Origin of the sequence: Apilactobacillus apinorum, from assembly GCF_001281175.1 — a bacterium.
Classification (GTDB): Bacteria; Bacillota; Bacilli; order Lactobacillales; family Lactobacillaceae; genus Apilactobacillus; species Apilactobacillus apinorum.
The window spans coordinates 173,015-288,357 of sequence record NZ_KQ440396.1 but is presented as its reverse complement, the minus strand read 5'-3'; the positions used below and the strand labels follow the sequence as shown (position 1 = coordinate 288,357).

Genomic DNA, 115,343 nt, shown 5'->3' with positions numbered 1-115,343 from the left:
TGATTTAACTTTGGATGTTAGACACCATGAAGAAGATTTTACGCAAGGCGGAATTCTTAAAGATGCCCGTTTGAATTACAAGGAGGAATAATATGGCATTAAAAACAATGTCAGACGTAAAAATACATCTCAAGTTGTCAAAAATGCAGTTAACTAATTACAAACAATCGGTTGCTGTGCTAACTAGTGGCAATGATGACAAAGCTCATATCGATGTTTTCGGCATTAGTGATGATGTTTCAACAAAATTTGATGAAACTACCAGTGTTTATAAATTAGTTGAAAAAGCTTTTGAGGTACCAGATTTTCGTGGAGTGGTCGAAGTCATTTCTGCTCCACAAAATGATGTGGCTAAAACAGCAAATGCTAGTGCAACTCCAACTTCTTCTGGAGCAAGTGTAAGCACATCTGATACTAATCGTTATGTATATGCACTTAGTCAAGCAGTTAATGATGGATTTAACTATGTAGTTACTGATAATTTAGCTGAAAAAGACTTAGAAGCAGTATCAGATTACTTATATAACACACAAAACGCATTATTAGTCGCTCAATTAAATTCAGTTGAAGCATTCAATAACTTGCAAGCATATTCTAGTCAAAATCAACCCATGACTAGCACAAAACTTAACCCAGTTTATGCAATTGTGCAAACAGATGGGCATTTACCCAACATTCAAGTAGCAACTTACGCAACCATGAATGCACCAATTGATTTAATGAAGATTGGTAATTTATCTGAATTTGTTGAAGATCCTAATTTAGCACAAGAAGATATTGATGCTATCAATGCAAAAAATGGTTCAGTAGTCATTGATAAGGCTGATGACATGATGATGTTATCTGGAATGACATTTGGTAGTAATTGGGCTGATGAATTCATTAATACTAAGATCGTTAAAGATGCTTTCCAATATGATTTACAAAAACTACTCAATAACAATAAGCATATGCATTTAGATGATGCTGGAATTAATTTGTTATATCAAAATGCCAAAATGACTGCACAAAGACTGTACAGTGAAGGTTATTTAGATACTCAAACTGATGTTAACAAGAAGAGTTTTGCAGAAACTAGTGATATTGAAAAATCAACAAGAACTTACAATGGCTTATCAATTGAAGCTACTGTGATGAGTTCAATTGAGTCAATCAATGTCACTTTAGATTTAGTTGAATAAGGAGGGATATGAATGGCATTTCAAAAAGATTATGATGTTAATTCAGCTAAGGAACGTTCATTATATTTGAATGTTTATGGGATGACTTATAAATGTACTGATTTGGTTAATGGTACTGCTGCATCATTCGCACGAGCTACCCAAGAATTCACAAATACTTCTGACTATGATAGTAAAGCACATTTCTTTCAATCAGGCGATAAAAGTGGAACTGTTACAGTTAACGTTTTAGCTGGGTCACCTCAAGATGTAATTTTTGCTAAATTGCGTAAAGCACAATCAAGTGCTCCAACAGGTAGTAAACCATTAGCAAATTTAGTTTATATTGATAATGCAACTGGTGAAACTGCTACTGGAACTTATTGTGTGATTCAAGGTATGCCACAAGAAGAAATGACTAATAACCAAGCGCAAAAAGCATATGCTTTCTTGAGTAAAGAAGTAGATAATGACTTTGATGGTGTATCAGACAATGTTCAACAATTATTAAGTGATTAACATATTTAAGCACTCTTAATGAGTGCTTTTTTAATACATACTTTTAAAAAATAAGGAGGAATTAAAGTATGACTACAAAATCAGAACAAGAACAATTAGATTTAAAAAATATGATTCAAGGACAAAAGAAAGTTGATGTTAAATGGAAGGAAGATGGTAAGACACAATCTAAAAAGATTACTGTGCAAGATCCAGGAACATCCGTTGCATTAGATATTCTAGATTTGACCAGTATTGGTAACCAAGAAAACGATATAGCTGAAGCATATGATTTAACTATGAAACATGCATTAGTTGATCCTGAAATGAGTTATGAATCATTAAATAAAGATTTACCAGCTAAATTTAAGAAGAAAACACTTCATATGACAAATGCTGAAGATAAAAAAGTGGAAATTAATTTACATTTTCCTGATTATCGAACTGCTTTTGGCTTAATTTACGAAATTAGAAAGAACAATGGTGGATTAAATACTAAAAAAGTCATGTTAGATATTTGTAACGAAGTTTTACAAGATAGTGAAAGTAAAAAAGTTCAATTATCATTCTTTGATCGATGCCAAGATGGTTCTGGTTTAACCATGAAAGTTATGGAAGAAGTCTTGGAATTTTTATCTGGACCAATCAATTATAAGGGGATTGGTGCTATTTTAGGTGAAGCGTTTCAATACGCTGTCAATACTTTACAAAGAGTCAAATAGTCGATTTTATGATGAAGATAAAGATGACTTAGATTATAAAAGAATAACTAAAGTTGCTAAAAAACGTTTAATTTATCGAAAAATTGCGCAAACATTAAAAATTCCGATTGAAGATGTTAAAAAGATGCCGTTAGATGATTTTTTCGTTGCAAGAGAACAATCTAAATTAGTAGATATTGAAAATATTAGATTACATTCAATTGCAACCGAGAATGCACTTTATAAAGTTATTAATGCAATCAATAAATCAATGAAAAAGGGTGGTGAATAAGTATGACAGAAACATTTAGACAGGCAGCAATTAATACTGACATTACAGTGTCTGGAATTGATGAGTTGTTCAAGGCCAGTGATTTAGTGGATAAGTTAAGAGACAAAATGGAAGGCTTAACTGGTGCTGCAAAAACTGCTGGCAAAAGTATGAGTAATTTAACTGGTAATAATACTGGTATGCGTGAAATGACACAAAATATTCATAATTCAACCAGTGTTTATCAACAAATGATAACAGAAGTTGATCGAGTTAATTCATCTGTGAGAAATGTTCGTCAATCTTTGATGGATGACAATACAGAAGTTAATCGGCTTAAGCAGACTATTGATGGTTTTAGCCATTCAAGAGATATTGTTCAATCTGTTAATGATAAATTTATCAAGAATAATGAAAGTTTAAACAAGAATATAAGTAAAGTTAAAGAATTTCAAAAATCAATTGATAGCATTAAAGGTAAAAGTATTAGTGATGTTGATGAATCTAGTAAAAAAGCTGGCAGAAGTATAAGAAAAGCAGACGAAGATACTCATAAATTAAGAGATACTTTAGGAGTAGCTTTGGCAAGTAATGCTATTTCTAATGTAGTTAGTTCCATTCCTAATTTCTTAAAAGAATCTGTTACGCAAGGTCTTAAGTTTAGTTCTGCAGGTGCGGATGCTAAAAGAAACTGGGCTAATATAGGACTAAATAAAAGTGATACGAGCAGCATGTTACAACAATTAGGTTCTATTAGAGAGCATGCTGACATATCAGGTAATGCCATTACTAATATGCAAAAACGTTATTTAGCATTAACCAATGGAAATGTTAAGCAAGCACAGAGTTTAACCAGCTCTATAACATCATTTGGTAAAGATTCACAATTCGGTGATCGTCAGTATAAGATGATGAACAGAATGATGGGATCTAATCAAAAAGTTAATGCAGGGATGTTTAATAAAACTGCATTAGGACCTATTAGAAATGAAATCATTAAAATGTCCGGTCTAAGTACTAATGCATTTAACAATATGCTCAATTCTGGTAAATTTACGGGAAATCAATTGCGTTCTTATATGATTTCTGCATCGAGAGATAGTGGGAAAGCTTGGAATCAGTATCTTAGTACCGATCGTGGAAAAATGGACATGCTTAATTCGACAATTGCTAGTACCAAAAAGAGATTTGATACGGGTGTTTCTGGTAATTTATTTAAATCTATTCAGAGGATTGTTGGAAAAGGTAAATCTTTACAGAAAATTCAGAAAATGATTGAAGGTATTGGTGCCTCGCTGGGTAAAAATGTTGGCAATTTTGTTGGAAAAGCAGTTGCATTTATAACTAAGAATCGAAAGCCATTAAAAGAGATTGGTTCTGCTGTTTGGTCAATAGTTCAATCTATATCTGCTGGTGCATGGGACACTATCAAAGGTGTTCTAAATGTTTTAGGTGGTAATTCTGGAAAAGCTTCACATGGATTAAATGGTGTTGCTAAATCATTGCAAAATATTAGTAAACATAAAAAAGGATTAGAAACAATTGGTAAGCTCTTAGTTTCTGTTTTTGCTGTTTCAAAAATTCTTAAGTTTAAAAGATTTTTTGTTAGCATAATTGATGATATGTCTTCTCCTATTGCCAAAGTTGCTAAAAGAATTGGAAAAGTATCAACAGTCTTGAGAAGAACAGGAAAAATAAGTAAGACATTTAAGTTCTTGCATCCTACGGCCTTTAAACAAGTTTCAAAAATAGCTGGTGGCTTTAAAAAGATATATTCGGTAGGAAAAACTACTTTTTCATTCTTAGGTAGTAAAGCTTTATCAGTAGGTAAAGATATTTTAACTTTTGTTAAATCTATTAATGTTGCAAAGATAGCTCAAAAAGCATGGTCAGGAATTACTAAAGCATTCACTGCTGTCCAATGGGCTTTTAATGCTGCCTTAGATGCTAATCCAATTGGAATTGCTACTCTTGCAATTGCAGGATTAGTTGGAGGTATTTATGAATTGTATAAGCATTTTAAGCCGTTCAGGAAAATTGTTAATGGTGCTTTTAAAATGGCAGGTAAAAGTGCTAAATGGTTTGGCAATATAATTAAACGTAGCTTTAATGTGATTAAAAAAACTATTGGCAAGGTACTAGGATTTGTTAAATCTCATTTTAAGAGTACATGGAAAAATGCAACAAGAACATTTAAAAATGCTTGGAAATCAATCAAAGATGTACTAAAAGTTTTCTCCGATATTTTTCATGGAAGATTTGGTAATTTAAAGAAAGATATTCCCAAATTAATTAAAGATATGTGGAAGACGCTTAAAGGATTATTTTCCGGTGGATTTGATTTCGTTAAAGATTTAGCGGGAAATGCCCTAAAAGGAATGTGGAATACATTTAAATCATGGGGTTCTGATGTTGCTGGATTCTTTAGCAAGCTATGGAAACAAATTAAAAATGATATTGCCGATAGAATTAATGATATTACATGGATTATTAATCAAGGCATTAAAGGGCTTAATTGGCTCCTTTCTAAAATGGGTGTTTCTGGCCACACTATTGGAACCATTCCTAAAGTTCATTTTGCTGGTGGGACCATGGATGGAAAATTACCAAGAAACACAATGGCAATGTTAAATGATGGTCATGATTCACCAAGTACGCAAAATAAAGAGTTAGTTCAATTGCCGAATGGAAGAGAATTTATTCCACAAAAGCCAAATTGGATTGGATATCTTCCAAAAGGAAGTCGGATTTTTAACGCCACTCAAACTAAGATGCTAATGGAGCTACGTGGAATCAAGCGTTACAGCGGAGGAACAATATCTAATTTTTGGAATGGTGCTAAGGATGTTGTTGGAGATATCGGACATGGTATTAAAACTGCTGCTGGTGCAATTGCTCATCCAATTAAATTTATTGAAGGATTATTTGGTCATTTACCTAAACTGCCTGAATTTTTTAAAGATTTCGGTGGTGGTGTTTTAAGTAAGGTAAAAGACATGGCTATTCACTTCTTTAATAATAATTCTGGTGGCGCTGGAAATCCTGGTGGATCAAGTGTAGATCGTTGGATTCCTATAATTAAAAAAGCCGCTGCTTTTATGCATGATGCAGTTAATGGAAATGACATTCAATTAATTTTGAAACGAATAGCTCGTGAATCTGGCGGTAATCCTAAGATTATGCAAAAGGTACAAGATGTTAATTCTAGAGCTGGTCATCCAGCACAAGGATTATTGCAGTATGTTCCTTCAACTTTTGCATCTTGGGCAGTTAATGGTCATAAAAATCTATTAAATGGATTCGACCAATTAACCGCTATGTTTAACGATTCTAATTGGAAGTCAGATATTGCAAATAATGGTGGCTGGGGTCCTTCAGGTCATCGTGCTCGTAGAAATGGTGGACCGGTTAAAGCTAATGATATTTATCATGTTGCAGAAGATGGTTATGAATTATTTAAACCTAAAAAAGACGGTAATGTTATTAATCATGAAAGCAGTAAAAATATTATTAATCATCGTAATCGACCAGTTCATGTTGATTATCACCCAAATATTAAGATATCAGGTACAGATAATAATAATTTGAATAAACTACATGATGAATTAGAAAATAATCGTGATGAATTATCAGATATGTTAAATGAACTAATTCATGATGAAGATGGAGGCGAAAGCTTTGGCATACTCTACTAAGTTGTCAGACATAAGAATTAGATCAGCAACAAATTACTGGTCTAATCAAGTCAAAACTTATGCAAATAAAATCAGGCGTAAAAATGAAGAAGCAAAGTTATTAAATGATGCTTTAAAAGGTATTAATAAAAAGCTTAATAATAGTCAATATAATAAATTTCAAAGTGCATACAATAATGAAAATGATAAAGTTAAGGAACTCAAAGACACATTAAATAAGAGTAAAAGTTCACATAAAAAAAGTTCAATTAATGAAAAATTAAATAATTTAATGCGTAAAAAGTCTGAATATTCGTCGCAGATGGCTAGTTTAGCGAAAGAACAAGGATTCTATCGTATTCATAGTCGCAAAGTTCGAAAACAGGCCAATATTAAGCATATAAATAAATTAATTAGTGATTTGAAAAAGCAAAAGGCAAAAGCTAAAAATAAGTATAATTATTATCGAAATACGATGCTAACTCGGCAACGGATTAGAACACAGAAAAAGAATTCGGTTGTTATTAATCAAAAAATTAAAGATGCTAAAAGTAATGGTGCATCAGTATTATATAGAACTGATTTGATGGACGATACAGTTTTTAATTTATATGAAACTAGTCCAACTGAAACTGACAGTAATACAGTCGCAACACATGCAACTGATAGTAATGTCGCTCAAACTAATTATGTATCATTAGATAGTCGAGAATTAAGTGGAACTTATATATTAGAAGCTGATGATTTAAAATCTGCTGACCAGCAATTTAAGAAATTAATGCTGTGGTCAAGGCATTATGAATTTACAATTGATGGCTTTGCTTATTGGCAACATGCTTATATAACTTCGATAGCTAAATCTACCGATCAAACTATGAATAAGAATGCAATGAGTATAGAGATATCTTTTAGCTATGCACAACAAGCACAAATCCAATATGCAAAGTTAACAGCTAAACGAAAGGCTCCTGCTGGTAAAATACGTGGTTCACGTAATAGTAATAGTAGCAAACGATATATGCGAATTAAACCAGGCTGGAGTTATGCAGTAATTGCCCGTAAAACAGGAACATCAATTACTGACCTAGAAAGAATTAATAAATGGTCAGCAACTAAAGTGCCTAGTTACGCGAATGTGAGGTGGCAATAATGCAACATGATTATATTCCAATATATGTTGATGATATGCCTTATTCACAAGAAATTGAGTTATTAGAAACCAGTTTTATTTTTAAATTCTATTACAACGAAGTTGATGATAAGTTTTATGTAGATTTGTATGACTACTATGGTAATTTAATCCGAAGTGGCGAGCCATTAGTTTTAAATCAACCATTGTGGCGCAATATAAGTGATGATACTTTACCAGCTGAGACGATTGTTCCAATTGATGAAAGTGGTTTAGCCACCGAAATTACTGCCGATAATTTAGGCATTACGGTTCAGCTATGTATAGATGATTTAGGAGATGATGAAAACGGGAATTAATATTAGTTCAAGTGGTTATTACTTTGGTTATCGAACAACGATTGTTATTCAATCTAAATCAGAAAAATTAACTTTAGAAGATGCCAATAATATTGATTATGAAATTAATTCTGATGATTCACCAACTCCTGATAAATCAACTGTTACTATTTATAATTTAGCTGATTCAACAGTAAATAAGATTGCTAAGGATGATCATATAACTGTATATTCTGGTCCTACGGATTTATTTGGTATTGCAGGTGAAGGTAATATTGTTCGTGTTCAAACTACTAATTCAGATGGTAAGGATCGACAAACAACGATTACTTTTACAGAAGGTAAAGATTATTCGAAAACTAAATTAAAAGGTAAACCAAACAATTCCAAAACTACTAAAAGTAGCAAGCACAGTAAAAAGAGTAAGACTAAGAAGAATAAAGTTAATTTATCGTTTAAAAAAGGTACTAGCGCTAAAGCAATTATAATGAAAACTGCTAAAGTAAGTGGCATTAAAATTTATCATTTAAGGTTGGCAAAAAAAAAAAATATAAACGTGGATATACAGTTTCAAATAATGCGTTTACAGCAATTAAATCGATTGTTAATGATTGTAAGTCAGTTATGTATGAACGTAAGGGTAAATTTGTAATTGATGATAAAAAAACTGATAATCCATATCATGAACATTTATATTTGAGTGAAGAAAGTGGTTTATTTCAAGAACCTAACTTAAATGACGATAATAATAGTAAAACTTACACTCTAGAATGTTGGGATGATCCTCGGATAAGTGCTGGTTCTAGTGTACAAATTAAATCTAAGATTATTACTGGATTATTTCGTGTTAAATCAGTTAAGCATACACATCAAAATAATTATGAAATGGAGGTAATTGTTTATGGTAAAGGTAAATAAACATGTTGTTGACCGAAAAAATAAGTTTAGTAATTTTATTTTACATTCATATCCAAATTTTATTTCTAACAAAATTAAAGTAATGAATATTGGTAAGATAACTAAATATGATAAATCTGCGCATACATGTACTGTTCAATTACTTCCACTGCAACATGATAATAGTAAAACGGCTCCAATTCCTGAAGTTATTGTTCCATCAACAATTTGGCAAACGGATAAAGCAATGGAAAAGATAAAAGAAAAAATCTCACTAGACTATAAACCGATGAAAGTTGGTTCTGTAGTTTCAGTGGGATTTTTTGATACAGAAATTGATAATTTTCGTGGCAAATCTAATTTTAAAATTGAATCATATCGGAAACATTCTTTAAATGATGCGATTTTGCTAGGAGTGATTAAGCCATGAAAGATGTACAAATGGATAATTCTGGCGACATTGTTATTGACAATGAATCAGGAGATATCTCAATGATTTCCAGTGATTCAGAATTAGAACAACACATTTATTCATTATTAAATACGTTTGTTGGTGAGCTAAGTTGGAACGAAGAATTAGGTTTAAATCAAATGCAATTACTGGCCAGTGCTAATGATAAAAATGCGATTCAATCAATATTGAATGACTATTTAAGAAGTAATTTAACTAACTTTGACACATTAAAAGTTATTGATATGAATCAACAAAATAGAAACATTCAGATCAACGCAGAAATAAAAATGATTAATGGTCAATCGATTAAAACAACATTAGGAGGTGATTAAATGCCTATTGATCCACAATATGGATATGTAAGACCTGATTTTCAAGATATTTTAAATAAAGTTAAATCTATGTATATTAAACAATTCGGGTCGGATATTGATTTAAGCGATACATCAATTCTAGGTGGATTTGCTAATATTAATGCGCAAATTATTGATGATTTTGAAGCTACTTCACAAGCAAATTATGCTGCTAGACATACATTAACTTCTACGGGAACAGAACTAGATGATGATGGTGCTGACGAAAATGTATTTAGAAAACCAGCAACTAACTCATATGTAGAATTGCAAATTCAAGGATATGTTGATGATGATTCCCAGACTGTTATTACGACTGATGAAGGTGAATTTAGCACGGCAGATGGTCATATTTTCCAAATTTTATCCGATGTTACGATTTCAGAACCAGCGAAAAAAGATGATGGATCTACATTGACTGATGAAGATGGTAATGTTCTTGGTCAAGTTAATGTTCAAGCAATTTCAGAAGAAACCGGTGCAGATAATAATGTTATGGCCAATACAATTATTACTCCAGAGGAATCAGTAGATGGTTTTTATTCAGTTACAAATCCACGAGCAGCTGTTGGTGGAGCTGATACGGAAAGTGATGATTCATTACGTAAAAGAATTTTGTCGAATCGAATTAGTAAACCTAATAATACGCTTAACGGAATTACAACCGCTATTAAAAATATTGATTCTGTTAAAGATGCTAGATTGATTGATAATAATGAAATGACTGCTGACAAGTATGGTAATCCACCGTTAACAGGTCATTTATATGTTGTTGGTGGGAATGACGATGAGGTTGCTCAAACATATTTTCAGCATTTACCACCCTTAGAAAAAACAGTTGGTAGTATTTCTAAAGATGTGATTGATGTAGGTAATAAAAAACACACTATTTATTTTGATCATGCAAATAATGTGCCAATATTTCTTAGCATTACTATTTCAACTGACGTTAATAATTTTGATACAGACAGTGGAGAAAATAATATAAAAAATAATATTATTAATTATTTTAATTCATTTAACATGGGAGATTCGGTTAATTTTACAAAACTTTATGGTCCTATTTATTCGGTTAAAGGAGTTACCTCTGTTGATATTAAATTAGGCAAAAGCACATCTGATTTAAAAGAAAATACTAACATCAATGTTGATAATTTTGATTTGCCTGTTGTTACTGCAGATAATATTCAAATTATTAATAATAAGGTAGGTGAGTAGGTTGAAAACTAGTATTGATATAAGCGATACAGCTGTTAAAAACAGTATTTTAAATAAATTACCTGCTTACCGAAATTCAGAAGATGATAGTAATAATCAAAAAGTATTAAATATTGTTGCAGATATATTTAATGAACAGAAAAATAATATTTTTTCTATAAATGATTTAAGCAAAATAAATAATGCAACAGGTCAGGTTCTTACTGATATTGCTAATGATTATTCAGTAAATCGGATTGATGATGATGACGAATTTTTAAGATTTCAAATTAAATGGCAGATTTTAAAAGCTAATGCAGTTACAAATATGAATGGATTGAAGAAATTAATATCAGTTTTATTAAATATTTCTCTATCAGTTTTCGATATTAAATCAACTGATCGACCTCGTGAAATTGAAATTGTTAATATCCCATTTGATTTTAATTCCGGTAGTCATAATGATTTAAAACGGAAAATCTTATCAGATTCTATTCAATCTGTATTACCTGTTGGTTGGAAATTAAAAGATATTCAATACAGTAAATCATCTAGCGGAAATATGTACTATGCCATTTATAATACACAAACTATTTTCAAACACATGCAGGTGTTACATCACTTTTCTAAATCAAAACAAGCTTACCGAAATAATTATTATGCAATTGGCAGTACAAAGTCATTCTTAAAAGAAAGGAAGATGTTAAATGGCAACTTATGATGCAACAATTGTTACCGACAAAGGTAACCAAATGATCAATGCAGCAAATGCTGATGAGGATACGATTACTTATTCTAAAATCGTATTTAGTTCTGATGATTATTCCAGTTTTACTGATAATCAAATTCAAGGATTAACTGCATTGAATAACAAAGAAATTAGTGTGGTGCCACAAGTAAGCATGACAGATGATGGTTCAACCAAGATTTTAGGATATGGAGAAAATGAATCGTCTGACAGTGGATTTTATATCAAAACATACGCTAGTTATGCTAAAGATAAAAATGGTAATGAATTTCTATTTTCTGTGGCGGTATCACAGAATGCAGATTATATTCCTGCTAAGTCAACTGGTAATTCTAATGAAATTGCATACAGTTTTAATATCAAATTTGATCGAACTGAGAACATTACACTCAGTGATACGAGTAATATACCAGTTACTCTACAAGACTTTAATAACTTTAAAACGTTAACTGCTAAAAATTTAAGTGATACTGAAAATAATGCTAATCAGTATACTGATAACAAAGCTAAAGAATTACAGGCTAACATTGATACTAAGCAACCTAACGGTAATTATGCTAATCAAAATGATTTGCAAAAATTGCAAGATAATATTAATAGCAGTATTTCTAATCCAGAATCATCAATTAATCAAAATATTAACAATTTGAAAAACGGTGTTACTAAAAATAATAACTCAATTAACAATCTTCAGGGACAAGTTAATCAAACCCGTAGTGATGTATCTAACACACAGAATACAGCTAATTCTGTATCCAATGATGCAATGCGTTATCGAGGTAGTTTAGATGGTCAGAGCTTAGATAATTTTACGACTACTGGTATTTATACAGGTAATCCAAAGGATGCACCATATCCAGGCATTTATAGCTTATCTGTGTTTAATGACAATGCTAGTAACACAACTAAACAAGTTCTAACAATGGTATGGAACAATAATGCTGGTACAGCGGGTAACTCGACATTAACGAGAAGTAAAAATGGTGGTCAAGGTTGGCAACAATGGCTACAATCTGCAAGTGTAATAATGGTAGATTCTGATGATGAAGTTCAGAAGGTAAGCAATGCTAACCCAGGTTCATTAATTATTGTTTCAGAAGGAAGCGATTAAATGTTGGATGGAAGTATCAAAAATGCAAAAAAAGTAATTCTCAATAATGGAAGTAATCTAATTAAGATATATGACGATTTTGATGGATGGAAAAAGCTAAAAATTGCTGGAGGAGCAAATGGCCATATGATGTATAAATGGCTTGATAATAGTAATATTTTATTGTTTGGGTTCATTTATCCGGTAAACATTACAGAAATAACAGCTGGAACGTTTTACTTCCCATCAGATGATGATGTTGGAATTAACTATACAACAGGTGATGTTGAATCTGGGTATATACAACATGGTAATGATTTTGAATTTGTTAATAATAATTTAGTTTTATCTGGAAACATTAATTGGCAGGGTGAAGGAAATTCTACTATGGGAGGCTATCAAAATAATTTGCACATGATGTTTTCTGGAACGACTACAAGATATTTTTTAGATAAAAAAATACCTGTTACCAGGCCATAATAATATTTAATAAATACAGGAGGTAATTAGCATGAAAATGTTTATGAATGGCTCTAGAATAGGCAAAGCGTATATTTCGGGGGGGGTACTAAACCTCCTCTAAAGGTTTATGATGATGATAACGAATGGATAACATTAGATTATGATAAATCGGGATACGGTTATTATTTTCAGGAAGGTGGTTATGGAACAGTACCAGTTACTTCAAAAATACTATTGCATAATAACAATAATGGTACAGTGACATTGCTCGGATTTATATCTGCTCCTGGAGAAAATATTAATGCAAATATTTATTTTCCTAATAATATAAATATTTCTGAAGACAATGGGGTCATTTCATCTAGTAATCTTGAAGATACATCATCTGATACATTAAAAATAAATTCTGATTACAAATCATTATCAATTAACTTTCAAGAAACAATACCTATATATACGATAATTAAAATATCCAATTAAACACTAATAAACTTGATTAGTGTATTTTTTATACAAAAAGGAGAAAATGAAATGCAAAATATTTATGTACAAAAGCAAGAAAATTCACAATATATTTCAAAATGGTCAACCAGTAAAGATGACGATAGTTATGTACAAGTTTGGCCAGATAATGAACAATTAATTAAATTACAAAATTTTACTAATAAGTGTTATTTAAATTCAGATAATGCTTTAGTTGTCCCTAATCAAGTTCCTGCAAATCAACAAGAACAATATATGGATAACTTAAAACAACAAGTAACAGATGCAAATAACGCTGTTCAATTATCTTCTAATTCTGCAAAAACAGCTGAACAAGCTTTACAAACTGCTAATCAGAATAATCAAGATTTAATTAATCAGTTGAATGAATCTAATCAAAAAATTGCTGATGTTAAACAACAAAATCAAATGCAAGGCACAGCTATTAATGCATTGATTAAAAAGATTAATGATTTGGGTGGTAATGGTCAACAAACAGCAGAAAATGCAAACAATGGAGGCGTTAAATAATGAATTTAAGTCCAATGGCTAAATATGTGCAATATGAATACCAACAAGGAAATATGATGCAACAAGATATTCAATCATTGGTTCCTTTTATGATTTCTCAGAATGATTTTAACTTAATCTTTAATACTCAAACGCCTAATAATTAGGCGTTTTTATTTTGCACTTTTTTAGAAAGGAGCGTGAAGCATGTATGTACTTATTTGGTTTTGACGTTACCGAATGGGCAGCATTAATAACCGTGATAGCCGGATTTATTTCGGCTATTTTTTATGGATTTAAAAAGTTAGTTACTGATCCAGCTAATGAAAATAGTAAAAACACATCAAATCAAATGCAAGCACTTCGAGAATCAATTGATGAATTGCGTAAATCCAGCAATTCAGTTAATCAACATCAGCAAGACCATTTGGAACAACATGATGTGAAGTTGGCAAAGCACGATGCTGAATTAGAAAACCAAGGAATTAGAATTAGCAATTTAGAAAGAACTAAAAAATAAGGAGAGATAAATTATGGAATTTATTAAATTTTTAAATGACAATGGATTATTAAACGTGGCATGGGTCGTATTAACAGTATTTGGATCATTAGTAATGAACGAGTTAAAAAAGAATATGAAAAACAAGTATGTAATTAATTTATTAAAACAAGGTGCAGATTGGATTGCTGCGTTAAATGCGCAAAACGTATCTTTATCTAATTCAGAAAGATTTGAAAAGGGTAGACAATATTTAAATTCGATTGCTGATAAACATGGAATGAGTTTCTTGGATACTACTATTAATGCCTTACTAGAAAATGCTTATCAAGCATACAAACAAGGTGGCGGAGACATTCATACACAACAACACTCAGATGAACAAGTAGTTAAGGTTAATTTAGATGATAAAGGTAACCACAATGATGAACCTAATCAAAATATGCCTAATTTAAATCCAGATAACAAATAAGGAAGTGATTACATGTTAAAATTCGGTGATTTTTCAGTATTTCAAGGTACATCACAAGCATATTTTCAACAATTGCATAATTTAGGTTCACGGGGAGCAATGGTTAAGTTAACGGAAGGGATTAATTATGTTAATCCTTCTGCTGGTCCACAAATGCGTAGTGCATTAAAAGTATTTAAAGTATTTGGCGTTTATCATTACTTTTTAGGGATGCCAGTTCGAGAAAGTAAATTCTTTTTACATTATCTAAAAGCATATGGTATTGATAAAACTACTCGTTTAGCGATTGATGTGGAAGATCAAAGTTTACCAGCATATCCAACTAGTTTGATTAACAAATTTTTAGATGAATTATATAATGCTGGATATCATAATTTAGCTGTATATGGTTCTGCTTACTGGATGAATTCTGGTAAGATTAATTTAAAGAATATTGTTCATCATGCTTCAATTTGGGTGGCTGATTATGGCGTTGCTAAACCTGGTGTTGAAAGATACAACGCATGGCAATATACAGATAGTTGGCATGGCATTGATCAAAGCATTGATTATAGTGATCACTTTACTAGACCATCTGAACAAATGGAAAAACCAACTTATTGGTATAAAGGAAAACAATTTAAAATAAAATCCAAGTCAGTTAAAGTATATGCTGATATGCAATTCAAACACTGGACAGGGGATACCTTAGATGAAGGATCAGTTGTAGCTGCTAAACCAGTTAAGTTTGGTAAAAAGGGTGTATATAGATTAAAACGAATTGATGCATTTGGATATATTAGTGGTAATATCGCTTGGACATATAGAATAAAATAATTAAGACCTACCAGCTATTAATTTAGTTGGTAGGTCTTTTTCTTTAAATATTTTATTTACTTTTTTGTAATTGATAATATATATTTACAAATATATATTAATAAAGGAATCAATATTAGATGAACTGTTAAAGAAAATGAAAAAAACATTATTAAATTTATTAATGCATGAGTTATAAAATTCAAATAATTTTGTAAGCTAACAAATAGACCTTTAAATGGAAAATATGCGTTCATATGAAAGCTAATTTTGAAGTTATTTCTTAGTATAAATCAAGTGAAAATGTCACAAATTAATAAAAATACAAAAAAAGCATAGAATTTATGTTGAATTTTTTCATCATTAATTAAGAAATCTTTATTCTTAATTAATGATGAAAAGACGATCATGCTACTAGTAGAGGATATAAAAATAGGATTCATTAAATTAAATTTATTATTTTCACAAAAAAATATAATATATTGTATACAGAATAGAAAGCATAACAATATTCGTTAAAGCTATTACAGTTGAATGCGAGAAATTTTTGTATATCTTCATTGAATTATCGGTCATTGTTTATAGTCACCTGATTTTGGATAGAAGTTTTTATATTTTAAAGTAAATTCGTCAATATTAAGTAATTGTATACGATTTTCTAATATTAATTTATTTAATAAATTTTTTCCATGATTTTTATTATTTAGTGTTGCTCCATAATTATTTATTAACTGAAATACTTGCTTTTCTTGCTTTTCTTTTCTGTTAATATCCATTTGATTATATCTATCTTCATAATGATTGCTGATTTTTTGAGTCTTTGCATTATCAAATAACTGATTATTTCTTTTATCAGATGCCTTATCGTGTTGTTCCTTAATTTTGTGTAATTCGTCAATTTCACTATTATAAAGAGAATATAAAAAAATAATTTTTATATTTGAATCATATATATGATAGTAATCAAAAATTGACTGAAAATAAGAATAATCGGCGTCGCCTAAAGAATGACCAAAAAAAATGATTGTATCAATATTTTTATCTAATATTTTACTAGTTTTTCTATTACTAAAGTTAAGTATTCTGCTAGTTTTTGTAAATTTATTGATATGTGATTTATATTTTTCATCAATTTTATTTTTACTATCATAATTAGAATCTATACCAAAAATTATTGGGCTTTCAAATCTATAATTTATTTCATTATATACGTTCCCATGAATATTTTCGTAATTATTAATATATTTTAATTCAGTATTATCACTCAAGTTATTTTCTTCAAAGCTTCTTCCTGTTAGGGGAATGTAATTAAAACTTAAGATGTTGCTTAAGCGATTATTACATATATTTGTTATAAATCTTCTATTTTTTGAGAAATAATCTTTTTGTTCTATTTGTTCACGGATATAATCTGAAAACGATTTTTCAAATTCATTTAGTTGATTAAATAGAAAAGCAAAAAGATCTTCATCTTTTTTAATCTTGTTATAAATAGCTACAAGAATTATTAAATCAACATTATTTGTTGTATCTGGATTATTCCAATTAACATTATTATTCAAGGAATTTATAAGTAATTTATATTTTTCTAATTTTATTGTTTTGTATCTAAAAATGCTTGATGCTTCATCAGTCAAAAAATTTTTAATACACTTTTCTATATCGTACCAATTTTTGTTTTTTTCATCTTTGAAATTTATCCAAATTAACAAAAATAACCAAAAATTAATACTATCAAGCGTTTTTGAATTATCAAGCAAGTTGGAAGCATATAATAAATCGTCAGTTGTCTTATTTAAAGCAGCTGAGAATATTTTATTACCATAATTTAAATTGTTCACATCCGTGTTTTCGCGAGCATATTTTAATTCATCATCATATTTTTCTTCAAATTTTTTTAAAATTTTCTAATTTAGAAAAAATTTTATATTTAGAATCCATGTATGTAACGTAATTATCATAGCTTGATTTTAATCTATTATGTAAATCCGAACCGTTACCTAGAACTATTAATTGTTCCACTTTTTTATTTAAATTATGTTGAACACTAATTTTTATTATCTCCTAACTATCATTAAAATGTATTGTGATTATAGAATTTATATACCTATTATTAGGAAGCACATTATTGTTATTAAATTATGTATTGCCCCCACGAATAATTATAACAAAGGGTAGTCAAAAGGGCATTCACTTATTTGAAAACTCTTCCTATTATATACATTGTTACTGGTTTTATAGCAAATTACTAAAATAGTAGGTCGATACCTGTACTCTCCTTATTTTTTAATTAAATAAAAAATAAAACGTAGTCACAAATAAAATGTTCTAGCAAGAACATAATTTGATGACTGCGTTTTTATATTAATTTAAGGTTCGAAACGCATTATTAACTTGTAACTATTTCATAATGATTACAAATGATAAAAGCAATAGATTTTCCTTAATTTAATGCTATACTATCTAATATAATAATCGCGAAGAAAAGAGTGGTGATTATGAGAAATAAACGATTTATAATCGTTGGAATGATATTGTTTTTAGTCTTAATGTTTATACAATTAGGCAGTTTAGCGAAAAAGACACTTGCCGATACAAGTAACGATACCAAAAGAATTGGTCTATCATTAGATTGTTCCAGAACATATTATTCTCCTTCTACAATCAAAAAGTATATAGATTTATTAAAGAAAGATCATGGTACATATCTTCAATTACACTTAAATGACAATGAAAGATATGGTGTTGAAAGTTCAACGTTAGGACAAACAACGCAAAACGCTACACTTAAAGATGGTGTTTATTACAATAATAAAACACACTTAGCATTTTTAAGTAAAAATCAATTATTAGATGTAATTCAATACGGTTACACTCATGGAATTGAAGTAATTCCAGAAATAGACTTACCTGGACATGCTCAATCTATATTTAAGCTTCTTTCATATACTTCAGAAGGAAAGAAACTAGTTAAAGAGTTAGAAAATAAAGATGGTTACAATGAAATGTACTACAACAAACAAGCTACGATTGATTTTTCAAAAAAGCTTTTAAGTGAATATGTTGGCATGCTTCCCAGTGGATACCACATTATTGTAGGTGCCGATGAAATAACTATTAGTGATAAAAGTGATCAAGAAGCCGTTGTTAAGTATATTAATGCCATTGATGATTATGTTAATGCTAATCATTTAAAACTTGAAATGTGGAATGATAGTTTTCATAAGGCGGTTTTAAGTAAATATCATAAAGATATTTTAATTAATTACTGGAGTTTAACAGGTGAAGTTAGCTCAAGTAAGGATAGAAAAGACAACATCAGGATGAGAGCAACACTTCCTGAATTAAATAAGGCTGGTTTTAAGACAATTAACTACAATAGTTATTATCTATATATGATTACAGATCCAACATCATTTACCAATGAATCTAAGAAAATTTGGACTTCCGAGTTTAAAAAATGGAAAATGAATATGTGGAATGATGAATCTACAAAAGATATCACAAAGAGCGCCAATAATATTGGTGCTGCCATATCAATATGGGGTGAATATCCAAATCAATATACTGGTGATCAAACATATAATAAGACATATTATTACGTTGATACGTTTTTAAAGGCCCAGGATAAATTTACTAAGTAAGTTTCTTATATCAATAAAATATGGTATATTTGAAGTAACATCTATTTTATGGAGAGTTAATAATGCTTAAATTAAAGATTAATGCAAAACAAGGTAATCAACAAATTAAATTATCTGATGGTACATTTGGTCAACTAACTGGTGTTAGAATTCCTACGGGTGGTTTCGGACAAGAAGTTATCCAATGGACATTCTTATCAGTTGATCAAATCCATGAAGGGTTTGTTTATGCTGGACCATTCTATGACGGATTGGTAATTAACTCCTTGAATGCAAAAGATCAATATGAAGTAAAAATGGTTAACAAGTAAAGCGTACTTTTAAAGTGCGCTTTTTTTACTATAATCTTTGAGCAGTTAAAAGTTTCATAGTACAATTATAATAATATATATTTGAAAGTGTGGATTATGATTATGAATGTTGGAATTGATAAGATGAGCTTTTATTCATCAGACATGTATCTTGATATGGTGGATTTAGCACATGCTAGAAATGAAGACCCTAATAAATATTTAATTGGAATTGGCCAAAAGAAAATGGCAGTTATTCCTAAAACACAAGATGTAGTTACAATGGCTGCAAATGCATGTTTAAAAATAATTGATGATGATGATAGAAATAAAATTGATTTAATTATTTTTGGGACTGAAACTGGAATTGACAATTCTAAATCTGCAGCGATTTATTTACAAAACATGTTGGGATTAAGTAGACGCGGTAGAGCTTTTGAAATTAAGCAAGCTTGTTATGGGGCTACCGCGGGATTACAAATGGCAAAGGAATATGTAGAAAATAATCCTGAAAAGAAGGCATTAGTTATCGGGGCAGATATTGCCAGATATGGTATCGATACTCCTGGTGAAGTAACACAAGGTGGTGGGGCTGTTGCCATGGTTATATCTGCTAACCCATCAATTGCAGAGTTTGAAGGAACAAGTACATTCTATTCTGATGACGTAATGGATTTTTGGAGACCGTTATATAGAACCGAAGCTGTGGTTGATGGTCATTATTCAAATGACGTATATGTCGATTTCTTTAAGAAGACATGGGATGAATACAAACAAATTACTGGAAAAAATTTGGAAGACTTTTCTGCAATGACTTTCCATCTACCCTATGTAAAAATGGGAATCAAAGCATTAAGAGCAATCATTGATGAAGCAAGTGAAGAGCATCAAGACAAACTAAAAACAGAATTTGGTTTCGGAAAAGTATATAATGAAAATATTGGGAACCTATATACAGGTTCCTTGTACCTAAACTTTTTATCTTTAATTAACAATTCTGATCAATTAAAGGTTGGAGATAGAATTGGATTATTCAGTTATGGATCAGGAGCTCAAGGGGAATTCTTTGCAATGAATTTATGTAAAGGATTTAAAAATAGTGAATTGATAAGTCAAATCAATGCTGACATTAATAACAGAAAACAAGTATCTGTTTCTGAATATGAAACCATCTTTAATGACTGGGTACCAATTAAAGATCAAGAACTTAGTTTTGATACAAGTAAAGATGCTTCAACATTTACTCTTAAGGGTGTTAAGAACCATCAAAGAATTTATGATAGAAAGTAGGAGTAAACATGAGATTATATTTAGCAGGTCCATTTTTTGATGACGAACAAGTCAATAGAATTGAAAGAATTGAAAAAGCGTTAGATGCAAATAAAACTGTATCTGATTACTTTAGTCCAAGAAATTCCAATGTTAACGATGGTACTGAAATTGGTAGCAGTCAATGGTCAAAGGATGTATTTCAATTAGATGTTGATGAAATAAAAAAAGCTGATGCCGTCATCGCAATTATCGACTATGTTGACGATAACGTTGATAGCGGTACAGCTTTTGAAATTGGATATGCTTTTGCAATTGGCAAACCAGTTGTTTTATTCCATGAAAAAGAAGCAATTGTTAATTTAATGCTTTCAAATGGTTCTAAATCATACCTAACAAAGGTTAGCGATGTTGAATCTTTTGACTTTGAAAAGATGCCTGAATATCACTACGAGGGAGAAGTGTTCTAAAACACACTATCTCTGAATAGACCAACAACCTTACCAATGATATAAACTTGATCTAAAATGATTGGATCTAGATTGTCATTTTCAGGTTGAAGGCGGTAGTGATCAGATTCTTTAAAGAATCTCTTACATGTTGCTTCATTTTCTGATGTCATTGCGATAACAATGTCACCGTTGTTAGCTGTTGATTGCTTTCTAACGATAACTTTATCACCATTTAAGATTCCAATATTTATCATACTTTCACCTTGAATGGTAAGCATGAAAATTTCATCAGAATTTTCATATTGTTCTGGCATGGAGAAAAATTCAGAAGTATCTTCAACGGCTAAAATTGGTTCTCCAGCAGCTACAGTACCTAAAACTGGAATTTGACCGGGATGAGTATTAACTCCTAATTGTTTTAGTCCGTCTTCAGTAATTTCTAGTGCTCTTGGCTTAGCAGGATTTTTAACGATAAATCCTTTCTTTTCCAGACGGCTTAAATGTCCATGCACAGTAGAAGTTGAAGAAAGGTCAACGGCTTCTCCAATTTCTCTAACGGTTGGAGGATAACCTTGACTATTGATTCTTTTCCAGATAAATTCTAAAATAGCTAATTGTTTAGAAGATTTTTCTTCTTTTGAAAAAGTCAAATCGATACCCCGTTTCTTGTATGTATTTTCAATGCTTTAAATATAGCATATTAAATAAATAAAAACAAACGTTCGCAAAGGAGAGGATAAAATGTCAGAAGCAGAAGATCCAATTTTAAAGAAACTTATTCCTAGAATTAACGAATTAGCTCATAAAGCCAAAAATGAAGGATTAAGTAAAGAAGAAGAGGCTGAAAGAGCTGATCTTAGAAAACAATATCTAAAGAGATTTAAAGAAAACATGAGAAGTCAAATCGAAATGGTTCAAATCTTTAATAAAGAGGGAAAAGAAGTTACCCCTGAAAAAGTTAAAGAGGTTCAAAGAAAGAAAGGGCTTCGTGACGACTAAAAAACTTTTGAATTTAATTATTAATTTGTGTAAAATTAATAATAGAAACAAACGGAGGGAGGAAGAATTATGTCACCATTCTTTTGGATTATTCTAATTATTTTAGCTTTAATCGTAGGTCTATTTGGTGGATTCTTCATGGCACGTAAGTACATGGAAAAATATCTTAAAGATAATCCCCCAATTAACAAGGATCAATTAAGAGCAATGATGTTGCAAATGGGTCAAAAGCCATCAGCTAAGAAGTTAAATCAAATGATGAATAGTATGAAGGCTAACGCCAAGTAATAAAAAAGACATAATCAAAAGATTATGTCTTTTTTTTTATTACTTTTTAGAAGGATCAACGTATTTGAATTCAGGATCAATTTCTTGATCTAGTTTATCGAATGCTTGTTGCATTTTATCTTCAATCGCTTTTTGTCCTTCTTCATTTATCTTAATTCCTTTATCTAGATAGATTGGGTCACCGAAATTAATGATAGCCTTCTTTCTAGAAAATAGGCTCTTGAATGTAAGTGGACCTTGATATACAGCTGGCAACAATGGCTTCTTAGATAATTTGGCAATTAGTGTTGCTCCACCTTTTAAATCTTGTGAATGTCTTGTTCCAGAAGGAAAGATAATTAGAGACTTATCTGAATTTTGTAAAATTTTAACAGGCTCTTTAATTACTGATGGACCAGGATTCTCACGATCAACGCTTAAAACGTTTGCATGCACTAAAACAAATTTAAGAATTGGGTTTTTAAACAATTCTTTTTTAGCCATGAAGGCGAATTCTTTTGGACTAGCTGCTAACGCAAAATACAATGGATCAAACCATGTTCGATGCGGTGCAACTAATATGTAGTTTCCCTCTGGGATACGTTGTTTGTTTTTGAATGTTGGTGTTCCATTTATTGGATATAAAATGATTCTAGATAAAATCTTTAAGAAAGAATACATTATTTAACTCCTCTCGTACTTTATTATTTAATAGTATTCTATTATTATAAGTATATGCAAGGAAAAAATGGGGGATGAATGTAAATGAACAACCTTTTGAAAGAAAATGAAAGAATTGATCAGTTATACAGTAACGACATTAAAGTAATTCAAAACCCCGAAGTGTTCTCATTTTCACTAGATGCTGTACTATTATCTTATTTTGCAAAGTTACCTAAAAAAGATTCTTCAGTGACTGTTGATTTATGTAGTGGAAACGGTGCAGTTGGATTATTTATGTCACATAAGACTCGTGGGAAGATATGGGAAATCGAGTTACAACCAAGATTAGCTGATATGGCAAAAAGAAGCGTTGAGCTTAATAATCTTGAAAATAAAATAGAAGTTGTTAATGATGATTTAGATAATGCTACGAATTATATATCCAAGGATTCCGTCGATGTCATTACATGTAATCCACCGTATTTTCCGAATTTAGATAATAGTAAGAAAAATCCCAATAAATATTTAGCAATTGCAAGACACGAAATTACTACTAATTTAGACAAAATTAACATTGTTTGCTCGGATTTATTAAAAACAAACGGAAAAGTATTTTTTGTATATAGACCAGACCGGTTATTAGAGTTACTTGATTCCATGAAATCACATGATATAATGCCGAAAGTGATTCAGTTTATCCACCCTAGAAAACAAAAAGACGCTAACATGGTTTTGATTGAAGGAATAAAGTCTGGTAAAAATGGTGGAACCAAGGTTCTTCCACCAATAACTGTTTATCAAGATGAATCTAACGATTATACAGATTATGTTAGGAATGTTTTATATGGAAAATAGGTATTTTATGTATGTTTTAAAGTGTGGAGATAATTCTCTTTATGGTGGATATACAACTGATTTAAAACATCGACTTGAACAGCACCAGTCTGGTAGAGGTGCAAAGTATACAAAAAATCATTTGCCAGTTGAGATGATATATCATGAAGAGTTTGATAATAAACATGATGCTTTGAGTGCTGAATATCACTTTAAACATCAAAGTAGAAAAAAGAAAATAGATTATTTAAAGAGTCATGGTGTAGATGTTCATAGAGAACACCTTTTATAGTTTTATGAAAAATTAATTGTAAATAGGAGGTTTCATAATGAAAATAATTGCATATGGTATTAGAAATGATGAATTGCCTTTTCTAAGAGAATGGGAAAACAACAATCCAGATGTTGAAGTTAAGGTAGAAACAGAATTACTCGATTCAACTACGGTTTTAGAAGCAGAAGGATTCGATGGTGTTGTCGCATATCAACAAAAACCATACACTAAGGAAATCCTTGATAAACTGGGAGAATTTAATATTCGCTATTTATCTCTTAGAAATGTTGGAATTGATAACATCGATGTTGAAGCTGTATCAAAGAATAATATCACAGTTACTAATGTTCCTGCGTATTCGCCAAACGCTATTGCTGAGTTAGCAATTACGCAAATTATGAGATTACTTAGAAATACAAAAAGATTTGAAACTAAGCAAAGAAATGGTGATTTGAGATGGGCTCCAGAAATTGGAGAAGAACTTCATACCAAAACTGTGGGCATCTTTGGAACAGGTAGAATTGGAAGAGTTCTTTTAGATATTTGCAGAGGATTTGGTGCAAAAGTCATTGCATATGATCCATTTAGAAACCCAGAACTTGAAAAGCAAGGAATATACGTTGACACTCCAGATGACTTGTTTAAAAAAGCTGATATCATTTCTCTCCATGTCCCAGCTGTAAAAGAGAATGAACATATGGTAAATGAAAAAACTTTATCAGAAATGAAAGATGGTTCTTATATTATTAATGCAGCAAGAGGAACCTTAATCGATACAGATGCATTAATCAAAGCTCTAGATTCAGGTAAGATTGCTGGGGTAGCATTAGACACATATGAAGGTGAAGTGGGAGTATTTAATGAAGATTTCCCATATTTTTCAGCTATTCCTGATGAAAAATTAAAGAACCTAATGGAGAGAGATAATGTTTTAGTTAGTCCACACATTGCATTTTATACAAAGACCGCTGTTCAAAATATGGTAGAATTTTCTATGGATGCTAATAGAGATTTAATTAAAACTGGAAATTCTGACAAAGTAGTCAAATTTTAGCTTGATTATTTACTTTGACTGAGATACAATAATATTCGGTGTTTATCACCAATTCACACTCAATATGACTATTTAGTAAGTGCCATTATTATGGTTTCTAAATGGGATGATTATTGGGGAGGAAAAAAACTATTTTTGGAGGGCTATTATAATGGCTGTTATTTCTATGAAACAATTACTAGAAGCTGGTGTTCATTTTGGACACCAAACTCGTCGTTGGAACCCTAAGATGAAGAAATTTATCTTTACCCAACGTAACGGAATTTACATTATCGATTTACAAAAGACTGTTAAGATGATCGATAATGCTTACAACTTCATGAAGGATGAAGCTGCTAAAGGTGCTACTGTTCTTTTTGTTGGTACTAAGAAGCAAGCACAAGATTCAATCCAAGAAGAAGCTGTTCGTTCAGGTCAATACTACGTTAACCACCGTTGGTTAGGTGGAACTTTAACTAACTGGGACACTATCCAAAGTCGTATTAAGTACCTAAAGGATCTTAAGAAGATGGCTGAAGATGGTACTTTCGAACGTCTACCTAAGAAGGAAGTTGCTCTTCTAAAGAAGAAGACTGACAAGCTTGAAAAATTCCTTGGTGGTATCGAAGATATGCCTAAGGTTCCAGATGTTATGTTTATCGTTGACCCTCGTAAAGAACAAATTGCTGTTCATGAAGCTCACAAATTAAACATTCCTATCGTTGCTATGGTTGATACTAACTCAGATCCTGATGATGTTGATGTTATTATCCCATCAAACGATGATGCTATCCGTGCCGTTCGTCTAATTACTGCAAAAATGGCTGATGCTATTATTGAAGGTAACCAAGGTGAAGAAAATGTTAGCGAAAGCACATTTGAAGACACTAAAGATGAAAACGAAAGTGAAGACAAGTAATATTATAAATATTAATATTGTTTAAACACTTAGGCTGACTCATGTTTGGACCGATAAGGCCTGGGAATGAGTCGGCCTTTTTTAATGATATAAATTAAGGAGGCCATAACAATGGCAAAGATTACTGCTGCTCAAGTAAAAGAACTACGTGAAAAAACAAGTGTAGGTATGATGGATGCTAAGAAAGCTTTAGTTGCTTCTGATGGTGACGAAAAGAAAGCTATCGAATACTTACGTGAAAAAGGTATTGCTAAAGCTGAAAAGAAGAGTGACCGTGTTGCTGCTGCCGGTTTAACTCGTGTTGTTACACACGGAAACGATGCTGCTATCGTTGAAGTTAATGCTGAAACTGATTTCGTTTCAGGTAACGATGACTTTAAGAATCTTATTGATTTAATCTCAGCTAAAATCGTTGAAGCTAAACCTGCTGATGTAGAAGCTGCTTTAGCTCTTGACGTTGACGGTGAAACAATCAACGATAAGATTATTAACACTACTCAAATTACTGGTGAAAAGATTACTCTTCGTCGTTTTGTTGTATTAAGCAAAGCTGATGACGAAAGCTTTGGTCACTACCTACACAATCAAGGTCTAATTGGTGCACTTGTACAAATCCAAGGTGTAGATGAAACTGTTGCTAAGCATGTTGCTATGCACATTGCTGCTACAAAACCAGAATACCTAGACAGAAACGAAGTTCCTCAAGACAGACTTGAAGCCGAAAGAGAAAACTTGAAGAAGGAAGCTCTACAAGAAGGCAAGCCTGAAAATATCGTTGAAAAAATGGTTGAAGGACGTCTTAACAAGTTCCTTTCAGAAATCAGTTTAGCTGATCAAGAATTCGTTATGGATTCTGACAAGACTGTTGGCGAATTTGTTAAAGAAAACGGTGGTTCACTAAAAGCTTTCGTACGTTACGAAGTTGGTGAAGGTATCGAAAAGCAAGAAACAAACTTTGTTGACGAAGTTAATAGTCAAATTAAATAATAAATATGAAGAAGGACACTATTTTGTGTCCTTTTTTTATGTATTTTTATCTAAATATTTATTGCAATAATCTGTTTTTAGGGCCCATATTATGCTAAAATTAACTTAATGAACTTGTAATGGAGGAAATTCGATGTCTGATTTAAAATATAAACGTATCGTCTTAAAGCTTAGTGGTGAAGCCCTAGCTGGTGACGAAGGGTTCGGAATCAACCCACCTGTGATAAAGAAAATCGCTCAAGAAATCAAAAATGTTTATGAATTAGGAATTCAAATCGCTATCGTTGTCGGTGGTGGTAACATGTGGCGTGGAGTTGCTGGTTCAAAAATGGGCATGGAACGAACTCAAGCGGATTACATTGGAATGCTTGCCACTGTTATGAATGGTTTAGCACTTCAAGAAAACCTTGAATCATTGGGGGTTCCAACAAGAGTACAAACTTCAATCGAAATGAGACAAATTGCTGAACCATACATTAGAAGAAAAGCAGTAAGACACCTAGAAAAGAATCGAGTTGTTATTTTCTCTGGTGGAACTGGTAACCCATTCTTTTCAACAGATACAACTGCTGCATTAAGAGCTGCTGAAGTTCATGCTGATGCAATCTTAATGGCAAAGAATGGAGTAGATGGTATCTACTCAGCTGATCCTAATCAAGATCCAGATGCTGTTAAATTTGATGAATTAACTCAAATGGACATTATTAATAAGAATCTTAAAGTTATGGATACAACTGCTAGTTCATTATCTATGGATAATGATATTCCACTTGTTGTGTTTAACTTAAATGAATCCGGCAACATCGAAAAAGTTGTTAAAGGTGAAAAAATCGGTACTACAGTTAAGGGGAAATAAACATGGCTACTCAAAATGAAATTCTTGATAATGCAAAAGAAAAGATGCAAAAATCAATCGCATCATTAAAACACGAATTATCTTCAATTAGAGCCGGTAGAGCAAATGCCAGTCTATTGAACGGTGTTAATGTTGAATACTACGGAGCACCAACTCCATTAAATCAAATTGCTTCAATTACAGTTCCTGAAGCAAGAGTTATTATGGTTAGTCCATATGATAAATCAGCTTTAGATGATATTGAAAAAGGAATTTTAGAAGCTGATATTGGTATTAACCCAGCTAATGATGGTGATAACATTCGTTTGATTGTCCCACAATTAACTGAAGAAAGAAGAAAAGAAGTTTCAAAGAAGGTTAAAGCCGTCGGAGAACAAGGTAAAGTTGCTATTAGAAATGTGCGAAGAGAAGCAATGGATGCCGTTAAAAAGGGAAATAAGAATGATGAGTTCACGGACGATGAAGCTCATGATTTAGAAGAAAAAGTACAAAAGCTTACTAATGACCAAATTAAGGACTTAGAAGCTGTTGTTGATAACAAAGAAAAAGAAGTTATGAACGGTTAAGAGATAGGACAGGGGGAATCACCGTGGAAGAAATGGAAGTCACACCAGGTACCGAACAATTTACAAAGATGGTATTTAAATTAAATGGAGATCTAGACGATTCAACTATTAAATCATTGGAATATAATGACAACAGAGTCGAAGAAATTCAAGACGGAATTTTTGTTATGCCAGTTTATGTTGAAGAGCAATTCAATATTTTCTTAGTTGTTTCTAAGTTAATTGAAGATGACTGGATTGTCGCATTTACACAGGCTACCATTGAAAACGGTTCTGAAATAACAGATTTAAGCGATCCTATTCCAACTGGAGAAGGACTAAATATGTTAGGTGACCAAAACGCGGATGAAGCCAACCAACTATTGAAGTATTTCGAAACTTTAGTTGAAGCTAAACGTGGAGAATGGAGATTAATCCAATAAAATAACTTAACTAATTTGGGATGAGGATTTATTCTCATCCTTTATTTGTATGAATTAGGTGGAAAAGATGTTTAATTTTAAAAAGAAGAATAAAATTGTTGATTTTGACTATCAAAACATTCCAAATCATATAGCAATAATTATGGATGGTAATGGTAGATGGGCACAAGAAAGACATTTACCAAGGATTGCTGGTCATAAACAAGGTATGAATGTAGTTAAAAAAATAACACAAGCATCAAGTGAGTTAGGCGTAAAAGTCTTAACCTTGTACGCTTTTTCTACAGAGAATTGGAAAAGACCAGAAAAAGAAGTTAATTATTTAATGGATCTTCCTGAAAGATTTTTTAACACTTTTGTTCCTGATTTGGTAAAGAATAATGTAAAAGTTAACGTTATGGGATACGTTGATCAATTGCCTAAACAAACACAAACTGCTATAAAAAATGCCATTGAGGATACAAAGGACTGTACAGGAATGGTTTTAAACTTTGCTTTGAATTACGGTAGTCAAGATGAAATCGTAACCGCTGTTAAATCCATTGCAGAAAAAGTTTCTAATAACGAAATATCAATTGATAGCATCAATAAAGAAACTGTTTCAGATAATCTAATGACTGCTGATTTAGGCGAATATGCCAATCCTGACTTACTTATTCGTACCAGTGGAGAAGAAAGATTATCTAACTTTTTATTATGGCAATTAGCATATAGTGAATTCGTTTTTGACGATACTAAGTGGCCCGATTATACTGAAGATAATTTGAAAAATTGTATTTTAACTTTCCAATCTAGACATCGTCGTTTTGGTGGTTTAACAAATAAATAATTTAGGAGATAAATATGAAAACAAGAGTAATAACAGCAATCATTGCTTTAGCTTTCTTTGTACCAATTGTATTGATTGGTGGAATTCTAATCGAAGTTGGTGCAATTGCATTGGGAATCGTAGCAATGTCAGAAGTTTTAATTATGAAGAAGAAACTATTAGTTTCTCCAGAAGCTTTACTATCATTTTTAGGAGTTAGTATTCTAATAGCTCCTGCAAATTGGTTTAGTTCATTACCACATTTTTTAAGTGTTAATTTTATTTTTTACATTATCGTTATGCTATTAATGTTAAGAAACGTTATTACAAAAAATATTTTTTCATTTGATGATGCTGGAGTATTAACTATTGCAATGTTATACATCGGAATGGGGTTCCATTACTTTATTGAAGCAAGAGGTGCAGGGATTGCAGTTTTATTCTATGCTTTATTTATTGTTTGGATTACCGATTCTGGAGCATATGTATTTGGTAGAAAACTAGGTAAAAATAAATTAGCTCCACATGTAAGTCCTAACAAAACTTGGGAGGGATCTATTTGTGGATCTGTACTAGCGATTATCGTTGCTACTGTTTGGATGCAATCATTTGAAATTGGTAACGTATCAATGTTGGTAGCAATAATTATCACTGCCGTGTTATCAATTGCAGGACAATTTGGTGATTTAGTAGAATCAGCATTGAAGAGATATTATCAAGTTAAGGATTCTGGTAAAATCTTGCCAGGTCATGGTGGAATCTTAGATAGATTTGATAGTTTGCTATTTGTACTACCACTTCTTCATTTGTTCGGCATTATCTAGCCTAAAGGAGTTTTAAAATGATTACGACAATACTCGCATTCATCGTTGTCTTTGGAATATTAGTTTTTGTTCATGAGTTTGGTCACTTTATTGCGGCCAAGAAGTCGGGAATAATGGTAAGAGAATTTTCCATTGGAATGGGTCCTAAAATTTTCTTTTATCGTCATAACCATACAACATATACCATCAGAATTTTACCATTAGGTGGATACGTTAGAATGGCTGGATTAGCTGATAATGAAACGCAACAACTGGAACCTGGAACACCAGTTACTCTTGAATTTAATGATAAAGATGAAGTTACATTAATTAACACTAGCCAAAAGAAAAGAAATATTAACGGACTACCATTAGAAGTTTCAGACATTGATCTTCAAAAGGGTTTATGGATTGAAGGGTATCAAGACAATAATGAAGATGTAAAACGCTTTAATGTTAATCATGATGCACTAATGATTGAATCTGATGGGACAACAGTTCAAATTGCTCCTGAAGACGTTCAATTTCAAAATGCACCTGTATTAAAAAAGATGATTACTAATTTTGCAGGTATTTTTAATAATGTTTTACTTGCGATTGTAGCATTTTCATTGCTATCTTTCCTACAAGGTGGGGTTGTTAGCACACAAAATAAAGTAAACACAGCTTCTGGACACTCTGTAGCTAGAGATGCTGGAATCAAAAACGGTGATAAGATTATCAAGGTCGATAATGTTAAAACTGATAATTGGAACGAATTAAGTTCAGCTATTCAAAGCAAGCCAAATACTAACGTTGTTTTAACAGTTGAAAGAAATAATCAAACCCATATCATTAAACTAAAAACAGATTCACAAGAATCAAATGGGAAGAAATATGGTTTAATCGGGATTGAAAACACACTAGATACATCGTTTGGAGCTAAGTTATTATCTGGCTTTACTAGAACTTGGGATATGACTAGGTCACTTTATTCTCAATTAGCTTATATGATTAGCGGACATTTTAGTTTAAATGATTTAGGTGGTCCGGTCGCAATTTATGCTAATACCACTAAAGCAACTAAACTTGGAATGGCTGGAATTGTATACTTCATTGGTTTCTTATCTATTAATTTAGCAATTATGAATTTAATTCCAATTCCAGTCTTAGATGGTGGTAAAATATTAATGAACATAATTGAAGCAATTAGAAGAAAACCAACTTCTGAAAAAGTAGAAACAGTTGTTACTTTAATAGGATTTGCAATCATTGTTGTATTAATGCTATTAGTGACAATTAACGATATTCAAAGATATTTTCTACACTAATAACGTATAAGGAGATCTTTTATGAAACAGTCAAAAATGTTAATCCCAACGCTTAAGGAAGCGCCTAAAGGTGCAGAAGCCATTAGTCATCAACTAATGCTTAGATCGGGATATATCAAGCAAGTATCAGCAGGTATGTATGCATATTTACCACTTGCATATAAAGTTATTTCAAAGATTGAAAACATCATTAGAAAAGAAATGGATGCAATCGACGCAAATGAAACACTTATGCCAGCTGTATTACCTGCAAATTTATGGGAAAAATCAGGTCGATTAGCAACATACGGACCAACATTATTTCAATTAAAAAATCGTCATGATACAGACTTTATCTTAGGTCCAACTCATGAAGAAACTTATACTGAAATTATTCGTGACTCAATTAAGTCATATAAAAAATTACCTTTGGTACTTTACCAAATTCAACCTAAATATCGTGATGAAGAAAGACCTCGTAATGGATTACTACGTGGCCGTGAATTTATTATGGAAGATGGATATTCATTCTCAATTAACGATGAAGATCTAGACCGTATCTACAATCAAATGGAAGATGCATATCGTAAAATCTTTGATCAAGTAGGTCTTGATTACCGCACTATTATTGGTGATGGTGGAGCTATGGGGGGATCTGATTCAATTGAATTCTCTGCTCCTGCAGCTGTTGGTGAAGATACAATTGTATACTCAGATGACAGTGAATACGCCGCAAATTTGGAAATGGCTAAAAGTATGTACGTTCCAGATCAATCAAGTGAAACTCAAAAAGAACTTGAAAAGATTAGTACACCAAATGTTAAATCAATTGAAGATGATGTTGAATTATTAGATACTACAGCAAGTAATGTAATTAAGAGCGTATTATTTATCGCTGATGAAAAACCTGTTTTAGTATTAGTTCGTGGTGACCATGAAGTTAACGACGTTAAAGTTAAAACTGAATTAGGTGCTTCATTCTTTGACTTAGCAAATGATGATCAAATTAAGGAATTTACTAACACATCTCGTGGATACGTTGGACCTTTCAATTTAGATGAATCAGTTACTATTTTGGCTGACAACTATGTACAAGATATGGTTAATGCTTATGCAGGTGCCAATGAAGATGGATACCATTTTGCCAACGTAAATCCTAAGAGAGATATTGAAAATGCTAAGTATGGTGATTTTAGAGAAGTTCAAGAAGGTGAAATTTCACCAGACGGTTCAGGGGTTCTTAAATTTACTAAGGGAATCGAAATTGCTCATATTTTCAAACTAGGAACAAGATACTCAAAAGATTTAGAAGCAAATGTTTTAGACGAAAATGGACGTCAAACACCTGTTGTTATGGGATGTTATGGAATTGGTATTAGTAGATTATTGACAGCGATTGCTGAACAACAAGCGGATGAAAATGGACTAAGCTGGCCTAAGTCAATTTCTCCTTTTGATATTCACTTGATTCCTGTTAATACAAAAGATGAAACTCAAGTAAGCGTTGCTGATGAATTAGAAACAGCCCTTAAAGATGCTGGATTTGATGTGTTAACTGATGATAGAAAAGAAAGAGCGGGGGTTAAGTTCGCCGATTCTGATCTAATTGGTTTACCAATCAGAGTAACAGTTGGTAAAAAAGCCAGCGAAGGTATCGTAGAAATCAAGATTAGAAAAACAGGTGAAACTGTAGAAGTAAAACAAGAAGAAGTTGTTAATACAGTTGAAATCCTATTAAAAGATTTGAAATAGAAAAGAGGTCAGTGTAAAGTGCTGACCTTTTTTAGCTGATTAAGATTGGAGGGATGACGTTGGCTAATAATGAAGAATTGTTCAAGAAGTTGCTAAATCAACTTCAACTGGGAGATAAGATTGATTCAGAAGACTTCAAAGATGGACAAATCGAATCGATTGATATTCATAAAAAATCTAAAGTATGGCAATTTAATTTAATGTTACCCAAGATTTTAAACTACGAAATATTTATTGATTTTTATAACCGAATGCAAGCAACTTTCGATGAAATTGCTGAAACCAAGATTAATTTTAAGGTCAATGATAATAGTTTTGACAATAAGACCTTAGGTCAATATTGGGAATGGGTTGTAAAGAATGCAGATATATCAGATTCAATTAGAAATGAATTACTGAAAAATAGTGAACCTACTTTAAGTAATAATAAAGTAGAGTTATCTGCGGATAATGAAATTGTAAAGAATTTAATCGTTGATCAAGCTTTAGGAGCGATTGAAGCAAAATACCAAAGTTTAGGATTCCCTGAGTTTCATATTAACGTTTTTATTGATGAAACAGCGTCTCAAGAAAGAATTAAACAATTCAAAATTGAACGTGAAAAAAAGGATGCTGAATTAGCACAACGTGCTATGAAGGCTATTCAAGAATCTTCTAGTAAACGTGAGAAGAAAGCTGCCAACGCTGTTCCTAAGGGAAAAGTTCAAATTGGTAAGAAAATCAAAGAAGATTTAGAAGTAACTAAAATGATCGATATTGTTCAAGAAGAAAAAATGGTCATTGTTAATGGACACATTTTCAAAAAAGAAATTCGATCACTTCGTTCTGGAAGACAATTAATGATGTTAGAAATTACAGATTACTCATCATCGATTGAAGTTAAGAAGTTCTCTAATAATGAAACTGATGAAGCAAATTTTGCTGCATTACAAGAAGGAGATTGGATAAAAGTTCGTGGTGGAATTCAAGAAGATAACTATAGTCATGAACTAACCTTGAATGCATATGACATTAATCCACTTCATCATGAAGATAGAATGGATACATCAGAAGATAAACGTGTTGAACTACATTTGCACACTAAGATGAGTCAAATGGATGCTACCAATAGTATTGAAGAATATGTAAGTAGAGCAAGTAAATGGGGTCATCCGGCTTTAGCAATTACTGATCATACTTCTGCGCAAGGTTTTCCATTTGCATATACGGCAGCACAAAAAAACGACATTAAGATGTTGTATGGTGTTGAAGCCAACATTGTTGATGATGGGGTTCCCATTACTTTTAATGAAGATGATAGGGAATTAGCAGATGCTACATACGTTGTTTTTGATATTGAAACAACAGGATTATCAGCAATTTACGATAAAGTTATCGAAGTTTCAGCGGTTAGAATGCAACACAATAACGTATTAGATCAGTTTGAAGAATTCATTGACCCTGGTTTTCATTTGTCAGATTTCACAACAGAACTAACATCAATTACTGATGATATGGTTAAGGGTTCTAAGTCAGAAGAAGAAGTATTCAAGCTATTTAGAGAATTTTGTGGCGATTCAATTATCGTTGGACATAACGTTACATTTGATGTTGGCTTTATGAATGTTGGATATCAAAGATACGGAATGGAAGAAATCCAAAATCCAATTATTGATACTTTGCCATTAGCAAGATTTTTATATCCAAACTACAAGAGCTATCGTTTAAACACTTTAGCTAAAAAGTTTGATGTAGCATTGGAACATCATCACCGTGCGGTTTATGATGCTGAAACTACCGGACATTTAAACTATATTTTCATTAAAGATGCAGAAGAAAATTATGGAATTACCAAAGTTTCGCAATTAAATGAACATATGTCTGATAATGATTCATATAAGCATGCCAGACCTTTCCATGCTATTTTAATGGCACAAACACAATCTGGATTAAAGAATTTGTATAAATTAATTTCTATTTCTAATGTTGAATACTTCTATCGAGTACCAAGAATTCCACGAAGTGTTTTAGAAAAATATAGAGAAGGAATTTTAATTGGTTCTGCTTGTGCGAATGGTGAAGTTTTCACTGCAATGCTACAAAAAGGGAAAGAAGAAGCTAAGAAAAAAGCTAAATTCTATGATTACTTAGAAGTTCAACCTAGTGCAGCATATAAGCCAATGATTGATTCTGAACTTATTCATAGCAAGCAACATCTAAGAGAATTGATGCAAAATATGATTGATATGGGACATGAAATGGATATACCAGTCGTTGCAACAGGTGATGTTCATTATCTAGATCCACAAGATTTTATTTACAGAAAAATATTAATTCATTCTCAAGGTGGAGCAAATCCATTAAACAGAAACGAATTACCTAAGGTACCATTTTTAACAACAAACGAAATGTTAGAAGATTTCAGTTACTTAGGTGAAGATTTAAGTAAGGAAATCGTTGTAGATAATACACAAAAAATTGCCAATATGGTTGATGATGGAATTCATCCTGTCTTGGATAGACTATATCCACCTCACATGAAGGGTGCGGACGATGAAATTCGTAACTCAACTATGGATAAGGCACATGAACTATACGGCGATGATTTACCTGATTTCCTTCAAGCGAGATTAGACAGGGAATTAGATAGTATCATTGGTAACGGTTATGCTGTTATTTATCTGATTGCCAAAAGATTGGTAGATAAAAGTAATAAAGATGGATATTTAGTTGGATCTCGTGGTTCTGTTGGTTCTAGTTTAGTTGCCACAATGTCTGGTATTACTGAAGTTAATCCACTACCACCACATTATCGTTGTCCTAACTGTAAGTATTCACATTTCTTTATGAAAGGTGAATATGGTTCTGGATATGACTTGCCACACAAGGAATGTCCTGAATGTGGAACCTTAATGATTGGTGATGGTCATAATATTCCGTTCGAAACTTTCTTAGGTTTTAGTGGTAATAAAGTTCCTGATATTGATTTGAACTTCTCTGGTGATTATCAACCAATCGCACATAACTATTTAAAAGTATTGTTCGGTGAAAACAACGTATATCGTGCTGGAACAATTGGAACAGTTGCTGATAAGACAGCCTATGGTTATGTTAAAGCGTATGAAAGAGATACTCAGCAAACCATTAGGTCTGCTGAAATTGATAGATTAGCACAGGGGGATACTGGTGTTAAGAGAACTACTGGACAACATCCAGCGGGGATTATTATCGTACCTGACGATATGGACATCTTTGACTTTACACCAATTCAATATCCTGCCGATGATCAGACTTCAGCTTGGGAAACAACCCACTTTGATTTCCATTCAATTCACGACAATATTTTAAAAATGGATGTTTTGGGACATGATGATCCAACCATGATCAGAATGCTTCAAGATTTATCTGGTATTGATCCACAATCAATTCCAATGGATGACCCAGGTGTAATGGGATTATTCTCAGGAACAGAAACAATTGGTGTAACTGAAGAACAAATTCAATCTAAAACCGGTACACTGGGTGTTCCTGAGTTTGGAACTAAGTTTGTTAGAGGGATGCTTGAACAAACTAAACCACAAAACTATTCACAATTACTACAAATTTCCGGATTGTCACATGGTACCGATGTATGGCTAGGAAATGCGGATGAATTGATTAAAGAAGGTAAAGCAACCATCGCCAACGTTATCGGATGTCGTGATAATATCATGACCGATTTAATTAATTGGGGATTAGATTCAGAAACATCTTTCCAAATCATGGAATTTGTTCGTAAGGGTAAAGGTATCAAAGATGAATGGCAAGAAAAGATGCATGAAGTTAACATTCCACAATGGTATATAGATTCATGTTTAAAAATTAAGTACATGTTCCCTAGAGCCCATGCTGCCGCTTATGTTTTAATGGCATTGCGTGTTGCATACTTTAAGGTATACTTCCCATTAGTATATTACTGCGCATATTTCTCAGTTAGAGCTGATGATTTTGATTTAGTTTCAATGTGTCGAGGTAAAGACGCTGTTAAAACTAGAATGAAAGAAATTAATGATTTAGGTAATGATGCTTCTGCAAAAGATAAAAACTTATTGACTGTTTTGGAATTAGCTAACGAAATGTTAGAAAGAGGTTTTGATTTTGAAATGGTTGATTTGAATAAATCTGATGCCGAACAATGGTTAATTGAAGATAATAAGTTAATTGCACCATTCAACGCTATCCCAGGTCTTGGATTAAACGTTGCTAAGCAGATTGTTGCTGCCAGAGCTGATAAAGAGTTTATCTCAAAGGAAGATTTGGCTAAGCGTGGAAAAGTATCTAAGAAGTTAATTGAATTCATGACTGAAAATCATGTAATTGATAATTTGCCTGATGAAAATCAATTAAGCCTATTTGATATGATGTAGTATGTATTGATTAAAATAACTATCCATGGTAAAATAACGATAGTTTATATCTGAGAAGAAAGGAGTGAGCAGAAATGCTCGCTCTTTTTATTGGATTTTTTAGGAGGCGTATCATTGAGCGAAGTTACACAAACGGTAAAAGAATTAGTAACACCAATTCTAGATAGTCACGGTTTTTATCTCTATGACATCGAATTCGTACATGAAGGTAAGAGTTGGTATTTAAGAGTTTATGTTGATAAAGATGGTGGTATTAACATTGAGGATTGTGCTTTAGTATCAGATGAATTAAGTGAAAAACTAGATACTATTGAACCTGATCCAATTCCACAAGCATACTTTTTAGAAGTATCATCACCTGGAGCTGAAAGACCTCTTAAGAAACCTCAAGATTATGAAAATGCAGTTGGTGAATACATTCATGTATCACTTTACGCACCCATTAATGGTGAAAAAGTATATGAAGGTACATTGAAAGAGTTAAGTGATGAAGAACTTATTTTGACTGTTAATTTAAAAGGTCGAATTAAGGATTTAAACATACCAAGAAAATCTATTGCCAAAGCAAGACTAGCAATTAAATTTTAGCTAAGGGAGATTATAAAAAATGAGTAAAGAACTTTTAGGCGCATTAGATGCCCTAGAAAATGATAAGGGAATTTCTAAGGAAACAGTGATTGATGCCCTAGAAGCTGCACTAGTGTCAGCTTACAAAAGAAATTACAACCAAGCACAAAACGTGGAAGTAGTATTTGACGAAAAGAAGGGTAACATTCACGTATATGCTGTAAAGACAGTGGTTGAAGAAGTTGTAGACCCACGTCTAGAATGTAGTATTGAAGATGCATTACAATTAAATCGTGGTTATGAATTAGGTGATGAAATTAAGTTTGAAGTTACACCTAAAAACTTTGGTAGAATTGCTGCCCAAACTGCTAAGCAAGTTATTATGCAAAGAGTTCGAGAAGCAGAGAGAACTATTGTTTACAACAAATACAGCAAGTACCAAGATGAATTAATCACTGGTGAAATTGAACGCCAAGATGATCGTTTTGTATATGTAGATCTAGGTAAGGTTGAGGCTGTAATGCCAAAGAATGACCAAATGCCAAACGAACAATACAGACCACAAGATAGAATTAAGGTTTATGTTAACCGTGTTGAAGATGCTACAAAAGGTCCACAAATTTTTGTTAGTAGAACAGCACCTGGTCTATTAAAACGATTATTTGAAGAAGAAGTTCCTGAAATTTATGATGGAACTGTTGAAATTGTTTCAATTGCAAGAGAAGCTGGAGACCGTGCTAAAGTAGCTGTTAGATCAAACAGTGAAGATATCGACCCAGTTGGAACTACAGTTGGTCCAAGAGGTCAACGTGTTCAAACAATCGTTAATGAACTTGGTGGGGAAAACATGGACATTGTTCAATGGACAGAAGATCCTGCTGAATTTATTGCTAACTCATTAAATCCATCTGAAGTAGTTGATGTTATTTTTGATGAAGAAAATGAAAGAGCATGTACAGTAATCGTTCCAGATTATCAATTATCATTAGCTATTGGTAAGCGTGGTCAAAATGCTAGATTAGCTGCTAAATTAACAGGATACAAGATTGATATTAAATCAGAATCTGAAGCAGATGGTGTAGAAGAATACGCTACAGATGATGATGAAGGAATTGATAACGACTAATTATCAGCTTAAGGAGTGATAGTTCAATGAGAACAAGAAAAATTCCAATGAGAAAAGATGTTGTCACCGGTGAAATGGCTCCCAAAAAAGATTTAGTTAGAATCGTTAAAGATAAAGAAGATAACGTTTCTATTGATGAAACTGGTAAAAAATCAGGTAGAGGGGCATATGTATCAATTGATGTAAAAGTTGCTGAAAAGGCAAAGGCTTCTAAGAAACTAAATGAAGTTTTCTCAGTAAACCTAAGCGATGACTTTTACGATGAATTAATTGCATACGTAGATCACAAGCAAGCCAGAAAAGAACTTTTTGACAATGACAAATAAAGAGCAAATTTTAAACTTTATTGGGATTGCAAAGCGTGCTGGTAAAATTACTACTGGTGAAGATATATTGCTTAACGCAATAAAAAAGAATAAAATTAAATTTCTGATTATCGCTACTGACTCTGGAAAAGCCAGCTTAAAGAAATTTACAGATAAGGCTAATTCATATAACATTCCAACCAATCAAATGTTTACTAAAGTAGACATAAGCGATGCAATTGGGATTCCTCGAACCATAATCGGAATTGCGGATAATGGATTTGCCAAACGTTTGAAAGAAATGACAAATAATTGTAAAGGAACGTGATGGTATGGGTAAGAAAAGAATTTACGAATTATCTAAAGAGATAAATGTAGCTAGTAAGACAATAATTGATGAAGCAAAAAAGAAGGGATATGACGTTAAAAATCATATGTCTGGATTAACAGCGGATGAAGAAAAAGCAATTCGTGATCATTTTGCTCCAAAAAATAAGCCGGCTAAAAGTGAAAAAGCCACTAACACTAAAACTGCTAACAATAATTCTAAGAAACCTGCCGAAAAGCCACGTAAGACTTTAAATCAAAATACTAATGATAAGGCAAGACAATCTATGAACAATAACAATACAAATAGTACTAGAAACACAAACAATAGAAACAATAGAAACAATAGCAATTCAACTTCTGACTTTAAAAAGGGAAAGAACAAGAAGAAATTCAATAAGAAAAATAACCGTGGAAACAACAAGTTTGCAGGGATGTACACTAAGAACCAACGTATTAGACAAAACAACAAGAATAAGAAAGCTCCAGAAAGAAAAGAACGTCCATTACCAGAAACTTTATTTTACAGTGTTGGTATGAATGCTCAAGAAATTGGAAAGCTTATTCATAGAGAACCAGCTGAAATCGTTAAGAAGTTATTCTTATTAGGAATTATGGTTAACCAAAATGTATCTTTAGATAAGGATACAATTGAACTACTAGCTGAAGACTACGGTATGAAAGCTGAAGAAAAAGTCGAAGTTAACGTTTCTGATATTGATAAGATTTTTGATGAAGAAGCAGAAAACACTGATTATTTAGAAGATCGTGCACCAGTTGTTACCATCATGGGTCACGTTGACCATGGTAAGACTACATTGCTTGATTACTTGAGAAACTCACACATTACAGCTGGTGAAGCTGGTGGAATTACTCAAGCTATTGGTGCCTACCAATTAAAGAGAAATGGTAAAACTATTACATTCTTAGATACACCTGGACATGCTGCATTTACTGCAATGCGTGCTCGTGGTGCTGATATTACTGATATTACCATTCTAGTTGTTGCTGCTGATGATGGTGTTATGCCACAAACAATTGAAGCTATTGATCATGCTAAGGCTGCCAAGACACCAATTATTGTTGCAATTAACAAGATTGATAAACCAGGTGCAAACCCTAACCATGTTATTGAACAGTTAGCTAGTTATGAACTTATCCCAGAAGACTGGGGTGGTGACACTATTTTCGTTCAACTATCTGCTAAGATGGGAACTAACGTGGATGAACTATTAGATATGATTCTTCTAGAATCAGACGTTATGGAACTTAAGGCTAACCCTAAACAACATGCTGCAGGTTCTGTAATTGAAGCTAGACTTGACCGTGGTCGTGGACCAGTTGCTACTTTATTAGTTCAACAAGGAACAATGCACGTTGGTGATCCAATTGTTGTTGGTGACACTTTCGGTAGAGTTAGAACTATGACTAATGAATTAGGTGAAGACCTAGAAATTGCAACTCCATCTACACCAATTGAAATTACTGGTTTAAATGATGTTCCTGAAGCCGGAGACCGTTTTGTTGTCTTTGATGATGAAAAGACAGCTCGTGCAGCCGGTGAAGAAAGAGCTAAAGAAGCTCAAATGGAAGAACGTAAGAAGAACAATAGTGTTACTCTAGATAACTTATTCGAATCTCTAAAAGAAGGAGAAATGAAGGAAGTAGAAGTTATCATTAAAGCCGATGTTCAAGGTTCAGTTGAAGCATTAGCATCAAGTCTACAAAAGATTGATGTTGAAGGCGTTAGAGTTAACATCGTTCACAGTTCTGTTGGTGCAATTAATGAAAGTGATATTGCATTAGCTCAAGCAAGTAACGCAATTATAGTTGGATTTAATGTTCGTGCAACACCACAAGCAAAGGCACAAGCTGAAACTGATAATGTTGATATTCGTTTACATCAAGTTATCTATGATGCAATTGACGAAGTTGAATCAGCAATGAAGGGTATGCTTGCTCCTAAGTTTGAAGAACACATTACAGGTGAAGTTGAAATTAGACAACTATACAAGGCTTCTAAAGTTGGTACTATTGCCGGTGGAATGGTTACCAGTGGTGTAATCAAACGTGATAGTAAGATTAGATTGATTCGTGATAACGTTGTTATTTACAACGGCGAACTTAACAGTTTGAAGCGTTTCAAGGATGATGCTAAAGAAGTTAAACAAGGTTTCGAATGTGGATTTACAATTGAAAACTACAACGATCTTAAAGAAGGAGACGTTGTAGAAGCTTACGAAATGAAGGAAGTTCCTGCTAAGTAAAGGAGTGAATGAATATGGCTCAATACAGAGTTGGAAGACTTGAACAAGAAATTCAAAAAGAAGTAAATGATATTTTACTAAAAAGAGTTAGAGACCCACGTGTCCAAGGGGTAACCATTACTGGAGTAGATGTTACTGGCGATTTACAACAAGCAACTATCTATTACAGCACATTATCAGACAACGATGATGAAGAAGAAGTTACTCAAAAAGGACTAGATAAAGCTACTTCTTTAATTAGAGGAGAATTGGGTTCTCGCTTGAGTATTTATCGTACTCCAGAACTAGTTTTCAAATTAGATAGCTCCATTCAATATGGAAGCAAGATTGATCAGTTAATCAATCAGCTAAAAAGACAAGAAAAATAATAAAAAGCCTGCAATTAGTTGCAGGTTTTTTTGATGGAAAAATAAAGCGTTCAATTATGCTATAATTTACGTTAAATAGTAATCAAGGAGCGAATAATTATGGATGGAATTATCCCATTATATAAAGAAAAAGGAATGACTAGCTTTGCATGTGTTAGTCAATTACGTGGCATTCTTAAAATGAAAAGAATTGGTCATAGTGGGACATTAGATCCTAACGTTGAAGGAGTTTTACCTATTTGTTTGGGAAAAGCAACTAAATTGGTTGATTACTTAATGAACTCGGGAAAGATATATCAAGGTAGTATTACTTTAGGATTCGATACCACAACAGAAGACTTAGATGGAGAAGTGGTTAGTACTAAAGATGTAGAAAAGCCGTTATCTGATGATGAAATTAATGAATTGTTGGAAAGCTTTGTATCGGAAGATTTAATTCAAATTCCACCAATGTATTCAGCTGTTAAAGTGAACGGAAAAAGATTATATGAATATGCTAGAAATGGTGAAACGGTTGAAAGACCAAAGAGACATGTTCAAATTCATTATTTTAAGCAAACTAAAGAATGCGTATATGATGAAGATAAGAAGCAACAAACTATTTTCTTTGAAGTTGGTTGTGGAAAAGGAACATATGTAAGAACTCTAGCAGTTGATTTTGGTAAGAAAATAAACATGCCAGCGGTAATGTCTAGTTTAACTAGAATTAAAAGTGGAGGCTTTAATATCGATGAAACATTTAAATTAGATGATATTAGAGCAGCTGTAGAAAATAATAAAATTGATGAAATTGTGAAATCAATTGATTCCGTATTAGTTGATTTTAAACATTTAGAATTAAATGATGCTCAGTGGGCAACGGTTAAAAACGGTGGTTTTTTATCATCAGATGTTATTGATACAAAAGATGACAAATGTGTGTTAAGTTATAAGCATGCTGTTAAAGCTATCTATTATTATGACGAAAATAAACAGGTTTATAAGCCTGAAAAAATGTTTAGTAATCAATAAATTTAGAAGGTTTAAAATATGAAAATTATCAATATACATCACCCGCTAAAAGCATCCTTTGAACAAAAAGAAAAAATTATATTGGCAATGGGGTACTTTGATGGCATTCATAAAGGACATCAAAAAGTAATAAACCAAGCTAAGTCTATTGCTGATGAAAAGAGGATGCCCTTAGGTGTTTTAACATATGACCATAAACCAGCTGTTGTTTATGACCAGTTATCACCGCATGATAAAAGAGATATAATTTTACAAAAAAATAAATATAAAGAATTAGAAAGATTAGGCGTGGATATAGTATTTGAAGTTAACTATAGCTTTAACTTCCAAAATCAGTCTCCTCAAGAATTTGTTGATAATTATTTAATTAGATTTAACGCCGATACTGTTGTTGCAGGAACAGATCATACGTATGGTGCTAAGGATGCAACAATGGACTTATTACCTAAGTACGCATCTGGAAGATTTGATGTTGTATCAGTTGATCTAGCTGATTATCATTTATCTAAAATTAGTTCAACTAGAATTAGAAGAAATTTAGATCAAGGACATATCGACACCGTTAATATGCTTTTGGGAAGACCATTTAGAACTGACGGAACTGTTGTCCATGGGTTTGCAAGAGGAAGAGAGCTAGGATATCCAACTGCTAATATTGATCATGATGAATTACAATGGTTACCAGTAATTGGAGTTTATATTGTTGATGTCTGGATTGGTGAGGAAAAACATCATGGAATGGCATCAATTGGAAGAAATGTGACTTTTGGTGATAAAAATCCAATTACAGTTGAAATAAATATTCTAGATTTTAATGACAATATTTATGGTGAAGTATTAGAGATTGATTGGTTGCATCGTCTTCGTGGTGAAGTAAAGTTTGAAGGTGTTGAAAAGCTGATTGAACAGCTTAAGTCAGATGAACAAATGACTAGAAAATATTTTAAAAAGTAGCGGCCGTTTTTCTTGACCAATTTTGATGTATCTGATATATTATAAATTGTGGTTAGCACTTGAAGTATATGACTGCTAAAGGTGCTAATTGATAAGGAGTGATCTGGTATGCTAACTGAAAGAGAGAAAATGATTTTAAAGGTAATCGTCAACGATTACACTAAGTCAGGAGTTCCAGTAGGTTCGAAGGCATTATCCAGTCAACTACCAATTCATGTTAGTTCTGCGACCGTCAGAAATGAAATGGCTTTTTTAGAAGAGATTGGATTAATTACTAAAAACCATTCTTCATCGGGTAGAATTCCATCAATTGAGGGTTATCGATATTATGTTGATAATCTTTTGAATCCTAATCCTATTGACAACAATGATATGATGTTAATTCAGAATTCATTGTCAGGAAGCTTTAGGCAAATTGATGAGATTGTTAAGCAATCTGCTGACATACTATCCAACCTAACAAATTATACGGCGTTAACCTTAAAGCCGGAGCAAGAAACTGTTCCTATTTTAGGCAGTTTCAGACTTGTTCCATTGGGCAATCATCAAGTAATGGCGATTTTAATTACTAGTAATGATGAGGTCGTTAATCAAGTTTTCCATATTTCTGGAGACATTAGCGGAGATAGACTGGAAGCAGTTGTCAGAATGATTAATGATAAATTAGCTGGAAAGCCACTTGATGAAGTGGTCATTAAACTAAAAGAGGAAATCGTTCCAGAAATTCTCAAGTATGTTAGTGATCCAGATAATTTAGTTCAAACGCTGGATGATGTTTTGGCTGAAGCTTCTACTAACCAATTTTATATTGGCGGAGAACTGAACTTATTGAGTTTTACTGATAATAATGACGTCAGTTATTTGAAACCAATTTATTCTTTACTTAACGATAAAGATGATGCATCAAAATTCATCCAAAGCTCTGATAATTCTGTATCAGTTAAAATTGGTCCAGAATTGAGTAATGAGTTATTGAAGGATTACAGTATCATTACTGGTTCCTATGATGTAGGTCCGTATGGTAAAGGTGTTATAGCCGTTTTAGGTCCTACTAGAATGCCGTATTCAAGAGTGATTGGTATTGTGGATGGATTTAGAAACGAGTTATCAAAAAAACTGAGAAATTATTATGATAAATATAATCAGTAAAAGGAGGCATTTACTTGGCAAGTAAGAAGGATGATGAAAAAGACCTAAAAAAAGCTACTGATAAAAAAGAAAAAGTAGCTAATGATAAGGGTGCTAAGAAAGAAAAAGCAAAAAAGGATGATAAAAATCCTTTAGAAGATAAAGTTAAAGAACTTCAAGCACAAGTTGATGATTTCTCTGACAAGTATCTTCGAGCTGAAGCAGAAATGCAAAATATGCAAACACGCTATAAGAGAGAAAGAGCTGACATTTACAAATATGATGGTCAAAAATTAGCCACTAGTGTTTTACCAGTAATGGATAATTTAGATCGAGCTCTTCAAGTCGAAGTTTCTGATGAAAACGGAAAACAATTAAAGCAAGGTGTTGAACTAGTTTTAAAACATTTTAATAAGGCTTTATCCGAAAATGGAATCGAAGAAATTGATGTTTTAAATAAGAAGTTCGATCCAAACGAATGTCAAGCTGTACAAACTGTTCCAGCGGATGATGAACATCCAGCTGACACAGTTGTTGAAATTTTACAAAAAGGCTACAAATTAGCTGATAGAGTTATCAGACCATGTATGGTTGTTGTAGCACAATAATAAATTTGATAATAAGGGGATAATAAATTATGGCAAGTAATAAAATTATCGGTATCGATTTAGGTACCACTAACTCAGCTGTTGCTGTACTAGAAGGTAAAGAACCAAAGATCATTACTAATCCTGAAGGTGCAAGAACTACTCCATCTGTAGTTGCATTTAAAGATGGTGAACCACAAGTTGGTGAAGTAGCTAAGCGTCAAATGATCACTAACCCAAACACAATTGCTTCAATTAAGAGTCACATGGGTGAAGAAGGATACACTGTTGATGTTGATGGCAAGAAATACACACCACAACAAATTTCAGCTATGATTTTACAATACATCAAGGGATTTGCTGAAGACTATCTTGGAGATACAGTTAGTGAAGCAGTTATTACTGTTCCTGCATACTTCAATGATTCACAAAGACAAGCTACTAAAGATGCTGGTAAGATTGCCGGTCTTGATGTAAAACGTATTATTAACGAACCAACTGCTGCTGCATTAGCATACGGTTTGGACAAACAAGATAAAGACGAAAAGGTATTAGTATATGACCTTGGTGGTGGTACTTTTGATGTTTCTGTTCTTGAATTAGGTGATGGTGTATTCCAAGTACTTTCAACTAATGGTGATACCCACCTTGGTGGTGATGATTTTGATAAAAGAATCATGGACTACTTAGTTGAACAATTTAAGAACGAAAACGGAATTGACTTATCACAAGACAAGATGGCTTTACAACGTCTAAAGGATGCTGCTGAAAAAGCTAAGAAAGACCTATCAGGTGTTTCAGAAACAGAAATTAGTCTTCCATTTATTGCTTCAGGTGACAATGGTCCACTTCACCTAGAAACAAGCCTATCACGTGCTAAGTTTAATGAATTAACTTCTGACTTAGTTGATAAGACTAAAGTTGCTTTTGACAATGCTCTAAAAGATGCTGGATTAAGCAAATCAGACATTGATGAAGTTATCCTAAATGGTGGTTCAACTCGTATTCCAGCTGTTCAAGAAGCTGTTAAGAACTGGACTGGAAAGGAACCAAACCACTCAATTAATCCTGATGAAGCCGTTGCTTTAGGTGCTGCCGTTCAAGGTGGTGTGCTAACTGGTGATGTTAAGGATGTTGTCCTATTGGATGTTACTCCTCTATCATTAGGTATTGAAACTATGGGTGGTGTATTCACTAAGTTAATCGATAGAAATACAACTATTCCAACTTCAAAATCACAAGTGTTCTCAACTGCTGCTGATAACCAACCAGCTGTTGATATCCATGTTCTTCAAGGTGAACGTCCAATGGCTGCTGATAACAAGACATTAGGTCAATTCCAATTGACTGATATTCCTGCAGCACCTCGTGGAATTCCTCAAATCGAAGTTAAATTTGATATCGATAAGAATGGTATCGTAAACGTTTCTGCTAAGGACAAAGGTACTGGTAAGGAACAAAAGATTACCATCAAAGATTCAAATGGTCTTTCAGATGACGAAATCCAACGTATGATGGATGAAGCAAAGAAGAATGAAGAAGAAGATAAGAAACGTAAGGAAGAAGTAGATCTAAAGAACGAAGTAGATCAATTAATCTTCCAAACTGACAAGACTCTAAAGGATGTTGAAGGTAAGGTTTCTGAAGATGAAATCAAGAAAGCTAAAGAAGCTGAAGATGCATTGAAGAAAGCTAAAGACGACAACAACTTAGAAGAAATGAAAGCTAAGAAAGATGACTTGAGCCAACAAGTACAAGCACTTGCTGTTAAGTTATACCAACAAGAACAAGCTCAAGGTGGCGATCAAGCTACATCAGCTGACTCATCAGATACTAAGAGTAAAGACGACAACACAGTTGACGGCGATTTCCACGAAGTTAATGATGATGACAAAAAATAATAAATAATTATTCAATAAAAGGTCAAAGTCTGACTGATGGGCTTTGGCCTTTTATTGCAAAAATATTAATGGGGGATAACAATGGCTGATAAAGATTATTATTCAATATTAGGAATATCAAAAGATGCCAGTCAAGACGAAATCAAACGAGCATATCGTAAAATGTCTAAAAAGTATCATCCCGACATCAATAAAGAACCTGGTGCCGAAAAAAGATTCAAAGAAATTAATGAAGCTTATGAAGTACTAAGTGATGATCAAAAGCGTCAAAATTATGATCAATTCGGTTCAGCTGAAGGTCCTGCTGGCGGATTTGGCGGCGGAGCTGGTGGCTTCGGTGGTGCTGGTGGATTCTCAGGCTTTGGTGGCGGAGGATTTGATGATATCTTTAGTCAATTCTTCGGTGGTGGAGCCGGTGGAAGAACACAAAGAGATCCTAACGCTCCTGTAAAGGGAAGAGATTTACAGTACCAAATGACGATTAATTTTGAAGATGCAGTATTTGGTAAGACTACTACTATTAGATATGATAGAGAAGCTAAATGTGATAAGTGTGAAGGTTCTGGTGCTAAACCAGGAACTAATCCGGAAACTTGTCATGAATGTAACGGTAGTGGATACGTAACTGGTGTTCAAGATACTCCATTTGGTAGAATGCAAACTCAACATCCATGTCCTACTTGTGGTGGAACTGGTAAAGAAATTAAAGAAAAATGTGATAAGTGTCATGGTTCTGGTCACATGCATGAAAGCCATAAAGTAGAAGTTAAGATTCCTGCTGGTGTGGATGACGGACAACAAATGAGACTACAAGGACAAGGTGAAGCCGGTGAAAATGGTGGACCTTACGGTGATTTATTCATTGTCTTTAGAGTAAAAGAAAGTCGTGAATTCGAACGTCAAGGTGATGATTTATACTATGACCAAGACATTTCATTTGCTCAAGCTACACTAGGAAGTACGATTAAGGTAAAAACTGTCTATGGTGATGTTGAAATGAAGGTTCCTGCTGGAACTCAATCAAATACAACATTCAGACTTAGAGGTAAAGGAATGCCTAGAATTAACAGTAGTTCAAAGGGAGACCAATTAGTTACTGTTAAGGTAGTTACTCCTAAGAACCTTAATAAACAACAAAAGATAGCTCTTAAAGCATTTGCTGAAGCTTCTGGAGAAAAAGACTACAAAGATGGTGGATTTTTCGAAAAAATGAAGGACGCTATGAATGGTAAGAAATAAATAAAAAGAGTCGTTAAAGCGACTCTTTTTTTGTTTGTTATTAATATTATTTAGTTTGTACAAACCGTGTGCGGTTGTTATAATTATACTAATATATTACGTTGAAAGTAGGAATAAACATGGATTTAGAAAAAATGAAGGAACATCAAAAATACATTCGTAACTTTTCGATTGTTGCTCATATTGATCATGGTAAATCTACTTTAGCTGATCGAATTTTGGAAATGACAGATACTGTCGCTAAAAGAGACATGCAAAATCAATTGTTGGATGATATGGAACTTGAAAGAGAACGTGGAATCACAATCAAATTAAATGCAGTTGAACTAAAATATCATGCTAAAGATGGTCATGATTACGAATTTCATTTAATCGATACACCCGGACATGTCGATTTTTCATATGAAGTTTCAAGAAGTTTAGCAGCTTGTGAAGGAGCCGTATTAGTAGTTGATGCAGCCCAAGGTGTCGAAGCGCAAACTTTAGCTAATGTTTATTTAGCAATTGATGACGATTTGGAAATTGTTCCAGTAATTAATAAAATTGATTTACCTTCTGCTAGACCAGATATGGTAAAAAAAGAAGTGGAAGACATCATCGGAATTGATGCGGATAACGCTGTTTTAGCTAGTGCTAAAAAGGGTATTGGAATCGAAGATTTATTAGAAAGAATTGTCGAAGAAGTTCCAGCACCTACTGGTGACTTAGATGCGCCATTAAAAGCATTAGTATTTGACTCAGTCTACGATGACTATCGTGGAGTTGTTTTAAGTGTCCGCTTAGAAGATGGGGTTGTAAAACCCGGCGATAAAATCAGATTAATGAACAGTGGAAGTGAATATGAAGTAACTGAAGTTGGTGTTAACTCTCCACATCCAGTTCAAAGAGAATATTTAATGGCGGGAGACGTTGGATACATTACTGCAAGTATTAAGGATATCAACCAAACCAGGGTTGGGGATACTGTAACTAATGCTAATAATCCTGCAGAAGAAGCTTTACCTGGTTATCGTGAAATGGAACCAATGGTTTATTCTGGATTATATCCTACTGATAATGCAAAGTTCACAGATTTAAGAGAATCTCTAGAAAAACTAAAGCTTAATGATGCTGCTTTAGAATTTGAACCAGAATCATCACAAGCTCTAGGGTTTGGATTTAGATGTGGATTCTTAGGAATGCTGCATATGGATGTTGTTCAAGAAAGATTAGAAAGAGAATTTAATCTAGATCTTATTACAACAGCTCCATCAGTTACTTACCATGTTTTCACAACTGATGGTAATCGTAAAGATGTGGAAAACCCATCTGAAATGCCAGATGCTTCTGAAATTAAGTCAGTTGAAGAACCATATGTTAATGCAACAGTAATGGTGCCAAATGACTATGTTGGAGCAGTTATGGAACTTTGCCAATCAAGACGTGGGCAGTTTGATACAATGGAATATATTGATGATTATAGAGTTAATATCATGTATTCAATTCCGCTATCAGAAATCATTTTTGATTTCTTCGATAAATTAAAATCAACTACCAGAGGTTATGCATCACTTGATTACGAATTAGGTGACTACAAGCCATCTGATCTAGTTAAGATTGATATCTTGCTAAATGGTGAAAAAGTTGATGCATTGAGTTTTATTTCACATCGACAATTCTCTGCTAGTCGTGCCAGAATTATTGTTGAAAAGCTTAAGAAGATTATTCCTAGACAAAACTTTGAAATTCCTGTGCAAGCTGCCATCGGAGCTAAAGTTATCGCTAGAACTAATATTAAGGCTTATCGAAAAGATGTTACTGCGCACCTATATGGTGGGGATAGAACTAGAAGAATGAAATTACTTGAAAAACAAAAGGCTGGTAAGAAGCGTATGAAGGCAGTTGGTAAAGTTGATATACCACAGGCTGCATTTATGGCGGTTCTACAAACTGATGAAGAAGAATCTGATAAAAAGTAGTTGACATTTCTTATTAATCTAAGTATTATTTAATAAAAATATAGAGTCTTTAATTTAGTCCCGTGAGGCTGAAAAGATTGAACGAATTTAATTAAAATTTGTAAAGGTCTATTTATCTCGGGATAAATAGATCTTTTTTGCTAAATTAGAGATCTTAAGTTTTTGGGAGGAAGAAATATGGATAAAAAGCAAGATGTGATATTAGATGTTAATGATAAACCAGGATTCTGGCTATGGATTGGTTTATCATTACAACATATGTTTTCGATGTTTGGGAGTACTGTAATCGTTCCGCTACTAGTTGGATTAAGTCCAAGTATTGCACTATTTACATCTGGTGTAGGAACACTAATTCATATCTTAGTAACACAAAAGAAAATTCCTGCATATATGGGATCTAGTTTCGCTTTCATTGTTCCAATGAAATACTTGATGCAAGTGACAGGGTATCCTGGAATCGCTCAAGGAGTAATTGCGGTTGGTGTTATTTACCTAATTGTAGCTTTATTAATTAGCATGATCGGATCTGATTGGATCGATAAGCTATTACCAGCTGTAGTAGTCGGACCAGTTGTTATTGTAATTGGATTATCATTAGCAGGAAGCGCAGCGAACGATGCAATGCTAAATAATGGTAACTATGACTACAAATACGTTGTTGTTTCGCTTGTAACATTATTATTAGCAATATTCTTTAATATGTACGTAAAAGGTTTCCTTGGATTTATGCCAATCTTGTTAGCAATTATCTGTGGTTATGTTCTTTCTATTGCAATGGGACTAGTAAATCTATCTACAATTGCAAATGCACAGTGGTTTGCAATGCCTAAATTTGAAATTCCATTCGTTTCTTACAATGTTAAGTTTGAATGGGGAGCAATTATCGCAATTGCTCCAATTGCCTTTGTGACAATCACTGAACATTTGGGACACTTAATGGTTCTAGACGAATTAACTGGAAGAAATTATTTTAAAAACCCAGGTCTAAACAGAACTCTTACAGGTGATGGATTAGCATCAGTATTTGCCGGACTATTGGGTGGGCCAGCAGTTACAAGTTATGGTGAAAACATTGGTGTTATGGCTATTACCAAAATCCATAGTGTTTACGTTTTAATCGGGGCTGCTATCTTTGCCGTATTATTCTCATTTATTAATAAGTTAAACGTTCTAATTATGCAAATGCCATTACCCGTAATTGGTGGTATTAGTTTCTTACTATTTGGAACAATTGCTTCTAGTGGAATTAAAATCATGATAGAAAACCAAATTGATTTAGCTAAGAAGAGAAACTTAATGATCATCTCAACAATCTTAGTAATCGGTGTGGGTGGATTCATGTTAAAAATTGGAACATTACCTTTAAATGGATTAGCCGTCTCAGTAATATTAGGAGTTATATTGAACCTAGTATTACCTAAAAATGAATAATTCTTAATAAAATACCAATTAAAAATGAAGTTATTAATGATATAATTTAGCTATATCATAAAAAGCAATAATTGTATTGCTTTAATCAAGTTAACCGAATTTTTAATCGGTATTTTTTATTTTAAATATTTATAACAAAACAAAAGATAAGTGAGATGTAATAACAATGAGAGAACCATATTTATCTGTGATTGTAGCCTGTTATAACGTCGAAGATTATATCAGAAGATGTTTAGACTCAATTGCAAATACAACTTTCCCCAAGGATAGCCTTGAAGTATTAATGATTGATGATGAATCAACAGATAAAACCAAAGATATTATTGATGAATATGCTGAAAAATATGATTTTTTTAGGGCATTACATAAGACCAATGGTGGAATCAGTACCACTAGAAATTATGGAATGAAGCATGCAAGAGGAAAATATATTGCCTTTGTTGATGGAGACGATATTGTTCCTGAAGATGCATATTCCAACTTAACTTATAAGGCACGTCAAAATGATTCTGATGTTGTTGTTGGATTCGTTGAACGATTTGATAAGTATCGATTGACTAATTCATACCTTCATTCTTTTGCGGTTCATGATGACTATAACGATACTGACTTAAAATTTAATCATGATTTACTATATGACACAACGGTTTGGAATAAGTTATACAAACGCTCATTTTTAGTAGAAAATAACATTAAATTTATTGAAGGGATGATTTATGAAGACATTCCCTTTACTTTAGATGTGCACTTAAAGTCTAAAAAGACGTCTATTATTGAAGATGTTGTTTATAAATGGAGATGGCGAGAAAGTTCAGATTCCATCACTCAAACAAGGAGTGCATTATCTAACTTTCAAAACCGTTTAGATGCATTAAACATTGCATATAAAATGTTATTAGATGCGGGTTTTGATAAACAAGATAGTATGATTATGGATTTCATGTATAAAGTACTATTTTTGGATATTTATATTTTTATTCAAAATCTTGGTGATAACGAAGAAGACTATATTTATAAAGTCCAAGAAATGGTTTACGTTTTTCTAAGAGATTGGAATCTATGGAGTTCTGACATATTTAATCTATTACCAATTAAGCACCAAATAATGTATCATGCGCTCCAAGTTAATGATATTTCAATGATTAATTCATTTACTTACAATGAAGTGATAGGTGAGTTCAAAAGTAGTTTTCATGGTAGAAAATATCAGTTAAGACTACCAGAAATTAGTAATGACAAGGATTTAATTAGTCACTTAAATGTTTCTAACAATAACTGTAAAATCGATCAAAAGATTCGTAAGGCTGAATACAGAGATATTAAGAAGGGTACTTTTGAAATTAGTGGTGCTTTTAAGTTCAATCGAATTAAATTAATCAAAAAATGGTTTAATAAAGCTAATTCAAGTGAAACCATTACAGCCAATTTAATTAATATAAAAAACAATAAATCTTATAAAGTAAATATTGTTAGAAAACCAACGATATTATTAAAACGCATTATGAAACCAAAAGGTAAGTACAATAATGCAGGATATGAAGTTGTATTTAGTATCCCAAAAGCCGTAAAACATTTAGGGATTGGAACATGGAAATTACAAATTAGCAATTCAATTAGCAACAAGTATTTTATTAATGATGTAGTAACTAATCCAACCGATAAATTGGCTGAAAGAAAGTTAATGCCGTTTGAAAGAGATGGGTTTAAGGTCATTACTAGATACAATAGTGTTGGAACGTTAGTATTTGATGTAAATAGTGTTGAAGCTAAAAAAGGCCATGATCCAATAATCAGTGTTCCAAATATCAAGGATGAAGAACACGTCATTTTCAATATGACCAATGCGACAGCTAGTGATTACAATATGGTTATTTCAGACGGACAAAATCAAGTTATGGCTAAGCAAAATCATGAAGGTGGATTTATTTTTGCTTTGAGTGATTTTAACAAGCTATTTGTAAATAAAAAAGTCGGTCTATTTATTCGTGACACAGTAACTAATGCACTTGTGGGATATTCATTTTTCTCTGAAAAGATGCATAAACAAATTAATTTATCTAATGATTATTCGTTATCTATGTATTATGGCGACCCAGATCATATGGAAATGACATATGAAAGAACTCCTTTTGTCATCAATAAAATGACAATTAATAGTTCTAACGTCTTAAAGGTAGAAGCTAAGTTAAAGAATTACAGGGATTTAAAGAACGTTAATATCAATAACAGTCGTGTTGAAATGATTAGCAAGGATAAACAAACTAGAGTTGTTCTTGATGAAGATAATAACGATTTAAAATTTAATGAAGGAATTTTATCTTTCAATTACAAGCTAACCAACAATCAAAAAACTCAGTTAAATCTTTTGAGTGGAGATTATCAATTTAAGGCGTATATCTATAATGAAAATAAAGTAGATATTTATCGAATTAAGTATGCTAAAAAAGCTAAGATAGGGTTAACAGAATTGCCATTTAAAGGTAGTTCGGTGGTTAAATATGAAGTAAAAAAAGATGCTGATAAAAACATATTATTATGTATTAACCAACCATTCTTTAAGTTGATTGATTCTAAAAAATCACTCAGATCACTATCATACTCATTACTATATCCTTTAATGAGATTTTTACCTCTAAGAAAGGTTATGGTTTTTGATTCATACTGGTCATCTAAATTTGATAGTAATGAAAGATTAATGTATGAATATGTTGTTAAAGAACATCCTGAAATAAAAACAGTTTGGATTTTTAATAACACTGAAACTAAGATCACTGGTAATGCTGATAGAGTAAAAGTGAATAGTTTTAAATATTGGTACTATTTAGCAGTTGCTAAATACATTATTCAAAACACTAATATGCCAAATAGATATGCAAAGCGAAAGGGACAAATTGAAGTAGAAACTCTTCATGGAACATTTTTAAAGCACATGGGTTATGATGAACCTCACTTTAAATTTGGAACTAAAAAAATTCAAAATCTATTTGCTCATAGAAATCGTCGTTGGGACTATTTAGTTGTGCCATCTGATTATATGGCTAGAACTGCAAGTAAGGCTTTTAATTATAGTCAAAAAATAATTAAATCTGGATTCCCTAGAAATGATGAATTATACACAAATAATAATGTTGATTACTGTAATCAAATTAAGAACAAAATTGGCATTCCGTTAGATAAAAAGGTTATTTTATATGCGCCAACGTATAGAGCAGATGCTGGATTCGATTTCAAATTGGATTTAGATAAATTACAAGACAAGCTTTCTGATGAATATGTATTGTTAGTTAGATTGCATTATTTTGTAGCCCATTCAAATAGTTTTTATTCTAATCCTGGATTTGTCTATGACGTTAGTGATTATGACAATATTAATGACTTATACCTAATTGCTGATACATTGGTAACTGATTATTCATCAGTTATGTTTGATTTTGCACATTTGAAACGTCCAATGATTTTTTATGCATATGATAAAGATTGGTATTTAGATGAAGAAAACCGTGGTGTTTATCTAGATTACGATAAACAAATGCCCGGACCAATTGTTTATGATGAAAATCAATTAATTGATAGTTTAGTCAATTTAAATAGCGTTCATGATCAATATAAAGAACAGTTAGATCAGTTCTATACAGAGTTCGCGCAGTATGGGGATGGGGGAACAGCCACAAAACAAGTTGTTGAAACCGTCTTAAATACTAATGATGATGATCTTGATCAAGAACCTGATGATAAATTGATTACTAGAAAGATTGGTCATTTCTTTAATACTAATTATTTGCAAGCAGAAATTTTAAATTGGCTATCTAAGAAATTATCTAAAAAGAATATCGTTATCTTTGAAAGTTTCTTTGGTACACAATATTCTGATAATCCTAAAGCGATATATGAATATATGGCAAAAAATTATCCACAATACAAGTTATATTGGAATGTTAATGATGAAGATAAGCAATACTTCATTGATAATAATATTCCACATATCTTGCGATTTGGCTTTAGTAGCATTTGGAAGCAAGCTAGAGCTAAGTATTGGGTAACCAATGTTAGAAGACCATTTAGATGGCAACCTAGCGAAGATACTGTTGTTTTACAAACTTGGCATGGAACACCGTTAAAAACGTTGGCGGCTGATGTTATGAAAGTAACAATGCCAGGGATGAATGCTCAAAAGTATCATAAAGATGTTTTTAAAGATGATAATAGATGGTCAAGATTAATTGCTCCTAATATGTATTCAGCCAAGATTATGCAAAGAGCTTTTAGAATGAAGGCAAATCAAATGCAACTAGATGGATATCCCAGAAATGATGTATTAATTAATCATACTAGTGATGATATTCAAAGAATCAAGAAAGCACTTAATATCGATAGCAATAAAAAAGTTGTATTGTACGCACCAACATGGCGCGATAATGAATACGTTAAAAATGATGAGTTTACTGCTAAGTTGCATCTTGATTTAGATCAAGTTAAGGCTGCTTTTGGTAGTGATGTTTTAGTTTTAGTTAGAACACATTATTTAATCTCAAATAACTTAGACTTATCAAGTTATACTGATATTGCTTTGGATGTCAGTCAGTATCCAGATATTGCGGACTTATACTTGATTAGTGATGTTTTAATTACTGATTATTCTTCTGTAATGTTCGATTATGCAACATTAAAACGTCCAATGATTTTCTTCACATACGATTTAGATGCATATGCTAATGAAATTCGTGGTTTCTATTTTGATTTTGTTAAAGAGGCTCCTGGACCAATGGTTAAAACGACTAAAGATGTTGTATCCAATTTGAAAGATATTTTAGATAATTGGCAACCGGATGAAAAGTACATGGAATTCTTTAATAAATATGCATCATGGATGGATGGAAATGCATCCAAACGAGCAGTAGAAAAGATGTTAAATAATCATAGCTTAGAAGAAGTATATGATGACAATCTTGCATCCCATAATTTAGAAAAGACAATGATTGTAAACGATGGTTCAGCATTATGGCAACCCGATAAAGACTTCGCAGACTTTAATGATATAAAATTTGCGATTAATATTGATGGTGACCAAAAAGTTGAAGTTATCAAGGAAATGCATTTAATCGATCCACACTTTAATGAACAAGTGGGAGACTCATTTGCATTGATTAAGTTAAACAGTAACTCTTATTGGGTAAACATATTCGATTTGAGAAAATAGAGAAAAAGCATTGAATATTATTCAATGCTTTTTTGTTTCAGAAAATATTAAAAAGGGGGTTTATTTTATAAAGAAAATGGTTTATAATTTATTTTGTTATAAAGTTCACAAACTAAATATAAGTTATTTTATGTACAAACTAAGTAATATAAAATTATGATATTTATAAATATTAGTTTAAATATCTTGTCAAAGCTTGATTTGTAAAAGGTTTTAGATGGTTTTGAAAAGTTTGTGCTAATTTTAACTAAGTTATTAGTGGATATTATATATAATAATAATAGATAAAAGTTTCACAAATTAAAATTATTTAGGAATAAAGGAGTATTGTTATCATGCAAATTAATGGAAGTGCTAACAAAACTAAAAGAACTATTTCATGGACTAGTGCCATCATTTACTTTTTAGTATCTTTGATTATTAATTCAATGGGGAATGTATTAACATTAGTTACTAGTGCAAAAATTCATCCAGCATTCTTAGGATCAGCATATTGGACTGCTGCGGAAAATAACCTAGGTTTTGCCGTTCTAGGTAATGGTAAATGGGTATTATTCTGGGCATTCTTTGGTTTAGGTATGCTAATTACAGTGCTAAATTCTATTTTAGTTGGTAAATGGAGCTGGAGTAGAGTTCTTGGAAATGCTGCATTCTTAGGACCATTCTCATTACTAATTAATTACTTCAACGGTATTGTTACTAACTGGTTACCAGATGCACATGGTTGGTTAATGACAGTTTTATATGTTCTATTAAACTTTGTTGGTGTTTCATTTATTGCGATTGCAATTTCAATTTACCAACGTGTTAACATTGCTTTACATCCTGCAGATGACTTAATGCAAATTTTAAGATTCAAATACTGTAACGGAAATGCTTCAAAGGCAATGTGGTTCTCATACATTCCACCTACATTAATGGCAATTGTTGCTATTATCATTACTCATCAATTTAATAACTTCGGATTAGGAACACTATTTGCGTTCTTCTTCCAAGGTGGAATTACTGGAATTGCTGATAAACATATCTTTAAAAAACTAAAGCATCAAGCAATTGATGTTGGTGAAGTAAAATAAAATAGTAAAGCGCTGAGTTCTTTCTAAATATTGAAATTTCAGCGCTTTTCTTTATTCTTTTATAGGTAGACAATTGGTCAAACTTAATATAAAATTTATATAGAATGATTTATGGACAGATTTATGCTTTATTAAATAAATAATAAGAAAATGGAGGTGTTAATAATGCTTAATCGTACAAAGAAGTTTTTGAGAGATAATGGATACTATTACAAAAAGACTTATATTAGACCATTACTTACTCCTGATAACGTTTATGTATTTAGATTCGGAAAGAAAAACTTGGATAATCGACTAATCATTAGATACGGTCATAAGTGGACTGGTAGACAAAAAATTAATGAAATTGACTTAAGACTTCATAAACAAAAACATCCTCGTATTTTCAAAGATGAAAATTCACTAATGTTGTATTTGGAATCACACTTACAACAGCATGAGGAAAAATTGAAACAACTTAAGCTGCAAAAGGCACAAGCTGAGTCTAAGTAATAAGTTAAATTAACGGAGTGTGTCCATATGGATGCACTTTTTTTGTAAAAAGTTAACAGGGGAGTTTAGCAATGGAATGGACAGAAATTTCAGTATTAACTAATGATGAATCACAAGACGCTGTAATTAACATTTTAATGGAGTTTGGATCGTTAGGAGTGGAACTTGATACTATTGATAAGGACACGTTAAGTATTAATTCTTATTTTCCAGAAGATTTTGACATTGAATCAAAGGTTCCTGCTATCCAATCAAGAGTTTCACAGTTGTCAGAATTTGGACTAAATCCAGGTAAAGCTGAAGTGATTACTAAAAACTTGAATGATGATAAATGGAACTCTGAATGGGAAAAGTATTATCATGCTAAGAGAATTACTAAGTTCTTAACCATTTCACCTGTTTGGGAAAACTATATCAAAGAATTTGATGGTGAATTGGTAATAAAATTGGATCCTAAAAAAGCTTTTGGAACTGGTGTGCATCCAACAACCGTTTTATGTTTACAAGCGATTGAATCTGTAATTCGCGAGAATGAAAGCATCTTAGATGTTGGTACCGGTTCAGGTGTGTTAAGTATTGCTGCAAAGTTACTTGGTGCTGGAGAAATTAGTGCTTATGACTATGATGACGATGCTGTAGATTCAGCTAAGAAAAACGTTGCTTTAAATGGATTTGAAAATGACATATTTGTCGATAAAAATAGTTTATTAGATGGAATTTCTAAGAAAGCAGATATTATTCTCGCCAATATGTTACCAGAAGCAGTTTTACCATTAATACCACAATCTATTAATAACATTAATGAAGGTGGAAAAATCATTATTTCTGGTATCATTAAAGACAAGTTAACAGTTACGCTAGAAACTCTAGAAAATAATCAATACGTAGTAGACCAAGTATCTACACTGGGAGATTGGCGAGGAATTATTGCTCATTTAAGAAGGGACGACGAATAATTTATGCAACATTATTTCACTGATGAAAATTTAAGCGTTAATCAAACGTTTCAAGTGAGCGATGATATCGCACATCATTTTATGTCTGTTCTAAGATCTGGTGAGGGTAATCAATTTGAAATTGTAGATGCTAGTCACCAACTTTTTATAGCTGAAATTATAGATGAAGAAAATAATACCGCTAGTGTAGTTAGTCAAAGAGAATCAGATGTAGAACTACCCATTCAAGCAACTATCATTTGTGGCTTGCCAAAAAAAGAAAAGGCAGAACTAATTGTTCAAAAAGCAACAGAGCTAGGAGTTAGTAAGGTTATTTTTGTTCCTACTGAATGGGCTATTGCAAAATGGAAAAATAAAGCTGATAAGAAGATTCAAAGATTAGCTAAAATTGCTAAAAGTGCTGCTGAACAATCACATCGAAATGTGATCCCAGTAGTTGAATACATTAATTCATTAAAGGAATTGAGTGAGATTGAATTTGATCATAAATTAATTGCTTATGAAGAGTCAGCTAAGCAAGGTGAAAAGTCCGATTTAATTAAAACTATTGAAAAGACTAATGATGGAGAAACAATCGCAATGTTTTTTGGTCCTGAAGGTGGAATATCTCCAAAGGAAGTAAGCTTTTTAAGTGAAAAAGGTTATCAAACTTGTGGATTAGGACCTCGCATCTTAAGAACCGAAACAGCTCCATTTTATTTTCTATCAGCATTATCAGTATGTAAGGAACTAAATTTATATAATTAGTGATAAAATAAATGAAATAAACGATTGGAAGAAGGTTTTTGGAAATGTCTGAACATAAGATTTGGTCTAAAGAAGATCTATTTAACGAAATTTCCAGCTACATGAATAAAAAACACGTAGCGATTGTAAAAAAAGCATACGAATTTGCGTCAATCTGTCATAAAGACCAGTTTAGACAATCCGGTGAACCTTATATTGTCCACCCAATTCAAGTAGCAAGCATTCTAGCGACTTTAAGAATGGATCCAGAAACTGTTAGTGCAGGATTGCTACATGATGTCGTTGAAGATACAGGTGCATCATTAGAAGATATTGGTGAATTATTTGGCAATGATATTGAACTAATCGTTGATGGGGTTACAAAGCTAGGTAAAATTAAATACAAATCAAATCAAGAACAATTAGCAGAAAATCATCGTAAATTGTTGTTAGCAATGTGTAAAGATATCCGTGTCATGATTGTTAAACTTGCTGACAGATTACACAATATGCGTACACTAAAACATTTGAGACCAGAAAAACAACGTCGTATTTCAAATGAAACTTTGGAAATTTATGCTCCGTTAGCTGATCGTTTAGGGATTGGTACAATTAAGTGGGAACTAGAAGATATCTCACTAAGATATTTGAATCCTCAACAATATTATCGAATTGTTCATTTGATGAATTCTAAGAGAAATGAAAGAGTTTCATATATTACTGAAGCAATCGATGAAGTTAACGCTCAAGTAAAGCAAATGGGTCTAAAGAATGTTCAAGTATATGGAAGACCTAAGCATCTATATTCTGTTTACAGAAAAATGGTTACCAAGAAGAAACAATTTGAACAAATTTATGACCTATTGGCAGTTAGATGCATAGTTGATTCAATTAAGGATTGTTATGCTGTTTTAGGAGCAATTCATACTAAATGGTCACCAATGCCCGGTAGATTTAAAGATTATATCGCAATGCCTAAGGCTAATATGTATCAATCTCTTCACACTACGGTTGTCGGACCTGGTGGAAGACCTTTAGAAGTTCAAATTAGAACTAAAGAAATGCATCAAATTGCTGAATATGGGGTTGCTGCTCATTGGGCATACAAAGAAGGTATGACTGATGAAGTTAAGGAATCTACCGATAATAACCGTTTGAACTGGTTTAAACGAATTATCGAACTTCAAGAAGACACCGATAATGCTTCAGAATTCATGGATAGTGTAAAGGGAGATCTATTTGGTGATCATGTTTATGCATTTACCCCACAGGGAGATGTATTAGAATTACCTAAGGGTGCTGGACCATTAGACATGGCCTACTTAATTCATACTGATGTTGGTAACCATACAGTTGGTTCTCGTGTAAATGGAAAAATCGAACCACTGGATTATCAGATTCAAACCGGAGATATTGTCGAAATTATGACATCGACCAGTTCTGCTGGACCTAGCCAAGATTGGATTAGTTTGGTTTCAACTAGTCGTGCTAAACATAAGATTAGACAATACTTTAAATCTCGTGACCGTGAGAAAAATGTTAACGCTGGAAAAGAAATATTGATGAAAGCTATTCGTGATGCCGGATTTGATGTAAATAGCGTTTTAACTAAAGAAAATCTTGATCGAGTATTAAAAAATACGTACTACAATCAAGTTAATGATATGTACGCAGAAATTGGGTTTGGAAATAAACAACCTAATGGAATTGTTAACGTTTTAACTTCTGATATTAGGGATGAAAAAGAACGTCAAAGAATTGAACAACAACAAAAAGACATTTTAGAAAATCATCAAACAATTGATAATTCCACTGATGATAGTAATAAAGTAAGTAAGAATAAAAAGCCTTCTGATGGAATTGTAATCGAAGGGGTAGACAACTTACTTGTAAGACTAAGCCATTGTTGTTCACCTGTTCCTGGAGATAAAGTAGTTGGATATATTACCAAGGGACGAGGAGTCTCAGTTCATAGAAGTGAATGCCCAAATATTCATGATGACGATGAAAGATTAGTGAGCGTTACTTGGAATATTTCACCAGACAACCATGCTTTCTTTAATGCTAATGTAGAAGTACAAGGTTATAACAGAAGCAATATTTTAAATGATGTTATTAAAAAAGTAAGTACAGTTTGTAAGCAAATTAACTCTGTTGAAGGAAAAGTTGATCACGATAAAACAGCTACCATTTCCTTGAAATTAGGTGTTAAGAACCTAGAACAACTGGATATGATTATTGATCATTTAAAGAATGTTGCTGATGTGTACGTTGTAAAAAGACCATTTATGTAAGGGGAAGTTCTGATGCGAGTTTTACTACAAAGGGTTGCTAATGCAAGTGTTTCAGTCGATGAAGAATGTATTGGCCAAATTAATCAAGGATATTTATTATTAGTTGGTGTTAAGGACACTGATACTAATGAAGACATTGATTACTTGGTAAGAAAGATTACTAATCTAAGAATATTCGCTGATGACGAAGGTAAAACTAATCTAAGCCTTAAGGATATTGATGGAGATATCTTATCAGTATCTCAATTTACTTTATACGCAGATACAAAGAAAGGTAATCGTCCATCATTTGTAAAAGCTGGAAAACCAGATTTTGCATCAGAGATGTATGATAGATTTAATGAAGAATTAAGACAGGCTGGTAATCATGTTGAAACAGGAAGTTTTGGCGCTGATATGCAAGTTAACTTACTTAATGATGGACCATTTACAATCTTTTTTGACACTGAAAACAAATAAAAAGAGCTTATTAAAGCTCTTTTTTAATTAGGAGAATATATTGATATGAATATGATTTTTGACTTTGATGGAACCGTAATGGATACATATCCAATTATGGTTGAATCGTTTGTGGATGCATTAATTCAATTAAAGGTTGATGATTTTGAAATCGATGATTACGAAATTAATCAGATAATGAGAAGACATTCTGTTGCTACTTGTTTACAAAAATATTCCGCTCACTTTAATCTTAGTGAAGATATTTTAGCTGATTATTATCATAAAAATGAAAGCAATAATATAATTGATGCTAATCTATTTTTAAACGTAAGTCAGGTTTTAAATAAGAATATCGAAAACGGTGGAAAGAATTTTATCCTTACACATCGTGATGATGTAGCTATTAATCTATTGAAAAAACATTCTATAGATAGTTTATTTACTGAAATTGTTACCAAAAATAATCATTTTAAGCGTAAACCAGATCCTGAATCTTTGAATTATCTTATCGATAATAATAAATTAGATAGGGAAAATACTATTATGGTTGGAGACCGTAAATTAGATATAGATGCAGCACATAATGCTGGAATTAAGGGATGCTTATTTGATCCAGATGCGATGATTAATTCCACTGGTAATCCTGAATATAATTTCAATAATTACTACGATTTATTAAATTCAGAATTGATCTAGTATGGAATTGACAGATGGAAGATACATTTGTCCAAACATTACTAAATGAGCTGTTAGATAGTATAGTTGATAATACTTAATTCTGCGTTGCCAACCTTCATCAAGTGGAAAACTTTGGTTGTATGATTCATAAAAATCAGAATTAAAACCACCGAAAACAGTACTTACCCCGATATCAAATTCTCTATCACCATAGAAAACATCTGGATCAATTAAAATTGGTTCGCCTTCAACAAAAGAAAAATTACCACTCCAAAGATCACCGTGTAAAAGGGATGGAGCGCTTTCGTGATTTTTCATATCAAATTTAAAAGAGTCAATAACATTATTGAATTTATCAATCTCATTACTGTTAATTAATCCCTTGTCAATTGTCATTTGAATAAGAGGAGATAATCTTTGATTAATAAAGAATGATGACCAGTTATCTTGCCAATGGTTATTCTTAGGAATCTTTCCTAAATCGAAATTATGGTCTAAACCATAATTAGGTCCAATATCTTTATGAACGTTAGCGAGAAGTTTACCTAATTTATTCTGATCACCAATGGGGGATAAATCTAACCAATTTTGGATAAGATAACCATCACCATTAATTTCACCATAAGCAATTATTTGAGGTGTTAAACATCTCTGGTTCAGTTTGTTAATTCCTTCAACTTCATGTTCAAAGAACTGTTTTCCTCTATTTGGTTGAACTTTCATAAAATATTCTTTGTCGTCAGCAACGATTGAATAAGAGTCATTTATATCACCGCCACTAACTGAAGAAATTTCAGAAACATTTTTAAATGGTAATTGTTCTAACCATTCATTTGACAATTTACCCATAAATATCACCTCGAGGGCATTGTACAATTTATTTTTTGCTTCGTAAACATTTGAGTTCTTGACTTTTTTATTAAATTACATTAATCTGAAACATGAATAGAATAGTTGCTGATGAAGAAAAGAAAAGTACGGATTTATTTCGAAAAAAGAGAGCGTTAGTTTTGGTGAAATAACGACGAATTGAGTTCGGAAAGACACTTTTTAGGCTAATGGTTTTATACCATTCGTTATTATACGTTACATAAGAGTTAAAAAAAGGTGGTACCGTGCTTTTTGCGCCCTTGTCTAAATATTTTTTAGACAAGGGCTTTTTTATCAGTTTATAAATACGTTATCGGAGGGATTAACATGCGATATCAACGTCCAAAAGGAACCGCAGATATTTTGCCAGGTGAATCAGAACAATGGCAATTTGTTGAAGAAACAGCAAGAATGCTTTTTTCAGATTATAGATATCAAGAAATAAGAACACCAATGTTTGAAAGCTTCGATGTTTTTTCTAGAACATCAGGTGAAACTTCTGATATTGTTACAAAGGAAATGTATGATTTTTATGATAAAGGTGATCGTCATATTACCTTAAGACCTGAAGGAACTGCAGGGGTAGTAAGATCATTTGTAGAAAATAAATTATTCGGTCCAGATACCCCTAAGCCAGTTAAGATGTTTTACATGGGACCAATGTTTAGATATGAACGTCCACAATCAGGAAGATTAAGAGAGTTCCATCAAATTGGGGTAGAAGCATTCGGAAGCGAATCACCTCAACTAGATGTTGAAGTGATTTCAATGGCTGTTGATTATTTAAGACATCTAGGAATAGATGATTTAAGAATTGCAATTAATACCTTAGGTGATAAAGAAACTAGAGCTAACTATCGTCAAGCACTAATTGACTACTTAGAACCTCACTTTGAAGAATTGAGTGACGATTCAAAGGAAAGATTACACAAAAATCCATTAAGAGTTTTAGATAGTAAAGCTCCAGAAGATCAATTAATTGTTGATGGTGCGCCATCAATCTTGGATTATTTAACTGATGACGCCCAAAATCATTTTGATAAGGTTACTAGAATGCTTGATGGTTTAGGCATCAAATATGACGTTGACCATACAATGGTACGTGGACTAGATTACTATAACCACACTATCTTTGAAATTATGGCTAATGCTAAAGAATTAGGTGAAGGATACACAACAATTTGTGCTGGTGGTCGTTATGACGGCCTAGTAGAAGAATTGGGTGGACCACAAATGCCAGGTGTTGGATTTGGTTTAGGAGTAGAAAGACTTCTATTACTAATGAACTCAAAGAAATTTGTATTTCCTAACTTTAACGCATTAGATGCGTACGTAGTTGGTATTGGTGAAGAAGCCAGCTTAGAAGCATTTAAAGTTGTACAAGCATTAAGAGATAATGGATTTTCTGCAGATAAAGATTATTTAGATAGAAAGCCAAAAGCTCAATTCAAGAGTGCTGACAAGCTAAATGCCAAGTTCACTTTAACTATAGGTGAAAAAGAATTAGAAAATAATACCATTCATTTGAAGAATATGGCAGATGGAAAAGAAATTACTGTCGGAATTGACGATGTTAAAACTCGATTTGCTGAATTGTTGAATGAATTTGATTCAGATAATTTATAAAATAAGGAGAGATATGATATGAACCGAACAACTTATTGTGGTTTAGTAGATGAAAGCTTCTTGAACCAAGAAATATGTTTAGATGGATGGGTTGCTAAGCGCCGTGATCTAGGTAAATTAATCTTTGTTGATTTAAGAGATACTAAAGGAATTGTGCAACTTGTTTTCAGTGATAAAAATAGCGCAAAAGCATTAGAAATTGCAGATCAACTAAGAAACGAATATGTAATCGAAGTTAAGGGAACTGTAGTTGCTAGAAATGAAAAAGAAGTTAATACCGAAATTAACACTGGAAAAATTGAAATTGCAGTTTCTGACGTTAAAATTCTAAATAAGTCAGAAAACCCTCCATTTGATATTAAGGATGATATTACAGCTTCTGAAGAAACTAAGCTAAAATATAGATATCTTGATTTAAGAAGACCCGAAGTTCAAAAGGGAATTATTTTAAGAAGTAAGATTACTCAAGCAGTTCACCAATACTTTAATGAAAATGGATTCGTAGATATTGAAACACCAAACTTGACTGTTTCAACACCAGAAGGTGCACGTGATTACTTAGTACCATCACGTTTATACCATGGTTCATTTTACGCATTACCACAATCTCCTCAATTATTTAAACAACTACTAATGGGATCTGGTTTCGATCGTTACTACCAAATCGCTCGTTGTTTTAGAGACGAAGATTTACGTGGTGATCGTCAACCAGAATTTACACAAATCGATATGGAAACTTCATTCTTAAATGCAGAAGACATTCAAAAGTTAACAGAAGGTTTAATCGTTAAGGTAATGAAGGACACATTAAACATTGATATTAAAGCACCATTCAAGCGTATTACTTGGCAAGAATCAATGGACCGCTTTGGTACTGACCAACCAGATGTTAGATTTGGTATGGAATTAAAAGACTTATCAGATATTGTTAAAGATGTTGATTTTAAAGTCTTTAGTAGTGCAATTGAAAACGGTGGTAAAGTTAAAGCTATTGCTGTCCCAGGCGGTGCTGATAAATATTCTAGAAAAGATATTGATAAGTACGCTGCATACATTGAAAGATTCGGCGCTAAAGGATTAGCTTGGATGAAGGTTACTGATGAAGGATTAACTGGTCCAATTTCTAAATTCTTTACTGATGACCAAGTTGTTTCTCAATTATTAGAAGCTACTGAAGCAAAATCAGGTGATTTATTACTATTTGCCGCCGATCGTGAAAAAGTTGTTGCGGACACACTTGGCTACTTAAGATGTGATATTGCAAAAGAATTAGATATGATTCCTGAAAATGAATTCGATTTTCTATGGGTTGTTGATTGGCCATTGTTTGAATATGACGAAGGAATTGACAGATGGGTTCCAGCTCATCATCCATTTACAATGCCAAATGAAGGTGATGAACATTACCTAAACGATGGAGAAGACCCACATAAAGCACATGCTCAAAGTTACGACATTATCTTAAATGGTTTGGAACTTGGTGGTGGATCAATTCGTATCCATACTAAAGAACTACAATTGAAGATGTTGAAAGCTTTAGGATTTACAAGAGAAAGTGCTCAAGAACAATTTGGATACTTCTTAGACGCATTAGACTATGGTTTCCCACCTCATGGTGGTCTAGCTATTGGTCTTGATCGTTTTGCTAGATTATTGGCCCAAACTGAAAATATTAGAGATGTTATTGCATTCCCTAAGAATTCTAAAGCAACTGAACCAATGACAAATGCTCCAGCACCTGTATCTAAGAAACAATTAGACGATCTTGGCTTAGAAAGCGAAGACGAAATTTAATATCAAAAAAGGCTTCCCATTAGGGGAGCCTTTTTTTAATCACTATTTGTGTTATACTATTTTCATATTAAATGAGAGGTAATGAGACGTATGGACGATGTTCAAAGGATTTGGAGAAGACATCAATATTTAGCAAAAGCTTCAACAGCCTTCATGTATGGAATTATGATTTCCATTGCCATGAACTTTTTTTGGACACCTGGAAAAATTTATTCATCTGGTTTTACCGGGTTATCACAATTAATTAATACACTTTCAGAAAGATTTTTACCATTTGCTATATCGCCATCAATTGGCTTGTTCTGCTTAAACATTCCATTCTTTATCTTAGCTTGGAAGCAAATTGGGCATCAGTTTACCTGCTTTACTATCTTAACTGTCTTTCTAGCCAGTTTTATGATTAAATCACTTCATCCAGTTTATTTAACCAATGATCCTATGATATGTGCAATCTTTGGGGGAGTGGTTAATGGTTTTGGTACTGGTATGAGTTTGAAAAATGAGATTTCAACGGGTGGTTTAGATATTTTAGGAATCGTTATCCGTAGAAAAACAGGTCGAAGTATTGGAACAATCAATATTGCTTTCAATATCTTTATTATTACTGCTGCGGGATTCACTTATGGTTGGCCATATGCTTTCTACTCAGCGATTGGGATTGTGGTTAACGCTAAAGCAATCGATTTTGCTTATACTAGACAACAAAGAATGCAGGTGTTGATTGTTACTGATCATCCCAAAACGGTTATTGATAGTGTTCAAAACCATATTCCTAGAGGAATTACTATTATTCATGGTGCAGAGGGTGCTTACCAACATGACACTAAGACCATTTTGTTTACAACTATTTCTAGATATGAAATGTCGGAATTACAAGAAGCGTTGGATGAATCGGATGAGCATGCATTTGCTAGTGTGACTGAGGCTTCTACAATATTAGGGCATTTTTATGAACATAAACTTGAATAATAAAATAAATTTTAATTATTAATTATGTTATAATACTGGATTGTGTGATAGTTTTATTAAAATTTTGGTGGGATATGTTTTGAAAGTCATATATATATGTTTAATTAGATTGGTTTCATTAATTTGTTTCTTTAAGAAGAAGCAAAATGTAATTTACATAATGAGTTTTGATAATAATTTAGGATTAATTAAATCGATGGCGAGAAAGATGCCAAAAGATAAGACCCTTTATGTTTATTATGAGGCTTCGAATGAAGCTGCTGCTACAGATTTAGCAGCATATGGTATTAAAACAGTACAATTTCAAGAAGGCCTTAAGCTAATAATGGATTTAATTCCAAAAATAATGGCAAGTAATGTTGTTTTTTGTGATAATTACTTTCCGTTTATGGGTGGAATCGTAAAATCCAAAAAACTAAAGGTTGTTCAGTTGTGGCATGCAAATGGTGCTATTAAGAAATTTGGCTGGCAAGACCCATCAACAAAAGACAGAAGTAACTCTGATAAGCGAAGATTCCAAAAAGTATATAATAGTTTTGATGAATATGTTGTCGCCTCTGAAACCATGGGACACGTATTTGAAGAAAGCTATCATGTCTCATTTGATAAGATGCAAATGATGGGATATCCTCGATCAGATAGACTTTTTAAAGATAAATGGCTTCAAATTGCTAGAAGAAGAGTTTATAGCTTTGCACCACAATTAAAGGATAAGCGAGTTATCTTATACGCGCCTACATATCGAGATGACGGACAATCATTTAATCCGCCTAAGGGATTAATTAAGGCTCTGTCTAATGATGAAAATGCAATGGTCGTAATTAAATTACATCCATTGTTGCGTGATATTGAAAGTAAGTTACAAGAAGAAACAAAATGTCCAAACGTTTTATTCTGCAATCAACTTTCTACGACTGATTTGTTGGCTGTAACTGATACGTTAGTAACCGATTATTCTTCTGTAGCGTTTGATTATTCATTACTACCAAATGCACACTCATTGTTATTCTTTATGTTTGATATTGAAAAATATAAACAAAAGCCAGGATTACAAGAAAACTTGTTAAATTGGTTACCAACTAATCCAATTAAAACATTGGATGAATTGAAGTTAGCAATTAGTGAAAATAAGAAAACTGATTTCACTAATTTTAACAATCATTGGAATAAATATAACGACGGTTTTGCTACGACCAGAGTTATTGATAAATATATAAAAACTTTAAAGTAAAGGAAGTGTGATCGACTTGAAGGAAGTCATTACATTAATAAAAGAACAAATTGAAAATTTACCAATCATGTTTAGAGTATCTAAATATGAAGACAAATCTGACTACCAAAGTCATTATTTAGGAATTATCTGGGCATACCTTTACCCAATTATTCAAATTATGATTTATTGGTTAGTTTTCGGTGTTGGATTGAAAAAGGGAACTTCTGGAAGTGTTGACTACCTAACTTGGATGGTTATCGGTATTACTCCATGGTTCTACATGAACAGTGTAACTTTAGATGCCTCAAAGAGTATCTACCAACAAGTGGGAATGGTATCAAAAATGAAATTCCCTGTAAGTGTATTACCTTCAATTAAGATTCTTACTAACCTAAGTTCTTTCTGGGCAATGCTTGCTTGTTCAATTATTCTTGGATACTTAAAGGGTGGAGTATTACCTAACATATACTGGATCCAATGGATTTACTACTTCTTTGCAATGATTTGCTGGTTATTAGCATTTGGAATCTTTAATTCAACAGTAACTATTTTGGTTCGTGATTACAGAATTTTCTTACAATCAATTATGAGAGTTCTATTCTATATGTCTGGTGTGCTATTTAACTTTGAAACTAATGCATTCCCAGCATTCTTTGTTAGATTCTTACAATTAAACCCATTTTTCTACATTGTTTCAGGATTCAGAGAATCAATGTTAGGTGAAGATTGGTTCTGGCAAAAACCTATGTTGATGCTTATTTTCTGGTTAATGGTATTATTCTTCCTATTAATCGGTTCACATCTACATTACAAGTTTAGAGCAAGATTCGTTGATTATATTTAATATAAAAGGATTGAACGTTTTTTATGATGAAACTTAAAAAGAAAATAGTTAAATTAATAAAAAAATCAATCAGAAGATGTTTGATTCTTATTAATAATTTCTTGATTATTTTACCGGTTAAGAAGAACTCTGTAGTTTTCGAAAGTTTTCAAGGTAAGGATATAAATGATAACCCAGCAGCGATTTATCAAAAATGGGTTGAATTATATCCTGAATATAAAAATATTGCTTACTTTACTGTGAGAAAGTCCGAATATAAGACTTTCAGTAAGTTATACCCAGATGTAAAAATCGTTAAACGATTTATGCCAAGATGGGTTTGGGCAATGGCTAGAGCCAACTTTTGGGTTTTTAACTCAAGAACACCCAAGTGGTGGAACAAAAACAAGGGAACTGTTTACATGCAAACTTGGCATGGAACTCCTTTGAAAAAATTAGGAACAGACATTGAAAATGTTATGATGCCTGGAACTGATACAGAAAGATATAAAAAGAACTTTACTGAAGAAGCTAATCGTTGGGATTATTTAATTGCGCCAAATCAATACTCTAAGGATATATTTAAAAGAGCGTTTGGCTTTAACAACAAGTTTTTAGATATTGGTTATCCTCGTAATGATGTTCTTTATTATGATAATAACGAGTTACAAATCAGTAAGTTAAAGAAACAATATTTAGGTAGAGATGACGTAAGAGTTATTACTTATGCTCCAACATGGAGAGATGATAACTATAAGCGTAAGGGAGTTTATAATTTTGAATTGCCTTTCAGTTTGGAAGAGTTTTTTAACAATGTTGATGAAAATACATTCCTAATTTTACGTCCACATTATCTAGTAAAAGACTTTATTGATATCACTGGTTATGAAGATCGTGCATTTATCATGGTAGAAGAAGATATGAGTGATATCTATCTAATGACAGATTTATTGATTACTGACTATTCTTCAGTAATGTTCGATTATGCAAACTTGAAGAGACCAATGTTATTTTACGCTTATGATTTAAATCACTATGAAGATGACATAAGAGGTTTTTACTTCGATTATAGAAGTGAATTACCAGGACCTGTTGTAGAAGAAGAAAATGATTTCTATAATCAAATTCGCATTTTCACTGAAAGTAATGAATACGAAGATTATGTTGAAAAATACGATAAATTTTATGATAAATTCTGTGGATGGGAATCTGAAAATTCTTCAGAAGAATTTGTTAAAATCATGAGGGGGATTAATAATGGAAAGTAAGTTTTTAATTGGTTCACATGTAGGTATGAGCGGTTCAACTATGTTTTTAGGCTCTGCTAAAGAGGCTGACAGTTATGGCGAAAACGTATTTATGGTATACACTGGTGCACCTCAAAATACTAGAAGAAAACCAATCGAAGAACTACGTGCTGACGATGGAAAACAATACATGAAAGAGCATGATATATTAGAAACAGTTGTCCATGCTCCATACATTATTAATCTAGGAAATATTACGAAGCCTCAAAATTTCGAATTTGGAATTCAATTTTTACATGATGAAGTAAAACGAGCTGAAGCAATCGGTGCATCTCAAATCGTATTGCATCCAGGGGCTCATGTAGGTGAAGGTGCTGATAAAGCAATCGAACAAATCGCTAAAGGACTTAATGAAGTAATTGAACCCGATCAAAAGGTTCAAATTGCATTGGAAACTATGGCTGGTAAAGGTACAGAAGTTGGTAGAACATTTGAAGAAATCGCTCAGATTATGGATGGGGTTACTTTGAATGATAAATTGTCAGTTACTTTTGATACTTGTCATACTAATGATGCAGGATATGATGTCAAAAATGATTTCGATGGAGTATTAAATGAATTTGATCATGTTATCGGATTAGATAAGATTAAAGTAATTCATTTGAATGATTCTAAAAATGATTTTGGCAGCCATAAAGATAGACATGAAATTATCGGTCTAGGAACAATTGGTTTCGATGCTCTTAATTACATTGCTCATCATGATTCTCTTGTGGATGTTCCTAAAGTGATGGAAACACCAGCTGTTGCTATTGAAGGAACTAAGAAAAAAGTATCTCCACATTATTTCGAAGTTAAAATGCTAAAAGAACAAAAATTCAATGATTCATTAATGAATGATATTTTAAACCAATAAAAAAAGAGCGTAAGCTCTTTTTTTATTTATACGAATCAATATTTAAACTTTCCATGATAATTGTAGCTGTTTCTTCGATAGATTTGTCATGGACGTTAATTATCAAACAACCCAATTGTTTGTATAGCTTATCTGCATATTTTAATTCTGCATTTATATTGTCTGTACTCGAATAAGGTGTTTCTTCCTCAATACCATATGATTCCATTCTAGTTTTTCTGATCTTTTGAATATCAGCGGTATCACTGGTTAATCCAAAAATCTTTTTAGAATCAACATCAAAGACTTCTTTTGGTAGTTGAAGAGTTGGACCGATTGGAACGTTTGATACTTTCAATTTTTTATTAGCTAAATATAACGAGAGTGGTGTTTTAGAAGTTCTAGAAATACCGAGAATAACCACGTCAGCTTTTGTTAGATTTTGTGGATTGCTGCCGTCATCATTTTCTACTGAAAATTCCATTGCTTCAATTCTTTTAAAGTATTCATCGTTTAGGTCGTGAACAAGACCAGATACTCTTTCTGGACTGCTGCCAAGTTGATTACTAATCGCCTTCATTGGTCTTTGTACACAATCTACATTTTGAAGATTGTTTTCAGAAGCAAAATCTTCTATTAGTAAACTTAAATGAGCATTGACTAGAGTATGAAAAATAACGGCATTTTTTTCTTTTGCAATTTTTAAAATTCCAACTAGCATTGATTCTGTTGTTATGAATGGGTATCTTTCGTAAGAAATATCAGCAGAATCAAATTGTGCTCCAGCGGTTTTTGCTACCTGCATTGCAGTTTCTCCACTGGAATCAGAAATAGCAAAAATATTAATATGCTTCATTTTTAATCACTCCTTCATAATTCAAATATATTATATCAAGATTATATGATAAAAGTGTGCTAGAAATTAAAATGTAATATTGACGTTAATAATATTGTTTTGTATAATTATTAAGAACAGTTTTAATAACTAAAAAATAAAAGATAACTGTTGTATTTCGAGCTCGGAGGGAGGGAATTTTCATATGTCAAAAACAGTCGTTCGTAAAAACGAATCTCTTGATGATGCTCTTCGTCGATTTAAACGTACAGTTTCTAAGAACGGTACTTTACGTGAATACCGTAAACGAGAATTCTACGAAAAACCAAGTGTTAAACGTAAATTAAAATCTGAAGCAGCAAGAAAGCGCAACAACAAGAAAAAAAGCCGTCGCTTTTAATTACTAAAAACGTTCCTGTTATTTCAGGAGCGTTTTTTTTGCTAAAAATCGAAAGAAGGAATTTATAATGAGTATTGCTAATAATTTAACTGAAGATTTAAAGACTGCTATGAAGGAACACAACAAGGTTGCTTTAAACGTAATTAGATCACTAAAAACAGCCCTAACTAACGAAAAAGTTTCAGTAGGTCATGATTTAACTGATGAAGAAGAACTTACAGTTATTACTCGTGAAGTTAAGCAAGTTAAGGAATCAATTGCTGAATTTAAAAACGGTGGTAGAGATGACTTAGTTGCTGAACAAGAACAACAATTAGAAGTTTTAAGTAAATATGCCCCAGAACAAATGTCAAAAGAAGAAATTGATAAAGTTGTTGAAGAAACAATCAGTGAAGTTGGCGCAAGTGCTATGTCAGACTTTGGAAAAGTAATGGGTGCTATTATGCCTAAAGTTAAGGGTAAAGCTGATGGAAACGAAGTAAACCAATCAGTTAAAGCACATTTAAGCTAGAAATAACTAAAAGTATGATTACATCATGCTTTTTAATACATATTAATAACTTTTTTAAACTAAAAAGTTGTGCTAATATTTGATTATAAAAATGAAAAAAAGGAGTCGCTATATTGACAGAAAATACTGAAGTAACCAAAGAATTCATCATTCATAATTTAGATTTTGAACCTAAGCTATTAGGCGCACAAAATAAATACGTTACAATTCTTGAAGAGGGTATGGATGTTTCTATTAATGCTTTCGGGACAAATGTTAAAGTGTCCGGAAGTGAGGACGATGTTAATAAAGTTATCTCAATTTTTAAAAATTTAATGGACTTAATTCAAAACGGAGTTACGTTAAATAGTAGCGATATCGTATCTGCTATGAATATGGCAAAAAATGATACTTTAAGCTATTTTAAAGATCTATACAATCAAATATTAATTAAAGATTTTAAAGGCAAACCAGTAAGGGTTAAAAATTTTGGACAACGTCAATATGTTCAATCTGTAAAGAGAAATGACATAACGTTTGGTATAGGTCCAGCCGGAACTGGTAAAACATATTTAGCGGTAGTTATGGCTATTGCTGCGTTAAAACATGGTGATGTAGAAAAAATCATCCTAACTAGACCAGCCGTTGAAGCTGGCGAAAGCTTAGGATTTTTACCCGGTGATTTAAAAGAAAAGGTCGATCCATATTTAAGACCGATTTATGATGCACTTCATTCAATTTTAGGTAGAGAACATACTGCTAGATTGATGGAAAGAGGAGTAATCGAAATTGCTCCTTTAGCTTATATGCGTGGACGTACATTGGAATCAGCTTTCGTTATTTTGGATGAAGCTCAAAATACTACTACTGCTCAAATGAAGATGTTCTTAACTCGTCTTGGATTCGGTTCTAAAATGATTGTTAATGGAGATATATCTCAAATTGATTTACCTAAACATGCAAGTAGTGGTCTGGTTCAAGCACAAACCATTTTACAAAACGTTGATAAAATTAGATTTGTAACATTTGATTCAAAGGATGTTGTTAGACATCCAGTAGTTGCTAGAATTATCGATGCATATTCTGAATATCAAAATAAATAATCAAACAGGAGTAATTAGATGGACTTAGAAATTTACGATAAAACTAAAGATGGTGTTGATGAAAAACACATCGAGTTGGTAAAAAATGTTCTTCAATTTGCAAGCAAGCAATTGAATTTAAAGGATAATACTGAAATGTCAGTAACATTTGTTAACAATGATGAGATTAAAGAAATCAATAGCAAATATAGAGGTGTAGATCGTGCCACTGATGTTATTAGTTTCGCAATCGAAGATGGAGAGGACGAATTTCCATTAATCATGGATGATGAAATGGCTGCAGAAATTCCAGAAAATATCGGAGACATTTTTGTATCAATTGATAAGGTCGCAGAGCAAGCTGAATTTTTAAATCACTCTTACGAAAGAGAACTAGGTTTCTTGGTAGTTCATGGATTCTTACATTTAAATGGTTATGATCATATGAAACAAGAAGATGAAGATATTATGTTCCCACTACAAAGAAAGATAATGGATGACTATGGCCTTGAAAGATAAAAAAGAGCCTAGTAAGAATCGTAACTTTATTGAGTCATTGAAACATGCAATTGATGGCTTAATTATTCTATGTAAAACAGAACGTAATTTTAGAATTCATCTTTTGATTTCAGTTATCGTAATTGTTTTATCTATTGTTTTAAAAATTAAATCTGAACAATGGATATGGATTCTATTAGCAATTTTTATTGTTTTAATAGCAGAGGTAATTAACACTTTATATGAATCGATAGTTAATTTAATCGTTGGTCAAGAGTATAATAAAATAGCTAAAAAAACCAAAGACGTCGCAGCTGCAGGAGTTGTAATTGCATCAATTTTTGCAATTATTATAGGATGCATCGTTTATATCCCAATAATATTGGAATTGTAATTTATGGAGGAATATTATGGAATTTGATCCAAACTTTCACTCAGGATTTGTAGCAATTGTTGGTCGACCAAATGTCGGTAAATCAACATTTTTAAACAGAATTATCGGACAAAAAATTGCCATTATGAGTGATAAAGCACAAACTACTAGAAATAAAATTCAAGGTGTTTATACAGATAATGATTCACAAATCGTTTTTCTAGATACACCTGGAATTCATAAACCAATTAATAAATTAGATGACTTTATGGAAAAATCTGCTTTTTCTGCATTAAAGGAAGTTGATGCTGTTTTATTCATGGTTAGTGCAACAGAAACTAGAGGAGCAGGAGATAACTTCATTATTAATCGCTTAAAAGAAATTGATAAGCCTGTTTATTTAATCATTAATAAGATTGATGAAATTAATCCTAATAAATTACTAAGTATTATGGATATTTACAAAAAAGCGTTAGATTGGAAAGAAGTATTTCCAATTTCCGCTCTTCAAGGAAATAATGTGGATGAATTGATGGCCAATTTAAAAGCACTATTACCTGCTGGACCACAATATTATCCTGAAGATGAAGTTACTGATCATCCGGAACGATTTATTGTTGCCGAATTAATTAGAGAAAAAATATTGATGTTGGCTAGAGATGAAATTCCATACTCAATCGCTATTGATATTTTAAGTATGAAGACAAATGAAAATGGTAATGTTGATATTCAAGCTGATATTTTAGTTGATAGACCTGGCCAAAAAGGAATTTTAATCGGTAAGCAAGGTTCAATGTTGAAAAAGATTGGAACATTAGCTAGACAAGATATCGAAGATTTATTAGGTAGTAAAGTCTACTTAAAACTTTGGGTTAAAGTTCATCCAGGATGGAGAAATGAATCTTCAGTGCTTAAGTCATTAGGTTACAAGAAAGATAACTACTAAGAAAATGGTTGGTGAACAGAATGGATTCACAAACTTACATGAATTTTCATGGCATTTTATTATATCGGCGTGATTATAAAGAAAATGATATGCTTGTTAAATTTCTAACAGCTGAATCTGGAAAAAAGATGTTTTTCATTAGAGGAGCGCGTAAAAGAGGCTTCAAAATGATGGCTGATATTTTACCATTCACGTATGGAACATACTCGGGGAAAATAAATAACGAGAATCTTTCATATATTTATAGTGGATTAGATACCAGTCACTATGAAAATATAAGTGAAGATATCTTTCTTAATGCATATGCTACTTATATTATGTCTTTAATTGATACAGCTTTTGAAGATTCTGTACCAATTCCATTTTGGTTTAATCAGTTATTTGCAGCATTACGATTCATTGATAATGGAGTCGATCCTGATGTAATCACTAATATCATGGAAATTCAATTATTAGATGTGTTTGGGGTAAAACCCGAATTAAGAGGATGTAGTGTCTGCGGTAGAAATGATTTAAATTTTGATTATTCTGAATCATATGGTGGATTAATATGTCAGAATCACTTTCATCTAGATGAAAACAGATTACACTTAGACCAAAAAACAATCTATTATTTAAGAAGATTTTCAATTATAGATTTAAATCGTTTAGGAAATGTGAACGTCAATGAGACCACTAAGGTTAATTTACGTAAGTTACTAGATAAAATATATTCGGATTCAGTTGGAATTCATTTAAAGAGTAAAAAGTTTCTGGATCAAATCAACAATTTGAAATTATAGAATTGATTTTTTGGTTTTACTAAACTATAATTAAATTAATTAAATACGAATGGTAATGACAGAAGAATGTTACTAATATTTTTTCAGCGAGAATAGGTTGGTGTAAGCTATTCAATACTTTAGTAATTGGCACTTTTGGAACCAAACAAATCAAGCTGCTGATTAATTTCAGAAGTAGGGTGGAACCGCGAATAATCGTCCCTATGTAATTGGTATTTTATATACTTTTTACATAGGGATTTTTTATGCCATTCGTTTTACTAGGAGGAAATAAAATGACAGATAAGTTGTCAATGCAAGATATTATTTTAAAACTACAACAATACTGGTCATCACAGGGTTGTATGCTAATGCAAGCTTACGATACTGAAAAAGGTGCCGGAACTATGAGTCCATACACATTTTTAAGAGCTATTGGTCCTGAACCATGGAACGCTGCATATGTAGAACCATCAAGAAGACCTGCTGATGGTAGATATGGTGAAAATCCTAACCGTTTATACCAACATCATCAATTCCAAGTAATTATGAAACCTTCTCCTGAAAACATTCAAGAATTGTACTTGGATAGTTTAAAGGAATTAGGAATTAATCCTGAAGAACATGATATCAGATTCGTTGAAGATAACTGGGAAAATCCTTCAATGGGTTGTGCCGGTGTTGGTTGGGAAATTTGGCTTGACGGAATGGAAGTGACTCAATTTACTTACTTCCAAATTGTCGGTGGTCAAGAAATGAATCCTGTAGCATCAGAAATCACTTACGGTCTAGAAAGACTAGCTTCATACGTTCAAGATGTTAACAATGTTTTTGAACTTGAATGGAGTGATGGTGTTAAATACGGTGATATTTTCAAAGAACCAGAATTTGAACACTCAAAATATAGTTTCGAAGAAAGTAATCAAGACATGCTTTTGAAGATGTTTGATGATTTTGAAGAAGAAGCTAAAAAGCAAATTGCTAATGGATTAGTTCATCCAGCATATGATTATGTTCTAAAATGTAGTCACACTTTTAATCTTTTAGATGCCCGTGGAGCTGTTTCTGTAACAGAACGTGCCGGCTACCTTTCAAGAATTAGAAGAATGGCTAGAGAAATTGCTAAAGCATTTATTGCTGAAAGAAAGAAGCTTGGCTTCCCATTGATTAAAGATGAAAAATTAAGACAATCACTGCTACAAGATGATGAAAACAAGGAGGAAAAATAATGGCTCATACATTTTTATTTGAAATTGGTCTAGAAGAAATGCCTGCACATGTTGTAACACCAAGTATTGACCAATTAGTTAAAAAGACACAAGAATACTTGAAAGAACAAAGAATCGACTTTGAAAGTATCAAGCCTTATTCAACTCCTAGAAGATTAACAATTCAAATTACTGGATTGGCTGATAAACAAGAAGATATTAACGAAACAGTTAAAGGTCCTGCTAAGAAAATTGCTTTAGATGATCAAGGCAATTGGTCTAAAGCAGCAATTGGTTTTACCAAGGGGCAAGGCGTAAGTACCGATGACATTACTTTTAAGGAAATTAAAGGTACTGAATATGTATTCGTTGAAAAGCATATTGCTGGAAAAGATGTTAAAGAAGTCTTAATGGGATTAAAAGATGTTGTTACAAGCATGAACTTCCCAACTCTAATGAAATGGAACGTTTATCGTTTAGATTTTATTCGTCCAATTAGATGGATGGTTGCTTTACTTGATGATGAAGTTCTACCAATTAAAATTTTAGATGTTACAGCTTCAAATGTGAGTCGTGGACATCGTTTCTTAGGTACTGACACTACAATCAACTCTGCTGATGAATACGAAGCAAAATTAAGAGATCAATTTGTTATTGTTGATGCTAATAAGAGAAAAGAAACAATTGTTGAACAAATCAAACAAATTCAAGATGAAAACAATTGGGTAATTAACATTAATAAAGGACTTCTAGAAGAAGTTAACAACTTAGTAGAATGGCTTACAGCTTTCTTTGGTAAGTTTGAAGAAAAATATCTTCAATTACCATCAGAAGTATTAATTACTTCAATGAAGGATAACCAAAGATTCTTCTACGTTACTGATAAAGAAAACCAAATCTTACCTTACTTCATCTCAGTAAGAAATGGTAATAAGGATTTCATCGAAAACGTTATCGCTGGAAATGAAAAGGTTCTTACAGCTAGACTAGAAGACGCAATGTTCTTCTACCAAGAAGATCAAGCTAAAGACATTGATTTTTACGTTAATAAGCTTAAGAAAGTTAGCTTCCATGATAAGATTTCAACTATTTTTGAAAAGATGCAACGTGTAGAACAAATTGCGTCAATCATTGGTAAAAAGGCAAACTTATCTGATCAAGAATTAACAGATGTAAAACGTGCTGCACAAATTTATAAATTTGATTTAGTTACTGGAATGGTTGGAGAATTCTCTGAACTACAAGGTGTTATGGGTGAAAAATATGCTCTAATTAAGGGTGAAAATGAATCTGTAGCAACTGCAATTAGAGAACACTACATGCCAATTTCAGCTAGTGGTGATCTACCTGAAACTAAGGTAGGGTCAGTATTATCATTAGCTGATAAGTTTGATAGTATTTTAACTTTCTTTGCCGCAGGGATGATTCCTAGTGGTTCAAATGATCCATACGCACTTAGAAGACAAGCTAACGGAATTGTTAGAATCGTTAAAAACGAAAAGTTAAACTTTAATCTTGCTGAATTAATGAATGAATTAATTAGTGCAGAAAACGATGCCAATGTTGCTCCTGAATTAGATCAAACAAAGGAAATTCCAGAAATTGTATCATTCATTAAAGATAGAATTGTAAAACAAATGAAATCAGAAAATATTAGACACGATATTATTGATGCTGCTGGAAATTCACAAAATGACAATATTGAATTTATCTTTGATGTTGCATCTGTTTTAGAACAACATAAAGATGATGAGGAATTTAAGGAATCAGTTGAAGCATTAACTCGTGTTCTTAGAATTTCTGAAAAGAGTGATTTTGCAGAAGATGATTTAAACATCGATGAATCACTTTTTGAAAATGACTCTGAAAAATCATTACATGCCGCAGTAGAATCAATCAAGAATGATTTCTATACTCTAGGTGCTAATGACGAATATACTAAGTTATTTAACCTTAAGAATGATATTGAAGGATACTTTGACCAAACAATGGTTATGTCTGATAATGAAGCAGTTAAGAATAACCATTTACGTGAATTAACTAAGCTATCTAATATGATTAAGTGGTTCGCTGATTTCAATCAACTTATTGTTAAATAAAATTGATAGACAATGCTATTAAGCGTTGCTAAAATGTTGTATAATAGTTTTCCATGTTTAAAATAAAAGTCGCACTAAATTGGTGCGACTTTTATGGGTGAAAAGGAGATATGATGCCAATGATTCCTGAAGAGGTAATTGAACAAGTTAGGAACGAAACCAATATTGCTGATATTATTGGTCAATTTGTTGCTCTTAGAAAATCAGGTAGTAATTTAATGGGATTATGTCCATTTCACGATGAAAACAGTCCATCATTTTCTGTTAATGAAGATAGACAATTATTTAAATGTTTTGGTTGTGGAAAAGGTGGTAATGTTTTCACCTTTATGATGGAACTTGAAAATTTAACATATCCAGAGGCGATTTTGAAAGTCGCTGACATGAGTGGAATTGAAATATCTGATCAATACAAGCAAAACAATAGTCAAAAACCTAAAATGAATTCAACTGAAACTAAGTTGATTGAGATGCATGAAAAGTCCGCTGAGGTATATCATCATATTTTGATGAACACTGAATTAGGACAAAAGGCTCTAGATTATCTACATGATCGTGGCTTAACTGACGATACTATTAAGTATTATCAAATCGGGTTTGCACCTAACGATAATGTTATAAATCGTTTCTTAGTTGAACAAAAGTTTGAATATCAAGATATGCGTAAGTCTGGATTGTTTCTTGAAGACGATGAAGGAAAACTGAGAGATAGATTTTTTAATCGAATTATGTTTCCAATCAAAAACGAATTTGGTTCTATAATTGGTTTTTCTGGAAGAGTTTTAAATAAGGAAGATTCCACGGCTAAATATTTAAATAGTCCAGAAACAGACATTTTTAATAAAAGGGATGTTTTGTTTAACTTATCAAACGCTAAAGCAGCGATTAGAAAGAAAGACGCTGTTATACTTTTCGAAGGTTTTATGGATGTTATTTCAGCTTATCAATCAGGTATTGAAAATGGAATTGCTTCGATGGGAACTAGTTTAACTAATGACCAAATCAAAGTAATCAATAGACATTGTAACAGCGTATATGTTTGTTATGACGGTGATGCTGCTGGTCAAAATGCGATTAATAGGGCGCTTTCATTGTTAGGAAATTCAAGTCTAACTTTAAGAGTTATTCAAATGCCAGAAGGTATTGATCCTGATGAATATCGTAAGCAGTTCGGTGAAGAAAAATTTGCTGATTATATGAGTAAATCAATAGAATCTCCTATATCATTTAAGATGAGATACTATAAGTTAAATCGAAATTTAGATAATGAAACTGATAAATTTAGCTACATTCAAGATGTGCTAAAAGAAGTTGCTAAAGTTGATCAACCAATTGAAAGAGATCTTTATATAAATCAATTAGCGGATCAATTTAATCTAAATAAAAATGATTTAACAATGACGATGAACTCGTTCATTCAGAAAAATGATGCAGTTAACCGAGTTAATTATGCTAGAAATGGTAAGAATGATAATAATGCTCAGATGATTGCACCTATTCAATCAGTTAGATACAGATCTAAAGTTGAAATGGCTGAATTATACCTGTTAAATCGAATATTAATGTCACAAGAGCTATGGCAACGGTTAATGAGTGTCGATGGATTTGCATTTGTCGACGTTGATTATCAATTGTTATATAACTTGGCACAAGAATATATGGCTACACATGATGAGTATAATTCGGCAGAGTTTCAAGATTTTATTAAAGAAGAAAAGCTTAGAAAATTATTGATTGATATTGAAATGTTGCAAATAAATGATTCTCCATCTGTTGATGAAGTGGATGACTATGTTAATATAATAATGAACGAAGCTCCGATTGATTCACAGTTGAAACAAAAGCAAATCGAATTAAATGAAGCTAAACAGCTTGGTGATATTGATAGACAAACTGAAATAGCTATGGAGATTATCCAGTTACAAAAGCAAAAGAACCTAGGCGGTCGTGCTTAATCATAGGAGGCATATAAATGGCTGAAAAGAAATTAACCAAAAAAGAACTAAAGGAATCAACTGATGCTTTAATCAAAAAGCAAAAAAAGGTTGGTCATGTAACATATGATGATGTTAATGACACAATTGCAGTTCCTTTTAAATTATCTAAGACTGATATGTATGAGTTATTAGAAAAAATCGAAGATGCTGGTATTAGTGTCGTTGATGAAAATGGTGAACCAGATCCAAGAGCACTTGAAGCTGCAAAGAAAGTTACTCAAACTGAACTAAAAAATACAGCATCTGCTCCTACAGGTGTAAAGATTAATGACCCTGTTAGAATGTATCTTAAGGAAATTGGTCGTGTACCTCTTTTAACCGCCGAACAAGAAGTTAACTTAGCACTTAGAATTGAAGAAGGCGACGAAGAAGCTAAGCAAGAATTAGCTGAAGCCAACCTTAGATTGGTAGTTTCTATTGCTAAGCGTTATGTAGGAAGAGGGATGCAATTCCTAGATTTAATTCAAGAAGGTAATATGGGATTAATGAAAGCGGTAGAAAAGTTTGATTACCGTAAAGGATTCAAGTTCTCAACTTATGCAACTTGGTGGATTAGACAAGCAATTACTCGTGCAATTGCCGATCAAGCAAGAACAATCAGAATTCCAGTCCACATGGTTGAAACAATTAACAAGTTAATTCGTATTCAACGTCAATTACTTCAAGATTTAGGTCGTGAACCTACACCTGAAGAAATTGGTGCCGAAATGGATATGCCAACTCAAAAGGTAAGAAGTATCTTGAAGATTTCTCAAGAACCAGTTTCTTTGGAAACACCAATTGGTGAAGAAGATGATTCACATTTAGGTGACTTTATTGAAGACCAAGATGCAACTAGTCCAGCTGACCACGCTGCATATGAATTGCTTAAAGAACAACTAGAAGGCGTATTAGATACATTAACTGACAGAGAAGAAAATGTTCTTAGATTACGTTTTGGATTAGATGATGGCCGTACTAGAACACTTGAAGAAGTAGGTAAGGTGTTTGGCGTTACTCGTGAAAGAATTAGACAAATCGAAGCTAAAGCACTAAGAAAGTTGCGCCACCCATCTAGAAGTAAACAATTAAAAGATTTTCTTGAATAATCAAAAAACAGATAGCGATGCTATCTGTTTTTTATTTATAATTCCAGTTATAATATAATTAATTATATTAGTAGAAAAGGTGCTTTTATGGACGCAAATAATTTATCACAAAGACTAAAAACTGTAGCTGATTTTGTTCCAAAAAATAGTAGGGTAGCTGATATTGGTTCTGATCATGCCTATTTACCAGTGTATTTGATGAAACAAAATCAAATCGAATTCGGTATCGCTAGTGAGGTAGCCAAAGGTCCGCTTGAAAATGCCAAGCAAGAAATTTTGTCAGAAGGACTTTCAGATAAAATTGATACTAGATTAGCCGACGGACTTTTATCAATCAATAAAGAAGATAATATAAATTGTGTTACCATTGCAGGAATGGGTGGAACATTGATTCGTCAAATTCTTGATAATGGGAAAAACCATCTTAACGGTAATGAAGTATTGGTGCTACAACCTAATGTTGGAGAAAATCGTTTAAGAACATGGTTAATGAATAATCATTATGAAATCAAAGATGAAACCATTTTAAGAGAAGATGGTCATACTTATGAAATAATTGTTGCTGAAAAAGTAAATCATGATGTGAAATATTCAGAACAAGAATTGCAATTTGGTCCATTCTTATTAAAACAACATTCTGAAGTTTTTGTTGAAAAGTGGCAAAATGAAATTAACCGTATTGAAATGGTAATTGATCAAATGAATCAAGCCAAAAAAGAGAAACCAATTGAAAAAATTCAAAAAATGAAGGATGACATTAACTCAATTAAAGAGGTGTTATAAATATGAACGCTAGTAAATTGATTGAACAATTTGAAAAATTCGCTCCTAAGAGTATTGCGGTTGACCATGATCCAATCGGGTTACAAATCGGTGATGTCAATCAGGATATTCATAAGGTTTTAGTGACTTTGGATGTTAGACCTGAAGTGGTAGACGAAGCAATTGCAAATAATTGTGATATGATTTTTTCACATCATCCAGCTATGTTTAGACCTGTTAAAAACATGGATTTATCAATTCCCCAAAATGCAATGTATGCTAAATTAATTAAAAATGATATTTTAGTTTATTCAGCTCATACTAATTTGGATAATGCTGAAGGTGGAATGAATGACTGGTTAGCTGAAGCAATGGATTTAAGAAACGTTGAAGGTTTAGTCAGCCAAGGAATTTATAATGATAACGAGTATTTTATGGGTAGAATTGGAGATTTAAAGGAAGAAACCACAGTCTATGAATTTGCCCAAAAGTGTAAAGAATTTTTCAACGTTGATGGATTAAGATTAATTAGTCATCAAGATGATCATAAAGTAAAAAGAGTAGCTGTTTTAGGTGGCGATGGAGGAAAGTTTTATTCTATCGCACAAGAAAAAGGAGCAGATGTTTATGTAACTGGAGATGTGTATTATCATGTTGGACATGATATGATTGCAGATAACATGTCAGTAGTAGATCCTGGTCATCATATTGAAAGCATTTGTAAACCATATTTATGCGAAATGTTCAAAGAGTGGTCAAAAGAGTTTGATTGGCCAATAGATGTGATAGAATCTAATATAAACACTGATCCATATCAATTTATTTAAGGAGTGTACATTATTATGTCTAAGTACGAAGATTTAGTACCACGTTTTATAAATTATGTTAAACAAAATACCAGATCGGATGAAAGTAGTGCCACGATTCCATCATCTAGTCGCCAAATTGATTTTTTAAATAAATTAAAAGATGAATTAAAGGAAATTGGACTAGAAAACGTTAGAACTAACGAAGAAAGTGCATATGTATTTGCAACATTACCATCTAATGTTGATGAAGATGTAAAAAAGATTGGATTTATTTCACATATTGATACAGCAGATTTCAATTCAGAAAATGTAAATCCTCAATTTGTTGAAAACTATGATGGAAAATCAAACATCGCGTTAGGTAATGGTGAATATAACCTAGATCCTAACGTTTTTGAAAGCTTACATAAATATGAAGGCAATACTTTAATTACAACAGACGGTAATACTTTGTTGGGTGCGGATGACAAAGCAGGGGTTGCTGAAATTGTATCTTCAATGAAGTACCTAATTGATCATCCAGAAATTAAACATGGTGAAATTGAAGTTGGATTTGGTCCCGATGAAGAAATCGGAACAGGTTCACTTAAATTTGATGTTAAAGATTTTGGTGCTGACATGGCGTACACTGTTGATGGTGGAGCTAAGGGCCAATTACAATATGAAACATTCAATGCTGCATCAGCAACTGTTGAAATTAAAGGGACTGATGTTCACCCAGGTGAAGCTAAGAATGTAATGGTGAACGCAGCTATTTTAGGGATGGATTTCAATGCTAAATTACCAGCATACGAAAGACCTGAATACACCGACGGTAAAGAAGGATTCTATTTCTTAATTGAAATGAATGGAACAGCCGACTTTACTAAACTTTCATACATTATCAGAGACCATGATAGAGATAGATTTGAAGCTAGAAAACAATACTTTGCTAAAATCGCTGAAGAAATGAACAAGTCATTCGGCGAAGAAAGAGTCAAAGTAACCGTAAAAGATCAATATTACAACATGGCTGAAGTAATCGAAAAGAACATGGAAGTTGTTGATTTAGCAAAAGAAGCAATGAATAGTGTTGATGTTACTCCTGATATCTTCCCAGTTCGTGGTGGTACAGATGGATCAACAATTTCATTTAAGGGATTACCAACACCTAACTTATTTGCGGGTGGTGAAAATATGCACGGACGTTTTGAATATGTTTCTGTTGAAACTATGGAAAAAGCCTGTGATGTTATTATTGCTATCGCAAATTTAAATGTTGAAAAATAATAGTCAATAAAGGTCAAATTATTTGAAAATAAAAGACCTTTTGGTAAAATTTACCTATGAGAAGTATTCTCATAGGTATTTTTTTATTAAGCAGGTGAAAAAATGAATCCAGAAGAATTAACCGAAGCTGTTACCCAATCGTTTTCAGAAGCGCAAAAGGTGGCAGTTAATAGAAAACATCAAGAAATAACAATATCACACTTATTTAAAGTGTTAGTTCAACCAGGAGAATTAGCAAGACAAATTTTCTCAGAAGTTGGATTGGATATTGATGATTTAGAACAAGAATTAGATAAAGAACTAGACGAGATATCTATCGTTGAAGGAAGTAATGTTAACTATGGACAAAATATTTCTTCTAGCATGTTGTCATTAATCCAATTTGCTCAAAAAGAAAAGGACAAGTTGGGTGATCAGTATATTGCTGTTGATACTTTAGTATTAGCATTAATGGATACTAGTGGAAATAAATTAGTTGATTATTTAAAAGAAAAGCATGTTTCAAAAGAAATCGTTGAAAAGACAATTGATAAAATTAGAGGAGGAGAAAAGGTGACTTCAAATAATCAAGAAGATAATTTTCAAGCTTTAAAGAAGTACGGAGTGGATTTAGTTGCTGAAGCTCGTGCTGGTAAACTTGGACCAATTATTGGTAGGGATGAAGAAATAATTGACGTTATTAGAATTCTTTCTAGAATGACCAAAAATAATCCTGTCTTAATTGGTGATCCTGGTGTAGGTAAGACTGCGATTGTTGAAGGTTTAGCGAAAAGAATTGCCGTGAATGATGTTCCTGAAAATCTAAAAAATAAGTCATTATTTGAATTAGATATGAGTTCACTAATTGCTGGGGCTAAATATCGTGGTGAATTTGAAGAAAGACTAAAAGCCGTTTTAAAAGCTGTTAAAAAGTCTGATGGACAAGTTATTATGTTCATTGATGAAATTCACAATATCGTTGGTGCTGGTAAGACAGAAGGAAGTATGGATGCTGGTAACATCTTAAAGCCAATGTTAGCTAGAGGGGAACTTCATCTAATTGGTGCTACCACTGTAGATGAATACCGTAAGTACATGCAAAAGGATAAAGCATTGGAAAGAAGATTCCAAAAAGTAAATGTTGAAGAACCTTCTGTCGACGATACAATCACGATTTTACGTGGAATCAAAGAACGTTTGGAAATTCATCATGGGGTAAGAATTCATGATAATGCTTTAGTTGCAGCCGCTAAGTTAGCTGATAGATATATTCCAGAAAGATTTTTACCAGATAAGGCAATTGATTTAGTTGATGAAGCATCATCAACAATTGAGGTAGAAATGAATTCTAATCCGACCGAATTAGATCAAGCCAACCGTAAATTAATGCGTGCTGAAGTGGAAGAAGCATCATTAAAGAAGGAAGACGATGATGAATCTAAACAACGATTAGCTAAGCTAGAACCAGAATTAGCTAACTTGAAAGAAACAGTTAATAAATTAAATTCTAGATGGCAACAAGAAAAAACTTCAATCAAAGCGATTAGCGATAAAAAAGCCGAATTAGACCAAGCTAAAAACGAATTACAACAAGCTGAAAGTAATTATGACTTAGATAAAGTAGCTGTTTTACAACATGGTACAATTCCAGAATTAGAGAAAGAATTAGCTAAGATGGAAAACCAAGACCATGATGACGATTGGTTAGTGAGTGAGTCAGTTACCGAAGATGGAATTGCTGAAGTTTTAAGTCGAGAAACTAGAATCCCAGTATCCCGTTTAATGGAAGGCGAAAAAGAAAAACTACTTCACTTGGATGACAATCTTCATAAGAGAGTGATTGGACAAGATGAAGCAGTTGAATCAGTTGCTGATGCAGTTCTTCGTTCAAGAGCAGGTTTACAAGACCCAAGTAAACCATTGGGTTCATTCTTATTCTTGGGTCCAACAGGTGTTGGTAAGACAGAATTAGCCAAGTCATTAGCTGAAAACTTATTTGATTCAGAAGAACATATGGTAAGAATTGATATGTCTGAATATATGGAAAAGGAATCAGTATCTAGATTAGTTGGTGCTGCTCCTGGATATGTAGGATATGAAGAAGGTGGACAGTTAACTGAAGCAGTTAGAAGAGATCCATATACAATCGTATTATTTGATGAAATTGAAAAAGCACATCCAGATGTATTTAATGTCTTATTGCAAGTGTTAGACGATGGTCGTTTAACCGATGGACAAGGGCATACTGTAGATTTTAAAAACACCTTGTTAATAATGACTTCTAATTTAGGTTCTGACATCTTATTAGATGGTTTAAATAAAGATGGAAACATTTCTGAAAAAGCGAGAAAGCAAGTTTCAGAATTGTTGAAGAAGAGTTTCAAACCAGAATTCTTAAACCGAATTGACGAAATTATCACCTTTAAACCATTATCAAAATCAGATGTAAGAGAAATAGTTAAGCAATTAATTCAAAAATTAGGCAATAGATTAAACGATAAGCAAATTAAAGTTAAGATTTCTGATGATGCAATAGATTGGATCACAGATAACGGATATGATCCACAATACGGTGGTCGTCCATTACAAAGATTTGTTACTAGAAACGTAGAAACTCCGTTAGCTAGATTATTAATCTCAGGTGATATTAAACCTAAAGATACAATCAATATTGGATTAAATGATGATAAATTAACATTTGAATAAAATAAAAAAGCTCAAGTAATTTACTTGAGCTTTTGTTATTTAACTGAATGTTTTGAAATTAGTGATACACAGTTGACTGTAATTACAACAACCACTGCAGAAACGATACCAATTTCAGTTGTGTTATATGTTAGCTGAGTTAATTGGCTAGCAATGTATCCAATGATTTCACCGAAAATAAATGCCCAAAAGATCACCAATAGATTTGAAATAATGAATTTCATCATATCCACCTCACATTTCATAGAAATTTTACCACAGTTAAGATTGAAAAAACAGTTATAAATAATTCAGTTAATGATTATTTTTGTTATAATTGGTTTAATGAAAGGGATGATTTAATGGATTATACACCGCTTAACTTAATGAGTTCATATAGTTTATTGAACAGTACAATTTCAATAGATGAATTAATTTCAACAGCAAAACAACGAGGATATAAATCATTAGCGTTAACTGATGAAAATAATATGTATGGTGCCATTGAGTTTTATGACACATGTATAAAAGAAGATATTCATCCCATTATCGGACTAACAATTGATTTAGAAGCTATCACTACAAGTGATAGTAGAAATCAATTGGTATTGCTCGCTAAAGATAACGAGGGATACAAAAACTTAATGAAAATATCAACGAAGATAATGACAAACGAATCAGAAACAATTGAACTAGATAATATTTATCCATACTTATCCCATACAGTCGTAATTATTCCTGATTATGGAGAATGGATGACTTTGTTTAATAACGGGGATTTAGATACGTTAGAAGATACTATTCAAAAAATCTCAGATCACAAAGATGATCAATCAGTATTTATGGGCTTAAGTGAGGATAACATTGATAATGTTGAGTATAGAAACTTTCTAACCAATATCAGTACTTCCCTTAATATTCAATCTGTTGCCTCTTCAAAAGTGCAATTAATTAATCAAGATGATTATTTTGCATTACAAGTAATGAAAAAGATTGATCAAAATGAAAAATTTCCGAATCCACTAAATGCTAGTCATGAAAAAACTAATAAATGGCTAGACCATCGTTATGAAGTGATAAAGCGATACATAGACGCCGGATTGGAAGAATTAGTCTTAAATAATCAAAAAATAGCAGATAGTACAAATGTTGTAATTAATAAAAAACAACCGGTATTACCTCATTATGTGAATGATTTAGGATTATCCTCAAAGGAATTCTTAAAGAAACTCTGCGTTCAAGGGTTAAGACAAAGAGTGGCTAAATTAAAAATCGATAAAAACAATTGGCAAACATATATCGATAGACTTGGATATGAATTATCAGTAATTGATAAGATGGGATTTAATGATTATTTTTTAATTGTTTGGGATGTTATTAATTATGCGCATTCTCAAAATATTATGACAGGTCCTGGGAGAGGTTCTGCTGCAGGATCATTAGTATCATTTTGCTTATTTATTACCGATGTCGATCCAATTCAATATGATTTATTGTTTGAACGATTTTTGAATGAAGAACGTCGTCAAATGCCAGATATCGATTTAGATATTCCTGATAATAAGAGGGATGTTGTTTTGAATTATGTTCATGATAAATATGGGGATGAACATGTTAGTCAAATTGTGACTTTCGATACTATGTCAGCCAAACAAGTTATTCGTGATATCGGAAGAACGTTTGGTCTAAGTCGTGTGCAACAAAGTGACTGGAGTCGAGCAATTCCTAGTAATCAATTAAGGATAAAATTAAGCACTGCTTATAAAGAATCACAAAGGTTACAAAATCTAGTTAACGATAATCCGTTGAATAAGTTGATGTTTGATACTGCCATTAAACTGGAAGGAAGACCTAGACACAGCGGAACCCATGCTGCAGGGGTTATCTTAAGTGATACCCCAATAGTCGAAACTTCACCATTGAAGAGTGGGAATGAAGAGTTGCTATTGACTCAATATTCTAAAGATTATGTTGAACAAATTGGTTTACTTAAAATGGATTTCTTGGGATTAAGAAATCTATCCATATTGGCAGAAGTGGTATCTTTAGTTCAACAAAATGTTGATTCAGATTTTGATATTGAGAAAATAGATTTAACAGATGCTAAAACGTTGAAGTTATTCCAAGACGGAGATACAAATGGAGTTTTTCAATTTGAGTCTACTGGTATTAAAAGGGTGCTAAAAGCAATGCATCCTGATAATTTTGGCCAAATTTCAGCTGTGAACGCACTATATCGTCCAGGTCCAATGCAAAATATTGATTCCTTTATTCGTAGAAAGGAAGGAAAAGAACCGGTTGATAGATTTGATCCTAATTTAGATTCAATATTGTTACCGACATATGGAATCATTGTTTATCAAGAACAAGTTATGCAAGTTGCTTCCGTAATGGGTGGATTTACACTTGGAGAAGCCGATAATTTAAGACGTGCAATGAGTAAGAAAAAGAAGAGCACTATGGACGCCTTAAAAAATAAATTTGTTTCGGGAGCAATTAATAAGGGTTATAGTGAGCCTTTAGCTATTCAAACCTTTGACTATATTGAAAAATTTGCTGGTTATGGATTTAATAAATCACATGCAGTTGCATATAGTAAGATGGCATTTGAATTAGCATATTTAAAGACTAATTATAGTTTGCAATTTTTTGTCGCAGTTTTAAATTCAGTTTTGAATAATAATGATAAAACAAACACATATGTTGTTGAGGCCAAAAAAAGAGATATTTTGGTAGAACATCCTAATATTAATAAATCTGAAGCATACTTTTCAGAAAGTGATGGAAAGATTTTGTTTGGATTGTCAGCGGTAAAAGGATTAAGAAAAGATTTTATACAAACTATTATCGAAGAAAGAAACCTTAATGGTGAATATAAAGGGTTAGAAGAATTTATATATAGAATGCCTAAAAAATTCCGCAATGTTGATTTATTAAAGTCACTAGCTTATGTAGGGGCATTTGATGATTTTGGATATAATCGAGCTGAATTATCAGATTCAATCGAGGAATTTATATCTTCTATTAATTTAAGTGGTGCATCACAGGAACTATTCAGTACTTTGAAGCCTAAAATAAAGCATCGTGACGATATGACTCTCCAAGAGAAACTTAGCTTGGAAATGGAATACACAGGTGTTTATCTATCGGGACATCCAGTTGAAGATTATGATGTCTTAAAACAGGAAATGAATATCACCACTTCTGATCAAATGATAAATAAAGATGAAAATATCAATACATTAATTTATGTTGAAAACGTTAAAGAAATCAGAACCAAAAAAGGTGAACAGATGGCATTTATTAATGGAACTGACATGGTTGGTAATATTAGTGTCACAGTTTTTCCAACATCATTTAAGAAATTTGCTAACTTGCTTAAACGAGGGATTGTTTTGTTAGTGACTGGTAAAACGGATTTTAGAAATAATGAAGTTCAAGTAATCGCCAATCAAATTCTTCCAGCGGCTAATGTAAAGAGCGCTTTGAATAAGAAAAAACAATTGAAAAAATGGTATTTAAAGATTGATGAATCGCATAACGACAAACAAACTTCAATTAAGCTATATGAAATCATGCAAGCTAACCATGGTGATAATAAAGTTATTATTTATAATGCAAATAATAACTCAAAAAAAGAACTAGCAAGTAAATACAGTATGAATGGTAGTAAAGAATTATATAGTAAACTTATTCAATTGTTAGGTAATGGTAATGTGATTTATAAATAATCTTTTATTGTGAAAAAAACTATAAAAATAAAAGACATAAATTTTAAAAAGTGATACACTATAGTGTGAAACCTAGTTATGTATGGAACATCAAAATAATGATTTACCATACAAAATAAAAGGAGAGATTTTTACTTATGAAGAAAACAAAAATCGTAAGTACATTAGGACCTGCAAGTACTGATGTTGACATTATTGTTAACTTAATCGAATCAGGCGCTAATGTTTTCAGATTTAACTTCTCACACGGTGACCATGAAGAACACTTTGATCGTTTGAACAAAGTTCATGAAGCTGAAAAGAGAACCGGTAAGACAGTTGGTCTTATGCTTGATACTAAGGGTGCTGAAATCCGTACTACTAAGCAAAAAGAAGGTAAGATTGAATTCCACACTGGTGACCAGTTTAGAATTTCAATGGACGATACTTTAGAAGGTACTAAAGAAAAAATCGCCGTTACTTACCCAGGCCTATTAGCTGATGTTCATGTTGGTGGCCACATCTTATATGATGATGGTATCCTAGACTCAGTTATTGATGAAATTGACCAAGAAAACAAAGAACTAGTTGTTACTGCCCAAAACAATGCTGTTTTAGGTTCACGTAAGACTGTTACTGCTCCTGGTGTATCAATTAACTTACCAGGTATCACTGAAAAAGATTCAAGCGATATTCGTTTTGGTCTTTCAGAAATGCACATTAACTTTATTGCCGCTTCATTTGTAAGAAAACCAGAAGATGTTTTAGACATCCGTAAATTACTTGAAGACGAACACAAAGAAGACGTTCAAATCTTCCCTAAGATTGAATCACAAGAAGGTATCGACAACTTCGAAGAAATCATGAAGGTTTCTGATGGTTTAATGATTGCTCGTGGTGACATGGCTGTTGAAATTCCAGCAGAAAATGTTCCAATCGTTCAAAAACACTTAATCCACAGATGTAACGAAATGGGTAAACCTGTTATTACTGCAACTCAAATGTTGGACTCAATGCAAGAAAACCCACGTCCTACACGTGCCGAAGCATCAGACGTTGAATACGCTGTATTAAGCGGTACTGACGCTACTATGCTTTCAGGTGAAAGTGCTAATGGTGACTACCCTGCAGAAGCTGTTGCTACTATGGCTAAGCTTGATGAAATGGCAGAAAGCCATTACGATGAATACGGTGACGCACGTCCTGAATTCAAGAACGGTGATGTTACTGAAGCATTCGGTAAGCAAGTTGCTGACATGGTTAGAGATCTTGACATTAAGACTGTTGTAACTACTACTTCAACTGGTTACTCAGCTCGTATGATTTCAAAATACCATCCAAATGCTGACATCTTAGCTTTAACTTTTGATGATCGCGTACGTCGTGGTTTAATGGTTAACTGGGGTGTTCACCCAATCGTTGTAGACAAGCCTGAAAACAGTGATGGCATGTTTGATTTCGCAGCTAAGAAAGCTGTTGAAACTGGCCTAGCTAAAGAAGGCGACTTAATCCTTGTAGTTGCAGGTTTACCTGTTGGCGAAAAAGGTACTACTAACGTAATGAGCGTTAAATTAATTGGTTCAGAACTTGCTCAAGGTCAAGGTATTGGTGACAAGACTGTTATCGGTAAGGCTTTTTTAGCAAGTAACGCTGCCGACGCAAACAGCAAAGCTGTTGACGGTGGCGTGTTGGTAGCAAAGAATACCAACAAAGACTTCTTGCCAGCTATTAAGAAGGCAAGTGCTGTTATTGTAGAAGATGGTGGAATGACTTCACACGCTGCAGTTCTAGGTATTTCATTAGGAATTCCTGTTATTGTAGGTGCTAAGGGAGCTACTGAAAACATCTCTGATGGTCAAACTATTACAGTTGATTCACGTAGAGGTATTGTTTACAGTGGTGCTGCTAACTCACTATAATAAATAGTTTGAAAGAGGATGCATTTAATGCATCCTCTTTTTTTATCGAAATATTATGTAAAGTAGTGTAGAATTAAGGTATACAGATTCGAAATGAGGAATATTAATGAACGAATATTTAGGCCGAGTTGTCTCCGGAAAAGTGACAGATGAAAATGATAAAAATTATTTTGTACAAATTGAAGGTACAACTTTTTCATTAGATAAATCAGAAATTGAAAAACCTTTAAAAATTGGAAGTAATTTCAAGGGATTTACCTACGAAAATGAAGACCATAAAATGCAAATTACTAGAAATATTCCTGAAGTTCAAGTGGATCACTATGGGTTTGGTACTGTAGTTCAAAGTAAATTTGGACTAGGTGTGTTTGTTGACATTGGATTGCCAAACAAGGACATTGCTGTATCTATCGATGATTTACCTGAATTAACAAAATTATGGCCTCAACATGGTGATCGATTGATGATTGCCTTGAAAATTGATAAAAAAGGTCGTATTTGGGGTGAATTAGCAGACGAAGAAATTTTCCAAAGTCTATCTGTTCCTGCCAATGAAAAAATGAAAAATCGTAATTTAAAGGCGACTACTTATCGACTTAAGTTAGCTGGTACCAGGGTTATTACTGATGACTATCGAATTGGATTTATTCATCCAAGTGAACGTGAATTAGAACCAAGATTGGGTCAACACGTTGACGTAAGAGTAATTGGGATTTTAAGAGATAAAACGCTTAACTTATCAATGAAACCTCGTGGATATGAAGCTATTAGTGATGATTCTCAAATGATTTTTACAGTTTTAAAGAAATCTGAATCTGGTTCAATTCCATTTACGGATAAGAGTACTCCAGAATCAATTAAAGAGTTCTTTGGAATTAGTAAAGGTCAATTTAAACGTGCTGTGGGTAATCTATTAAAGAATAGATTAATTGAACAATCAGATGGTCAAATGAAGTTAACTGAAAAAGGTAATAAAACAGAACTAGAATAAGTTTGGTGAAGTAAATGGATGAACAAGTTAAAGATTATTTACACTACCTTGTAATCGAAAGAGGTTTATCGGACAATACAGTTAAAAGTTATCGTCAAGATATTGTGGGATTTGTTAATTTTTTAAGAGAAAGACAAGTCAATTCATTTAAGCAAGTAGATTCTAAAACTATTTTGGAATACATGAAGCAAATGAAGGATGCAGGTAAGGCTAGAAATTCTGTAATCAGGTTTGTCTCAAGTATGAAAAAATTCTTTTCTTATTTGCATAAATATCATTACATTGTTGAAAATCCAATGGTTAATGTCGATACACCTAAAAGTGCTAGTCATTTTCCAGATGTCTTAACCGTTAATGAAGTCGATAAATTATTAACTATGCCAGATGTTAGTGATAAATATGGGATAAGGGATAGAACCATATTAGAAGTTATGTATGCCACGGGATTACGAGTAAGTGAAGTAGTTAACCTTAAAATGGATAATTTACATTTAGAGATGGGAATTATTCAAACAATCGGTAAAGGTGATAAAGAAAGAATTATTCCTATTGGAACTGAAGCAATTAAGTGGATTTACGAATATATGGAAAAAAGTCGTCCTTTATTACTCAAAAAAAGAAGATCTGAATATTTGTTTTTAAACGCACATGGTGGTGGAATTAGTCGACAAAGCATTTGGCAAAAATTAAAACACTATGTTGCATTAGCTGGCATTAAAAAGAATGTCACTCCCCATACACTTAGACACTCATTTGCCACCCATATATTAGAAAACGGTGCTGATTTAAGAATCGTTCAAGAACTTTTAGGACATTCAGATATTTCTACTACGCAAATTTACACACATGTATCACATGAACACCTTAATAAGGCTTTTGATGAATTTCATCCTCATGCCTAATAAATTTAGGAGGGAATTAATATGCTACTTAAATATCGTCTAGAATATAAAAAAATCGCAATGGACATGTTATCTTTGTTACCAGGCATGAACCAAGGACACCATCTAGAAGATGAAATGAATTGGTACGATGATAATGAAAACCGCATTATTTATTTATGGAAAAATGAAGATGATAATTGGGCTGGACTCATTGCGGTTGAAGATAAAGGCAGCATGTTAGTGCTTAGAAGGATTGTTTTAACTCCTGATTCTTGGAATATGAATAATTGTTGTAGTATGTTAGATGATTTATCCAATTTATATATGGATCAAAAAATTGTTGGAACAATGGATACGACATCAATCTGTGAACTGTGGGAGAAACGTAATGGAACCAGAATTCAATAATTCAAATAATATTAATATTCATATTGATGATTTTGATGGCCCTCTTGAATTACTTTTACATTTAATTAAGCAGTCGGAAATGGACATTTATGATATTCAAATTGAAAAAATAACTGAGCAATATTTGGGTTATTTAACTGCAATGGAAAATCTTAATGTTAATATCGCTGGTGAATATTTCGTGATGGCATCGAACTTGATGGCAATTAAGTCAAAATTATTGCTACCTAGAAATGATGAAATTGATGAAAATGATGATTATGAAGATCCACGTGATGAATTAGTTAATCAATTGTTAATATATCAAGAATATAAAGAGGTTTCTAAAGTTTTAAAACAGATGGAAACAAAAAGTTCCAAGTACCATAGTGTTGATCCAACTTTGCCAACAGTTGATGAAATGATTGATTTTAATGGTAATCAGAAATTTAACATCAGACTTATTCAACAAGCTTTCGATAGAGTGATTGATAAAATAAAAGAAAATGAGCCATACGTTCATTCAGTTATTGAATGGCAATTTACAGTTAAGGAACAATCTGAATTTGTCATGGAAAAGTTGTCGCAGCAAAAGCATATCGAGTTTGATCAATTATTTAAGAATACTAATAATATTGAGATGGTAGTAACCACATTCCTATCTTTATTAGAGTTAGTTAAAGAGCATAAAATTAGTGTTGGGCAGGTTGATGATAAAATTTATTTAGAACAAGTTGAAGTAGGTGATGAGTAAGTGGTTAATAAGTTAGCTGAATTAGAAGGATTAATATATATTTCCGGCGAAGATGGCATTAGTGAGGAACAACTAATTGAAATGCTAAAAATAGACGGTGATAAACTAAACGAACTCATCAGTCAATTATCTGATAAATTTAATCGCGATGATTCTGCATTCACAATCATGCAATATTCTGATAAGTACAGATTAGCAACTAAAGAAGAATTAGATGATTTAATGAAGAATTACTTGAAGAGTGATGAAAGTATTTCACTTACCCAAACTGCTTTAGAAGCCCTTACAATTATTGCTTATAATCAACCAATTACAAGAGTTGAAGTAGATGATATTAGAGGGGTTAATAGTAGTAAGACTGTACAGAGATTATTGAGACAAGGTTTGATTGAAACCTCTGGATATAAAAAAGTTCCAGGTCATCCAAAACTATATAAAACTACAGATAACTTTTTAAAGTTGTTTGGCATTAAATCATTAGACGAATTACCAAAAATAGAAAATGAGATTTTAATCAAGGAGGAAGATTATGGCGGAGAGACTTCAGAAAATAATGGCTAAGGCCGGAGTTGCTTCTAGAAGAAAGTCAGAAGAAATTATTTTGGCGGGACGAGTAAAAGTTAATGGCCAAGTAGTAACTGAACTTGGAACAAAGGTAAAGGTGTCAGACGAAGTTCAAGTTGATGGGTTACCAATCAATAAAGAAGCACCAGTTTACTATTTATTTTATAAACCTCGTCGTATTATTACTTCAGTTTCTGATGAAAAGTCACGTAAAACTGTATTAGATTTCTTTGAAGATGTTGAACAAAGAATTTATCCAGTAGGTAGACTAGATTATGACACTTCAGGTCTATTATTAATGACCAATGATGGTGATTTAGATAATCGCCTTACTCATCCGAAATATGAAGTAGAAAAAACTTACGTTGCTAAAGTTGAAGGAATCCCTACTAATGACGAATTAAAACAACTTCGCATTGGTGTTGTTGTAAATGGTCATAAAACTAGTCCAGCTAAAACCAATGTTTTAGAAACTGATACTAGTAAGAAAACTGCAGTTGTTCAACTAACTATTCATGAAGGAAAAAATCATGAAGTTAAGAATATGTTTAAGGCTGTTGGACACCCAGTTAAGAAGCTTAAGCGAGAATCTTTCGCATTCTTGAATTTAAGAGGATTACAACCGGGTGATTATCGACCACTTAAAAAATTCGAGGTTGAAAAGTTATACGAAATTACAGAAAAAAGATAAAAAGACTTGTGTTTTTTCTGGTAATTTTATATCATTGTTTTTGAAAAAATTAATAAATTGGTTTATCTTCAGGGCAGGGTGTGATTCCCGACCGGCGGTTATAGCCCGCTACCTATCTAAATGATAGTTGATTTGGTGAAATTCCAGAGCCGACAGTATAGTCTGGTATAAAGAAGATCTCTTTTTGAGTATGCACAAATGCCCGTTGATCTGTAAAAGGTTAGCGGGATTTTTTTTGAAGATATTCCTCATTGGAGGATTTATGATGGAAAGAAGTAGTAGTTTTAGTTTAAGAAACTTAGTCCAAGTTTCAGTTTTAGGTGGGTTAGCATACTTGCTAACTTATTTATCGGTACCTTTAATTCCGATTGCGCCTTATATGAAGTTAGATTTTGGTGACATTCCAATATTATTAGCCACTGTCCTAATTTCAACAAGAAGTGGATTGATCGTTGCTGTATTAAGAGCATTATTATACTTTATTTTTACTGGTCCATCGTTAATCAGTTTAATTGGTGTAATGGCACTATTAATAGCAAGTATTACAATTGTTTTATCGGTTACAGTTGCTGATAAAATGTTTGAAGGTAAGAAAAAATACATTGCGATGATTGTAATTGAGACTTTAATGCTAACTTTGGTTATGAGTTTATTAAACTATTTGATTATTACGCCACTATATATAAGTTTGGCAGGATTCAAATTGAGCTTTAGTTTATTAGATTCAATTATTTATACAGTTGCACCATTTAATTTACTAAAAGGTTTATTTGTAGGGATTGTTTTTGTTATCATTTATAATAGAAGTAATGCCTGGTCAAAATATAAAGAAAAGAGATAAACTAATGAATATAAAGTTCTTAATATTGTGTCTATCATCTAGTCAACCAAGAAGACAAAAATTAATTCAAAACCTATTACTTGGTAAGAGAACTGTTTCTACTCTTTTTTGGGGAATGAGATATGGACTACTAAAGTATTCAGCAATTTTAAAGAACTTTAATTTAGATAAAATGCCTGCACAATTAAATAAACTAATTCAAAAAGGTTATGTTGAACAGGTTGATGAATATAAATATATATTGACTACAAAAGGTCAAAAAGAAAAGGATTCTATTTTAGAATCCTTTTACATATTAAAGACAAAATTAAACTATTTTGATTATGATGTGATAACTTTTAAAGCAAGGTTATTATTAGCAATCCAAGTTGCTTCTGAATATAGTTATAAAAATAGTAACTATTATCCAGTAACAAATGACTTTAAAAGTGCATCATTAGTAAAAACATGGTTTAAAGCACATAAAAATGCCTTGCCGGAACGAATGAAAGAATACTTAACTAATTATCTGTCCTCAATTGATGAAGGTCGCGCTAATATATTTGCACAGATGTTTGTTGGATATCATCGATACGGGATGACCAATCAACAAATAGCAAATGAAATGGATTTTAGTCTATTAGAGGAATATCTTTTCCAATACGATCTATTAGTTGATTTTATTGAATTTATCATTCATGATGACGACGAATTATTAAAGGAATTACTGGTCGATATAAAAGTATTACGTACTAATAAACATGCGTTAAACACATACAACGAGTTTAAACATGGTCAAACCATTCAAGAAATCGCTGAAAATAATAAATTAAGAAATTCTACTATTAGAGAACATCTTCTAGAATGTGCAATTTGGATGCCTAAAAATGAATTTCCATATAGATTAATTATTAACGAAGAAAAAGAGAATGCTTTAAACCAATATTATCAAGATAATATTGATGATTGGCAGTATAAGGAGAACATTGGAAATCAAGAGTTTTCTTTTTTTGAATTCAGAATTTATCAAATTATGAGGAGTAAGCCTAATGATTGATGATATTAGTTTAAAGAGCAATTTGAAGAAATGGTTTGGATATGCTGAGTTTAGATCTGGACAATTAGATGTAATTAAAGCGCTAATTCAAAAAGAAGATACTTTAGCAGTATTGCCTACAGGAACAGGAAAAACACTAATATATCAATATATGGGAAAGCTTAATGAAGGCACTGTCATAATAGTTTCTCCATTAATATCCTTGATGCAAGATCAAGTTGATAGAATGCGTTTTTTAGGCGAAAAGAGAACAATTGCTTTAAATTCCAGTTTGAATTGGTATGAGAAGAAAAAAATCACTAAGAATTTAGCAAGTTATAAATATATTTATATATCTCCAGAAATGTTATCAAATGATGAAATTCTTGATAATTTAAAAAAGATAAACATTAGTTTATTTGTTGTGGATGAAGCACATTGTATCAATCAATGGGGACCCGATTTTAGACCGGAGTATCTAAATTTAAAGAGAATCATATCTTTTTTAGGATCGCCATTAACTTTACTTTTAACAGCTACAGCCTCAAATGAAGTCATTGATGATATAAAGAATAAGATAGGAATTGTTAATTTGAACGTGATTAAGTATTCAGCTAATAGACCTAATATTGCGCTAGATGTTGAAATAATTGATGACCTAAATGAAAAAAACGAGCGATTATTATCTTTGGTGAACAAAGTGAAAAAACCGGGAATTATATATTTTTCTAGTAAAAAAGTAGCTAATTCAGTTTGCAGATGGCTGAATGATCAAACTAATTTATCAGTGGAAGCGTATCATGCCGACATAGATAATGATAGTAGATATAAAATTCAACATCAGTTTATCAATGATAAGATTGATGTAATTTGTGCAACAAGTGCGTTTGGAATGGGAATTGATAAAGATAATATTAGATTTGTAATTCATTATCATATGCCATCTAATTTGGAGTCTTATGTACAAGAAATGGGTAGAGCTGGTAGGGATGGAGAACAAAGCATATCTTATATTCTTTATCGAGAAAAAGATGAAATATTACAATATCGATTTATTGATGAAGCTATACCAACGGAAGATATGATTGACTTCTTTTATCGCAATAGTAAAAGCCTTTTAAAAGCCAACTTAGATGAAAAAGGAGATTTAGTTCGTTATTACTTTGAAAAAGGATACGAATTGGATGAAACTAAGTCTATTTTTTACAATAGGAGAAATGAACTTATTGCATCATTAAATGACATGATAGAATATGTACATTCGAATGGTTGTTATAGACAAAAGTTACTCAACCATTTTAATGAGGATTTCAATAATCATGATAATCAATGTTGTAATGGGATGCAGACAGAATTAAAATTAGACCATATGAATTTGATTTCCACTAATAAAGATATTAAATCTGGTGAAAAAAAGGAAAAATGGCAGAATATTATACAATCTCTTTTTTCTAATTAGTTAAATTCATGTATAATTAAGACATAAGAAATAAATAGGAGGTCATTATTTTGAATAATAACGACGATAACAATTCATATTCAAGAGTTGAAGCTAGAAGAAAGCATCGTGGTCACAAGACAATCGCGATTGTTTTAATAACAATCCTTGTTGTAATTGGATTAAGTGCATTAGTATTTGGCATGATTAGTAGTCCAAGCAATGATAGTACAACAGATTCATCATCAACTTCTACAAGCGTTTCTTCAAGCAGTCACAAGATGAAGAAGGAAAAAGAAGAATCAAGCTCAATGTCATCTTCAAGTTCAATGAGTAGTTCATCAATGAGCAGTTCAATGAGTAGTGATGCAAGTAACAATAGTAGTTCATCATCTAGCATGCAAAGTAGTGCAGCAAGTTCAACAAGTCAAGCTGCTACAACTAATAATGGTTATGTTGTAATTGGTCAAAATGGAATGACAGATTTATACCAAGTTTCTAAACGTTATAACATTTCAGTACAACAACTAATGAAATTAAATGGTATCACTGACGCTAATAAAGTGGTTGCCAACCAAAAAATCAGAGTAAGATAATTAAGTGGTGTTAAATTTTATGGATAATAGTAAGTTACAAGTAGCAATCGATGGACCAGCATCAGCTGGAAAAAGTACAGTTGCCAAGTTAGTCGCAACAAGATTTTCATATATTTATTGTGATACAGGTGCAATGTATAGATCAACAACTCTAAAGGCAATTAGAAATAACTTACCTTTAGACGATGAACAAGTAATTTTAAATATGTTGAATGATACAGAAATTACCTTTGAACCAGGTGAAAAGCAACAAAAAGTTTTTCTAGATGGTAAAGAGGTAACTAATGATATTCGACAAGAAGATGTTACTAATAACGTTTCAACTGTTGCTAGTTTAGGAGCAGTAAGAGCCGAATTAGTTGAAAGACAACAAGAAATTGCTGCTAAAGGCGGTATTGTTATGGACGGTAGAGATATCGGAACTACAGTGTTACCAAATGCAGAAGTAAAAATCTTCTTAATTGCTAGTGTGGAAGAAAGAGCTGATCGTCGTTTCAAAGATAACGAAGAAAAAGGTATCCATGTTCCGCTAGAACAATTAAAGAAAGAAATCGAAGAAAGAGACTACAAAGACTCTCATAGAGAAGTATCACCATTAACTAAAGCTGATGATGCTATTGAGATTAATACAACATCAATGTCAATTGACCAAGTAGTAGATGCCATCTCTGATGAAATTAATAAAAAACTATCACTATAAATTAGTCAATAAACTAGATTTTATTAATAACATAGTCTAAAATAATAATTATAGTAGTCTCAAGGAGGAATATCACATGAGTGAATCAGATGAACAAACAAACAAAGATTTATTAGAAGCCTTGGATAGTGTGGACCAAGTTAATATCAACGATGTTGTTGAAGGTGAAATTTTAGCCTTTGATAAGGATCATCAATTAATTATTGGTATCGATAATGCTGGGGTTGAAGGGGTTGTTCCTCGTCGTGAACTATCAGCTCAACCTGTAGAAGATGTAGAAAGCAAATTTAAAGTTGGAGACAAAGGTAAATTTGTTGTTATCTCACGTATTGGTGATGATAAAGAAGGTGGAAGCTTCCTTCTATCAATCCGTCGTTTAGAAGAACGTAAGGTTTGGGATGAATTAAAAGCTAAAGCTGAAAATAATGAAACAATTAACGTTACTGTTCAAAATGCAGTTCGTGGTGGTTTAGTAGTAAACGCTGGAGTACGTGGATTTATTCCTGCATCAATGATTACTAACCATTTCGTAAGAAACTTAAGTCAATACAATGGTCAAGAATTCGAATGTAAGATTGTTGAAATAGTACCTGAAAAGAATCGTTTAGTTCTATCACATAGCGATGTTGTTGCTAAGAACCAAGAAGAAGCACGCAGCGAAGTTATGGGTAAATTAAACGTGGGTGACGTTGTTGAAGGGAAAGTTGCACGTATGACTGATTTTGGTGCATTTGTTGATCTAGGCGGAATTGATGGACTAGTTCACGTATCAGAAATCTCATACGATCGTGTAAATAAACCTGCTGACGTTCTTGAAAACGGTCAAGATGTTAAAGTTAAGGTTATTGCTATGGACGAAGAACGTGGCAGAATCTCACTTTCAATCAAACAAACTCAAGCACAACCATGGGATGAAATTGAAGAAAAAGCACCTCAAGGTAGTACTGTTAAAGTAACTATTAAGAGAATTGTTGATTTCGGTGCTTTTGCTGAAGTAATTCCTGGTGTTGAAGGATTAATTCACATTTCACAAATTTCACACAAGCATGTTAATACGCCATCAGACGTACTTAAAGTTGGTGAAACTGTTGATGCTAAAGTTTTAGATGTTAACCCAAGTGAACATCGTTTAGCTTTATCATTAAGAGCTCTTGAACCAGAACCAGAAAATGCTCAAGGTTCAAACGAACAAGTCGAAGCTACTGATAATGCTACTGAAAATGCTCCTGAAGAAGAAAATGGATTCACTTTAGGTGACATTGTTGGTAAAGGATTAGACGAAGATAATCAATAATATTTTCAATCTTTAAAAATATCCTTCATTTTTGGTGAAGGATATTTTTTTAATGAATTAAAGAAAGGGTGAATGCTAATGGGGTTACCTACAGTTGCAATTGTTGGAAGACCAAATGTTGGGAAATCAACAATTTTTAACCGAATTGCCGGTGAGAGAATTTCGATTGTAGAAGATACGCCAGGAGTAACCCGTGATAGAATTTATTCTCACGGTGAATGGTTAGGTCATGAGTTTAGTATGATCGATACAGGTGGTATTGAAATTGGAGACCAACCTTTTGTTAAACAAATTACCGCGCAGGCTGAAATAGCAATTGAAGAAGCAGATGTTATTATCTTTATGGTTAATGGTAAAGAAGGAATTACTAATGCAGATGATAACATTGCTAGAATTTTATACCGAACTAACAAGCCAATTGTGTTGGCAGTTAATAAAGTTGATAATTTTGAAAGTAGATCAAGCATCTATGATTTTTATTCATTAGGTTTTGGCGATCCATATCCAATTTCTGGAGCTCATGGATTAGGACTTGGTGATTTATTAGATGAAGTTATTAAGCATTTTAAAGAAGAAACAGAAGAAGAAAATGACGATAAGATTCGTTTTAGTCTAATTGGTAGACCTAATGTTGGTAAATCATCATTGGTTAACGCTATTTTAGGTGAAGAAAGAGTTATCGTTTCTAATGTTGCTGGAACTACCAGAGATGCGATTAATACTGAATTTGAACAAGACGGTCAAGAGTTCACAATGGTCGATACTGCCGGCTTAAGAAAACGTGGTAAAGTTTATGAAAACACTGAACGATACTCCGTATTAAGAGCCATGAAGGCAATTGATAATAGTGATGTTGCACTAATTGTTTTAAATGCTGAAGAAGGTATTCGCGAACAAGACAAAAGAATTGCTGGATATGCTCATGAAGGCGGTAAGGGAATCATTATTATTGTTAATAAATGGGATACTCTTAAGAAGACTAGTAAGACTCAACAAGAATTTGAAGCAGGTATAAGAAGTCAATTCCAATACCTATCATATGCACCAATATTATTTGTTTCTGCTCTAACTAAGCAAAGATTGAATCAAATACCAGAATTAATTAAACGTGTTTATGATAACCATGCAAAGAGAATCTCTTCATCTATGCTTAATGATGTCTTAATGGATGCAATTGCGATGACACCAACACCAAGTATTAATGGACGTAAGTTAAGAATTTACTATGCAACTCAAGTGAAGAGTGAACCACCTACTTTGGTGATCTTTGTAAATGATGAAGATTTAATGCATTTCTCATATAGAAGATATATTGAAAATCAAATTAGAGAACATTTTGATTTTTCTGGGACACCGATTAAAATAATTTCCAGAAAGCGCAAGTAAACGGCAACTACGAAAACTATTTTTTTCGAAAATTATGTGAAAAAAATAATAAAATCGTTGAATTGTAGGCGTTTATGTGATATCTTGAATAAATGTAATGACATTAATTTGTTGTGATTACATAAGTCGAAAAGCATTATTGTTTTCCGAACATTGTGGGAGGTGAAACACATGGCTAATAAGGCAGAATTAGTAAGCGATGTAGCTACTAAAACTGGTTTGACTAAGAAGGATGCAACTTCAGCAGTTGATGCTGTTTTTGAATCAATCCAAGGTAGTTTAGCTAAGGGCGAAAAGGTACAACTAATCGGCTTCGGTAACTTCGAAGTACGTGAACGTGCTGCTCGTAAGGGTCGTAACCCTCAAACTGGTGCAGAAATTCAAATTCCTGCAAGTAAAGTACCTGCTTTCAAACCAGGTAAGGCTTTAAAGGATGCTGTTAAATAATAACAGCTTGCTTTATAATTAGGCTGGTCCGACAGATGTCGAACCGGCCTTTTTATTTTAATCATAGGAGTGATAAATTTGAGTTATTCACAAAAGGCATTAGATTTTCTGGAAGAAGGAAATATTGAAGAATTTAATAAGCAATATAATTTGGCACTTCATCATGATAGTGATGAAATGGTCTATTCACTCGCAGAAGAGTTATATTCTTATGGTTTCACCAACCAAGCTAAAGAACTATATGAAAAGTTATTAAAAAAATTCCCTGATGAAGACGAATTAAGAACTGATATTGCTGATATTTTAATCAGCGAAGGTAATACAGATGAAGCACTTGAACAATTAAGTAAGATTAGCAAAGATTCACCAGCATATCTTCAATCTTTAATGGTTCAAGCCGATCTTTATCAAACCCAAGAGTTATTTGAAGTAAGTAGAGAAAAGCTATTAGAAGCTAAAAAAATAGAGCCAGATGAAGATATAATCACATTTGCTTTGGCTGAATTGTTTTACACGATGGGCGAATACAATAAAGCAATTCCACAATATTTAACTTTAATTAAAAAAGGAATAATGAACTTGTCTTCAGTTAATCTTGTTGAACGAGTTGGAATTTCATACGCTAATGACAGTAATTTTGAAAATGCAATTGGCTATTTAAAACAAATTAAGACAGTTGATATGTCATCCGATGTTAAGTTTGAAACTGCATTTACGTACCTTCAATTAAAAGAATATGATCAAGCAATTGATATATTTAAAGAATTACGTGATAGTGATCCACAGTATGCGACTTTATATCCATACTTGGGACAAGCGCTTAAAGCAACCAATAAAATCGAGGATGCTTATAAAGTGCTTCAAGAAGGTTTAAGTGTTGATCAATATAATGAAAAATTATATTTAGCAACTGCTAGAGCGGCACTTAAATTATCTGAAACTGATGATGCACTTAAATACCTACAAGAAGGTAATAAGATTGATCCAGACGATATCGAAATCGTATTGGAATTATCTAATTTATTAGTCTTCAGAGAAGACTTTGATGATAATGTTAAGTTATTGAATACTTATATTGAAAATCATGAACTAGATCCCCAATTTTATTGGAATTTAGCGATTTCATACGATAAGTTAGACAATCTAAAATTAGCACATAAAAATTATTTGGCTGCTAAACCATATTTTGAAGATAATGCCGACTTTTTAAAGGAAGCAGCATTATTCTTTAGAGAATATGGTGATAAGGATAATTCATATGAATTATTGAGTAGATACGTAAAAATGCAACCTAATGATGAAGAGGCTGCATTTATGTTGGAAGAATATTTAGATTAGTTTATATGCTAATTGTTTATAATAATTAATTGAAGATAAATCCAAATTTAGATGAGTAGATAATTCTATATCATTTAGATTTGGATTTTTTTGAATATAGAAAACGATATACGATTGAAATAGGGTAGAAGGGTTAAGTGATATATTTAAAAAATCTTCACTAGGTTTGAGATATTTATGAAGTCCTTGAATTGTAATGTTTGGTTGTTCAGATAGTCTTTGCTTTAAAAAAATATCAGAAGAACTTTGCTTTTCTTGAATTGGTTTAATAAATTCATCAAATGATGATTTGAATTTCAATTCATTTTCATTGAAATCAATAGATGATAGTTGCTTATAGAATCCTTTTTGAAGGAACTCTTCGGACTTATAGCCTTTACTAGTTAACAGCATTGTCATACGAGCGTAAAAATGGACGTTATTGTTCATTAAAATAGAATCGAGTTCATTTATCCATTTAACGTTTATATCTTCTTTAGAAGCTTTTTTTAACCCTTTCAATTCAATCGTGGGTAAATTGGAGTTTAAATTATGTGTGAAAAGGTAATTAAAGTAGACATTAATGTGAGACAAAATTTTGTTATAGGTTGAATTACTAATTTGTCGATTTGTTAATAGCATATTTAAATATGCTTCAATATCGCGATTGAATAGATTCTCCACTCGATGGTCTGATTGATATCCTTTGTTAAATTCAGATAAATAATTGAATAACTCGGCCAAAATTTTGTTGTATTCGTCAATTGTGACTTTAGATAAATCTTTAGATAATAAATTATTTTCAAAACTATCTTGGTAAGGGTAATTATTTTTAGCTGACAAGTTAAAATCACTCCTTCTTATACGAATATATTACAGCACTAAAACAGTGAAACTTCAATCTGTAAATTGTTTGATTAATCTGTTAATATTTAATATAGATTGTATTGAGAGTAGGTATAAAAATGAAAATTGAAAAATTACCGAACGAATTTGAAAAAGCGCGTCCTGTAATGCAACAAATTGAAGAAGGTGGCTACCAGGCTTATTTTGTTGGCGGTAGCGTTCGTGACACTATTTTAGGGTTACCCATTCATGACGTTGATATTGCATCGAGTGCTTATCCACAAGAAATTAAGCAAATATTCAAGAAAACCGTTGATACTGGAATCGAACACGGAACAGTAATGGTTATATACAATAAAAAAGGTTATGAAATTACAACATTCAGAACGGAATCCGGGTATCAAGATTATCGTAGACCTGATAAAGTTGAATTTGTTAGATCTTTAGACGAAGACTTAAAACGTCGAGATTTTACAATTAACGCTTTTGCGATGAGAGAAAATGGGGAAGTCACTGACTTATTTAATGGATTAGAAGATTTACAAAAACGTCTAATCAGAGCTGTGGGTAATCCTAGTGAGCGTTTTAATGAAGATGCATTGAGAATGATGCGAGCAGTTAGATTTGCTAGTAAACTTGATTTTGATATTGAAGAAAAAACGATGGATGCGATTAAAGAAAATAGTCATTTATTAGACAAAATTGCAGTTGAAAGAATTTACACTGAATTTGTCAAAATGATGATGGCTAATCGACCTAAACAAGGTATTTCTGATATGCTAAATACCGACATGTACAAATACGTACCAGTATTTGGGAAGTATTCAAAGCAGTTAGAATCAATTACTGAAATTGATAATTTATCACTATTGGATGAAATTGAAGTTTGGTCTTTTATTGCATTTAATTTTGCGATGAGTCGAGAAGAAATTAACTCAATGCTAAAAGAATGGAAAGCATCTAATGACATTATTAAGAACACTCAACAATGTGTTGAGGCTGTTAATAATATTAAGCAAGGTCAACTAGATAAATGGGCAATGTATCAAACAGGAGAAGACTTATTAATTAAAGCAAATCATATTGCTAATCTTTATGGATTTGCACAAAACGAATCTGAATTAATTAGCAAATATGAAAGTCTTACCATTAAAGATAAAAAAGAAATGGCTATCAACGGTGGAGATTTAATAAAATCAGGTGTAGTTAAACCGGGTCCAGAAATGGGTAAAATCCTGTTTAAACTAGAAAAATCACTGGTATGTAATCAAATAGAAAATGACAAGGAATCATTGCTAAAAGCCGCTAAAAATTTTTGAGAGAGTGATTAAATGCAAACTTTACGAGCAGAAGCATTAACAAAAACATATGGTGAAAAAACACTATTCAAAGATCTTGATTTTATAATTAATGAACAAGATCGAATTGGATTAATTGGTACCAATGGAAGTGGGAAATCTTCATTATTGAATGTTTTATCTCAAGAAGATATTGATTCAACCGGAGACATTGTAACTTCAAAAACATATACGATTGGTTATTTAAAGCAACAACCAGAATTAAATGAGAATCTTACAATTTTAGAAGCTGTCTTTGCTGGTAGCCAAGATGTCTTTAATACAATTAGAAGATATGAACAAACGTTGGAGAATTATTCTAACCATCCAGATGATCCAAAAGCAGAAAGACAGTATTTGGATGCAGAAGCAAAGATGAACGAAGAAGATGCTTGGAATGCAGAAAGCGATGTTAAAACCATTCTAACCCAATTAAAAATAGACGATGTTAATCAAGCGGTTAGTACTTTGTCTGGTGGTCAAAAAAGACGTGTGGGATTAGCTCAAGTTTTAATCCAATCACCAGATTTGTTAATTTTAGATGAACCAACAAATCATTTGGATTTTGATTCAATTGAATGGCTTCAAGAATATCTAGCGAAATATAAAGGTGCATTGTTATTTGTAACTCATGATCGATATTTCTTAGACCAAATTGCTAATAAAATTTGGGAGTTATCCTTTGGAGAATTGTTTGAATATACTGGTAACTATCAAGATTATTTAGCACAGAAAGCTGAAAGAGTTGATCTTGAAGTTGCAGCAGAACATAAAAAACAAAAGTTATATAAGCAAGAATTAGCATGGATGAAGAAAGGTGCTAAAGCTAGAACCACTAAACAACAAGCTAGAATCAATCGTTTTAATGATTTAAAAGAAAATGTGGGGAACCTTCAAACTGAAGAAGATGTTGATATTAATTTAGGTCAACAAAGATTAGGTAAAAAGGTTATTGAGATTGAGGATGCTAGTTTAAATTTAAATAATAAGATTATTTTGAGTCATTTTAGTGAATTAATACAAAGAAATGAAAGAATTGGTATTTCTGGTGAAAACGGTGCAGGTAAATCATCATTACTAAATGTTATTGCCGATAAACTACCTCTTGATAGTGGAACTATAGAAATTGGTGAAACTGTAAAGATGGCATATTACACGCAACAAACTGAACCAATTCCTGATGATAAGCGGGTTATTAATTACTTAACAGATGTTGGTGAACATGTTACTGATAATACTGGAAATAAGATTAGTGTTACAGATTTATTGGAACAATTCTTATTTCCCAAATTCATGCATGGAACCTTAATTAGAAAATTATCTGGTGGAGAAAAGAGAAGACTTTATCTACTTAAATTATTAATGCAACAACCCAATGTATTATTACTGGACGAACCAACTAATGATCTAGACATATCAACTTTAACGGTTTTAGAAGATTATATTGCACACTTTAGTGGGACTGTAATAACGGTTTCTCATGATCGATACTTCTTAGATAAAGTTGCAAGTAGATTACTTATCTTTAATGGTAATGGTCAAATAGAAAGTTATGTTGGATTGTTTACAGATTACCTAAGAAAATCTGCAGATACTCAAAAGGTTGAGAAGAAGAAAAACCATGAACAACATTTAACTGAGAAGAAACAAGAAAAAGATACTTCTGAGGAAAAAGCAAAGAAGAAGCTAACTTATGCTGAAGAAATTGAGTATAATGATTTAGAAAAAGAAATTGACGAATTAGATGGTCAAATAAGTGAGTTAAAAGAAGAAATGACTCATTTAGGTAATGACTATGATAAATTAGCGGATACTCAAATCAAAATTGATGAGTTAACACGTCAATCTGATGAAAAAATAGCTAGATGGGAATATCTAAGCGAATACGTAGAATAGGGGAAAGTTATGTTAGAGGATGCATATTTAAAATTAGCTAGTGATGTATTAAAAAATGGTCATCGTAAAGAAGATAGAACCGGAACAGGTACTATTAGTACCTTTGGATACCAAATGCGTTTTGATTTATCCAAAGGATTTCCACTTTTAACAACCAAAAAAGTACCATTTGGTCTGATTAAAAGTGAATTACTATGGTTTTTAAGAGGAGATACTAATATTCAATTCTTACTAAAACATAAAAACCATATTTGGGATGAATGGGCATTTAAAAACTGGGTTGAATCAGATGAATATGATGGCCCTGACATGACTGACTTTGGTTTAAGAGCTGAAGAAG

General features: G+C 32.3%; 111 protein-coding genes and 1 riboswitch (2 of these 112 running past the window's edge). Of the genes, 104 read left to right on the top strand and 7 right to left on the bottom strand.

Features of this window, described 5'->3' with window-relative positions:
- The 21 genes from RZ74_RS04120 to RZ74_RS04020 form a co-directional block, all read left to right on the top strand.
- Nucleotides 1-91, top strand: partial view of a phage neck terminator protein gene (locus tag RZ74_RS04120; RefSeq protein WP_053950189.1) — the end only. It extends 377 nt beyond the left edge of the window; the window shows 91 of its 468 coding nt (coding positions 378-468); the start codon falls outside the window, past its left edge; its stop codon occupies nt 89-91.
- A 1-nt stretch (nt 92) separates the two neighbouring features.
- On the top strand, nt 93-1,181 hold the full coding sequence (locus RZ74_RS04115) for a hypothetical protein (protein WP_053950188.1): 1,089 nt from the start codon (nt 93-95) through the stop codon (nt 1,179-1,181).
- 12 nt (nt 1,182-1,193) lie between these two features.
- Nucleotides 1,194-1,679, top strand: a complete 486-nt coding sequence (locus RZ74_RS04110; protein ID WP_053950187.1) for a DUF3277 family protein — start codon at nt 1,194-1,196, stop codon at nt 1,677-1,679.
- Nucleotides 1,680-1,747: 68 nt separating this feature from the next.
- The gene (locus RZ74_RS04105) at nt 1,748-2,380 is read left to right on the top strand and encodes a hypothetical protein (protein ID WP_053950186.1); all 633 of its coding nucleotides are present in this window, start codon (nt 1,748-1,750) and stop codon (nt 2,378-2,380) included.
- The gene (locus RZ74_RS04100; protein WP_053950185.1) at nt 2,334-2,651 is read left to right on the top strand and encodes a hypothetical protein; all 318 of its coding nucleotides are present in this window, start codon (nt 2,334-2,336) and stop codon (nt 2,649-2,651) included. The genes RZ74_RS04105 and RZ74_RS04100 overlap by 47 nt, the downstream gene beginning before the upstream one ends.
- A 2-nt stretch (nt 2,652-2,653) precedes the next feature.
- The gene (locus RZ74_RS04095) at nt 2,654-6,325 is read left to right on the top strand and encodes a hypothetical protein (RefSeq protein WP_053950184.1); all 3,672 of its coding nucleotides are present in this window, start codon (nt 2,654-2,656) and stop codon (nt 6,323-6,325) included.
- Complete coding sequence (locus tag RZ74_RS04090; protein ID WP_053950183.1) at nt 6,309-7,454, top strand: hypothetical protein; 1,146 nt, start codon at nt 6,309-6,311, stop codon at nt 7,452-7,454. Before RZ74_RS04095 ends, RZ74_RS04090 begins: the two co-directional genes overlap by 17 nt.
- Nucleotides 7,454-7,792 carry a phage baseplate plug family protein gene (locus RZ74_RS04085; RefSeq protein ID WP_053950182.1) on the top strand — a complete coding sequence of 113 codons (339 nt, stop codon included), beginning with the start codon at nt 7,454-7,456 and terminating at the stop codon, nt 7,790-7,792. The genes RZ74_RS04090 and RZ74_RS04085 overlap by 1 nt, the downstream gene beginning before the upstream one ends.
- Complete coding sequence (locus RZ74_RS04080; protein WP_148562075.1) at nt 7,773-8,423, top strand: hypothetical protein; 651 nt, start codon at nt 7,773-7,775, stop codon at nt 8,421-8,423. The genes RZ74_RS04085 and RZ74_RS04080 overlap by 20 nt, the downstream gene beginning before the upstream one ends.
- On the top strand, nt 8,396-8,689 hold the full coding sequence (locus RZ74_RS04075) for a hypothetical protein (RefSeq protein WP_053950180.1): 294 nt from the start codon (nt 8,396-8,398) through the stop codon (nt 8,687-8,689). The genes RZ74_RS04080 and RZ74_RS04075 overlap by 28 nt, the downstream gene beginning before the upstream one ends.
- The gene (locus tag RZ74_RS04070) at nt 8,673-9,098 is read left to right on the top strand and encodes a hypothetical protein (RefSeq protein WP_053950179.1); all 426 of its coding nucleotides are present in this window, start codon (nt 8,673-8,675) and stop codon (nt 9,096-9,098) included. Before RZ74_RS04075 ends, RZ74_RS04070 begins: the two co-directional genes overlap by 17 nt.
- Complete coding sequence (locus tag RZ74_RS04065; protein WP_053950178.1) at nt 9,095-9,454, top strand: contractile injection system sheath initiator; 360 nt, start codon at nt 9,095-9,097, stop codon at nt 9,452-9,454. The genes RZ74_RS04070 and RZ74_RS04065 overlap by 4 nt, the downstream gene beginning before the upstream one ends.
- A complete protein-coding gene (locus RZ74_RS04060) occupies nt 9,455-10,693 on the top strand; it encodes a baseplate J/gp47 family protein (protein WP_053950177.1) in 1,239 nt (412 codons plus the stop codon).
- A 1-nt stretch (nt 10,694) separates the two neighbouring features.
- On the top strand, nt 10,695-11,393 hold the full coding sequence (locus tag RZ74_RS04055) for a hypothetical protein (RefSeq protein WP_053950176.1): 699 nt from the start codon (nt 10,695-10,697) through the stop codon (nt 11,391-11,393).
- Nucleotides 11,380-12,531 (top strand): hypothetical protein, encoded by a 1,152-nt coding sequence (locus tag RZ74_RS04050; RefSeq protein ID WP_053950175.1) that lies wholly within the window; start codon nt 11,380-11,382, stop codon nt 12,529-12,531. The genes RZ74_RS04055 and RZ74_RS04050 overlap by 14 nt, the downstream gene beginning before the upstream one ends.
- A complete protein-coding gene (locus RZ74_RS04045; protein ID WP_053950174.1) occupies nt 12,532-12,990 on the top strand; it encodes a hypothetical protein in 459 nt (152 codons plus the stop codon). It begins immediately after the preceding gene.
- Between the two features lie 513 nt (nt 12,991-13,503).
- The gene (locus RZ74_RS04035) at nt 13,504-13,986 is read left to right on the top strand and encodes a hypothetical protein (protein WP_053950172.1); all 483 of its coding nucleotides are present in this window, start codon (nt 13,504-13,506) and stop codon (nt 13,984-13,986) included.
- Nucleotides 13,986-14,132: a hypothetical protein gene (locus RZ74_RS06955; protein ID WP_187291395.1), complete on the top strand. Its 147-nt coding sequence runs from the start codon at nt 13,986-13,988 to the stop codon at nt 14,130-14,132. The genes RZ74_RS04035 and RZ74_RS06955 overlap by 1 nt, the downstream gene beginning before the upstream one ends.
- Nucleotides 14,133-14,176: 44 nt before the next feature.
- Nucleotides 14,177-14,485, top strand: coding sequence for a hypothetical protein (locus tag RZ74_RS04030; protein WP_053950171.1), 309 nt, complete (start codon nt 14,177-14,179; stop codon nt 14,483-14,485).
- A 13-nt stretch (nt 14,486-14,498) separates the two neighbouring features.
- On the top strand, nt 14,499-14,936 hold the full coding sequence (locus tag RZ74_RS04025; RefSeq protein ID WP_053950170.1) for a hypothetical protein: 438 nt from the start codon (nt 14,499-14,501) through the stop codon (nt 14,934-14,936).
- A 12-nt stretch (nt 14,937-14,948) separates the two neighbouring features.
- The gene (locus tag RZ74_RS04020; protein ID WP_053950169.1) at nt 14,949-15,752 is read left to right on the top strand and encodes a GH25 family lysozyme; all 804 of its coding nucleotides are present in this window, start codon (nt 14,949-14,951) and stop codon (nt 15,750-15,752) included.
- A 551-nt stretch (nt 15,753-16,303) separates the two neighbouring features.
- On the opposite strand, the gene RZ74_RS04015 is transcribed toward RZ74_RS04020, so the two are convergent.
- Nucleotides 16,304-17,635 (bottom strand): bacteriophage abortive infection AbiH family protein, encoded by a 1,332-nt coding sequence (locus tag RZ74_RS04015; protein ID WP_263505243.1) that lies wholly within the window; start codon nt 17,633-17,635, stop codon nt 16,304-16,306.
- Nucleotides 17,636-18,229: 594 nt separating this feature from the next.
- Here RZ74_RS04015 and RZ74_RS04010 point away from each other — a divergent pair.
- The 4 genes from RZ74_RS04010 (at nt 18,230) to RZ74_RS03995 (ending at nt 21,404) form a co-directional block, all read left to right on the top strand.
- A complete protein-coding gene (locus RZ74_RS04010; RefSeq protein ID WP_053950167.1) occupies nt 18,230-19,375 on the top strand; it encodes a family 20 glycosylhydrolase in 1,146 nt (381 codons plus the stop codon).
- 62 nt (nt 19,376-19,437) lie between these two features.
- The gene (locus RZ74_RS04005; protein ID WP_053950166.1) at nt 19,438-19,686 is read left to right on the top strand and encodes a hypothetical protein; all 249 of its coding nucleotides are present in this window, start codon (nt 19,438-19,440) and stop codon (nt 19,684-19,686) included.
- Between the two features lie 102 nt (nt 19,687-19,788).
- Nucleotides 19,789-20,955, top strand: a complete 1,167-nt coding sequence (locus RZ74_RS04000; protein WP_053950165.1) for a hydroxymethylglutaryl-CoA synthase — start codon at nt 19,789-19,791, stop codon at nt 20,953-20,955.
- A gap of 8 nt (nt 20,956-20,963) precedes the next feature.
- Nucleotides 20,964-21,404: a nucleoside 2-deoxyribosyltransferase gene (locus RZ74_RS03995; protein ID WP_053950164.1), complete on the top strand. Its 441-nt coding sequence runs from the start codon at nt 20,964-20,966 to the stop codon at nt 21,402-21,404.
- Here RZ74_RS03995 and lexA read toward each other — a convergent pair.
- Entirely contained in the window at nt 21,401-22,036 is a 636-nt protein-coding gene (lexA, locus tag RZ74_RS03990; RefSeq protein ID WP_053950163.1) for a transcriptional repressor LexA, read from the bottom strand. The two genes, RZ74_RS03995 and lexA, sit on opposite strands and share 4 nt — an antisense overlap.
- 91 nt (nt 22,037-22,127) lie before the next feature.
- Here lexA and RZ74_RS03985 point away from each other — a divergent pair, with 91 nt between their 5' ends.
- Together RZ74_RS03985 and RZ74_RS03980 are read left to right on the top strand one after the other, a co-directional pair.
- On the top strand, nt 22,128-22,385 hold the full coding sequence (locus RZ74_RS03985) for a DUF896 domain-containing protein (RefSeq protein WP_053950162.1): 258 nt from the start codon (nt 22,128-22,130) through the stop codon (nt 22,383-22,385).
- Between the two features lie 69 nt (nt 22,386-22,454).
- Entirely contained in the window at nt 22,455-22,673 is a 219-nt protein-coding gene (locus RZ74_RS03980; protein ID WP_053950161.1) for a YneF family protein, read from the top strand.
- A 39-nt stretch (nt 22,674-22,712) separates the two neighbouring features.
- Here RZ74_RS03980 and RZ74_RS03975 read toward each other — a convergent pair whose 3' ends face one another.
- Nucleotides 22,713-23,336, bottom strand: a complete 624-nt coding sequence (locus RZ74_RS03975; RefSeq protein ID WP_053950160.1) for a lysophospholipid acyltransferase family protein — start codon at nt 23,334-23,336, stop codon at nt 22,713-22,715.
- A gap of 81 nt (nt 23,337-23,417) precedes the next feature.
- Between RZ74_RS03975 and RZ74_RS03970 the strand changes: the two genes are divergently transcribed.
- The 35 genes from RZ74_RS03970 to RZ74_RS03800 all read left to right on the top strand — a co-directional run bounded on the left by RZ74_RS03970 (nt 23,418) and on the right by RZ74_RS03800 (nt 65,290).
- Nucleotides 23,418-24,170: a tRNA1(Val) (adenine(37)-N6)-methyltransferase gene (locus RZ74_RS03970; RefSeq protein ID WP_053950159.1), complete on the top strand. Its 753-nt coding sequence runs from the start codon at nt 23,418-23,420 to the stop codon at nt 24,168-24,170.
- The gene (locus tag RZ74_RS03965; protein WP_053950158.1) at nt 24,160-24,441 is read left to right on the top strand and encodes a GIY-YIG nuclease family protein; all 282 of its coding nucleotides are present in this window, start codon (nt 24,160-24,162) and stop codon (nt 24,439-24,441) included. The genes RZ74_RS03970 and RZ74_RS03965 overlap by 11 nt, the downstream gene beginning before the upstream one ends.
- A gap of 37 nt (nt 24,442-24,478) precedes the next feature.
- Nucleotides 24,479-25,477 carry a D-2-hydroxyacid dehydrogenase gene (locus tag RZ74_RS03960; RefSeq protein WP_053950157.1) on the top strand — a complete coding sequence of 333 codons (999 nt, stop codon included), beginning with the start codon at nt 24,479-24,481 and terminating at the stop codon, nt 25,475-25,477.
- A gap of 151 nt (nt 25,478-25,628) precedes the next feature.
- Complete coding sequence (gene rpsB / locus RZ74_RS03955) at nt 25,629-26,375, top strand: 30S ribosomal protein S2 (RefSeq protein WP_053950156.1); 747 nt, start codon at nt 25,629-25,631, stop codon at nt 26,373-26,375.
- A 111-nt stretch (nt 26,376-26,486) separates the two neighbouring features.
- A complete protein-coding gene (tsf, locus tag RZ74_RS03950) occupies nt 26,487-27,362 on the top strand; it encodes a translation elongation factor Ts (RefSeq protein WP_053950155.1) in 876 nt (291 codons plus the stop codon).
- A 133-nt stretch (nt 27,363-27,495) separates the two neighbouring features.
- Complete coding sequence (gene pyrH / locus RZ74_RS03945) at nt 27,496-28,218, top strand: UMP kinase (protein ID WP_053950154.1); 723 nt, start codon at nt 27,496-27,498, stop codon at nt 28,216-28,218.
- Nucleotides 28,219-28,220: 2 nt separating this feature from the next.
- Complete coding sequence (frr, locus tag RZ74_RS03940; protein WP_053950153.1) at nt 28,221-28,784, top strand: ribosome recycling factor; 564 nt, start codon at nt 28,221-28,223, stop codon at nt 28,782-28,784.
- Between the two features lie 32 nt (nt 28,785-28,816).
- Entirely contained in the window at nt 28,817-29,206 is a 390-nt protein-coding gene (locus RZ74_RS03935) for a hypothetical protein (protein WP_053950655.1), read from the top strand.
- Between the two features lie 67 nt (nt 29,207-29,273).
- Nucleotides 29,274-30,035 (top strand): isoprenyl transferase, encoded by a 762-nt coding sequence (locus RZ74_RS03930; protein ID WP_053950152.1) that lies wholly within the window; start codon nt 29,274-29,276, stop codon nt 30,033-30,035.
- Nucleotides 30,036-30,049: 14 nt separating this feature from the next.
- Nucleotides 30,050-30,838 (top strand): phosphatidate cytidylyltransferase, encoded by a 789-nt coding sequence (locus tag RZ74_RS03925; protein WP_053950151.1) that lies wholly within the window; start codon nt 30,050-30,052, stop codon nt 30,836-30,838.
- A gap of 17 nt (nt 30,839-30,855) precedes the next feature.
- The gene (rseP, locus tag RZ74_RS03920; protein WP_053950150.1) at nt 30,856-32,127 is read left to right on the top strand and encodes an RIP metalloprotease RseP; all 1,272 of its coding nucleotides are present in this window, start codon (nt 30,856-30,858) and stop codon (nt 32,125-32,127) included.
- 21 nt (nt 32,128-32,148) lie between these two features.
- Nucleotides 32,149-33,858: a proline--tRNA ligase gene (locus RZ74_RS03915; protein WP_053950149.1), complete on the top strand. Its 1,710-nt coding sequence runs from the start codon at nt 32,149-32,151 to the stop codon at nt 33,856-33,858.
- A gap of 53 nt (nt 33,859-33,911) precedes the next feature.
- Nucleotides 33,912-38,243 (top strand): PolC-type DNA polymerase III, encoded by a 4,332-nt coding sequence (locus RZ74_RS03910; protein ID WP_053950148.1) that lies wholly within the window; start codon nt 33,912-33,914, stop codon nt 38,241-38,243.
- A 114-nt stretch (nt 38,244-38,357) separates the two neighbouring features.
- On the top strand, nt 38,358-38,831 hold the full coding sequence (rimP, locus tag RZ74_RS03905) for a ribosome maturation factor RimP (protein ID WP_053950147.1): 474 nt from the start codon (nt 38,358-38,360) through the stop codon (nt 38,829-38,831).
- A 19-nt stretch (nt 38,832-38,850) separates the two neighbouring features.
- Nucleotides 38,851-39,936: a transcription termination factor NusA gene (nusA, locus tag RZ74_RS03900; RefSeq protein ID WP_053950146.1), complete on the top strand. Its 1,086-nt coding sequence runs from the start codon at nt 38,851-38,853 to the stop codon at nt 39,934-39,936.
- A 26-nt stretch (nt 39,937-39,962) separates the two neighbouring features.
- Entirely contained in the window at nt 39,963-40,262 is a 300-nt protein-coding gene (gene rnpM / locus RZ74_RS03895) for an RNase P modulator RnpM (protein ID WP_053950145.1), read from the top strand.
- Nucleotides 40,252-40,569 carry a L7Ae/L30e/S12e/Gadd45 family ribosomal protein gene (locus RZ74_RS03890; protein WP_053950144.1) on the top strand — a complete coding sequence of 106 codons (318 nt, stop codon included), beginning with the start codon at nt 40,252-40,254 and terminating at the stop codon, nt 40,567-40,569. The genes rnpM and RZ74_RS03890 overlap by 11 nt, the downstream gene beginning before the upstream one ends.
- Before the next feature lie 4 nt (nt 40,570-40,573).
- Nucleotides 40,574-42,835, top strand: a complete 2,262-nt coding sequence (infB, locus tag RZ74_RS03885; RefSeq protein ID WP_053950143.1) for a translation initiation factor IF-2 — start codon at nt 40,574-40,576, stop codon at nt 42,833-42,835.
- A gap of 14 nt (nt 42,836-42,849) precedes the next feature.
- On the top strand, nt 42,850-43,203 hold the full coding sequence (gene rbfA / locus RZ74_RS03880; protein WP_053950142.1) for a 30S ribosome-binding factor RbfA: 354 nt from the start codon (nt 42,850-42,852) through the stop codon (nt 43,201-43,203).
- Between the two features lie 99 nt (nt 43,204-43,302).
- Nucleotides 43,303-44,214, top strand: a complete 912-nt coding sequence (gene truB, locus RZ74_RS03875; RefSeq protein ID WP_053950141.1) for a tRNA pseudouridine(55) synthase TruB — start codon at nt 43,303-43,305, stop codon at nt 44,212-44,214.
- Nucleotides 44,215-44,232: 18 nt separating this feature from the next.
- A complete protein-coding gene (ribF, locus tag RZ74_RS03870; protein WP_053950140.1) occupies nt 44,233-45,168 on the top strand; it encodes a riboflavin biosynthesis protein RibF in 936 nt (311 codons plus the stop codon).
- A gap of 108 nt (nt 45,169-45,276) precedes the next feature.
- A complete protein-coding gene (hrcA, locus tag RZ74_RS03865) occupies nt 45,277-46,317 on the top strand; it encodes a heat-inducible transcriptional repressor HrcA (protein WP_053950139.1) in 1,041 nt (346 codons plus the stop codon).
- A 14-nt stretch (nt 46,318-46,331) separates the two neighbouring features.
- Entirely contained in the window at nt 46,332-46,904 is a 573-nt protein-coding gene (gene grpE, locus RZ74_RS03860; RefSeq protein ID WP_053950138.1) for a nucleotide exchange factor GrpE, read from the top strand.
- Nucleotides 46,905-46,933: 29 nt separating this feature from the next.
- Nucleotides 46,934-48,784 (top strand): molecular chaperone DnaK, encoded by a 1,851-nt coding sequence (gene dnaK, locus RZ74_RS03855; RefSeq protein WP_053950137.1) that lies wholly within the window; start codon nt 46,934-46,936, stop codon nt 48,782-48,784.
- 81 nt (nt 48,785-48,865) lie between these two features.
- Nucleotides 48,866-50,023: a molecular chaperone DnaJ gene (gene dnaJ / locus RZ74_RS03850; protein WP_053950136.1), complete on the top strand. Its 1,158-nt coding sequence runs from the start codon at nt 48,866-48,868 to the stop codon at nt 50,021-50,023.
- Between the two features lie 119 nt (nt 50,024-50,142).
- On the top strand, nt 50,143-51,981 hold the full coding sequence (lepA, locus tag RZ74_RS03845) for a translation elongation factor 4 (protein ID WP_053950135.1): 1,839 nt from the start codon (nt 50,143-50,145) through the stop codon (nt 51,979-51,981).
- 177 nt (nt 51,982-52,158) lie between these two features.
- Nucleotides 52,159-53,412: a solute carrier family 23 protein gene (locus RZ74_RS03840; protein ID WP_053950134.1), complete on the top strand. Its 1,254-nt coding sequence runs from the start codon at nt 52,159-52,161 to the stop codon at nt 53,410-53,412.
- Between the two features lie 166 nt (nt 53,413-53,578).
- Nucleotides 53,579-58,609, top strand: a complete 5,031-nt coding sequence (locus RZ74_RS03835; protein WP_053950133.1) for a bifunctional glycosyltransferase/CDP-glycerol:glycerophosphate glycerophosphotransferase — start codon at nt 53,579-53,581, stop codon at nt 58,607-58,609.
- Nucleotides 58,610-58,944: 335 nt separating this feature from the next.
- Nucleotides 58,945-59,685: a DUF6198 family protein gene (locus tag RZ74_RS03830; RefSeq protein WP_053950132.1), complete on the top strand. Its 741-nt coding sequence runs from the start codon at nt 58,945-58,947 to the stop codon at nt 59,683-59,685.
- Nucleotides 59,686-59,850: 165 nt separating this feature from the next.
- Complete coding sequence (locus RZ74_RS03825) at nt 59,851-60,177, top strand: hypothetical protein (protein WP_187291394.1); 327 nt, start codon at nt 59,851-59,853, stop codon at nt 60,175-60,177.
- Nucleotides 60,178-60,248: 71 nt separating this feature from the next.
- A complete protein-coding gene (gene prmA / locus RZ74_RS03820) occupies nt 60,249-61,133 on the top strand; it encodes a 50S ribosomal protein L11 methyltransferase (protein WP_053950131.1) in 885 nt (294 codons plus the stop codon).
- A gap of 3 nt (nt 61,134-61,136) precedes the next feature.
- Nucleotides 61,137-61,880, top strand: a complete 744-nt coding sequence (locus RZ74_RS03815; protein WP_053950130.1) for a 16S rRNA (uracil(1498)-N(3))-methyltransferase — start codon at nt 61,137-61,139, stop codon at nt 61,878-61,880.
- A gap of 44 nt (nt 61,881-61,924) precedes the next feature.
- The gene (locus RZ74_RS03810; protein ID WP_053950129.1) at nt 61,925-64,153 is read left to right on the top strand and encodes a RelA/SpoT family protein; all 2,229 of its coding nucleotides are present in this window, start codon (nt 61,925-61,927) and stop codon (nt 64,151-64,153) included.
- A 12-nt stretch (nt 64,154-64,165) separates the two neighbouring features.
- Nucleotides 64,166-64,612 carry a D-aminoacyl-tRNA deacylase gene (gene dtd / locus RZ74_RS03805; RefSeq protein ID WP_053950128.1) on the top strand — a complete coding sequence of 149 codons (447 nt, stop codon included), beginning with the start codon at nt 64,166-64,168 and terminating at the stop codon, nt 64,610-64,612.
- 45 nt (nt 64,613-64,657) lie between these two features.
- Complete coding sequence (locus tag RZ74_RS03800) at nt 64,658-65,290, top strand: HAD-IA family hydrolase (RefSeq protein ID WP_053950127.1); 633 nt, start codon at nt 64,658-64,660, stop codon at nt 65,288-65,290.
- Here the strand turns inward: RZ74_RS03800 and RZ74_RS03795 are convergent.
- A complete protein-coding gene (locus tag RZ74_RS03795) occupies nt 65,276-66,121 on the bottom strand; it encodes a fructosamine kinase family protein (RefSeq protein ID WP_053950126.1) in 846 nt (281 codons plus the stop codon). The genes RZ74_RS03800 and RZ74_RS03795 overlap by 15 nt on opposite strands.
- Nucleotides 66,122-66,469: 348 nt before the next feature.
- On the opposite strand from RZ74_RS03795, the gene hisS reads away from it, so the two are divergent.
- From hisS to RZ74_RS03760, 7 genes are all read left to right on the top strand, one after another.
- Nucleotides 66,470-67,768 (top strand): histidine--tRNA ligase, encoded by a 1,299-nt coding sequence (hisS, locus tag RZ74_RS03790; protein WP_053950125.1) that lies wholly within the window; start codon nt 66,470-66,472, stop codon nt 67,766-67,768.
- Nucleotides 67,769-67,786: 18 nt separating this feature from the next.
- Nucleotides 67,787-69,562 carry an aspartate--tRNA ligase gene (gene aspS, locus RZ74_RS03785; protein WP_053950124.1) on the top strand — a complete coding sequence of 592 codons (1,776 nt, stop codon included), beginning with the start codon at nt 67,787-67,789 and terminating at the stop codon, nt 69,560-69,562.
- Between the two features lie 90 nt (nt 69,563-69,652).
- Nucleotides 69,653-70,531 (top strand): YitT family protein, encoded by an 879-nt coding sequence (locus tag RZ74_RS03780; RefSeq protein WP_053950123.1) that lies wholly within the window; start codon nt 69,653-69,655, stop codon nt 70,529-70,531.
- A gap of 79 nt (nt 70,532-70,610) precedes the next feature.
- Nucleotides 70,611-71,762: a CDP-glycerol glycerophosphotransferase family protein gene (locus RZ74_RS03775; protein ID WP_053950122.1), complete on the top strand. Its 1,152-nt coding sequence runs from the start codon at nt 70,611-70,613 to the stop codon at nt 71,760-71,762.
- Nucleotides 71,763-71,778: 16 nt separating this feature from the next.
- Nucleotides 71,779-72,588 carry an ABC transporter permease gene (locus RZ74_RS03770; protein WP_053950121.1) on the top strand — a complete coding sequence of 270 codons (810 nt, stop codon included), beginning with the start codon at nt 71,779-71,781 and terminating at the stop codon, nt 72,586-72,588.
- A 23-nt stretch (nt 72,589-72,611) separates the two neighbouring features.
- Complete coding sequence (locus tag RZ74_RS03765) at nt 72,612-73,835, top strand: CDP-glycerol glycerophosphotransferase family protein (protein ID WP_053950120.1); 1,224 nt, start codon at nt 72,612-72,614, stop codon at nt 73,833-73,835.
- Entirely contained in the window at nt 73,825-74,730 is a 906-nt protein-coding gene (locus tag RZ74_RS03760) for a deoxyribonuclease IV (protein WP_083437162.1), read from the top strand. The genes RZ74_RS03765 and RZ74_RS03760 overlap by 11 nt, the downstream gene beginning before the upstream one ends.
- A 22-nt stretch (nt 74,731-74,752) precedes the next feature.
- On the opposite strand, the gene RZ74_RS03755 is transcribed toward RZ74_RS03760, so the two are convergent.
- On the bottom strand, nt 74,753-75,565 hold the full coding sequence (locus RZ74_RS03755) for a pyruvate, water dikinase regulatory protein (protein WP_053950119.1): 813 nt from the start codon (nt 75,563-75,565) through the stop codon (nt 74,753-74,755).
- A 184-nt stretch (nt 75,566-75,749) separates the two neighbouring features.
- Between RZ74_RS03755 and rpsU the strand changes: the two genes are divergently transcribed.
- The 15 genes from rpsU (at nt 75,750) to clpB (ending at nt 92,011) form a co-directional block, all read left to right on the top strand.
- Nucleotides 75,750-75,944: a 30S ribosomal protein S21 gene (gene rpsU / locus RZ74_RS03750; protein ID WP_034530758.1), complete on the top strand. Its 195-nt coding sequence runs from the start codon at nt 75,750-75,752 to the stop codon at nt 75,942-75,944.
- 67 nt (nt 75,945-76,011) lie between these two features.
- Nucleotides 76,012-76,455 (top strand): GatB/YqeY domain-containing protein, encoded by a 444-nt coding sequence (locus RZ74_RS03745; protein ID WP_053950118.1) that lies wholly within the window; start codon nt 76,012-76,014, stop codon nt 76,453-76,455.
- A 113-nt stretch (nt 76,456-76,568) separates the two neighbouring features.
- Nucleotides 76,569-77,537: a PhoH family protein gene (locus tag RZ74_RS03740; RefSeq protein ID WP_053950117.1), complete on the top strand. Its 969-nt coding sequence runs from the start codon at nt 76,569-76,571 to the stop codon at nt 77,535-77,537.
- Between the two features lie 18 nt (nt 77,538-77,555).
- Nucleotides 77,556-78,035: an rRNA maturation RNase YbeY gene (ybeY, locus tag RZ74_RS03735; RefSeq protein ID WP_053950116.1), complete on the top strand. Its 480-nt coding sequence runs from the start codon at nt 77,556-77,558 to the stop codon at nt 78,033-78,035.
- On the top strand, nt 78,019-78,408 hold the full coding sequence (locus RZ74_RS03730) for a diacylglycerol kinase family protein (protein ID WP_237756925.1): 390 nt from the start codon (nt 78,019-78,021) through the stop codon (nt 78,406-78,408). Before ybeY ends, RZ74_RS03730 begins: the two co-directional genes overlap by 17 nt.
- Before the next feature lie 16 nt (nt 78,409-78,424).
- Nucleotides 78,425-79,333, top strand: a complete 909-nt coding sequence (era, locus tag RZ74_RS03725) for a GTPase Era (RefSeq protein ID WP_053950114.1) — start codon at nt 78,425-78,427, stop codon at nt 79,331-79,333.
- A gap of 20 nt (nt 79,334-79,353) precedes the next feature.
- Nucleotides 79,354-80,115, top strand: a complete 762-nt coding sequence (recO, locus tag RZ74_RS03720; RefSeq protein ID WP_053950113.1) for a DNA repair protein RecO — start codon at nt 79,354-79,356, stop codon at nt 80,113-80,115.
- Between the two features lie 275 nt (nt 80,116-80,390).
- Entirely contained in the window at nt 80,391-81,323 is a 933-nt protein-coding gene (gene glyQ, locus RZ74_RS03715) for a glycine--tRNA ligase subunit alpha (RefSeq protein WP_053950112.1), read from the top strand.
- Complete coding sequence (gene glyS / locus RZ74_RS03710) at nt 81,323-83,401, top strand: glycine--tRNA ligase subunit beta (RefSeq protein WP_053950111.1); 2,079 nt, start codon at nt 81,323-81,325, stop codon at nt 83,399-83,401. The genes glyQ and glyS overlap by 1 nt, the downstream gene beginning before the upstream one ends.
- Before the next feature lie 119 nt (nt 83,402-83,520).
- Nucleotides 83,521-85,356, top strand: a complete 1,836-nt coding sequence (dnaG, locus tag RZ74_RS03705; protein ID WP_187291393.1) for a DNA primase — start codon at nt 83,521-83,523, stop codon at nt 85,354-85,356.
- Nucleotides 85,357-85,373: 17 nt separating this feature from the next.
- Nucleotides 85,374-86,486, top strand: a complete 1,113-nt coding sequence (gene rpoD / locus RZ74_RS03700; protein WP_053950109.1) for an RNA polymerase sigma factor RpoD — start codon at nt 85,374-85,376, stop codon at nt 86,484-86,486.
- A gap of 87 nt (nt 86,487-86,573) precedes the next feature.
- The gene (locus tag RZ74_RS03695) at nt 86,574-87,269 is read left to right on the top strand and encodes a tRNA (adenine(22)-N(1))-methyltransferase (RefSeq protein WP_053950108.1); all 696 of its coding nucleotides are present in this window, start codon (nt 86,574-86,576) and stop codon (nt 87,267-87,269) included.
- Nucleotides 87,270-87,271: 2 nt separating this feature from the next.
- Entirely contained in the window at nt 87,272-88,075 is an 804-nt protein-coding gene (locus tag RZ74_RS03690) for a Nif3-like dinuclear metal center hexameric protein (RefSeq protein ID WP_053950107.1), read from the top strand.
- A 15-nt stretch (nt 88,076-88,090) separates the two neighbouring features.
- The gene (gene pepT / locus RZ74_RS03685; protein ID WP_053950106.1) at nt 88,091-89,326 is read left to right on the top strand and encodes a peptidase T; all 1,236 of its coding nucleotides are present in this window, start codon (nt 88,091-88,093) and stop codon (nt 89,324-89,326) included.
- A gap of 102 nt (nt 89,327-89,428) precedes the next feature.
- Nucleotides 89,429-92,011 carry an ATP-dependent chaperone ClpB gene (clpB, locus tag RZ74_RS03680; protein WP_053950105.1) on the top strand — a complete coding sequence of 861 codons (2,583 nt, stop codon included), beginning with the start codon at nt 89,429-89,431 and terminating at the stop codon, nt 92,009-92,011.
- A 35-nt stretch (nt 92,012-92,046) separates the two neighbouring features.
- On the opposite strand, the gene RZ74_RS03675 is transcribed toward clpB, so the two are convergent.
- Nucleotides 92,047-92,238 (bottom strand): DUF2929 family protein, encoded by a 192-nt coding sequence (locus tag RZ74_RS03675; protein WP_330376116.1) that lies wholly within the window; start codon nt 92,236-92,238, stop codon nt 92,047-92,049.
- Nucleotides 92,239-92,352: 114 nt separating this feature from the next.
- On the opposite strand from RZ74_RS03675, the gene dnaE reads away from it, so the two are divergent.
- The 17 genes from dnaE (at nt 92,353) to RZ74_RS03590 (ending at nt 110,945) form a co-directional block, all read left to right on the top strand.
- Nucleotides 92,353-95,721: a DNA polymerase III subunit alpha gene (dnaE, locus tag RZ74_RS03670; RefSeq protein ID WP_053950103.1), complete on the top strand. Its 3,369-nt coding sequence runs from the start codon at nt 92,353-92,355 to the stop codon at nt 95,719-95,721.
- 137 nt (nt 95,722-95,858) lie between these two features.
- A complete protein-coding gene (gene pyk, locus RZ74_RS03665) occupies nt 95,859-97,619 on the top strand; it encodes a pyruvate kinase (protein ID WP_053950102.1) in 1,761 nt (586 codons plus the stop codon).
- A gap of 106 nt (nt 97,620-97,725) precedes the next feature.
- Nucleotides 97,726-98,610, top strand: coding sequence for a CvfB family protein (locus tag RZ74_RS03660; protein WP_053950101.1), 885 nt, complete (start codon nt 97,726-97,728; stop codon nt 98,608-98,610).
- A 14-nt stretch (nt 98,611-98,624) separates the two neighbouring features.
- Nucleotides 98,625-99,512: a site-specific tyrosine recombinase XerD gene (gene xerD / locus RZ74_RS03655; protein WP_053950100.1), complete on the top strand. Its 888-nt coding sequence runs from the start codon at nt 98,625-98,627 to the stop codon at nt 99,510-99,512.
- Nucleotides 99,513-99,533: 21 nt separating this feature from the next.
- A complete protein-coding gene (locus tag RZ74_RS03650) occupies nt 99,534-99,902 on the top strand; it encodes a hypothetical protein (protein ID WP_053950099.1) in 369 nt (122 codons plus the stop codon).
- Nucleotides 99,883-100,635, top strand: a complete 753-nt coding sequence (locus tag RZ74_RS03645; RefSeq protein ID WP_053950098.1) for a segregation and condensation protein A — start codon at nt 99,883-99,885, stop codon at nt 100,633-100,635. The genes RZ74_RS03650 and RZ74_RS03645 overlap by 20 nt, the downstream gene beginning before the upstream one ends.
- On the top strand, nt 100,636-101,196 hold the full coding sequence (scpB, locus tag RZ74_RS03640; RefSeq protein ID WP_053950097.1) for an SMC-Scp complex subunit ScpB: 561 nt from the start codon (nt 100,636-100,638) through the stop codon (nt 101,194-101,196).
- Nucleotides 101,165-101,890 carry a pseudouridine synthase gene (locus tag RZ74_RS03635; protein WP_053950096.1) on the top strand — a complete coding sequence of 242 codons (726 nt, stop codon included), beginning with the start codon at nt 101,165-101,167 and terminating at the stop codon, nt 101,888-101,890. Before scpB ends, RZ74_RS03635 begins: the two co-directional genes overlap by 32 nt.
- 60 nt (nt 101,891-101,950) lie before the next feature.
- Nucleotides 101,951-102,072: riboswitch (FMN riboswitch) on the top strand.
- Between the two features lie 83 nt (nt 102,073-102,155).
- Nucleotides 102,156-102,731 carry an ECF transporter S component gene (locus RZ74_RS03630; protein ID WP_053950095.1) on the top strand — a complete coding sequence of 192 codons (576 nt, stop codon included), beginning with the start codon at nt 102,156-102,158 and terminating at the stop codon, nt 102,729-102,731.
- A gap of 4 nt (nt 102,732-102,735) precedes the next feature.
- On the top strand, nt 102,736-103,767 hold the full coding sequence (locus RZ74_RS03625; RefSeq protein WP_187291391.1) for a helix-turn-helix domain-containing protein: 1,032 nt from the start codon (nt 102,736-102,738) through the stop codon (nt 103,765-103,767).
- Complete coding sequence (locus RZ74_RS03620; RefSeq protein ID WP_053950093.1) at nt 103,760-105,205, top strand: RecQ family ATP-dependent DNA helicase; 1,446 nt, start codon at nt 103,760-103,762, stop codon at nt 105,203-105,205. The genes RZ74_RS03625 and RZ74_RS03620 overlap by 8 nt, the downstream gene beginning before the upstream one ends.
- Before the next feature lie 50 nt (nt 105,206-105,255).
- Complete coding sequence (locus RZ74_RS03615) at nt 105,256-105,780, top strand: LysM peptidoglycan-binding domain-containing protein (protein ID WP_053950092.1); 525 nt, start codon at nt 105,256-105,258, stop codon at nt 105,778-105,780.
- 19 nt (nt 105,781-105,799) lie between these two features.
- A complete protein-coding gene (gene cmk, locus RZ74_RS03610) occupies nt 105,800-106,480 on the top strand; it encodes a (d)CMP kinase (protein ID WP_053950091.1) in 681 nt (226 codons plus the stop codon).
- A gap of 76 nt (nt 106,481-106,556) precedes the next feature.
- Entirely contained in the window at nt 106,557-107,774 is a 1,218-nt protein-coding gene (gene rpsA / locus RZ74_RS03605; protein ID WP_053950090.1) for a 30S ribosomal protein S1, read from the top strand.
- 78 nt (nt 107,775-107,852) lie between these two features.
- Nucleotides 107,853-109,160: a ribosome biogenesis GTPase Der gene (der, locus tag RZ74_RS03600; RefSeq protein WP_053950089.1), complete on the top strand. Its 1,308-nt coding sequence runs from the start codon at nt 107,853-107,855 to the stop codon at nt 109,158-109,160.
- Nucleotides 109,161-109,331: 171 nt separating this feature from the next.
- Nucleotides 109,332-109,607 carry an HU family DNA-binding protein gene (locus tag RZ74_RS03595; protein WP_053950088.1) on the top strand — a complete coding sequence of 92 codons (276 nt, stop codon included), beginning with the start codon at nt 109,332-109,334 and terminating at the stop codon, nt 109,605-109,607.
- Between the two features lie 78 nt (nt 109,608-109,685).
- Nucleotides 109,686-110,945, top strand: a complete 1,260-nt coding sequence (locus RZ74_RS03590) for a tetratricopeptide repeat protein (protein ID WP_053950087.1) — start codon at nt 109,686-109,688, stop codon at nt 110,943-110,945.
- Here RZ74_RS03590 and RZ74_RS03585 read toward each other — a convergent pair.
- Nucleotides 110,937-111,767: a phage integrase N-terminal SAM-like domain-containing protein gene (locus RZ74_RS03585; RefSeq protein ID WP_053950086.1), complete on the bottom strand. Its 831-nt coding sequence runs from the start codon at nt 111,765-111,767 to the stop codon at nt 110,937-110,939. The genes RZ74_RS03590 and RZ74_RS03585 overlap by 9 nt on opposite strands.
- Before the next feature lie 122 nt (nt 111,768-111,889).
- On the opposite strand from RZ74_RS03585, the gene RZ74_RS03580 reads away from it, so the two are divergent.
- The 3 genes in view from RZ74_RS03580 to RZ74_RS03570 are tightly spaced (at most 12 nt apart) and all read left to right on the top strand, a layout consistent with a single transcriptional unit that may run on beyond the window.
- Nucleotides 111,890-113,089, top strand: coding sequence for a CCA tRNA nucleotidyltransferase (locus tag RZ74_RS03580; protein ID WP_053950085.1), 1,200 nt, complete (start codon nt 111,890-111,892; stop codon nt 113,087-113,089).
- A 12-nt stretch (nt 113,090-113,101) separates the two neighbouring features.
- The gene (locus RZ74_RS03575) at nt 113,102-115,003 is read left to right on the top strand and encodes an ABC-F family ATP-binding cassette domain-containing protein (protein ID WP_053950084.1); all 1,902 of its coding nucleotides are present in this window, start codon (nt 113,102-113,104) and stop codon (nt 115,001-115,003) included.
- Between the two features lie 9 nt (nt 115,004-115,012).
- A protein-coding gene (locus tag RZ74_RS03570) for a thymidylate synthase (protein ID WP_053950083.1) crosses the window boundary here: on the top strand, nt 115,013-115,343 show its 5' end (the start). Its footprint extends 620 nt past the window's final position; 331 of the gene's 951 nt are visible here — the first part of the coding sequence; its start codon is at nt 115,013-115,015; the stop codon falls past the right edge of the window.

What these genes read in the sequence shown, in the direction of transcription:
- recO (WP_053950113.1), top strand. Translation starts at nt 79,354, where the DNA reads ATGGATTCACAAACTTACATGAATTTTCATGGCATTTTATTATATCGG.
- cmk (WP_053950091.1), top strand. Translation starts at nt 105,800, where the DNA reads ATGGATAATAGTAAGTTACAAGTAGCAATCGATGGACCAGCATCAGCT.
- RZ74_RS04115 (WP_053950188.1), top strand. Translation starts at nt 93, where the DNA reads ATGGCATTAAAAACAATGTCAGACGTAAAAATACATCTCAAGTTGTCA.
- nusA (WP_053950146.1), top strand. Translation starts at nt 38,851, where the DNA reads ATGAGTAAAGAACTTTTAGGCGCATTAGATGCCCTAGAAAATGATAAG.
- RZ74_RS03630 (WP_053950095.1), top strand. Translation starts at nt 102,156, where the DNA reads ATGGAAAGAAGTAGTAGTTTTAGTTTAAGAAACTTAGTCCAAGTTTCA.
- RZ74_RS03780 (WP_053950123.1), top strand. Translation starts at nt 69,653, where the DNA reads ATGGACGATGTTCAAAGGATTTGGAGAAGACATCAATATTTAGCAAAA.
- RZ74_RS03730 (WP_237756925.1), top strand. Translation starts at nt 78,019, where the DNA reads ATGGCCTTGAAAGATAAAAAAGAGCCTAGTAAGAATCGTAACTTTATT.
- RZ74_RS03795 (WP_053950126.1), bottom strand. Translation starts at nt 66,121, where the DNA reads ATGGGTAAATTGTCAAATGAATGGTTAGAACAATTACCATTTAAAAAT.
- aspS (WP_053950124.1), top strand. Translation starts at nt 67,787, where the DNA reads ATGAACCGAACAACTTATTGTGGTTTAGTAGATGAAAGCTTCTTGAAC.
- truB (WP_053950141.1), top strand. Translation starts at nt 43,303, where the DNA reads ATGGATGGAATTATCCCATTATATAAAGAAAAAGGAATGACTAGCTTT.
- RZ74_RS03745 (WP_053950118.1), top strand. Translation starts at nt 76,012, where the DNA reads ATGAGTATTGCTAATAATTTAACTGAAGATTTAAAGACTGCTATGAAG.
- RZ74_RS03645 (WP_053950098.1), top strand. Translation starts at nt 99,883, where the DNA reads ATGGAACCAGAATTCAATAATTCAAATAATATTAATATTCATATTGAT.
- RZ74_RS04030 (WP_053950171.1), top strand. Translation starts at nt 14,177, where the DNA reads ATGTACTTATTTGGTTTTGACGTTACCGAATGGGCAGCATTAATAACC.
- RZ74_RS03800 (WP_053950127.1), top strand. Translation starts at nt 64,658, where the DNA reads ATGAATATGATTTTTGACTTTGATGGAACCGTAATGGATACATATCCA.
- RZ74_RS03580 (WP_053950085.1), top strand. Translation starts at nt 111,890, where the DNA reads ATGAAAATTGAAAAATTACCGAACGAATTTGAAAAAGCGCGTCCTGTA.
- hrcA (WP_053950139.1), top strand. Translation starts at nt 45,277, where the DNA reads ATGCTAACTGAAAGAGAGAAAATGATTTTAAAGGTAATCGTCAACGAT.
- frr (WP_053950153.1), top strand. Translation starts at nt 28,221, where the DNA reads ATGGCTACTCAAAATGAAATTCTTGATAATGCAAAAGAAAAGATGCAA.
- dnaK (WP_053950137.1), top strand. Translation starts at nt 46,934, where the DNA reads ATGGCAAGTAATAAAATTATCGGTATCGATTTAGGTACCACTAACTCA.
- tsf (WP_053950155.1), top strand. Translation starts at nt 26,487, where the DNA reads ATGGCAAAGATTACTGCTGCTCAAGTAAAAGAACTACGTGAAAAAACA.
- rseP (WP_053950150.1), top strand. Translation starts at nt 30,856, where the DNA reads ATGATTACGACAATACTCGCATTCATCGTTGTCTTTGGAATATTAGTT.
- glyS (WP_053950111.1), top strand. Translation starts at nt 81,323, where the DNA reads ATGGCTCATACATTTTTATTTGAAATTGGTCTAGAAGAAATGCCTGCA.
- lepA (WP_053950135.1), top strand. Translation starts at nt 50,143, where the DNA reads ATGGATTTAGAAAAAATGAAGGAACATCAAAAATACATTCGTAACTTT.
- dtd (WP_053950128.1), top strand. Translation starts at nt 64,166, where the DNA reads ATGCGAGTTTTACTACAAAGGGTTGCTAATGCAAGTGTTTCAGTCGAT.
- pepT (WP_053950106.1), top strand. Translation starts at nt 88,091, where the DNA reads ATGTCTAAGTACGAAGATTTAGTACCACGTTTTATAAATTATGTTAAA.
- RZ74_RS03675 (WP_330376116.1), bottom strand. Translation starts at nt 92,238, where the DNA reads ATGATGAAATTCATTATTTCAAATCTATTGGTGATCTTTTGGGCATTT.
- RZ74_RS03930 (WP_053950152.1), top strand. Translation starts at nt 29,274, where the DNA reads ATGTTTAATTTTAAAAAGAAGAATAAAATTGTTGATTTTGACTATCAA.
- RZ74_RS04110 (WP_053950187.1), top strand. Translation starts at nt 1,194, where the DNA reads ATGGCATTTCAAAAAGATTATGATGTTAATTCAGCTAAGGAACGTTCA.
- RZ74_RS04025 (WP_053950170.1), top strand. Translation starts at nt 14,499, where the DNA reads ATGGAATTTATTAAATTTTTAAATGACAATGGATTATTAAACGTGGCA.
- infB (WP_053950143.1), top strand. Translation starts at nt 40,574, where the DNA reads ATGGGTAAGAAAAGAATTTACGAATTATCTAAAGAGATAAATGTAGCT.
- RZ74_RS03995 (WP_053950164.1), top strand. Translation starts at nt 20,964, where the DNA reads ATGAGATTATATTTAGCAGGTCCATTTTTTGATGACGAACAAGTCAAT.
- RZ74_RS04080 (WP_148562075.1), top strand. Translation starts at nt 7,773, where the DNA reads ATGATGAAAACGGGAATTAATATTAGTTCAAGTGGTTATTACTTTGGT.
- glyQ (WP_053950112.1), top strand. Translation starts at nt 80,391, where the DNA reads ATGACAGATAAGTTGTCAATGCAAGATATTATTTTAAAACTACAACAA.
- RZ74_RS04050 (WP_053950175.1), top strand. Translation starts at nt 11,380, where the DNA reads ATGGCAACTTATGATGCAACAATTGTTACCGACAAAGGTAACCAAATG.
- rpsU (WP_034530758.1), top strand. Translation starts at nt 75,750, where the DNA reads ATGTCAAAAACAGTCGTTCGTAAAAACGAATCTCTTGATGATGCTCTT.
- RZ74_RS03825 (WP_187291394.1), top strand. Translation starts at nt 59,851, where the DNA reads ATGCTTAATCGTACAAAGAAGTTTTTGAGAGATAATGGATACTATTAC.
- RZ74_RS03980 (WP_053950161.1), top strand. Translation starts at nt 22,455, where the DNA reads ATGTCACCATTCTTTTGGATTATTCTAATTATTTTAGCTTTAATCGTA.
- RZ74_RS03660 (WP_053950101.1), top strand. Translation starts at nt 97,726, where the DNA reads ATGAACGAATATTTAGGCCGAGTTGTCTCCGGAAAAGTGACAGATGAA.
- RZ74_RS03970 (WP_053950159.1), top strand. Translation starts at nt 23,418, where the DNA reads ATGAACAACCTTTTGAAAGAAAATGAAAGAATTGATCAGTTATACAGT.
- RZ74_RS04075 (WP_053950180.1), top strand. Translation starts at nt 8,396, where the DNA reads ATGTATGAACGTAAGGGTAAATTTGTAATTGATGATAAAAAAACTGAT.
- clpB (WP_053950105.1), top strand. Translation starts at nt 89,429, where the DNA reads ATGAATCCAGAAGAATTAACCGAAGCTGTTACCCAATCGTTTTCAGAA.
- prmA (WP_053950131.1), top strand. Translation starts at nt 60,249, where the DNA reads ATGGAATGGACAGAAATTTCAGTATTAACTAATGATGAATCACAAGAC.
- RZ74_RS03620 (WP_053950093.1), top strand. Translation starts at nt 103,760, where the DNA reads ATGATTGATGATATTAGTTTAAAGAGCAATTTGAAGAAATGGTTTGGA.
- ribF (WP_053950140.1), top strand. Translation starts at nt 44,233, where the DNA reads ATGAAAATTATCAATATACATCACCCGCTAAAAGCATCCTTTGAACAA.
- RZ74_RS03835 (WP_053950133.1), top strand. Translation starts at nt 53,579, where the DNA reads ATGAGAGAACCATATTTATCTGTGATTGTAGCCTGTTATAACGTCGAA.
- rnpM (WP_053950145.1), top strand. Translation starts at nt 39,963, where the DNA reads ATGAGAACAAGAAAAATTCCAATGAGAAAAGATGTTGTCACCGGTGAA.
- RZ74_RS03765 (WP_053950120.1), top strand. Translation starts at nt 72,612, where the DNA reads ATGATGAAACTTAAAAAGAAAATAGTTAAATTAATAAAAAAATCAATC.
- RZ74_RS04000 (WP_053950165.1), top strand. Translation starts at nt 19,789, where the DNA reads ATGAATGTTGGAATTGATAAGATGAGCTTTTATTCATCAGACATGTAT.
- rpsB (WP_053950156.1), top strand. Translation starts at nt 25,629, where the DNA reads ATGGCTGTTATTTCTATGAAACAATTACTAGAAGCTGGTGTTCATTTT.
- RZ74_RS04035 (WP_053950172.1), top strand. Translation starts at nt 13,504, where the DNA reads ATGCAAAATATTTATGTACAAAAGCAAGAAAATTCACAATATATTTCA.
- RZ74_RS03815 (WP_053950130.1), top strand. Translation starts at nt 61,137, where the DNA reads ATGCAACATTATTTCACTGATGAAAATTTAAGCGTTAATCAAACGTTT.
- RZ74_RS03840 (WP_053950134.1), top strand. Translation starts at nt 52,159, where the DNA reads ATGGATAAAAAGCAAGATGTGATATTAGATGTTAATGATAAACCAGGA.
- RZ74_RS04005 (WP_053950166.1), top strand. Translation starts at nt 19,438, where the DNA reads ATGCTTAAATTAAAGATTAATGCAAAACAAGGTAATCAACAAATTAAA.
- RZ74_RS03595 (WP_053950088.1), top strand. Translation starts at nt 109,332, where the DNA reads ATGGCTAATAAGGCAGAATTAGTAAGCGATGTAGCTACTAAAACTGGT.
- RZ74_RS03925 (WP_053950151.1), top strand. Translation starts at nt 30,050, where the DNA reads ATGAAAACAAGAGTAATAACAGCAATCATTGCTTTAGCTTTCTTTGTA.
- RZ74_RS03935 (WP_053950655.1), top strand. Translation starts at nt 28,817, where the DNA reads ATGGAAGTCACACCAGGTACCGAACAATTTACAAAGATGGTATTTAAA.
- rpoD (WP_053950109.1), top strand. Translation starts at nt 85,374, where the DNA reads ATGGCTGAAAAGAAATTAACCAAAAAAGAACTAAAGGAATCAACTGAT.
- RZ74_RS03760 (WP_083437162.1), top strand. Translation starts at nt 73,825, where the DNA reads ATGGAAAGTAAGTTTTTAATTGGTTCACATGTAGGTATGAGCGGTTCA.
- RZ74_RS04105 (WP_053950186.1), top strand. Translation starts at nt 1,748, where the DNA reads ATGACTACAAAATCAGAACAAGAACAATTAGATTTAAAAAATATGATT.
- RZ74_RS04065 (WP_053950178.1), top strand. Translation starts at nt 9,095, where the DNA reads ATGAAAGATGTACAAATGGATAATTCTGGCGACATTGTTATTGACAAT.
- era (WP_053950114.1), top strand. Translation starts at nt 78,425, where the DNA reads ATGGAATTTGATCCAAACTTTCACTCAGGATTTGTAGCAATTGTTGGT.
- RZ74_RS03695 (WP_053950108.1), top strand. Translation starts at nt 86,574, where the DNA reads ATGGACGCAAATAATTTATCACAAAGACTAAAAACTGTAGCTGATTTT.
- RZ74_RS04095 (WP_053950184.1), top strand. Translation starts at nt 2,654, where the DNA reads ATGACAGAAACATTTAGACAGGCAGCAATTAATACTGACATTACAGTG.
- RZ74_RS03625 (WP_187291391.1), top strand. Translation starts at nt 102,736, where the DNA reads ATGAATATAAAGTTCTTAATATTGTGTCTATCATCTAGTCAACCAAGA.
- RZ74_RS03965 (WP_053950158.1), top strand. Translation starts at nt 24,160, where the DNA reads ATGGAAAATAGGTATTTTATGTATGTTTTAAAGTGTGGAGATAATTCT.
- RZ74_RS03830 (WP_053950132.1), top strand. Translation starts at nt 58,945, where the DNA reads ATGCAAATTAATGGAAGTGCTAACAAAACTAAAAGAACTATTTCATGG.
- rbfA (WP_053950142.1), top strand. Translation starts at nt 42,850, where the DNA reads ATGGCTCAATACAGAGTTGGAAGACTTGAACAAGAAATTCAAAAAGAA.
- RZ74_RS04020 (WP_053950169.1), top strand. Translation starts at nt 14,949, where the DNA reads ATGTTAAAATTCGGTGATTTTTCAGTATTTCAAGGTACATCACAAGCA.
- ybeY (WP_053950116.1), top strand. Translation starts at nt 77,556, where the DNA reads ATGGACTTAGAAATTTACGATAAAACTAAAGATGGTGTTGATGAAAAA.
- hisS (WP_053950125.1), top strand. Translation starts at nt 66,470, where the DNA reads ATGCGATATCAACGTCCAAAAGGAACCGCAGATATTTTGCCAGGTGAA.
- RZ74_RS06955 (WP_187291395.1), top strand. Translation starts at nt 13,986, where the DNA reads ATGAATTTAAGTCCAATGGCTAAATATGTGCAATATGAATACCAACAA.
- dnaG (WP_187291393.1), top strand. Translation starts at nt 83,521, where the DNA reads ATGATTCCTGAAGAGGTAATTGAACAAGTTAGGAACGAAACCAATATT.
- RZ74_RS03755 (WP_053950119.1), bottom strand. Translation starts at nt 75,565, where the DNA reads ATGAAGCATATTAATATTTTTGCTATTTCTGATTCCAGTGGAGAAACT.
- RZ74_RS04045 (WP_053950174.1), top strand. Translation starts at nt 12,532, where the DNA reads ATGTTGGATGGAAGTATCAAAAATGCAAAAAAAGTAATTCTCAATAAT.
- RZ74_RS03960 (WP_053950157.1), top strand. Translation starts at nt 24,479, where the DNA reads ATGAAAATAATTGCATATGGTATTAGAAATGATGAATTGCCTTTTCTA.
- RZ74_RS04060 (WP_053950177.1), top strand. Translation starts at nt 9,455, where the DNA reads ATGCCTATTGATCCACAATATGGATATGTAAGACCTGATTTTCAAGAT.
- RZ74_RS03985 (WP_053950162.1), top strand. Translation starts at nt 22,128, where the DNA reads ATGTCAGAAGCAGAAGATCCAATTTTAAAGAAACTTATTCCTAGAATT.
- RZ74_RS03810 (WP_053950129.1), top strand. Translation starts at nt 61,925, where the DNA reads ATGTCTGAACATAAGATTTGGTCTAAAGAAGATCTATTTAACGAAATT.
- RZ74_RS03915 (WP_053950149.1), top strand. Translation starts at nt 32,149, where the DNA reads ATGAAACAGTCAAAAATGTTAATCCCAACGCTTAAGGAAGCGCCTAAA.
- pyk (WP_053950102.1), top strand. Translation starts at nt 95,859, where the DNA reads ATGAAGAAAACAAAAATCGTAAGTACATTAGGACCTGCAAGTACTGAT.
- RZ74_RS04085 (WP_053950182.1), top strand. Translation starts at nt 7,454, where the DNA reads ATGCAACATGATTATATTCCAATATATGTTGATGATATGCCTTATTCA.
- RZ74_RS03690 (WP_053950107.1), top strand. Translation starts at nt 87,272, where the DNA reads ATGAACGCTAGTAAATTGATTGAACAATTTGAAAAATTCGCTCCTAAG.
- RZ74_RS03890 (WP_053950144.1), top strand. Translation starts at nt 40,252, where the DNA reads ATGACAAATAAAGAGCAAATTTTAAACTTTATTGGGATTGCAAAGCGT.
- der (WP_053950089.1), top strand. Translation starts at nt 107,853, where the DNA reads ATGGGGTTACCTACAGTTGCAATTGTTGGAAGACCAAATGTTGGGAAA.
- xerD (WP_053950100.1), top strand. Translation starts at nt 98,625, where the DNA reads ATGGATGAACAAGTTAAAGATTATTTACACTACCTTGTAATCGAAAGA.
- dnaE (WP_053950103.1), top strand. Translation starts at nt 92,353, where the DNA reads ATGGATTATACACCGCTTAACTTAATGAGTTCATATAGTTTATTGAAC.
- RZ74_RS03650 (WP_053950099.1), top strand. Translation starts at nt 99,534, where the DNA reads ATGCTACTTAAATATCGTCTAGAATATAAAAAAATCGCAATGGACATG.
- RZ74_RS04010 (WP_053950167.1), top strand. Translation starts at nt 18,230, where the DNA reads ATGAGAAATAAACGATTTATAATCGTTGGAATGATATTGTTTTTAGTC.
- pyrH (WP_053950154.1), top strand. Translation starts at nt 27,496, where the DNA reads ATGTCTGATTTAAAATATAAACGTATCGTCTTAAAGCTTAGTGGTGAA.
- RZ74_RS03635 (WP_053950096.1), top strand. Translation starts at nt 101,165, where the DNA reads ATGGCGGAGAGACTTCAGAAAATAATGGCTAAGGCCGGAGTTGCTTCT.
- rpsA (WP_053950090.1), top strand. Translation starts at nt 106,557, where the DNA reads ATGAGTGAATCAGATGAACAAACAAACAAAGATTTATTAGAAGCCTTG.
- RZ74_RS03575 (WP_053950084.1), top strand. Translation starts at nt 113,102, where the DNA reads ATGCAAACTTTACGAGCAGAAGCATTAACAAAAACATATGGTGAAAAA.
- RZ74_RS03910 (WP_053950148.1), top strand. Translation starts at nt 33,912, where the DNA reads ATGACGTTGGCTAATAATGAAGAATTGTTCAAGAAGTTGCTAAATCAA.
- RZ74_RS04070 (WP_053950179.1), top strand. Translation starts at nt 8,673, where the DNA reads ATGGTAAAGGTAAATAAACATGTTGTTGACCGAAAAAATAAGTTTAGT.
- dnaJ (WP_053950136.1), top strand. Translation starts at nt 48,866, where the DNA reads ATGGCTGATAAAGATTATTATTCAATATTAGGAATATCAAAAGATGCC.